124 protein-coding genes, 6 tRNA genes and 1 pseudogene (2 of these 131 running past the window's edge) are annotated in these 115343 nt (G+C 38.9%); 69 read left to right on the top strand and 62 right to left on the bottom strand.

From position 1 onward, the window contains the following. Positions 1-52, bottom strand: partial view of a DNA polymerase sliding clamp gene (locus OXIME_RS05725; protein ID WP_393970890.1) — the start only. It extends 698 nt beyond the left edge of the window; only the first 52 of its 750 coding nucleotides appear in the window; it begins with the start codon at positions 50-52; the stop codon falls past the left edge of the window. 186 nt (positions 53-238) lie between these two features. Here OXIME_RS05725 and OXIME_RS05720 point away from each other — a divergent pair, with 186 nt between their 5' ends. The 6 genes from OXIME_RS05720 (at position 239) to hemA (ending at position 6109) form a co-directional block, all read left to right on the top strand. Then, on the top strand, positions 239-1048 hold the full coding sequence (locus tag OXIME_RS05720; protein WP_393970889.1) for an XdhC family protein: 810 nt from the start codon (positions 239-241) through the stop codon (positions 1046-1048). Positions 1049-1099: 51 nt separating this feature from the next. Further along, positions 1100-1963 carry an FAD binding domain-containing protein gene (locus OXIME_RS05715; protein ID WP_393970888.1) on the top strand — a complete coding sequence of 288 codons (864 nt, stop codon included), beginning with the start codon at positions 1100-1102 and terminating at the stop codon, positions 1961-1963. 10 nt (positions 1964-1973) lie between these two features. After that, entirely contained in the window at positions 1974-2489 is a 516-nt protein-coding gene (locus tag OXIME_RS05710) for a (2Fe-2S)-binding protein (RefSeq protein ID WP_393970887.1), read from the top strand. Between the two features lie 9 nt (positions 2490-2498). Continuing rightward, positions 2499-4496: a xanthine dehydrogenase family protein molybdopterin-binding subunit gene (locus OXIME_RS05705; protein ID WP_393970886.1), complete on the top strand. Its 1998-nt coding sequence runs from the start codon at positions 2499-2501 to the stop codon at positions 4494-4496. A gap of 88 nt (positions 4497-4584) precedes the next feature. Continuing rightward, positions 4585-4812, top strand: coding sequence for a hypothetical protein (locus OXIME_RS05700; protein WP_393970885.1), 228 nt, complete (start codon positions 4585-4587; stop codon positions 4810-4812). A 76-nt stretch (positions 4813-4888) separates the two neighbouring features. After that, positions 4889-6109 carry a glutamyl-tRNA reductase gene (hemA, locus tag OXIME_RS05695; protein ID WP_393970884.1) on the top strand — a complete coding sequence of 407 codons (1221 nt, stop codon included), beginning with the start codon at positions 4889-4891 and terminating at the stop codon, positions 6107-6109. On the opposite strand, the gene hemL is transcribed toward hemA, so the two are convergent. Both hemL and OXIME_RS05685 read right to left on the bottom strand, forming a co-directional pair. Then, positions 6110-7378: a glutamate-1-semialdehyde 2,1-aminomutase gene (gene hemL / locus OXIME_RS05690; protein ID WP_393970883.1), complete on the bottom strand. Its 1269-nt coding sequence runs from the start codon at positions 7376-7378 to the stop codon at positions 6110-6112. It abuts the gene before it with no gap. A 33-nt stretch (positions 7379-7411) separates the two neighbouring features. Continuing rightward, positions 7412-8179: a metallophosphoesterase gene (locus tag OXIME_RS05685; RefSeq protein ID WP_393970882.1), complete on the bottom strand. Its 768-nt coding sequence runs from the start codon at positions 8177-8179 to the stop codon at positions 7412-7414. Between the two features lie 64 nt (positions 8180-8243). Between OXIME_RS05685 and OXIME_RS05680 the strand changes: the two genes are divergently transcribed. From OXIME_RS05680 to OXIME_RS05660, 5 genes are all read left to right on the top strand, one after another. Further along, positions 8244-9059: an aldose 1-epimerase gene (locus OXIME_RS05680; RefSeq protein ID WP_393970881.1), complete on the top strand. Its 816-nt coding sequence runs from the start codon at positions 8244-8246 to the stop codon at positions 9057-9059. Between the two features lie 29 nt (positions 9060-9088). After that, positions 9089-10219: an amidohydrolase family protein gene (locus OXIME_RS05675; protein ID WP_393970880.1), complete on the top strand. Its 1131-nt coding sequence runs from the start codon at positions 9089-9091 to the stop codon at positions 10217-10219. Positions 10220-10232: 13 nt separating this feature from the next. Then, positions 10233-11045: a hypothetical protein gene (locus OXIME_RS05670; protein WP_393970879.1), complete on the top strand. Its 813-nt coding sequence runs from the start codon at positions 10233-10235 to the stop codon at positions 11043-11045. A gap of 39 nt (positions 11046-11084) precedes the next feature. Next, positions 11085-11612, top strand: coding sequence for a hypothetical protein (locus tag OXIME_RS05665; protein ID WP_393970878.1), 528 nt, complete (start codon positions 11085-11087; stop codon positions 11610-11612). Between the two features lie 211 nt (positions 11613-11823). Further along, a complete protein-coding gene (locus OXIME_RS05660; protein ID WP_393970877.1) occupies positions 11824-12315 on the top strand; it encodes an archaellin/type IV pilin N-terminal domain-containing protein in 492 nt (163 codons plus the stop codon). An 86-nt stretch (positions 12316-12401) separates the two neighbouring features. Here the strand turns inward: OXIME_RS05660 and OXIME_RS05655 are convergent, their stop codons facing one another. Next, on the bottom strand, positions 12402-14483 hold the full coding sequence (locus tag OXIME_RS05655; RefSeq protein WP_393970876.1) for a thioredoxin domain-containing protein: 2082 nt from the start codon (positions 14481-14483) through the stop codon (positions 12402-12404). Between the two features lie 239 nt (positions 14484-14722). On the opposite strand from OXIME_RS05655, the gene OXIME_RS05650 reads away from it, so the two are divergent. The 5 genes from OXIME_RS05650 to OXIME_RS05630 all read left to right on the top strand — a co-directional run bounded on the left by OXIME_RS05650 (position 14723) and on the right by OXIME_RS05630 (position 18767). Beyond that, positions 14723-14941: a hypothetical protein gene (locus OXIME_RS05650; protein WP_393970875.1), complete on the top strand. Its 219-nt coding sequence runs from the start codon at positions 14723-14725 to the stop codon at positions 14939-14941. 9 nt (positions 14942-14950) lie between these two features. Further along, positions 14951-15520: a 2,3-diphosphoglycerate-dependent phosphoglycerate mutase gene (locus OXIME_RS05645; protein ID WP_393970874.1), complete on the top strand. Its 570-nt coding sequence runs from the start codon at positions 14951-14953 to the stop codon at positions 15518-15520. Between the two features lie 103 nt (positions 15521-15623). Next, positions 15624-17000, top strand: coding sequence for a cysteine--tRNA ligase (gene cysS, locus OXIME_RS05640; RefSeq protein WP_393970873.1), 1377 nt, complete (start codon positions 15624-15626; stop codon positions 16998-17000). Then, the gene (locus OXIME_RS05635; RefSeq protein WP_393970872.1) at positions 16966-17541 is read left to right on the top strand and encodes a cysteine hydrolase family protein; all 576 of its coding nucleotides are present in this window, start codon (positions 16966-16968) and stop codon (positions 17539-17541) included. The genes cysS and OXIME_RS05635 overlap by 35 nt, the downstream gene beginning before the upstream one ends. Continuing rightward, a complete protein-coding gene (locus tag OXIME_RS05630) occupies positions 17529-18767 on the top strand; it encodes a nicotinate phosphoribosyltransferase (RefSeq protein ID WP_393970871.1) in 1239 nt (412 codons plus the stop codon). Before OXIME_RS05635 ends, OXIME_RS05630 begins: the two co-directional genes overlap by 13 nt. An 88-nt stretch (positions 18768-18855) precedes the next feature. On the opposite strand, the gene OXIME_RS05625 is transcribed toward OXIME_RS05630, so the two are convergent. Next, complete coding sequence (locus OXIME_RS05625; RefSeq protein ID WP_393970870.1) at positions 18856-20349, bottom strand: transposase; 1494 nt, start codon at positions 20347-20349, stop codon at positions 18856-18858. Positions 20350-20602: 253 nt separating this feature from the next. Here OXIME_RS05625 and OXIME_RS05620 point away from each other — a divergent pair, with 253 nt between their 5' ends. The 3 genes from OXIME_RS05620 to OXIME_RS05610 are packed head-to-tail and all read left to right on the top strand — an operon-like array spanning position 20603 to position 22812. Then, positions 20603-21376: a glycosyltransferase family A protein gene (locus OXIME_RS05620; protein WP_393970869.1), complete on the top strand. Its 774-nt coding sequence runs from the start codon at positions 20603-20605 to the stop codon at positions 21374-21376. Between the two features lie 30 nt (positions 21377-21406). After that, the gene (locus OXIME_RS05615; RefSeq protein ID WP_393970868.1) at positions 21407-21631 is read left to right on the top strand and encodes a hypothetical protein; all 225 of its coding nucleotides are present in this window, start codon (positions 21407-21409) and stop codon (positions 21629-21631) included. Then, complete coding sequence (locus OXIME_RS05610) at positions 21628-22812, top strand: class I SAM-dependent methyltransferase (RefSeq protein WP_393970867.1); 1185 nt, start codon at positions 21628-21630, stop codon at positions 22810-22812. Before OXIME_RS05615 ends, OXIME_RS05610 begins: the two co-directional genes overlap by 4 nt. Here OXIME_RS05610 and OXIME_RS05605 read toward each other — a convergent pair. The 3 genes from OXIME_RS05605 to OXIME_RS05595 form a co-directional block, all read right to left on the bottom strand. After that, positions 22784-23695 carry a glycosyltransferase gene (locus tag OXIME_RS05605; protein ID WP_393970866.1) on the bottom strand — a complete coding sequence of 304 codons (912 nt, stop codon included), beginning with the start codon at positions 23693-23695 and terminating at the stop codon, positions 22784-22786. The two genes, OXIME_RS05610 and OXIME_RS05605, sit on opposite strands and share 29 nt — an antisense overlap. Further along, a complete protein-coding gene (locus OXIME_RS05600; RefSeq protein WP_393970865.1) occupies positions 23688-24326 on the bottom strand; it encodes a hypothetical protein in 639 nt (212 codons plus the stop codon). Before OXIME_RS05600 ends, OXIME_RS05605 begins: the two co-directional genes overlap by 8 nt. A 167-nt stretch (positions 24327-24493) precedes the next feature. Next, entirely contained in the window at positions 24494-24940 is a 447-nt protein-coding gene (locus OXIME_RS05595; protein ID WP_393970864.1) for a hypothetical protein, read from the bottom strand. Positions 24941-25474: 534 nt separating this feature from the next. On the opposite strand from OXIME_RS05595, the gene OXIME_RS05590 reads away from it, so the two are divergent. The 4 genes from OXIME_RS05590 (at position 25475) to OXIME_RS05575 (ending at position 28344) form a co-directional block, all read left to right on the top strand. Next, on the top strand, positions 25475-26143 hold the full coding sequence (locus OXIME_RS05590) for a GntR family transcriptional regulator (protein ID WP_393970863.1): 669 nt from the start codon (positions 25475-25477) through the stop codon (positions 26141-26143). Positions 26144-26192: 49 nt separating this feature from the next. Further along, positions 26193-26585 carry a hypothetical protein gene (locus OXIME_RS05585; RefSeq protein WP_393970862.1) on the top strand — a complete coding sequence of 131 codons (393 nt, stop codon included), beginning with the start codon at positions 26193-26195 and terminating at the stop codon, positions 26583-26585. 86 nt (positions 26586-26671) lie between these two features. After that, on the top strand, positions 26672-27235 hold the full coding sequence (locus OXIME_RS05580) for a hypothetical protein (RefSeq protein WP_393970861.1): 564 nt from the start codon (positions 26672-26674) through the stop codon (positions 27233-27235). A 179-nt stretch (positions 27236-27414) separates the two neighbouring features. After that, entirely contained in the window at positions 27415-28344 is a 930-nt protein-coding gene (locus OXIME_RS05575; RefSeq protein ID WP_393970860.1) for an acetamidase/formamidase family protein, read from the top strand. Positions 28345-28347: 3 nt separating this feature from the next. Here OXIME_RS05575 and OXIME_RS05570 read toward each other — a convergent pair whose 3' ends face one another. Further along, positions 28348-29505 carry an MFS transporter gene (locus OXIME_RS05570; protein WP_393970859.1) on the bottom strand — a complete coding sequence of 386 codons (1158 nt, stop codon included), beginning with the start codon at positions 29503-29505 and terminating at the stop codon, positions 28348-28350. Positions 29506-29696: 191 nt separating this feature from the next. On the opposite strand from OXIME_RS05570, the gene OXIME_RS05565 reads away from it, so the two are divergent. From OXIME_RS05565 to OXIME_RS05555, 3 genes are read left to right on the top strand one after another with little or no spacing between them, the layout of a single operon-like run. Next, entirely contained in the window at positions 29697-30302 is a 606-nt protein-coding gene (locus OXIME_RS05565; RefSeq protein WP_393970858.1) for a hypothetical protein, read from the top strand. A 13-nt stretch (positions 30303-30315) separates the two neighbouring features. After that, the gene (locus tag OXIME_RS05560; protein WP_393970857.1) at positions 30316-31401 is read left to right on the top strand and encodes a replication protein A; all 1086 of its coding nucleotides are present in this window, start codon (positions 30316-30318) and stop codon (positions 31399-31401) included. Further along, positions 31401-32216, top strand: coding sequence for a hypothetical protein (locus OXIME_RS05555; protein WP_393972256.1), 816 nt, complete (start codon positions 31401-31403; stop codon positions 32214-32216). The genes OXIME_RS05560 and OXIME_RS05555 overlap by 1 nt, the downstream gene beginning before the upstream one ends. 139 nt (positions 32217-32355) lie before the next feature. On the opposite strand, the gene OXIME_RS05550 is transcribed toward OXIME_RS05555, so the two are convergent. From OXIME_RS05550 to OXIME_RS05495, 12 genes and pseudogenes are all read right to left on the bottom strand, one after another. Further along, a complete protein-coding gene (locus OXIME_RS05550) occupies positions 32356-32709 on the bottom strand; it encodes an SHOCT domain-containing protein (RefSeq protein ID WP_393970856.1) in 354 nt (117 codons plus the stop codon). Between the two features lie 63 nt (positions 32710-32772). Then, on the bottom strand, positions 32773-33036 hold the full coding sequence (locus OXIME_RS05545; protein WP_393970855.1) for a helix-turn-helix transcriptional regulator: 264 nt from the start codon (positions 33034-33036) through the stop codon (positions 32773-32775). 197 nt (positions 33037-33233) lie between these two features. Next, a complete protein-coding gene (locus OXIME_RS05540) occupies positions 33234-34343 on the bottom strand; it encodes an IS5 family transposase (RefSeq protein WP_393970854.1) in 1110 nt (369 codons plus the stop codon). Between the two features lie 87 nt (positions 34344-34430). Then, complete coding sequence (locus OXIME_RS05535; protein WP_393970853.1) at positions 34431-34610, bottom strand: hypothetical protein; 180 nt, start codon at positions 34608-34610, stop codon at positions 34431-34433. A 299-nt stretch (positions 34611-34909) separates the two neighbouring features. After that, a complete protein-coding gene (locus OXIME_RS05530; RefSeq protein ID WP_393970852.1) occupies positions 34910-35431 on the bottom strand; it encodes a hypothetical protein in 522 nt (173 codons plus the stop codon). Positions 35432-35662: 231 nt separating this feature from the next. After that, complete coding sequence (locus OXIME_RS05525) at positions 35663-35971, bottom strand: hypothetical protein (protein ID WP_393970851.1); 309 nt, start codon at positions 35969-35971, stop codon at positions 35663-35665. Continuing rightward, positions 35901-36179, bottom strand: a complete 279-nt coding sequence (locus OXIME_RS05520; RefSeq protein ID WP_393970850.1) for a hypothetical protein — start codon at positions 36177-36179, stop codon at positions 35901-35903. The genes OXIME_RS05525 and OXIME_RS05520 overlap by 71 nt, the downstream gene beginning before the upstream one ends. Position 36180: 1 nt before the next feature. Further along, positions 36181-36525 carry a hypothetical protein gene (locus OXIME_RS05515; RefSeq protein WP_393970849.1) on the bottom strand — a complete coding sequence of 115 codons (345 nt, stop codon included), beginning with the start codon at positions 36523-36525 and terminating at the stop codon, positions 36181-36183. Further along, positions 36515-37762 (bottom strand): RNA-guided endonuclease InsQ/TnpB family protein, encoded by a 1248-nt coding sequence (locus tag OXIME_RS05510; RefSeq protein WP_393970848.1) that lies wholly within the window; start codon positions 37760-37762, stop codon positions 36515-36517. Before OXIME_RS05510 ends, OXIME_RS05515 begins: the two co-directional genes overlap by 11 nt. Then, a pseudogene (locus OXIME_RS05505) lies at positions 37749-38339 on the bottom strand (IS607 family transposase). Before OXIME_RS05505 ends, OXIME_RS05510 begins: the two are co-directional and overlap by 14 nt. Positions 38340-38357: 18 nt before the next feature. Next, complete coding sequence (locus OXIME_RS05500) at positions 38358-38555, bottom strand: hypothetical protein (RefSeq protein WP_393970847.1); 198 nt, start codon at positions 38553-38555, stop codon at positions 38358-38360. Positions 38556-39534: 979 nt separating this feature from the next. Continuing rightward, on the bottom strand, positions 39535-40329 hold the full coding sequence (locus OXIME_RS05495; protein WP_393970846.1) for a hypothetical protein: 795 nt from the start codon (positions 40327-40329) through the stop codon (positions 39535-39537). 80 nt (positions 40330-40409) lie between these two features. Here OXIME_RS05495 and menC point away from each other — a divergent pair, with 80 nt between their 5' ends. Then, entirely contained in the window at positions 40410-41513 is a 1104-nt protein-coding gene (menC, locus tag OXIME_RS05490) for an o-succinylbenzoate synthase (RefSeq protein ID WP_393970845.1), read from the top strand. A 24-nt stretch (positions 41514-41537) separates the two neighbouring features. Here menC and gcvPB read toward each other — a convergent pair whose 3' ends face one another. Together gcvPB and gcvPA are read right to left on the bottom strand one after the other, a co-directional pair. After that, entirely contained in the window at positions 41538-42971 is a 1434-nt protein-coding gene (gcvPB, locus tag OXIME_RS05485) for an aminomethyl-transferring glycine dehydrogenase subunit GcvPB (RefSeq protein WP_393970844.1), read from the bottom strand. Continuing rightward, positions 42972-44303, bottom strand: a complete 1332-nt coding sequence (gene gcvPA, locus OXIME_RS05480) for an aminomethyl-transferring glycine dehydrogenase subunit GcvPA (RefSeq protein ID WP_393970843.1) — start codon at positions 44301-44303, stop codon at positions 42972-42974. A gap of 138 nt (positions 44304-44441) precedes the next feature. Here gcvPA and OXIME_RS05475 point away from each other — a divergent pair, with 138 nt between their 5' ends. From OXIME_RS05475 to OXIME_RS05465, 3 genes are all read left to right on the top strand, one after another. Beyond that, positions 44442-45428, top strand: coding sequence for a diphosphomevalonate decarboxylase (locus OXIME_RS05475; RefSeq protein ID WP_393970842.1), 987 nt, complete (start codon positions 44442-44444; stop codon positions 45426-45428). A 164-nt stretch (positions 45429-45592) separates the two neighbouring features. Beyond that, complete coding sequence (locus OXIME_RS05470; RefSeq protein ID WP_393970841.1) at positions 45593-45757, top strand: preprotein translocase subunit Sec61beta; 165 nt, start codon at positions 45593-45595, stop codon at positions 45755-45757. Between the two features lie 183 nt (positions 45758-45940). Further along, a tRNA-Glu gene (locus OXIME_RS05465) sits at positions 45941-46015 on the top strand. Positions 46016-46377: 362 nt separating this feature from the next. On the opposite strand, the gene OXIME_RS05460 is transcribed toward OXIME_RS05465, so the two are convergent. Together OXIME_RS05460 and OXIME_RS05455 are read right to left on the bottom strand one after the other, a co-directional pair. Beyond that, positions 46378-47094, bottom strand: a complete 717-nt coding sequence (locus OXIME_RS05460) for an NAD-binding protein (protein WP_393970840.1) — start codon at positions 47092-47094, stop codon at positions 46378-46380. Between the two features lie 138 nt (positions 47095-47232). Next, a complete protein-coding gene (locus tag OXIME_RS05455) occupies positions 47233-47508 on the bottom strand; it encodes a hypothetical protein (RefSeq protein ID WP_393970839.1) in 276 nt (91 codons plus the stop codon). Positions 47509-48457: 949 nt separating this feature from the next. Between OXIME_RS05455 and OXIME_RS05450 the strand changes: the two genes are divergently transcribed. The 3 genes from OXIME_RS05450 to OXIME_RS05440 all read left to right on the top strand — a co-directional run bounded on the left by OXIME_RS05450 (position 48458) and on the right by OXIME_RS05440 (position 50902). Beyond that, on the top strand, positions 48458-48796 hold the full coding sequence (locus OXIME_RS05450) for a hypothetical protein (protein WP_393970838.1): 339 nt from the start codon (positions 48458-48460) through the stop codon (positions 48794-48796). Between the two features lie 436 nt (positions 48797-49232). Beyond that, positions 49233-49847: a DUF981 family protein gene (locus OXIME_RS05445; protein ID WP_393970837.1), complete on the top strand. Its 615-nt coding sequence runs from the start codon at positions 49233-49235 to the stop codon at positions 49845-49847. Between the two features lie 107 nt (positions 49848-49954). Beyond that, positions 49955-50902: a hypothetical protein gene (locus OXIME_RS05440; RefSeq protein ID WP_393970836.1), complete on the top strand. Its 948-nt coding sequence runs from the start codon at positions 49955-49957 to the stop codon at positions 50900-50902. A gap of 182 nt (positions 50903-51084) precedes the next feature. Here OXIME_RS05440 and OXIME_RS05435 read toward each other — a convergent pair whose 3' ends face one another. Further along, entirely contained in the window at positions 51085-52221 is a 1137-nt protein-coding gene (locus OXIME_RS05435; protein WP_393970835.1) for a pyridoxal-phosphate-dependent aminotransferase family protein, read from the bottom strand. Positions 52222-52529: 308 nt separating this feature from the next. Between OXIME_RS05435 and OXIME_RS05430 the strand changes: the two genes are divergently transcribed. Next, positions 52530-53015 (top strand): hypothetical protein, encoded by a 486-nt coding sequence (locus tag OXIME_RS05430; protein ID WP_393970834.1) that lies wholly within the window; start codon positions 52530-52532, stop codon positions 53013-53015. A gap of 224 nt (positions 53016-53239) precedes the next feature. On the opposite strand, the gene OXIME_RS05425 is transcribed toward OXIME_RS05430, so the two are convergent. Genes OXIME_RS05425 through OXIME_RS05410 form a run of 4 tightly spaced genes read right to left on the bottom strand, consistent with a single transcriptional unit; the run spans position 53240 to position 58221 of the window. After that, positions 53240-54016 carry a HesA/MoeB/ThiF family protein gene (locus OXIME_RS05425; RefSeq protein ID WP_393970833.1) on the bottom strand — a complete coding sequence of 259 codons (777 nt, stop codon included), beginning with the start codon at positions 54014-54016 and terminating at the stop codon, positions 53240-53242. A 51-nt stretch (positions 54017-54067) separates the two neighbouring features. After that, on the bottom strand, positions 54068-55942 hold the full coding sequence (locus tag OXIME_RS05420; RefSeq protein WP_393972255.1) for a molybdopterin-binding protein: 1875 nt from the start codon (positions 55940-55942) through the stop codon (positions 54068-54070). A gap of 1 nt (position 55943) precedes the next feature. Then, complete coding sequence (locus OXIME_RS05415; RefSeq protein ID WP_393970832.1) at positions 55944-57773, bottom strand: NTP transferase domain-containing protein; 1830 nt, start codon at positions 57771-57773, stop codon at positions 55944-55946. 10 nt (positions 57774-57783) lie between these two features. Next, on the bottom strand, positions 57784-58221 hold the full coding sequence (locus OXIME_RS05410) for a carbon monoxide dehydrogenase subunit G (protein ID WP_393970831.1): 438 nt from the start codon (positions 58219-58221) through the stop codon (positions 57784-57786). Positions 58222-58447: 226 nt separating this feature from the next. Here OXIME_RS05410 and OXIME_RS05405 point away from each other — a divergent pair, with 226 nt between their 5' ends. From OXIME_RS05405 to OXIME_RS05390, 4 genes are all read left to right on the top strand, one after another. Beyond that, complete coding sequence (locus OXIME_RS05405) at positions 58448-59698, top strand: Glu/Leu/Phe/Val dehydrogenase (protein ID WP_393970830.1); 1251 nt, start codon at positions 58448-58450, stop codon at positions 59696-59698. Between the two features lie 78 nt (positions 59699-59776). Further along, a tRNA-Gly gene (locus tag OXIME_RS05400) sits at positions 59777-59848 on the top strand. 642 nt (positions 59849-60490) lie between these two features. After that, positions 60491-60691, top strand: coding sequence for a hypothetical protein (locus tag OXIME_RS05395; RefSeq protein WP_393970829.1), 201 nt, complete (start codon positions 60491-60493; stop codon positions 60689-60691). Further along, positions 60679-60864 (top strand): hypothetical protein, encoded by a 186-nt coding sequence (locus OXIME_RS05390; protein WP_393970828.1) that lies wholly within the window; start codon positions 60679-60681, stop codon positions 60862-60864. The genes OXIME_RS05395 and OXIME_RS05390 overlap by 13 nt, the downstream gene beginning before the upstream one ends. A 536-nt stretch (positions 60865-61400) precedes the next feature. Here the strand turns inward: OXIME_RS05390 and msrA are convergent. The 3 genes from msrA to OXIME_RS05375 all read right to left on the bottom strand — a co-directional run bounded on the left by msrA (position 61401) and on the right by OXIME_RS05375 (position 62891). Further along, positions 61401-61949, bottom strand: a complete 549-nt coding sequence (gene msrA, locus OXIME_RS05385; RefSeq protein ID WP_393970827.1) for a peptide-methionine (S)-S-oxide reductase MsrA — start codon at positions 61947-61949, stop codon at positions 61401-61403. Next, positions 61942-62316 carry a methionine-R-sulfoxide reductase gene (locus OXIME_RS05380; RefSeq protein ID WP_393970826.1) on the bottom strand — a complete coding sequence of 125 codons (375 nt, stop codon included), beginning with the start codon at positions 62314-62316 and terminating at the stop codon, positions 61942-61944. The genes msrA and OXIME_RS05380 overlap by 8 nt, the downstream gene beginning before the upstream one ends. Positions 62317-62630: 314 nt before the next feature. Beyond that, positions 62631-62891 (bottom strand): hypothetical protein, encoded by a 261-nt coding sequence (locus tag OXIME_RS05375; protein ID WP_393970825.1) that lies wholly within the window; start codon positions 62889-62891, stop codon positions 62631-62633. Between the two features lie 65 nt (positions 62892-62956). On the opposite strand from OXIME_RS05375, the gene OXIME_RS05370 reads away from it, so the two are divergent. Next, positions 62957-63658: a helix-turn-helix domain-containing protein gene (locus OXIME_RS05370; RefSeq protein WP_393970824.1), complete on the top strand. Its 702-nt coding sequence runs from the start codon at positions 62957-62959 to the stop codon at positions 63656-63658. 25 nt (positions 63659-63683) lie between these two features. Here the strand turns inward: OXIME_RS05370 and OXIME_RS05365 are convergent, their stop codons facing one another. Continuing rightward, complete coding sequence (locus OXIME_RS05365; protein WP_393970823.1) at positions 63684-64202, bottom strand: DUF4382 domain-containing protein; 519 nt, start codon at positions 64200-64202, stop codon at positions 63684-63686. A gap of 115 nt (positions 64203-64317) precedes the next feature. On the opposite strand from OXIME_RS05365, the gene OXIME_RS05360 reads away from it, so the two are divergent. Next, on the top strand, positions 64318-65499 hold the full coding sequence (locus OXIME_RS05360) for a DNA methyltransferase (protein WP_393970822.1): 1182 nt from the start codon (positions 64318-64320) through the stop codon (positions 65497-65499). Positions 65500-65613: 114 nt separating this feature from the next. On the opposite strand, the gene OXIME_RS05355 is transcribed toward OXIME_RS05360, so the two are convergent. Then, positions 65614-65685: transfer RNA gene (locus tag OXIME_RS05355), tRNA-Thr, on the bottom strand. Between the two features lie 129 nt (positions 65686-65814). Here OXIME_RS05355 and OXIME_RS05350 point away from each other — a divergent pair. The 5 genes from OXIME_RS05350 to OXIME_RS05330 all read left to right on the top strand — a co-directional run bounded on the left by OXIME_RS05350 (position 65815) and on the right by OXIME_RS05330 (position 69610). Then, positions 65815-65887: transfer RNA gene (locus tag OXIME_RS05350), tRNA-Asp, on the top strand. A 1177-nt stretch (positions 65888-67064) separates the two neighbouring features. After that, entirely contained in the window at positions 67065-67562 is a 498-nt protein-coding gene (locus tag OXIME_RS05345; RefSeq protein ID WP_393970821.1) for a GNAT family N-acetyltransferase, read from the top strand. Positions 67563-67799: 237 nt separating this feature from the next. Next, positions 67800-68252, top strand: a complete 453-nt coding sequence (locus OXIME_RS05340; RefSeq protein WP_393970820.1) for a hypothetical protein — start codon at positions 67800-67802, stop codon at positions 68250-68252. A gap of 15 nt (positions 68253-68267) precedes the next feature. Next, positions 68268-69362 carry a M24 family metallopeptidase gene (locus tag OXIME_RS05335; RefSeq protein ID WP_393970819.1) on the top strand — a complete coding sequence of 365 codons (1095 nt, stop codon included), beginning with the start codon at positions 68268-68270 and terminating at the stop codon, positions 69360-69362. Between the two features lie 32 nt (positions 69363-69394). Next, positions 69395-69610: a DUF167 domain-containing protein gene (locus OXIME_RS05330; RefSeq protein WP_393970818.1), complete on the top strand. Its 216-nt coding sequence runs from the start codon at positions 69395-69397 to the stop codon at positions 69608-69610. A gap of 534 nt (positions 69611-70144) precedes the next feature. Here the strand turns inward: OXIME_RS05330 and OXIME_RS05325 are convergent. Beyond that, positions 70145-71329 (bottom strand): MFS transporter, encoded by a 1185-nt coding sequence (locus tag OXIME_RS05325; protein WP_393970817.1) that lies wholly within the window; start codon positions 71327-71329, stop codon positions 70145-70147. A gap of 89 nt (positions 71330-71418) precedes the next feature. On the opposite strand from OXIME_RS05325, the gene OXIME_RS05320 reads away from it, so the two are divergent. Then, on the top strand, positions 71419-72192 hold the full coding sequence (locus tag OXIME_RS05320; RefSeq protein ID WP_393970816.1) for a hypothetical protein: 774 nt from the start codon (positions 71419-71421) through the stop codon (positions 72190-72192). Between the two features lie 59 nt (positions 72193-72251). On the opposite strand, the gene OXIME_RS05315 is transcribed toward OXIME_RS05320, so the two are convergent. Then, a complete protein-coding gene (locus tag OXIME_RS05315) occupies positions 72252-73397 on the bottom strand; it encodes a pyridoxal phosphate-dependent aminotransferase (RefSeq protein ID WP_393970815.1) in 1146 nt (381 codons plus the stop codon). A gap of 95 nt (positions 73398-73492) precedes the next feature. On the opposite strand from OXIME_RS05315, the gene OXIME_RS05310 reads away from it, so the two are divergent. From OXIME_RS05310 to OXIME_RS05290, 5 genes are all read left to right on the top strand, one after another. After that, a complete protein-coding gene (locus OXIME_RS05310; protein WP_393970814.1) occupies positions 73493-74551 on the top strand; it encodes an archaeosine biosynthesis radical SAM protein RaSEA in 1059 nt (352 codons plus the stop codon). A gap of 37 nt (positions 74552-74588) precedes the next feature. Beyond that, positions 74589-75572 (top strand): thiamine-phosphate kinase, encoded by a 984-nt coding sequence (gene thiL / locus OXIME_RS05305; protein WP_393970813.1) that lies wholly within the window; start codon positions 74589-74591, stop codon positions 75570-75572. A 92-nt stretch (positions 75573-75664) separates the two neighbouring features. Then, positions 75665-75874 carry a hypothetical protein gene (locus tag OXIME_RS05300; RefSeq protein ID WP_393970812.1) on the top strand — a complete coding sequence of 70 codons (210 nt, stop codon included), beginning with the start codon at positions 75665-75667 and terminating at the stop codon, positions 75872-75874. A gap of 116 nt (positions 75875-75990) precedes the next feature. Next, positions 75991-79074, top strand: a complete 3084-nt coding sequence (gene ileS / locus OXIME_RS05295) for an isoleucine--tRNA ligase (RefSeq protein ID WP_393970811.1) — start codon at positions 75991-75993, stop codon at positions 79072-79074. 16 nt (positions 79075-79090) lie between these two features. Continuing rightward, complete coding sequence (locus OXIME_RS05290; RefSeq protein WP_393970810.1) at positions 79091-79609, top strand: nicotinamide-nucleotide adenylyltransferase; 519 nt, start codon at positions 79091-79093, stop codon at positions 79607-79609. A gap of 1 nt (position 79610) precedes the next feature. Here the strand turns inward: OXIME_RS05290 and OXIME_RS05285 are convergent, their stop codons facing one another. Then, the gene (locus OXIME_RS05285; RefSeq protein ID WP_393970809.1) at positions 79611-80813 is read right to left on the bottom strand and encodes a M20 family metallo-hydrolase; all 1203 of its coding nucleotides are present in this window, start codon (positions 80811-80813) and stop codon (positions 79611-79613) included. 120 nt (positions 80814-80933) lie between these two features. Here OXIME_RS05285 and OXIME_RS05280 point away from each other — a divergent pair, with 120 nt between their 5' ends. From OXIME_RS05280 to OXIME_RS05270, 3 genes are all read left to right on the top strand, one after another. Beyond that, positions 80934-81095 (top strand): hypothetical protein, encoded by a 162-nt coding sequence (locus OXIME_RS05280; protein ID WP_393970808.1) that lies wholly within the window; start codon positions 80934-80936, stop codon positions 81093-81095. Continuing rightward, positions 81096-81176 (top strand) — tRNA-Ser (locus OXIME_RS05275). Between the two features lie 484 nt (positions 81177-81660). Continuing rightward, positions 81661-82470, top strand: a complete 810-nt coding sequence (locus OXIME_RS05270; protein ID WP_393970807.1) for a DUF72 domain-containing protein — start codon at positions 81661-81663, stop codon at positions 82468-82470. A gap of 48 nt (positions 82471-82518) precedes the next feature. Here OXIME_RS05270 and OXIME_RS05265 read toward each other — a convergent pair whose 3' ends face one another. The 6 genes from OXIME_RS05265 to OXIME_RS05240 all read right to left on the bottom strand — a co-directional run bounded on the left by OXIME_RS05265 (position 82519) and on the right by OXIME_RS05240 (position 87588). Then, a complete protein-coding gene (locus tag OXIME_RS05265; protein ID WP_393970806.1) occupies positions 82519-82998 on the bottom strand; it encodes a hypothetical protein in 480 nt (159 codons plus the stop codon). 148 nt (positions 82999-83146) lie between these two features. Then, positions 83147-83755 (bottom strand): hypothetical protein, encoded by a 609-nt coding sequence (locus OXIME_RS05260; RefSeq protein ID WP_393970805.1) that lies wholly within the window; start codon positions 83753-83755, stop codon positions 83147-83149. Between the two features lie 217 nt (positions 83756-83972). Next, on the bottom strand, positions 83973-84683 hold the full coding sequence (locus tag OXIME_RS05255) for a hypothetical protein (RefSeq protein ID WP_393970804.1): 711 nt from the start codon (positions 84681-84683) through the stop codon (positions 83973-83975). 47 nt (positions 84684-84730) lie between these two features. Next, positions 84731-85534: a S26 family signal peptidase gene (locus OXIME_RS05250; protein WP_393970803.1), complete on the bottom strand. Its 804-nt coding sequence runs from the start codon at positions 85532-85534 to the stop codon at positions 84731-84733. A 274-nt stretch (positions 85535-85808) separates the two neighbouring features. After that, positions 85809-86510, bottom strand: coding sequence for a winged helix-turn-helix domain-containing protein (locus tag OXIME_RS05245; RefSeq protein WP_393972254.1), 702 nt, complete (start codon positions 86508-86510; stop codon positions 85809-85811). A 993-nt stretch (positions 86511-87503) separates the two neighbouring features. Further along, positions 87504-87588: transfer RNA gene (locus OXIME_RS05240), tRNA-Leu, on the bottom strand. Between the two features lie 267 nt (positions 87589-87855). Between OXIME_RS05240 and OXIME_RS05235 the strand changes: the two genes are divergently transcribed. The 3 genes from OXIME_RS05235 to OXIME_RS05225 all read left to right on the top strand — a co-directional run bounded on the left by OXIME_RS05235 (position 87856) and on the right by OXIME_RS05225 (position 91970). Then, on the top strand, positions 87856-88017 hold the full coding sequence (locus OXIME_RS05235) for a hypothetical protein (protein ID WP_393970802.1): 162 nt from the start codon (positions 87856-87858) through the stop codon (positions 88015-88017). Between the two features lie 551 nt (positions 88018-88568). Continuing rightward, positions 88569-91616: an MMPL family transporter gene (locus OXIME_RS05230; protein ID WP_393970801.1), complete on the top strand. Its 3048-nt coding sequence runs from the start codon at positions 88569-88571 to the stop codon at positions 91614-91616. Positions 91617-91742: 126 nt separating this feature from the next. Continuing rightward, positions 91743-91970: a hypothetical protein gene (locus OXIME_RS05225; protein WP_393970800.1), complete on the top strand. Its 228-nt coding sequence runs from the start codon at positions 91743-91745 to the stop codon at positions 91968-91970. 179 nt (positions 91971-92149) lie between these two features. Here OXIME_RS05225 and OXIME_RS05220 read toward each other — a convergent pair whose 3' ends face one another. Next, on the bottom strand, positions 92150-92419 hold the full coding sequence (locus OXIME_RS05220; RefSeq protein WP_393970799.1) for a ribonuclease P protein component 4: 270 nt from the start codon (positions 92417-92419) through the stop codon (positions 92150-92152). 37 nt (positions 92420-92456) lie between these two features. On the opposite strand from OXIME_RS05220, the gene OXIME_RS05215 reads away from it, so the two are divergent. Next, positions 92457-93128, top strand: coding sequence for a phosphoglycolate phosphatase (locus OXIME_RS05215; RefSeq protein ID WP_393970798.1), 672 nt, complete (start codon positions 92457-92459; stop codon positions 93126-93128). On the opposite strand, the gene OXIME_RS05210 is transcribed toward OXIME_RS05215, so the two are convergent. Both OXIME_RS05210 and OXIME_RS05205 read right to left on the bottom strand, forming a co-directional pair. Beyond that, complete coding sequence (locus tag OXIME_RS05210; RefSeq protein WP_393970797.1) at positions 93117-94373, bottom strand: dihydroorotase; 1257 nt, start codon at positions 94371-94373, stop codon at positions 93117-93119. The two genes, OXIME_RS05215 and OXIME_RS05210, sit on opposite strands and share 12 nt — an antisense overlap. Next, positions 94374-95003 (bottom strand): 7-carboxy-7-deazaguanine synthase QueE, encoded by a 630-nt coding sequence (locus tag OXIME_RS05205; protein ID WP_393970796.1) that lies wholly within the window; start codon positions 95001-95003, stop codon positions 94374-94376. It abuts the gene before it with no gap. A 190-nt stretch (positions 95004-95193) separates the two neighbouring features. On the opposite strand from OXIME_RS05205, the gene OXIME_RS05200 reads away from it, so the two are divergent. Together OXIME_RS05200 and OXIME_RS05195 are read left to right on the top strand one after the other, a co-directional pair. Next, on the top strand, positions 95194-96273 hold the full coding sequence (locus tag OXIME_RS05200; RefSeq protein ID WP_393970795.1) for a M24 family metallopeptidase: 1080 nt from the start codon (positions 95194-95196) through the stop codon (positions 96271-96273). Then, complete coding sequence (locus tag OXIME_RS05195; protein WP_393970794.1) at positions 96273-97301, top strand: hypothetical protein; 1029 nt, start codon at positions 96273-96275, stop codon at positions 97299-97301. The genes OXIME_RS05200 and OXIME_RS05195 overlap by 1 nt, the downstream gene beginning before the upstream one ends. Here the strand turns inward: OXIME_RS05195 and OXIME_RS05190 are convergent. The 4 genes from OXIME_RS05190 to OXIME_RS05175 all read right to left on the bottom strand — a co-directional run bounded on the left by OXIME_RS05190 (position 97261) and on the right by OXIME_RS05175 (position 98547). After that, the gene (locus OXIME_RS05190) at positions 97261-97518 is read right to left on the bottom strand and encodes a signal recognition particle subunit SRP19/SEC65 family protein (RefSeq protein WP_393970793.1); all 258 of its coding nucleotides are present in this window, start codon (positions 97516-97518) and stop codon (positions 97261-97263) included. The two genes, OXIME_RS05195 and OXIME_RS05190, sit on opposite strands and share 41 nt — an antisense overlap. Beyond that, complete coding sequence (locus OXIME_RS05185; protein ID WP_393970792.1) at positions 97515-97892, bottom strand: 30S ribosomal protein S8e; 378 nt, start codon at positions 97890-97892, stop codon at positions 97515-97517. The genes OXIME_RS05190 and OXIME_RS05185 overlap by 4 nt, the downstream gene beginning before the upstream one ends. Positions 97893-97989: 97 nt before the next feature. Further along, positions 97990-98325, bottom strand: a complete 336-nt coding sequence (locus tag OXIME_RS05180) for an NfeD family protein (protein WP_393970791.1) — start codon at positions 98323-98325, stop codon at positions 97990-97992. A 57-nt stretch (positions 98326-98382) separates the two neighbouring features. After that, positions 98383-98547 (bottom strand): hypothetical protein, encoded by a 165-nt coding sequence (locus OXIME_RS05175; RefSeq protein ID WP_393970790.1) that lies wholly within the window; start codon positions 98545-98547, stop codon positions 98383-98385. A 319-nt stretch (positions 98548-98866) separates the two neighbouring features. Between OXIME_RS05175 and OXIME_RS05170 the strand changes: the two genes are divergently transcribed. After that, positions 98867-100129 carry an MFS transporter gene (locus OXIME_RS05170; RefSeq protein WP_393970789.1) on the top strand — a complete coding sequence of 421 codons (1263 nt, stop codon included), beginning with the start codon at positions 98867-98869 and terminating at the stop codon, positions 100127-100129. A 20-nt stretch (positions 100130-100149) separates the two neighbouring features. Here the strand turns inward: OXIME_RS05170 and OXIME_RS05165 are convergent, their stop codons facing one another. Beyond that, a complete protein-coding gene (locus OXIME_RS05165; protein WP_393970788.1) occupies positions 100150-100680 on the bottom strand; it encodes a 50S ribosomal protein L16 in 531 nt (176 codons plus the stop codon). Between the two features lie 219 nt (positions 100681-100899). On the opposite strand from OXIME_RS05165, the gene OXIME_RS05160 reads away from it, so the two are divergent. After that, complete coding sequence (locus tag OXIME_RS05160; protein WP_393970787.1) at positions 100900-101061, top strand: AbrB/MazE/SpoVT family DNA-binding domain-containing protein; 162 nt, start codon at positions 100900-100902, stop codon at positions 101059-101061. Positions 101062-101125: 64 nt separating this feature from the next. Then, positions 101126-102220, top strand: a complete 1095-nt coding sequence (locus OXIME_RS05155; protein WP_393970786.1) for a hypothetical protein — start codon at positions 101126-101128, stop codon at positions 102218-102220. Here OXIME_RS05155 and OXIME_RS05150 read toward each other — a convergent pair. Together OXIME_RS05150 and OXIME_RS05145 are read right to left on the bottom strand one after the other, a co-directional pair. Then, positions 102212-103300, bottom strand: coding sequence for a hypothetical protein (locus OXIME_RS05150; RefSeq protein ID WP_393970785.1), 1089 nt, complete (start codon positions 103298-103300; stop codon positions 102212-102214). The two genes, OXIME_RS05155 and OXIME_RS05150, sit on opposite strands and share 9 nt — an antisense overlap. Before the next feature lie 27 nt (positions 103301-103327). Further along, positions 103328-104044, bottom strand: coding sequence for an alanyl-tRNA editing protein (locus OXIME_RS05145; protein WP_393970784.1), 717 nt, complete (start codon positions 104042-104044; stop codon positions 103328-103330). A gap of 160 nt (positions 104045-104204) precedes the next feature. Here OXIME_RS05145 and OXIME_RS05140 point away from each other — a divergent pair, with 160 nt between their 5' ends. Both OXIME_RS05140 and OXIME_RS05135 read left to right on the top strand, forming a co-directional pair. Beyond that, a complete protein-coding gene (locus tag OXIME_RS05140) occupies positions 104205-105488 on the top strand; it encodes a bifunctional folylpolyglutamate synthase/dihydrofolate synthase (protein WP_393970783.1) in 1284 nt (427 codons plus the stop codon). Between the two features lie 86 nt (positions 105489-105574). Then, the gene (locus OXIME_RS05135) at positions 105575-106879 is read left to right on the top strand and encodes an ORC1-type DNA replication protein (protein ID WP_393970782.1); all 1305 of its coding nucleotides are present in this window, start codon (positions 105575-105577) and stop codon (positions 106877-106879) included. A gap of 28 nt (positions 106880-106907) precedes the next feature. Here the strand turns inward: OXIME_RS05135 and OXIME_RS05130 are convergent, their stop codons facing one another. Continuing rightward, on the bottom strand, positions 106908-107531 hold the full coding sequence (locus OXIME_RS05130) for a class I SAM-dependent methyltransferase (RefSeq protein WP_393970781.1): 624 nt from the start codon (positions 107529-107531) through the stop codon (positions 106908-106910). 57 nt (positions 107532-107588) lie between these two features. On the opposite strand from OXIME_RS05130, the gene OXIME_RS05125 reads away from it, so the two are divergent. Next, positions 107589-108182 carry a LysE family translocator gene (locus OXIME_RS05125; protein WP_393970780.1) on the top strand — a complete coding sequence of 198 codons (594 nt, stop codon included), beginning with the start codon at positions 107589-107591 and terminating at the stop codon, positions 108180-108182. A 13-nt stretch (positions 108183-108195) separates the two neighbouring features. Here the strand turns inward: OXIME_RS05125 and OXIME_RS05120 are convergent, their stop codons facing one another. Together OXIME_RS05120 and OXIME_RS05115 are read right to left on the bottom strand one after the other, a co-directional pair. Further along, positions 108196-109122 (bottom strand): 2-oxoacid:ferredoxin oxidoreductase subunit beta, encoded by a 927-nt coding sequence (locus tag OXIME_RS05120; protein ID WP_393970779.1) that lies wholly within the window; start codon positions 109120-109122, stop codon positions 108196-108198. Then, positions 109112-111025, bottom strand: a complete 1914-nt coding sequence (locus OXIME_RS05115; RefSeq protein ID WP_393970778.1) for a 2-oxoacid:ferredoxin oxidoreductase subunit alpha — start codon at positions 111023-111025, stop codon at positions 109112-109114. The genes OXIME_RS05120 and OXIME_RS05115 overlap by 11 nt, the downstream gene beginning before the upstream one ends. Before the next feature lie 171 nt (positions 111026-111196). Here OXIME_RS05115 and OXIME_RS05110 point away from each other — a divergent pair, with 171 nt between their 5' ends. After that, positions 111197-111487: a hypothetical protein gene (locus OXIME_RS05110; protein ID WP_393970777.1), complete on the top strand. Its 291-nt coding sequence runs from the start codon at positions 111197-111199 to the stop codon at positions 111485-111487. Positions 111488-111543: 56 nt separating this feature from the next. Then, the gene (locus OXIME_RS05105; protein ID WP_393970776.1) at positions 111544-112080 is read left to right on the top strand and encodes an AAA family ATPase; all 537 of its coding nucleotides are present in this window, start codon (positions 111544-111546) and stop codon (positions 112078-112080) included. 48 nt (positions 112081-112128) lie between these two features. Here OXIME_RS05105 and OXIME_RS05100 read toward each other — a convergent pair whose 3' ends face one another. Both OXIME_RS05100 and trxA read right to left on the bottom strand, forming a co-directional pair. After that, entirely contained in the window at positions 112129-113121 is a 993-nt protein-coding gene (locus tag OXIME_RS05100; RefSeq protein WP_393970775.1) for an NAD(P)/FAD-dependent oxidoreductase, read from the bottom strand. An 8-nt stretch (positions 113122-113129) separates the two neighbouring features. Further along, positions 113130-113540, bottom strand: a complete 411-nt coding sequence (gene trxA / locus OXIME_RS05095) for a thioredoxin (RefSeq protein WP_393970774.1) — start codon at positions 113538-113540, stop codon at positions 113130-113132. A 173-nt stretch (positions 113541-113713) separates the two neighbouring features. On the opposite strand from trxA, the gene OXIME_RS05090 reads away from it, so the two are divergent. After that, entirely contained in the window at positions 113714-114079 is a 366-nt protein-coding gene (locus OXIME_RS05090; protein ID WP_393970773.1) for a helix-turn-helix domain-containing protein, read from the top strand. A 6-nt stretch (positions 114080-114085) separates the two neighbouring features. Here OXIME_RS05090 and purQ read toward each other — a convergent pair whose 3' ends face one another. The 3 genes from purQ to OXIME_RS05075 form a co-directional block, all read right to left on the bottom strand. Then, positions 114086-114871, bottom strand: coding sequence for a phosphoribosylformylglycinamidine synthase subunit PurQ (gene purQ, locus OXIME_RS05085; RefSeq protein WP_393970772.1), 786 nt, complete (start codon positions 114869-114871; stop codon positions 114086-114088). Positions 114872-114882: 11 nt separating this feature from the next. Beyond that, a complete protein-coding gene (locus tag OXIME_RS05080; protein WP_393972253.1) occupies positions 114883-115035 on the bottom strand; it encodes a 50S ribosomal protein L40e in 153 nt (50 codons plus the stop codon). A 96-nt stretch (positions 115036-115131) separates the two neighbouring features. Continuing rightward, positions 115132-115343: the end of a site-2 protease family protein gene (locus OXIME_RS05075; RefSeq protein ID WP_393970771.1), read on the bottom strand. The gene runs 1342 nt beyond the window's last position; the window shows 212 of its 1554 coding nt (coding positions 1343-1554); its start codon lies off the right edge, out of view — the gene reads right to left on this strand; its stop codon occupies positions 115132-115134.

Genomic DNA, 115343 nt, shown 5'->3' with positions numbered 1-115343 from the left:
GAAGATCCGTAATCTCTTTCAAATTTTTTACTGATATAGTTAACCTTACCATTTGATCAACCCTTTAAATTAATTTTTTAGGTTATTGGTTAATCCCTTTGCCCATAATTAAAACTTTTCTAACTCTCAGATTGAGTTCATAAATTTGATCTTTTTCTCTTTCGTTGGTATTCTGTTAAACATAATCGATTGACAAATAAAATAATAAAGCATAAATAATGAACTGGCATTTTCAGACATGTATGACGAAGGATTTCCTGAAACAATTATGAAGTTAAAAGAGGATGGAAAACAGTTCACCATAGCCACTGTCATAAAAACAGAGGGGTCATCCGTTGCAAAACCCGGTTTTAAGGCTCTCGTACAGGGTGATCACATAATCCACGGAAATCTAGGGGGTTCATGTCCTGAGTCTGTTATTGTAGAAGAATCGGAAAAGGTTCTTAAAACTGGCAAACCAAAGATTTTCAAGGTTCATATGGAGAAGACAACAGATTCTCTCACCGCTCTGATAAAAAACAGAAGTGATGATGATATCTATGTAGAGACTTTCTGTGGGGGTTCCATAGAGGTCTATCTTGAACCATATTTTCCAACTGAAAGGCTTGTGATCATAGGGCAGGGAGGCAGAGATGAAGTGGAAAACCAGCTACTGAAATTCGGCAAACTGGTGGGATTTAAAACTCTGGTAGTTGATCCTCTGCCAAACCTCGACCAGGACCCGGATGAACTTATTTCAGATCTGGGTTTCAAACTGGACAACCTTGAAATCCTGCCAACCGACTTCGTTGTAATCCTGACAAAGGGAGATACTGATATACCGGCTCTTGAAGCCGTTTCAAAACATAAGCCTTCTTACGTTGGAATTATGGCTAGCAGGAAGCGTTTCAAGAATGATGTTGAGATACTGAAGGGAAAAGGTATATCTGAATCTTTTCTGAAGTCAGTTCACTCTCCAATAGGCATGGATATTGGGGCGGTAACCCCTTCTGAAATTGCATTAAGCATAATCTCGGAGATCATAAAAGAAAAGAGGAAAACCCTTTAAAATTTTACATTTTCAGGAATTTTTAAATACAATTTATAACTAATTGGTTTCATGAGACCCACTGAATTCGATTATTTTGCACCGGGCACTCTGGATGAAGCTATCGGCCTTCTGAAGAAGTACAACGGTGAAGCAAAGGTGCTGGCGGGGGGGCAGAGTTTACTTCCCCTTCTTAAATCAAGAGTAACTTCCATACCATATCTTGTGGATATAGCAAACATAGAATCACTTACGTATATCACAAGGAACGACAAAGCCCTTCTTGTTGGTTCTACCACAAAGGTGAGCGCTCTTGAAAATTACAATAATTTTGGAAAGAATTTCGAAATTATCAAGGAGGCGACAGCAAGCATCGCAGATCCTCTTATAAGAAATATGGGCACAGTGGGTGGAAACATTGCACACGGTGATCCAGGAAACGACCTTCCGGCTGTGTTAATGGCCCTGGACGGTTCTGTAACCGTCACAGGACCTGGGGGACAGAGACATATAAGTGCCAGGGAACTGTATCTGGATTCTTACACAACTTCAATCAAAGACAATGAGATTATAACAGAAGTCCAGTTTCCTTTCTGGGGAACACATAGTTCAGGAACATATATAAAATTCAAGAAACCTGCCGGTGACTTTTCAATCGCAGCTATTGCAATTCAGTTAAAGGTGAATAAAGACGGAATATGTGAGAGATTTGGTGCAGCCCTTGCTTCCGTTGGTCCAACCTCAATCTTCCTTAGGAAAGCTTCAGAGGTAATGGTTGGATCAAAGATAACTCCAACGGCAATGAAAAAGGCTGCAGAAACAGCAGTGAAAGAAATCAATCCAGTTGCAGACCGGAATGGCACAGTTGATCAGAAGAGAGAACTGGTCAGAAGAATGTTCATAGAGGGAACAAGGAAAAGTTTAAGAAAACTTTGAGGTGAATTATATGGCAAAAAAGGATGTTAAAATAACAATAAATGGCAAGGAATACAGTTCTAAGGTGGAACCAAGAATGCTCCTGGTGCATTTCATAAGGGATGTAGCAGGGCTTACAGGAACACATGTGGGGTGTGACACTTCAAACTGTGGTGCATGCACGGTGGTGCTTGACGGAAAGGCAGTAAAGTCATGTACTGTTCTGGCTGTGCAGGCTGATAACAGGCGCATAACAACAGTAGAAGGTCTGGCCAGGAACGGCAAACTGCACCCTGTACAGGAGGCTTTTGTCGATAAACACGGGCTGCAGTGCGGCTACTGTACTTCTGGTATGCTGATGACCAGCTTCTGGCTACTGCAGAAAAACCGCAATCCCACTGAAAAAGAGATCAGAGAAGCTCTGTCAGGAAACCTCTGCAGGTGCACAGGCTATGAAAATATAGTAAAAGCGGTGAAAGAGGCTGCAAGGGCCATAAGTGCAGAACAGAATAAGGATCTTGTCAAAGAAGAACCCATAGAGGCTTAAGTGGTATATATGAAGAGTGAAGAAAAGTTCGTTAGAGGGATGGGGCAGTTCATTGACGATATAAAATTTCCAGATATGCTATACATGTCAGTGGTTAGAAGCGACTATGCAAGGGCACGCCTTCTAAGCGTCAAAGGTGGTATCAATGCCAAAACATTCAACCGTCCTCTGGCGGCAGTGGGCGAAGGTGCAATGTCAGGGTTTGAAAGAGCCCAGCATATGGTTTTTGCATCAGATTTTGTAAATTATCTTGGGGAACCAATTGCTGCCGTGTACTCTGATGATCCCTACAAATCTGAGGATCTGATAAGTTCCGTTGAGGTTGATTATGATCCCCTCAAACCCGTCATTGACCCGGAGAAAGCACTGACCTCAGAACCCATACACAGCGGATTCAAGAACAATATAATTTCAGAAAAATGGGTGGGAAAGGATTTCAAGAACGATTCGCCCATTGTTCTTGAGGATTCATTCAGGAACAACCGAATCGTGACAAATCCCATAGAACCCAGAGGCTTGATTGCGAATTATGATGGAAAAAGGCTCACAATCTGGATAGGCACGCAGTCTGTGTTCAGCATAAAGGAAGGAATATGTGCAGCCATGGATATTTCGCCGGAAAATGTACATATTATTCAGGCCGACACAGGAGGCGCATTCGGTTCAAAAGGCGGTCTCTACCCGGAATACGTAATGGCATCTTATATTGCAATGAAAGAGAAGCGCCCTGTCAAATGGATAGAGACCAGGCGTGAACATTTGATGGCCAGCCATCCCGGAAGAGGGGCTATAGCGAAAATGAAACTGTTTGCAGACAGAACCGGTAGAGTGACCGGGCTGAGGGGTGAAATACTTGTTGATTCGGGAGCATACGCAGGAGGAACAGGTGAATTCTCCTCCAGGTTCATAGCTTATCAGATAACTGGGCAGTACCACATAGAAAACGCATATTTCAGATCGCTTTCCGTGTTTACAAATAAAGTCCCCCAGGGTCCGTACCGCGGTGCGGGGAGACCAGAGGCTGCATTTTTTACTGAAAGGATGATGGATATGCTGGCAGACGAACTGAAAATGGACCCATTTGAACTGAGGCTTATTAACGCAACAGAACGCCCATTTGTGTCACCTACAGGTTTGAAAATAGGTGCTTCTAAGCCATTCATGATAAAAGCAAGGAAAGAATTAGGATACGTTCCATTTGAAGCCACAAAGGATACAGGAGTTGCAATGTTTGTCCTTGTGCCGGCTTCACAGCCAGGCGAAAGTGCAAGAATAAGATCGGAAAGCGGGAAAATTAAGGTGTGGCTGGGTGGAAACGTACATGGCCAGGGACATGAGGCCTTTGTCAAGAAGATCATAAACGAGGAACTTGGTGTTAAGGAGGACCTGGTCGATCTTGAACTCGGTGATACTGACGCAATGGAAACAGGTGTCGGATCATGGGGAAGCAGATCAGCTATGATGGGTGGTTCTGCAGTAACAGTGGCAGCAAGAAAAATCAGAGACCAGGTAACACGGAAATTCGGATCTTACTCAGTATTGAATTTACTGTCGGGTGAATTTGATGTATATGAATTCTTTAGCTACAAAGATTCATACAACAGTTTTGGATCAAACCTTGCTAGGGTATCCTTGGACTCATATGGAAGAATCAAGGTCTTGGAAGACAGATCCTACTACGATGTAGGAAGAATCCTGAACAGGCCAATGGTCAGGGGCCAGATAGTTGGCGGAAATTTGCAGGGCATAGGTCAGTCCCTAAGTGAAAATATAGAATTCGATGATGAGGGTCAGCTTATGACCAGCTCAATCTCGGAGGCAGGTCTACTTACATCAGAAATCACAACAAAATACACTGTGAAATTCGATGAAACGCCTTCAGATCTCCCAAGTGGCGCCAAAGGGCTAGGCGAGGCACCCACCATCGGAACCCCAGCAGCAATTGCAAGGGCAGTTGAAGTATATGCCAAAAAAAGAATAAGGGAGACTCCAATTAAACTGATCTGAATCATGGATTCTGTATATTGAAAATGGGCTTTCTTATCTATATTTTTTTGTCAAGTTTATTTATATATGAAAAAGCAATCTTTCAATAATGCCAATAATAAGTGATGCTGCTGTAAACAAAATAATACGGCTTGTCATAGGGCTAGCTTTCCTTGTGGTGGGCGTTGAGCTCTTTTCAACTGGTTCTTTAGGCCTAGGGGTAAGAGGGGATTTTTTAGTTTCTATTGTCCTTTTTATAGTTGGGGCACTCTTCCTGTATGTTGCCGCGAGAATTCTCATCAAGATGGCACGGGATCTTGGTGGGGATTTCTGGTGATAATGATTTACCCAAATAAAAGCAAAACGGAATATATGAGATTAACATCATGAAATGTTATGAAAGAGTGGCTTAAATGGCACAATTTACCGTAGTCTCATGGAACTATAGGGATACCCCCGGTGTTCTTGACAGTAATATATCATTGGGATACAGTTACTGGGAGGAGGCCCTTAAATCAAGAGGAATTAAAAAATACGTAATTCTCGTGACCTGCAACAGGCTGGAGCTTTACTTCTACTGGAATCTAACAGATACTTCCGGATTCCAAAATTCAGTAATAAAGAGAGATGAAGATGCTGTCAGGCATCTTTTCAGGGTGGCAAGCGGACTGGAGTCAATGTCAGTAGGTGAAAATGACATTCTCAGGCAGATCAAGGAATCATACGAAACAGCACTTGAAAGAGGTCATGTGAACAAACCACTATCTGCTATATTCAGAAAGTCTCTGAGCATAGGCAAGCGGGTAAGAGAGAGGACTTCTATCTCAAAGGGTAAAACATCAATACCCTCCATTGCCATTGAAAAACTCAAATCAAAATTTGGAATCGAGGGGAAAAAAGTACTTATAATAGGAACAGGCAGGATGGCTATTTCCCTTGGAAAATATATAGGCAAAGAGAATCCCGCTTCAATTACAGTATGCGGAAGAAATCCAGAAAAGACAATGGAAGCTGCCACTATACTCAATTGTAAGTTTGCATCTTTGCGGAATATGAAGGAAGAGATAAAGGAAAATGATATTATACTCACCGCCACAACCTCATCGGAAATACTGATAAAAAGGGAAGATATGATATGGGCGGGTAGGGATAAATTCTTTGTCGATATCTCAAAACCTGACAATATTGAAAATTTGACAGAAAGCATTGAGGGAATTCATGTCATGAACATTGGGAGTCTTGAAAACGTAATGGAAATGAACAGATCAATGAAGAAAAAAGAAATTCTGGCTGCAGGAAACATGGTGGAGGAGGAGATTGAAAAAACCATGAAAAAATTTAAAGAGATTGAGTACGACGATCTAATAGCTCATATGTATCGTTATTCCCGCCTCAAACAGAAAGAGGAGGTGGAAGAGTTCAAGAGAGAGATAAGCAAGGGCACTGATATTGATTCTGCAATTTACGCTATGGCAAATTCGCTCTCCAAGAAGGTTCTATCCCCGTATACTGCGGCGTTCAGGAAGATGATCGAAACATCTGATCCCAAAGAACTGAACAGGTTTCTCAGCGAATTGAAAACGGCAATTCACGGAGAAGAGTTCGGGGAGATTGATGATATTATGAATACATGATCAGGCTTTACCTGTTTCTTTCAGGGTCTCAGATATTTTGAGAGCTGAAGTCTCAAGTTCCTCCTTACTGTGTGCGAAGCTTATAAAATTTGTTTCAAACTGGCCTGGTGCCAGATAGACCCCCCTTTCCAGCAACTTATGAAACATCCTCATAAACTTCCCGGAATCAGCCTTAATAACCTCCTCATAACTTACAGGATGATCAATGCCAAGGAATATCTGGAACATGGATCCAAATCTGCTCACGGCAAATTTTTCCTTCTCAGGCATATTTTCCGCAAGGGTGTTTTCAAAGAAAGAAGATTTTGCTTCAAGGCTGGAATAATCCATTTTCCTAAGCTGATTCAGAGCTGCAATTCCAGCGGCCATTGTAACATAATTGCCAGAGAATGTGCCTGATTCATAAACCGGCCCAACAGGTGAGATTTTATCCATTATGTCATCTCTCCCACCAAAAAGGCCAATTGGAAACCCTCCCCCTATTATCTTGCCCATGGTGGTCAGATCAGGCTTTACTCCAGCTATATCCTGAAAACATCTGAATCCAAATCTGAATCCAGTTATAACTTCATCAAATATAAGAAGGGAATCATTTCTGCTGGTTATATCTCTTAAAAAGCCAAGAAAGTCTTTTTCAGGTTTTATAACTCCTGCATTTCCCATGATGGGTTCAGTGATCACCGCTGCGATATCCTTTCCATACTTTTTGAAAATTTCCTCGATGCTTTGCGGATTATTGTACTGTCCCACAACCACAGTTCTGGATACTTCTTCTGGTATTCCTCTGGATGATGGTACACCGAAAGTCAGTGTGCCGCTACCCGACTTTATGAGGGCATAGTCATGTGATCCATGAAACCCCCCTTCCATTTTGAGTATAATGTTCCTGCCTGTGAATCCTCTGGCCAGTCTCAATGCGTGCATTGTTGCTTCAGTCCCGCTGTTTGTGAACCTCATCTTTTCCACAGATGGCACTGCTGTTTGGATAATATTCCCCAGTTTGATCTCATTTTCCGTAGGGGCACCCAGGGACGTTGCGTTTTCAACAGCAGATCTGACTGCCTTTATGACTTCACTGTGGCTGTGTCCAAGTATAAGGGGTCCGAAAGCAAGGCAAAAGTCAGTATATGACTTATCATCCACATCATATATTCTGGATCCTTCTCCCTTTTTCATGAATACCGGATAAGGATCATAATATCTTACAGGAGAATTGACTCCTCCAGGAAAGAGTCTGGAAGATTGGCTGAAAAGTTCTTTTGAATTCATGGCCCCCTATCCCTTCTGGATATTGAATTATTTTCATTTCAATCCCTTCTTCTGGTCAGTCCTGATATCTCCTATGTAGCCAAAATCAACAAGTCCAAATTCATCAGTAATGCCATAAACTCTGTACCTGTCAGGATCCGTATTCCTCAGGGCAGGTGTAAAGTGTTCGTCACTCAACAGTGACTGTGCAACATCAGTTCCAGAGGAAAAGAAACTCATTGCAGGGGTTATTATCACTCCGGATTCGTTGTTGTAGACGAATGCAGGGATTTTGAATACACCACCTATCTGGTCACGGAGTACAAGAGAAGGATGTTCATGTCCAAGAATTGTGATCTTTTTCAAACTTCTGTCCCTGTCACCATGGTAGATGTAATATCTGTCTGTTTCAATAACCTCTGGAAGATCTAAGTTTCTTTTGTTCAGTATTGTCATGAGAAAATTATCATGGTTCCCCCTCACAAATCTGAGTTTCAGGTGGTGGGAATACCTGTCTATAAAATGTATTATATCAGTCCATTCCTGTGATAGATTCCGGGAGAATTCCTGCTTGAAATCTCCATTGATGATTAGAGTCTCAGGTTCGTATCTTTCAACAATTCTGTCTATGAGTCCCTCAACATGGCTCAGCTGGAATCTGGGGAGAAAAAGGCCGTGAAGATTCATCTCCTCTTCAAAACCCAGATGCAGATCCGATACCACCACTGCTGAGATATCTCTCAGGTAGACGCAGTAAAGGTCTGAAATGAACACATCTTTTGAAATCTGTATATCCTGCAACCTGTTTTGAATGCTCTTCATGAAATTAAGGCTTTCCAGATTTTCACCATAAAAATAAAATAGAGTATGTTCATCGTTTGATCTAATGGAGATAAAATTCAGGGATTCACTGGCGGAGATCCATCAGTTGGGGGCCTATGTAAGTAAGCTCTTTATAGATGGAATTGAAATTCTGAAGGAATCAAATGACGGTAAAGATACTCATGGCGGATCTGCTGTCCTGATTCCATATGCAAACAGGGTAAGAGATCATGTATATAGATTTGAAGGCAGGGAGTACCAGCTTCCGGCCAACAGCGGAAACCACAGTATCCACGGTCTTGTCAGGCATGTTAAATGGGATATACTGAAAATGAAAGAGGACTCTGTTGAACTTGGTTATGCCCTATCTGATCCTGGCTATCCTTCAAGGGTCCATAACATTGTAAAATACAGTATTAACAACGATTCTTTTACAACAAGGTTTGAGATAGAGAATATAGGGGAGAGAGACTCACCAGTCATGATAGGGGCACATCCTTACTTTCTGACACATGGTGAATGGGATATAACTGCAGATAAACCTGTTAAAAGACTTGAGTATGTTGACGGATATTTTCCAACCGGACAGATGTCAGATTTCAGCATGCACCAGGTGACTTCAAAATCAGGAACAGTATTTGACAACTGTTTTCTTGGAGGAGGGGAACTTAATCTGCACAATGGCATGAACAATATACTGATTGAAAGGGAAAACATGCCATATTTCCAGGTTTACAACGGGGAATACGCAGAGGGAAAATCCGTTGCCATAGAGCCAATGACGGGTGCACCCAACTCATTCAATAATGGAATCGGGTTGATAACAATGGAACCAGGAGGGAAATTCTTCTGTTCATACACAATAAGTCTTATAGAATAAGTTTTAAGGCTTATTGGCAATTAACATGAATGAAATATGTAAAAGCCACCACCCTTTACGACGGTAAGACAGTCAGAAGAAACTGCTATGTCTCTTTTAGAAGGAATATACTTGAAGTAACAGATGAGAAACCGCGTGATGGCGAAATGGTGGGAGAGGGGGTTGTAACTCCAGGTTTTATTGATGGTCACAGCCATATAGGCATGGTAAGATCTGGAGAACCGTCATCAGAGGATGAGTCAAATGAGCATATGGAAAACCTTTATCCTCTGGTGAGGGCTGTAGACAGCGTTTACATGGACGATTCCGCATTTGCTGAATCAGTGGAGAGTGGAGTACTTTACTCAACGATTCTTCCCGGGAGTGGCAACACCATTGGTGGGAGGGCATGCCTCCTGAGAAATTTCAAGGGCAATATACAGGATGCATTTGTCAAGGATATAGGAATAAAAATGGCTCTGGGGTACAATCCAAGAAGCACAACAGAGTGGAAGGGCACCAGACCAACCACGAGAATGGGGGCAATGGCACTCCTCAGGGAAACACTGTACAGAGCACAGAAAACTTCAAACCTGATAAAAAAGGGAAAGAAGGACCTGGACGAAGTTGATCCCCTTACTGATATATTCATGGATATCCTCTCAGGGAAATATAAACTGATGGTTCACACCCACAAGGAGGATGACGCAAACCTGCTCATAGGGCTGAAGAACGAGTTCGGGTTGAAGGTTGTCCTTAATCATGGCGTGGATATACATTCAACAGAGGCGTTCAGAAGGATTGCACAGAACGACATACCAATTGTTTACGGTCCCATGGACAGCCATCCATACAAGGTTGAGCTAAAGCATGAATCCTGGAGAAATGCTGAATACCTGCTGGAATCAGGTGCAAAATTCTGCATGATGTCCGACCATCCCGTTATTCTCCAGAGAACAATATTTTACACACTCAGGCATCTTTTGAGGTTCGGGCTTTCAAAGGAGCAGGCAATATCAAAGATCACCAGCGAAACTGCTTCAATACTTGGCCTTGAAGATCTTGGATTAGTTGAAAAAGGGAAACTTGCATCGCTGACTGTATGGAATGGAGATCCATTTTCACTGGAATCATTTCCCACAAAGGTATTTGGCGAGGGCGAAGAGGTATATTCAGAATAAATCAGTCAATCACATGGAAATATCTGAAAAATTGAGGGAGATCCAAAAAGACCGGCTTAATGGGTCGGTCACAATAGCCTACAGCATACTGGGCGCATTTATGGAAGGCGGCACTTCTAAAGAAGATGCAGGCAGTATAATCACTGAACTGGAACACGCAAGGACAACATTCTCAGGAATGGGTCTTGTGAGGAACGTGTGCTCCATCCTTCAGACATCGTTAAGAAAAAATCAGGATACTGCTGAAATGTCTCACAACCTCTTTTCAGAAATAGAAACATCATCAAACAAAGCAGTTGAGAACAGCGACCCTCTTTTTCAGGAAAAAGTATCATTTGTCACAATCAGCAACAGCTCAATGATAAAGGAGATAATGGATAGAAATTCAAAAAATATCAGGATGGTGTCCCTGCTCGAGAGCAGGCCCAATCTTGAAGCAATAGAACTGGCCAAATATCTCAAAAGTGCAGGAATACCATGTACAATTTATGTTGACGCATCTACATTTTATGCATCACAGGAAACCGACTTCTGCCTTGTAAGTTCAGATTCAATTCTTGGAGACTACAGCCTTATACACAAAATCGGAACATTTCCCCTTGCAATGTCAATGAATCATTTCGGCAAGAAATTCTATTCCCTAGGTTTTGATCTGAAGTTTGAGAGGGCATACACCATGTACACATATCCAAAATTTATGGAACACAGTTCACTTGAGATAACAAACCTGGGATTTCAGGCCAGGAACATCTATTTCGATATAACACCTGCAAGATACATATGGGCATATATCACGGAAAATGGATTCATAGGGCAAAAGAAATGAAAATGATAACTTAAATATAGAATTAGTTATCTCAATACATTGATTGGCATATTCAGCTTCCCTTTTGAAAACTATATTCCCGCAAAATACCAGTTCTATTTCCTGGCATCACTTACAGTGTTTCTCCTTCTTCTGAGACTTTCCAGGCTATTCCTGGGAAGGAAATATTCAATTGGTAAAGTTCTTCTGGTACCTGTCATATATGCCCTTCTATCAGTCTATACTTATATCCAAGTGTCTACATTGCAGAAAGAACTCATAATTGTGTTTGGAGTGCTGGGGCTGATCGCCGGTATAGCTTATGGGAAAAAGGATCGCTTCTATGTGAAAAATAACGTCCTGAAATACAGGAGTTCACTACCATTCACACTGATCTGGACTCTGTCATTCCTGGGAGAGATTTACATATACCTATACAATCCCAGGCTTCCAATAAGTGTGGGGTTTGCCCTTAACATTATCATTGCTGGATCGGCCGGACTCATCCTGGGAGAAGCCATTCGTATAATGAATTCTTATCGTATCTATATCAAAAAACTCTCAAAAAGGGGAAGCGAAAGAAATTGACGTGTCCACAGTGAAAAGTTTTATTAATCAAAGTTTGGAATTTTTCGCATACATATCTTTATACAGACGTTGGCTTATCATTTGTAATACCAAGTTTTGATAAAAGATGAAATTCGTGGAGATCACAAAATTAGGGGATTCTACAAACAAAAATTTTAGTACATCAGAAAGGTATGCATATATCCCCTAATAAAATTAAATGTGATGTGTTATGAAGAGAGTATTTCAGGAAAAAGATAAGGCAGTATCGCCCATAATTGCTACTATACTGTTGGTGGCCATAACAGTGGTGCTCGCAGCCACCCTTTACACAATTGTGGGTGGATACACGACTCTGATCGGAGCTTCAACTCCCACAGCATCAATTCAGGTTCAGAATGCCTCAGCCACAAATGATGCATACTATCTAATATATGTGCAACAGTTTGGCGGAAATATATCACTGAATGATGTTCAGATGGAGATCACACTGAGCAACAATACTATAATCCCTCCAATTACTCTTTCTGTGAAGGATCTGAATATTGAGAAAAATATAAGCTATGATCTTTTTATGAAAGTGAGTGGAGAGAGTTATTTTGGAGCCACAACAGGCATCGTCCTTAATTCCACGCAAAATACTGGTCCGCAACCTTTCATATCGCAGATCAGGTTCATAGACACCAACACCAATGGACTCATTGCATCAAAGACTGTAACCTGATGAAGGAATTCAGATCAGGTTACACATCATTTTTTTAATACCAGTAATGCCTGGTTGAAGTTTCCAACAATCTAATTCAAATTCAATCAGTCTTTTAAGGCTTCACCCATCTTAACAGGATCAGTAAATGGAGGAAGGCACATTTTTTCAGTGCATACATATGCTGTGGTCTCATTATTCACCGGTTTCATCGATGATAGGTTTTCAAAAACCTCTGAAACAATTTTATCTCCGGGGGTTTTGAGTATTACCACTGCCTGCGGCAGATAACATCCCATCACTGTATCTATCATTCTAATAGTCTTTTCGTCCTCTCTATTTCCAATAACTACAATGCTGTACGCTTTGTTCATGAGTATGTCAGCTGCTATAAGGCTGAAGGAGTAGTTAGTTGGACTGTTTTCAATCTCTTTCCCAAAAGCATTAATCGTCCTGTACGCCAAATCTTCGTATGCAGGTTCCGATTTCAAAAGGTAAAATTTAACGAGATTCATCATCTCAATGGAATTGCCTGAAGGAATTGCCCCGTCATGTGCCTGCTTTGTCCTTATGACAAGATCCTTTCTGTCTGAGGCTGACATGTAAAAACCACCATTTTCCTCATCACTGAACTTTCTTAAGAGTGAATCCTGAAGTTCAAGCGCCCTCTTAGCGTATTCAGAGTCAAAGGTGCTTTCATAAAGTTCCAAAAGCCCATAGATCATAAAGGAATAGTCATCCAGAAATCCATCGATTGCCACATTTCCCTCCCTGTACCTGTGGTAAAGAGTTCCGTTCTCGCTTAACATGTTGTGAAGAATGAATTGTGCGGATTTTTTTGCGGCTTCTACCATCTCTTTGTTTTTTAATGTTCTCCCCGCATAGGAAAGAGCCGCAATCATAAGACCGTTCATATCTGCCAGTACCTTATCGTCCAGATGTGGCCTTATTCTTCTTCCCCTGAAGGCAAGTAATTTCCTTCTGGAATCTTCCAGTATTTCCTCAAGATCTTTCTCCCTAATGTTTCGATCCTTGGCAAATTGTTTCATGTCATAGTTGACTGTCAGGAGGTTTCTACCTGTTCTTCGCCCTGTTGATTCCTCTATGAAATTTCCTGTTTCTATCACGTTATAATAATCACTGAAAATCTCATATGAGTCCTGGCCAAGAACTGATCTTATCTCTGCTGCAGTCCAGGTATAAAATTTTCCCTCCATTCCTTCGCTGTCTGCATCCAGTGCCGAGTAGAATCCACCCTCTGGATCTGTAAGTTCCCTCCTTACAAAGTCAAAAATTTCCCAAGCGACCTTTCTGTAAAAATCCTTGCGGGTTGCCTGATATGCCTCAACATATGCTATCATGAGAAGTGCCTGGTCATAGATCATCTTTTCAAAATGAGGCACAACCCAGGCAGCGTCGGTGGAGTAGCGGTGAAACCCAAAACCGATCTGGTCAAAGATGCCACCATTTCTCATCTTTTTAAGCGTCTTTGTTACCATCTGAAGCGATCTCTCTTCTCCTGTTCTCCTGTAATATCTGGTCAGATAGATGAGATTGTGTGGGGTGGGAAATTTCGGGGAGGTCCCGAAGCCGCCGTTAGCATCATCAAACGAATCAAGGAATCCCTGGAATGCATTCTGGAATACATCATTTCCAATCTGACCAGATCTGTGCGTTCTGGCATTTCTCTCAAGATTCACCATTATCTCATTGGCTCTTTTTTCCACACCTTCACGATCATTTAACCAGAGTTCTTTCAGGTTGCTGCAAAGTTCCAGTATTCCCATCATACCCCTTCTGCTCTCCTTTGGCATGTATGTAAGGGCAAATACCGGCCTCCTGTCAGGGGTTAATATTACGTTGAGAGGCCATCCCCCTCCGCCAACAGTCATCTGGCATACTGTCATGTATATATTGTCAATATCTGGTCTTTCTTCCCTGTCAACCTTTATTGAAATAAAAGTTTCATTCATTGCATCAGCAACTTCCTTGTCTGTAAAACTTTCTCTTTCCATAACATGGCACCAGTGGCATGTTGAATACCCTATACTGAGGAAAATGAGTTTGTTCTCTTTTGATGCAGCTTCAAACGCTTCTTCTCCCCATGGATACCAGTTTACAGGGTTGTGTGCATGCTGGAGAAGATACGGGCTCTTTTCATTAATGAGTTTATTAGAATACATTTCCATCTTCACCAATGTAACAGGCATTATATAATTTCTGCCATTGTCATCAGAAGGATATAGTCACATGGTTTCGTTGGGAAGGGGATTCAGGATTGGATTTGTTAATTCCTATACTATATGAATATTTCATGTTATCAACTGTTGCAATAACCATCAATCTCCCATTAATTCCATGGAATCTGGAAATCAGATCTTCTGAACTTGGAATAGTGAATGTTCATGCTGATGTTTTCTGAAACCATATGGGTCTGAAATACAAAACGATAAGGTCTCCTACAACGGGTAAATATGCCGTTAAAAAGACAGGTTTGACAATATTATTGGAATATCACACAGGGGCAAAATTCCTTATAACAATTCTTATTCAGGCTGCAATTCCCTTTCAGTATGCGGTTTTCCCTTCCGTCAAAGAAGTAAAAATGCTTTTAAAAACAATCAAAAAATATATTTCATATGCATGATGTATCATAATGAAACTGGCTATACTCATCAGACATGGAGAGAGCGAAGCAAACGTAAAAAACTTAATATCTGAAGACACTGAAAAATTTCCACTGACTCTTAAGGGAAGAGACCAGGTGAAATTTACTGCTGACCAGATAAGGGCATTAAAGTTTGATGGAATAATCTCCAGCCCTGTTCTCAGGGCAAGACAGACTGCAGAAATTATAAGTGAGCATATTGGAATCCCATACGTTATAGATTCAAGGATCAGGGAATCCGGACTTGGGGATTATAATAACAGAGATATTTCAGATGTAGGAAATATGACAAGGTCTGAGATGGGAATGGAAAGCTGGGACTCTCACATTAGAAGATTCATGGAGGCTTTCAACTCCTACGAAGGCAATTACACAATGATCAGCCACGCACTTCCAATAAGGGCTGCAATCTCTGGTTTTCTGAATTTCAATGAGGAGGAAAGTTTTGGCATAAACATAAGGAACGCATCAATGTCAGTGATAGATGTGGAAAAAAGGAAAGTCCTTTCAATAGGTTCGTTTCTCGTAACTCCAAAGATTCAAATGGCATTTCGATGATGAACCTCATGTCTTTTATAACATGGGTTACGAATCATGGTTATGGAATATTTTTACTGAGTGATGAAACAGTTTATGAATCAATGGATAATATGCCTACTGAATGATGTTCAAAAACAGTTTGTCCGGTGAAGTCGAGAGCTTCCACCCTATCAGGGGCAAAAGGGTAAATATGTACGTCTGCGGGCCCACAGTTCAGGAAAGTTTTCACATAGGCCACGCAAGGACATATATAATTTTTGACAGCATTGCAAAATATATGAGACTTTCAGGGTACTCTGTTTTTTACCTCCAGAATATTACTGACATAGATGATAAAATCATCAAAAAAGCCCAGGATCTTTGTGTGGATTATCAGGACGTGGCTCTGAAATACACATCAGAATATTTTGATATTATGCATGAACTGGGTGTGGACAGTGTAAATTTTTACGCCAGGGCAACTGAATACATCCCTGAAATCATCAGCCAGATATCCCGCCTCATGGAGAAAGGGCATGCATATATTGGCGGTGACGGTGTCTATTTCAGGGTGGGATCATTTCCAGACTATGGTAGGCTCTCCAGGCAAAAGTCTGAAGATCTTCTCCAGGGAAATCGCATATCGGAAAACTACGATAAAGACGATGAGAAGGACTTCGCGCTTTGGAAAATGCAGAAACCCGGAGAACCTGCTTGGGAATCACCGTGGGGAATGGGAAGGCCAGGCTGGCATATTGAAGATACTGCTATCACCGAGACCTATTTTGGTCAGGAGTATGATATTCATGGTGGTGGCTCAGACCTAATTTTTCCTCATCATGAGGCGGAAATAGCACAGATGAGATCCATTTCCGGCAAGGAAACTCTGGCAAAATACTGGATACACACGGGAATGGTTACCCTGAACGGATTGAAAATGTCAAAGTCACTGGGAAATTTCATAACAATATCTGAAACCCTTAAAAAGCACAACGGAAGAGAGATCAGGTTTGCACTGATCAACGCAAACTACAGAAGCACCATAGATTTCTCGGAAAAGGTTATGGAGGAGGCTGAGAAAAATGTGCGCTACCTCAACATAATAAAGAGAAGGTTGGATCTTCACGGTGATGTCTATGGAAATCTTGACATTGATGCAGCGACATACAAAGAGAGAGTAAAGAATGCCATGGATAATGACTTCGATTTCAGGTCTGCAATTAGGATAATAATGGATCTTGCAGCTACTGCTTATAGGGAGTTCTCCAATTTGTCTTTTGATTCCGTCCGCAGCATACTGTCAGTATTCAAATGGGCAGATACTTTTCTTGGCATTTTTGAATATGATAGAAATCCTGAGGCGCTGAAGAAATCTGTTAATCTTCTTCTGGATTTAAGGAAAAAACTCAGGGAAGATAAGAATTACTCGCTTTCCGATTTTATAAGAGTCAGCCTGGTTGAAATGGGCGTGGAGGTGCAGGATAATGGAAAAGATGTGGAATGGTGGATCAGGGATTAAATCAGCTTGGATAGTGGTAGATCTTGTAAACGATTTTGTGTCTGGAAAATTTGGTTCACAGAGATCAGTTCAGGTAGCTGAAAGAACAGGGGAGGTGATAGGTAAGCTGGAAGGATCAGTGGATATTGTATTCACAATGGATACACACATCAGAAACGATCCGGAATTCAGGGTATGGGGAGAGCATTGCCTTCAGGGGACTGAGTCTTCGGAACTTCATAAATCCGTAAGCAAATACGGTGGACAGCGTATAAGGAAGAGACACTTTGATTCATTCTATGAGTCTGATCTGGATGGATATCTTCGGGCTAAAGGCGTAAGAAACCTTTTCATAAGTGGAATTAGCAGTGACATATGTGTTCTGCACACTGCAGCGGGAGCTTATTTCCGGTACTACGGAATTAATATAATATCCGACCTGTGCGCTTCAATAGATGAATCCAGTCATGATACAGCATTGGAATTCATGAGAAAATATTATGGTGCCAGAATTATTAAGGCAGAAGAATTCGAGAAGGAGATAGCAAAATGGCAGGTGTAAAAGTGAACATTGCGGTACCGGAAAAAAATGGGATCTCTGAAAATACATACAGATTCAACACTGCAACAGATAAGCAGATAAAGGAGGGCCTGGCTTCGGATGTGTATTTCACCAGGACTCTTAATGAGGTAAAAAAATCAGATTCTGACAAAACGGTGGCTGCTGAGATAACTGTTTCAGGGCCGTTGGGCGGATGGTTTGCATTCTGCGGGCTTGATGAGGTCATAGATCTGCTAAAGGGATTGGACGTGGATCTTTACTCTATTCCAGAAGGTTCTATGATCCCGCCAAAGGATGATAGAGGAATTCCAGTGCCTGTAATGAGGATGGAGGGAAAATATTCAGAGTTTGGAAAATTCGAAACGTCTTTGCTAGGGTTCATCTGCCAGGCCACCGGCATATGCACTTATTCCACCAGGATAAAAGCCATTCTTGGTGAAACACCATTCTTCTCTTTTGGCATAAGAAGGATGCATCCCGCCATCTCTCCAATGATAGATCGTGCAGCTTACATAGGAGGGGCAGCCGGGGTCTCTGGAATCCTTGGCGCACAACTGATCGGGCAGGACCCTGTGGGTACAATGCCCCATGCCCTCTCGCTTCTGGTTGGGGATGACTCTGCCTGGAAACTTTCAGCATCTGACACCATGGAGGGGCAGAAGAAAGTACTTCTGATAGACACATTCATGGATGAAAAATTTGCGGCAATAAAGGCGGCAGAAAGCATAAATGGCTTGGGTTACATAAGACTTGACACACCATCATCCAGAAGGGGAAATTTTGCATCCATAGTCAGGGAGGTGAGGTGGGAGCTGAATCTAAGGGGGTTCAAAGCCGTAAAGATAATGGTTTCCGGTGGTCTGAATGTGGATAATATAAGTGAATTGAAAGAGGCTGGAGCAGAGGCTTTTGGAATAGGTACATCAATATCATCAGCAAAACCGTATGATTTTGCAATGGATATAGTGGAAATAGGAGGAAAGCCGCTTACAAAAAGGGGAAAATACTCCGGAAAAAAAGACCTATACAGATGTGAAAAATGTGGGTCTGTGCGTGTAGAACCGGAATCCCAACATGAATATCAATGCAGCTGTGGAAGCACTGTTCCAAATTTGATCAGGCCCATATTGAAACATGGAACTCTTGTGCATAAAAGAGAAAATGTGCAGGAGATAAGGAACAGATGCATGAAGGATCTAGCAGGTGTTGCAAGCCTTAAACAATAATTGTCATCGTGACTTTACATCATTCTTAATTATCAGCAATGCAAACTCAATAAAATATAAAATTTCTGTTAACCTGACTGTGGGTACATTAATCTCTTACTATGGATTCAAGTTTCATAACTTTATTTATGGTCTCAGACACCTGAGACTTACATTCTATTTTTTCTACAACTCTCTTTCCTCTTGCTGCATAGTTCAGTTTTATATCCTTTAGGTATTCAGTAGTCCTTATGGGTGATACATCCTTTTGAAATTCCCTTACCTCGTTGTATATCAGTGCAAGAAAGAGATATGCAATATGTGAAAAGAACATGTGCACACTTATCTTTTGAGTAGTCCAGTGATACAATGGAAATGCAATATCCATTGTATTGATTGTTCTGAAACAGTGTTCAACTCTGTTTCTTTTCCTGTACAGATCAATGATCTCTTCCCCTTTCATATCTGAAATATTGGTGAATATGGCATTCTTACCAAACATGTTGAATCTCTCATCCATCCTTTCACTGTTGATCGCCATGGATGGTAACTCTATGGTTTCATTGAGTTTCTCCTGTTCAAGATACAATCTTGCCTTTTCCATTGCATCAGAATCTCCAGTTTCAATGATTCTTTTTGCCTTTACATATACTTTTTTGAATCTCTTCATGAATGTTATCACTCTTTTCTTTTCCAAAACAGAACTGTGATAAACAATGATTCTGTGATCTTTACCATATACATTCTTGCTTGTTTCAATGAATGAATCTTTTTCAATATTCAATTTAATGAGATCTTTATGATCTGATTGGATCAATGCACCTATGTATTTCCTGTCATGAAGAAGTTCTATGTTACTTTTTGAGTTGTATCCCCTGTCAAATATCACTGTTGAATTATCAGGTATGTTCTTTATGATTGATTCAAAGGTCTTTGAATCATGTACATTTCCCGGATATGCTTCACCATACAGTGGAATGTAATCATAATTTGCTGCAATGTAATATGAAATCTGATTCAGATCATATCTCTGTTTCTTGTTATGACCTTTCTTAGCCATGTCATTCTCATCCATGAATGTATACATATTGGATGCATCCACAAAGATTCTGGAGAAATCATAACCGAGAGATATGAGTTTGTCCCTTATCTGATTCATTATATTTCTCATATCGGTATCTGTGAATCCATCCATCATATTCCAGAAATCCTGTGATCCTCTCTTTGGATATATGGTGGAAGCATAATCTGAAGACATCCACCTTTCTATTCCACTCTTTGATTTAGGATCTGAAAGTCTATTCATGATGAATAGCAGAACATAATCACCAGGTGACATACCTGTGTCATGGTGATTCAGTACACTATTCACAATATTCCTAAGACTAATTTTTCTATCCATTATGATTACAGCAGCTGTTACACCAAAGTTGTAACTTTTAAGTACAATATCCTTGAGATCACCTTCAACAATCTTTGCAAGATTCTCAACACTCCCTATACTGATCTCTTTCACAATAGTAGGAACACCATTTATACGTTTCTTCCACCTCATGACAAGATATCTATTCTTGCCGGAATGCTTCCAAACGAGATATGCCATTAGAAGTATAGTGTACCCACATACATAAATATTTCTATTAAAATAATCCTATAAACAATTTGATTACAAGGAAAAATAAACACATACATATTAACAAAAGAATGTACCCACACAATTATACCCGTGGGAAGTAGTAAAATTCAAGTTTTTAGAGAATGCTATATATTAAAAGATGTAAAGTCACGGTCATAAATAAAAAATCAAAGAATCTTAATATAATAACTCTTATTAGGTAATATTTGAATATTAGTTAATGCAAAACATCTTACCTGGTGAAAGCAAAAAGGTCGATGTTATAATAAGGACCTTCAACTCTGCAAATACTCTTGATAAATGCATAAGATCAGTAAAGAAATATATCCCATATGAGAAGATAATTGTTGTCGATCACTGCAGCACCGATTTAACCAAGGATATATCACTGTCACACAAAGTGGATTACTACACAGAGGAAATTGGACTGGGGTTTGCTACAAAACTTGGGATTTCTAAATCTACAACAGAATTTCTGCTTTTTGTTGACGGCGATGTGGAGATAGTATCTGGAACATTTTACAGTGAGGGGTTGAAATATATTCAATCTAAAGGAGTGGGTGCGGTGGTTGGATGCTCAGTAGGATATATTTTTGCCTATGGCCTTCCCCTGGGTTTAACTATCTTTAAAAGAGAATTTGCTTCAGAGGTAAAGATGCCTGATAAAATACAGGGGAGAGAAACTTACTATTTCCAGGAATCCCTGAAAAAAAATTCTTTAAAGGTCAGATATGTAAAAGATGCTATGATTCACAGATCGGAATACAGACAAATGCCAAACTGGCCTGAATGGCAGGGTGCACAGATAAGGCTCACTCCTGGGAACCATTACAGGCAGATACTCTGGGCTCTTGCAATTACATTTATGATGCATTTCAACAGCAGGAAACCTAAAAATATTGCATATTCCCCTATTTTTTATTTCAAAATACTGGTTGGGTTCATGAACCCGGAAAAATGGGGTAAGATAGACAGGAGAAAGGTGAGTCTGTGAAATATTCTGAAACAGGGAGGATGAAGGCATTTGAAGATCTATTCTGAACGCTTTTTTATTAAGTACCTTTTTTCAAATCGTGGAATATGCCTGGGGGTGGATCTCAAGGACAGGTCTTATCTCTTCCTCATATGCACCAGAGGAATAATATTGAGGAAAAGGAATAGAGGAGACAGGGTTGTTGAGGATCTGGATTACGAAATTGACCGGATTTATAACACAATCGCCGGAAAGGAAGAGGGCATGAAGAAATGATCCAGGATTTGGGCTCAGATGAAATGGCAAAACTTGAAAGATCAAAGTATGCTGATTTAATATCCGGAACAACACGAGTCAGGCTGTCTTTTGTAATGAATGGTGAAAGAATATTTCTGATTTCATCCGGAAATAACCCAAGATGGCCGGCCCAAATACTCAGGAATGGTTATGTTTCACTGAATGTAGAAGGCATAATGATAAGGGGGAAAACAAAGCTAATTTCAGGGAGTGATGTAAAATCGGGAGTTATGTCTCTTTTTGCAGATAAGTACGGTGAAGATTATGTTAAAAATTATTATTCGCTAGCTTCTCGCATCATTAGCATAGATATGGGCAGTACCATGATAGAATCCCATATGCAAGAAGAATATTACAGGTGGCTTGAAGAGGAGTTTGACAGCGTGTCTGAAAACTATGATGATCATATTCTTGGAAATCAGGTAAACAGAATCTTGAGAGAAAGATCGCTGGATCTTTTTACCGAGTACTTTCCCAGCAAGGGAAACATACTCGAGATCGGCTGTGGATCTGGGACGGAGACCATAGAGATACTGAAACGTGGTTACAGTGTAACTGCTGTGGACATATCACAGAATATGCTGGATATTGTAAAGGAAAAGGCAAGAACTCTGGGTCTGATGGGCGCTCTAAGGACATATAGGTTCAGGGCCTCAGAAATTGGTAAAATAATCAGGGAAACCGGCGAAGGTTCATTCAATGTCTGCTATTCCACTTACGGTGCACTGAACTGTGAACCACTCATCAGAGAAATGTCCCAGCCACTCCACCAACTTATTTCCAGAGACGGATACTTCATAGCTGGGGTATATAACAGATTTTGCGCCTCGGAATTCTTGATGCATTCTCTCTTTCTTAAACCATCCCGATGTCTATGGCGTATGCGGCAATTCATCCCCGAAGGTCACTCCCGCTTCTGCATTGATGTTTACTCTTATTCATTCAGGCAGTTCTACCATTTATTCAGCAAAAATTTCCTTATGGTAGAGGTAAGAGGTGTTCCGGTTATAATCCCACCTTCAAATTTTAACAAGCCCATAAAATTACTTGGCAACAGAATGGCAGTTCTGGATTCAATTGATAGATTCATAGGAAAGAGATGGCCGTTCAAATATCTCGGAGATCACTTTCTCATGGTCTTGAGAAAAAGGATGAATTAAGGTCAGGACTGTTCCCAGGATCATGTGAGGTGCTGACCATCCTCCATAAAAGGTGGTTTCTAGATCTTTTCAGATCAAAATACGCATATACAATGGACGTTAATTCCAAAGCGAACGCCGGTAAGATATAGCGAATATCCTCTGGGTATCTCAGGAAGTGTTTTTTCATGATTCTGAATGACTTTCTTATGTTACGAATAAAGTTCAGGCTCAAAGAGGCACTTTTTTCAAAGTATTTCTTCATCTCCAGATGTCCATAGTTTATCCGAACCCTCTGGATCAAAAGTTCCCTGAAAGTTTCCGGAACCCAGTTTCTGACAACAAGATCTCTGCGGTAAACCACCCTCATTCCGTTTGAATGGGCGTTAAGGCATATATATTCATCATCGTTTATGACATTAGGGATGATAACAAGACATTTTGATGGTAAGGCCTGAAATTCACCACCGGATTTCGGGTAGCCCCAGTCATCAGAATCCAGGCAGGTGTCCCTAAGATTCCACATAAATGAAGCAATCCTTCCTGCTCTACTCCCTGTCTCAAATGGAACAACTCTTGGGATTATTATTTCATCATCTTTCATTGACTCTTCCATGATGTTAATTTCGTGGGGGTCAAAACGTACATCTCCAGATATAAGAAAAACAATGTCTGAACTGGCAAGTTTCATGGCGTTGTTGTATGCGGCACTCTTTCCCAGTCTCTCTCTGTTGAATACCAGTTCCACACTTTTCCCCTGAATAAGGTTTTCAACTCGGGACAGGTCCATATCTCCTTCTGTGCATATGATCATGCTTTCCAATCCCATTTTCTCAAAATTTTTTATATAATATTCCACATCACTCTGGGAATCATATGAAAACACAATGGCAGAACTAGGCACGGCTATCACCAGGTTCCTGATGCAATTCCCTCAGTTTCTGGTATTTAATACTGTCCAGGTAGAAGCTGTGAAAACCCAGCACTGTCTTGAAGCATTTCTCTCTTTTATTTTCACTCTCATATCTGTGATTGTGGATAAGACCCTTTAATTCAAGATATACTGCTGAGAAAAAGTAGAGTGCGCAATTCTGAAGGTTGAATCTTGCATGTTCCAAAACTGGAATTTCATAAGCTTTGAATTCATCTGGAAAAAAGTTCTTGATTAGTTTACTCCCCCTCATCAATTTGTTATAATAGGAATCTCCGAAGAGAGGTATAACATGAAGCGAATCCATTGCAACGATAAAATCACGGCTTTCATCAAACATCTTTTTTGCTGAAACGGAATCTAGGCAAAGTGAAAGGCAGATGGGGTAAAGACCGTGTATCCTCCTGATAATCATGGCTCTTATGATGGTGATCCAGAGTTTCCAGCTTTTTGTTATAATAAAAATATCAACATCGTCATCAGGTTCAGGATCATAAGAAACCGATCCTGATATTCCAAGGAAAAGTAAATCTCTTGTTCCCAAAAGTTTAAAGAATTCCCTGGCAACGCAAATCTTCGAATCCTTAATGTCTCCCTGTGACATTATTCATCACTTTCCACCCATTATCACCACCTGATAATATTTGTGCAATATAAACAACAAATTCATAATATTAAGTATTTCTTTTTTGTTAATAGTTAATTGCAGATTAGACCACGTTTTGAATCTAAATGTTGCATTTTTCTGAATTTTATTTGGGCAATGGTGGGTCAACTGGGACCTTTCAGGATGATCACTCCTGTTATAGCAGTGATTATATAGAATATGAAAAGAATGTCGTACAGTCCGGGAATGTATGACAAGGCTCCCGGGTAATGGGAAAATCCGAACAGGTAAGTTGCAAACTGCGAAACAGAAGATAGCCCAACCATTTTATAAGTAGCAAGATCTGCAATGAGGAATACGGCCAGCAAAGCCGATCCGACTGTCCCAGCTTTTAGGTATACTTTAGTAGGTTTTGCAATAATGATCCCTGCACCCATAATGTCAATTATTCCTGTCACAAGCATACCATACCAGTGAATAAAATAGGGTTTCACAATTCCAAAATCAGTCTGGAGATTTTTGTCAGTTAACAGGATTACTATTGTTATTATAAAATCAACAATCAGCAGAAATCCAATGGTTCCCTCTTTTGAAAATGAGGCTTCAGCCATATTTAACCAAATAATATAACGTATTTATCATATATAAACATACCCAAGTAAGTAACATTGTATAATCATATAACAAAAATGATCATTAATCCGGTTGCAGAAGTCATCCATCTTAACATCATAGGTGCAGGGTCCAAGTCATCACAACATCTGGAAAGTGTTGAAGGAAGGGGAATTTGTTTCGCTATAATTTGATCAGTGATTATTTGATCAGACCTACCGCTATGCCAAATAGATAGATAATTACAGCAATTCCTGTACACTATCTCTAAATTTTAAAAATAATCAAACTAAATGCATATTATCTCTCATTAATAAGATTAATGAAAAATAGAATTATCTCAAGACATTTTACAAAAAATAGTCGCTTAATAATTGTGTATATTTGTTTGAGATTGTGCACAAAGAGTTGGAAAATAATGATTTCCTGTCAATTGGATAGGTAAAAAAATACTAAAAAATTATTTATATAATCATGTTTTTTAATAATGTAAAAGTTAAAATTTAAGTACTTATATACAATAAATTAAGGTCATGGGACAAAGAGTCAGTCTTTCTTCAAGTGCGTATGAGTATATTTATGGAAACATAGCACAGGGGAAATTTAAAGTAGGGCAATCCATCAGCGAGGAAGCGATAGCAAAACAGATCAATATTAGCAGGACTCCAATACGGGAGAGTCTTATTGCACTTAACAAAGAAGGGTTACTGGAAAAGGCAGGGAGATCTTATAGGGTGGTTATTACTTCTCCCTATGATCTACTGGATCTTTATGAAGCTAGGAAGATTATTGAGACAGAAAATGCCAAGCTCTGTGCCATAAGGATCAGCAGTGATCAGATATCCGATTTTACAAAATTCATGGTTAAAGCAACTGAAATTTACAGGCAGAGCTCTGTACTTTTCCTCATGAAAATCGATCTGGATGACCAGTTCCACGATTTTATTGACAGAAACAGCGGAAACAAATATATGGAAAAATATGGTCAGGAGATCAGAAAAAAATTGAGAATAGTAAGAATCACGTCATTCCCCTTTCAGGATAATTTAGACAAAGATGTAAGAGAACATGAGCATGAATCAGTCTTTCAGGCCATAATAAACAGGGATCCTTTAAAAGCTTATGAGGAGATGACAAAGCATGAAGACCATTTGATAAACTACGTCAAAAACCAGGTATTGCCCAAACTCTTTAAATTATGATCTTATAAAAATAGGCAAGAGTTAAATCCCATTATCATATCTAAAAAAGTTGAAAAACAACAGTTTCCTCTCATTTCTCCTCTTTGCGGATGCAGTTATACTTGTTCTTGGGGGGTACATACTTAGAATCAACAATTTAGTTCCATTTTTCCTTACAGTTGCTACCTATGCTTCGGTGGTTTTCATACTTGCTGTTGCTTATTCAGTATTGGCAGGAAATAAAAGGGCACAGTTTTTAGGGTTTATACTGGGATTTGTCGCAGTTGCAATATCCACAAATCCTGAACACATTTCTGCTCTCATGGAGTTTGGCAGCACAGTTCCACTAAGTGAGGCCGATATAACAATGATACTGGGTTTCTATGTCCTGCCCATTATCTATATAGTGAAATATGCAACCACTTTTTTTACCGCAAGAAAAGCGCAAACCACTTCTCATTAAAAATAAGTGCAAATTATTCAGAAGAGAAGAACAATAAGAAGTTTTAAGAACTCTTCTTGATCATATTCTGCTATTGGGTAAGTTCTGTGTTCAGGCTATTGGAAACTGCTGAAAATATATATAACAGGGTTTATGCAGAGATTCTATCGTATAAACTGGCATCATTCCTTGCAATAGTTGTTATATTTCTCTCAAGGAAAATAGTAAGATCCCTGCATGGAGGGAGATTTACAAGAAGAAGTCTAATTGTTGGACCCTTGCTATACATAGCTTTCACAGTAATAGCAGATTATGGAATTGGTTTTCTTAACACAGTTTTTGCAATTCTGGCATTTCTCTTTGGAATGTATATTTCTATTCACACCGGTAAAGGGGTTACATTCTATACGAAGAACGATCTCCCATATTACAAAAGGCCACTTTGGGTCATTGGTGTGTGGTCTGTGGCTTTCATTGGAAGGATGATCATAATTTTCTTCTTCCCGGGGTATACTGATTCTTTCTTTTCGGTTCTGCTGGGTTTCGCAACTGGGCTGATCATAGGAGAAGCTTTGCAGATAGTCTGGCAGAACAGAATTGCAGCGTCAAAAAAAACTGACGTAAAGGACAGCAACTCTCTTTTCCTAAGTCTAATAAAGAAAACAAAGTGAGAAATTCATGTCCAATGAACGCAACATAGACAGAATAACTGATGCTGAATAAGATAAATTCTTCAAACAGTCATTTAATTAAAATTGAACTTATATGCTAAAACATCAAAATTAAGGTCTAAAGATTTCAGAAATTTTCCAACAGGAATATCTAAATGCAGGATCACTTATCCACATTTATGAGAGTTCTTGATGGACGCGACGAAAAAAACCTACATTTTAAATGGTCTCCAGAAGTGAAATCAGTAATAAGGATTGAACCGGGTGAAATTTTGGAAGTCTTAGTACCAGATTCATCCACAATGCAGATAAAAAAAGAGTCTAAACTTGCTGATCTTGGGAGAATAGATAACAGCAAATTTGATGCGGCTGTAGGCGCCATTGAAATTTTAGGTGCAAAAAAGGGAGACACACTCGAAGTGACAATAGTTGATATAATACCAGACGCCTGGGGGTGGACCGCAATAATGAAAGATTTCGGCCTTCTCAAAAACAGGTTTCAAGAATCACTTGTAATATGGAATATCTCTGGCAGTATTGCCAGTTCCTCATCAGATTTCCTGAAAGGTGTCAGGATACCTGTAAGGCCATTTCTCGGCGTCATAGGAACAGCTCCTGAAAAAGGGACTTATGGTATGATACCACCCCAAAGGTTCGGAGGTAACATGGATAACAAGATGAACGGTGTTGGATCCAGAATAATGCTTCCGGTAAATATTGATGGAGGAATGCTTTCAATATCTGATCCTCACGCATCGCAGGGAGACGGCGAAATATGCGGAACTGCAATAGAGACATCTGCCAGGGTTAGGCTGATGGTGAAAATTATCAGGAAAAAACATGAATTGGACCCAATTGTTTATTCAAAAAGTGGCGAATCCGAAAGTATGATGTGCGCCATGGGAATAGATTCTGATCTGCACAGTGCTGCAGTGAAAGCTGCAGAAAACATGATACATCACCTTTCACTTGCCGGGTATAAGCCTGAAGAAGCTTACATTCTGTGCAGTGTGGCTGGAGACCTCAGAATATCTGAAATTGTGGACGAACCGAATTTTGTGGTAAGCATGTGCCTTCCAACAATTTTTTTGAGACAGAATCTGCACTGAAATCTAAGCAACTGAGATTTCAAGCCCCTTTCTGACACCTGACCTGAGAAATGCAATCAGGGTAACTATGGAGAGAAGCCCAAGGAATGTCCATGAGTAAAGATAGCCATATGACTGTATAAATCCGAAAATGTATGGAACAGTTGATCCTATACCTATCTGTATTGAATTAATGAGTCCAAGACTCAGTGCTGTGTATGTTTTATCGGTCTCTATCCTGGCTACAACAGCATATTCAAGTGATATTACTAAAGTGGCAAACATCCCTTCAAAGGCAATGATAACCCACAATCCATAATATCCAGTAAAAGGAATTATGATTACTGCGACTCCTATCAGTATACTGGCAATGATTGATATTCTGATAACGTTGAATTTTCTTACCATTCCTGATATTACTCCTCCAACAATTCCAAACATTAGGATCATTCCACCCATGATTCCCGCTATGTAATCCTGGATTCCTGTGCTCTGGGCATATGTGGAAAAAAATTCAGGAAATGTGTAATTCAGAGCCCACAGTCCAACAAATCCTATTGCCACAACCCAGATTTTCCTGTTGAGTATTCTCTCTTTCAGCGCTGAGACCTGGATCTTTGTATATCTTCTGGAAGCTGGCAAAACAATAAATGTAAAGATTGTAACAATAAGCATGGCAATGCCGGAAATGAGGAAGTCCAATCTCCAGCCATATATTTCCACAATGGGGGTAAAGAGTATAACGCCAGCACCTGCTCCAATGTTGTAGGATGCGTTGTAAATACCTATCATTGCAGTCAGTTTTGCAGAGTACATTTCACCAAGTATTCCGATGGCCGTTGAAAAATATAGCGCAGCCCCCACTCCAACAGCAAATCTAAGAATGACCAAAATGATAAAGCTTGGAGAATATGCACATCCAATCACGGCAAATGACATGATGAAAATACCGGTCATGGCAGTATTCTTGGCGCCCATCCTGGATGAGATCACACCGGCGGGCAGCTGAAATATTCCGGCCCCAATGAGAAATGATGAAAGAAGAAGGCCGGTTTCACCAAGGTTGACTCCAAATGTCCTCCCTATGGGGATAAGGGCAGGTGATATGTTGAACCAGTTTAAGGAATAGAATACCCTTGAAAGCATGATAGAAAATCCTGAAATAGCTCTGGAAACTCCCAACTAAACTGTACCTCTCGGGTAAATGTTATTTTAGTATTTACAGTGAATGGAGAGGATCTAAACATTTTGATTCTGTTTTATTTTATGCAGTCTCATGATTTTCTTTTGCCTGAATATTCTTATTGATCTTATTATTCGATCTGGGAATAAAAAAATAATATATTGGCTTAATGTATAGTGATTCAGTATTTATGGCAGACAAAAATGAGATAAAATCTTGGCTTGAAAAGGGAACCGATGATTCTAAAAGTCTTGTGGGTATGAAGTGGAAGATCGAAGAGGGGGATAATTACATGGTCCTCATGAATGAAAAAGTACCTTTCGTGATATACATGGCATATTTCGACAATTATCTTGAGATATTCATGAAGACAGGTATAGAAACGGCCGTTATGGAAAATCAACCAAGACTTGCTGTTTACAGATCACTCCTTATTTTGAATAGACAGGTAGATCTGGTGAAGTTCATGATAGATGGGATGAACGAAGAGATAGTTCTGAGAGCGGATTTTGAAATCTCAAGTTTTACAAGGGAGGAGTTGGAGGACGCTCTGAATATCCTTCTATCATCTATGTATGTTTTAGTAAGGACGCTCAAACTGGAAGATCAGTTTAATCGGATCATATCTGAAAGGATGTTTATGATGGTACAGGAAATGCTGGACCAGGGGAAAAGTGCTGAAGACGTAAAAAATTACCTCGTAACAAAGGTTGGATTGAGCAATGAGGATGCAGAGCAGGTAGTAAACAAATTGACCGCAAAGAAAGGTGGGGTAAGTACAGGCATGTATGCATAATGGAGAATAGGGCATGGCAAATATAAAGATCGGGGATATTACAAAGGATTCGAAGGACATTTCCATTAAAGGAAAAATTCTTTCTGTTGACAAGAAGGATATCAAGAACGAAAGGGGAGAATCCGTATACTATTATGGGCTGATTGGGGATGATACAGGAACTATACCATTCACGGCATGGGCTTTCCCCAGCACCATACGATCTGGTGATGTTGTAGAAATTAAATTCTGCAGCGCCAGGGAATATAATGGGAAAATCAGGCTAAACATAGATTCCAAAACTGAGGTCATTCTGAAGACGGACGACACCATAGAGGTGAAAAGGAGTTACAAGGGCTATAAAATACGGAATCTTAACCTGAACGATCCCTTTGTATCAATTGAGGGGAGAATCGGAGAGGTGAAAGAAAGGAAATACAACAAGGATGGGGAGGAAAAGCTTCTCTATAGCACAACTTTCGAGGATGATACCGGCCAGGTCCAGATGACTTCATTTGGGCAGAAACTGCAGGAAGGCAAGGTTGTTAAGATCGAGGGTGCAAGAGTATCCGAGTATAATTCAAGACTCAGGGTTTCTATAGGCGACAGAACCAAGATTGAGGAATCAAATAATGTCATTGGAGAGAAAAAAATATCTAATATAGAAGATATCAACTCACCGGTTGGGGGGATAAGGATAGCCGCGTTTGCTGTAAGCTTCGGCGAGAAAAGCGGAATCCTGACCAGGTGCTCAGAATGCAGGAAAAGAATTGACGATCTGCGATGCCCTGATCACCCAACTGCTCCACAGATGCTTGATATATTCTCCTATTTCACACTGGACGACGGGACCTCATTTGTGCAGGCAACAGCAGGAAAAGAGGCGCTTTTACCCCTTCTTGGAATGAAGGAGGATGAACTATCAATCAATAATGTTAAGCTTAACAAGAAAGAGATTTATCATAATCTTGAGACAGCAATACAGGGCCATGCATTCCTTTTAACCGGTGATTTCCGTAACGGCCAGAATGGTCTCAGTTTCCGCATAAGAATCATGGAACCCATAAATAATGCAATAATATCTGAAATTAACAGGCAGATGGAGGCTGAGTTCGCTTGATGTACAAAAGAGAACCATCAAAGTGGATATTTTCAAGAGAGTTGAAAGACTGCAGAATTATTGAGGATCTGGAACCGGAAGAGAAAGGCAAGCCCTATGTCGTAACGCCACTTGGAACCAGAGTAAAAAGGGTAATTCTGACTGGAACTGTCATCCAGAAATTTCCAGATGAGAACCTGACCAAGATCACTGTATCAGATCCTGTGGGTTCATTCTATGTAAGTGTGTTCCAGAGTGAATTCAGGCAGGAGCAGAAAGCTGAGATAGATTCGCTTGAGGTAAATGATACCGTCTTTATAATGGGGAGAATAAATCCTTTCAAAACTACGGAAGGGGCAATGTATTTCAACATTAATCCAGAATTTACCAGAAAAGTTTCTCAGGAAGCCCTTGACTTCTGGAATATTAAGGCGAAATATATTGCAAGAAGAAAACTGTACGCAATCAGGGAAGCTATGAAAAATCCTGAAAGTGATGAAAGGAGTCTTACTCAGTTAGGATACACGAAAGAGGAGGCGCAATGTGCAATAAGGTCCAGGGAGAAATATCATGATTATGATTTCCAGAATTTCGAGGAACTCATTCTTTCATCGTCTTCCAAAAGGCCGGAAAGTCATGAGATAGAGTTTAGGCAAGCAGTTCTTGACTATATAAAGAACAATGATACGGATGGTAAGGGATGCAGATATGAAGATCTTGTGATCGCTTCCTCCAACCTTGGCATAGATCAGAGTAAAGTAGACGAACTGCTGAATACCCTTGGTTCAGAGGGTGACATATATGAAGTTTCATTGAAGAGGTACAAGGCAATCTGAGTTTTCTGTGATTCAGGTGAAACATCAGCTCAATAATATTTAATCCTCTTCAAATTTTTTATGGATTTAATGCATATACAAGGTGTTCTCCATGTGCAGGAATTTTATAAAAAATAGGTAACAGAAACATATTGAATAATTATTTTATATGTTCTATCATGCTTTTGTATTCGTCAAGGCTTATTTCTCCTCTAGCATACCTTTCTTTCAGAATCTCTTCTGCTTTTGTTGAATTGTGATCTAAAGTTTCAGTCCTTCTGAATACTACTATTATAAAATACAGAAACAGGAAAACAACCAGTATTGAGACGGCCGCCATAATGGGCATGACTATGTAGGCTGCATAGATCGGAAAACCGCCCATCACAAAATCTGTTCCATGAGGGTACATTCCATTTCTTCCAAAGACTGCAAAGGAGATTGTGCCTATTGCAGCAAAAACCACTATCAATCCTACGATGATCCACACTATCTTTTCTGCTGTTGATTTCATCAAATATAAAATAGCGAAAGAGCTAATAATAATTCATTGAAATGCATTTCAGTGAAATTGATTTCATCTCTTTACCATTAATATTTCGTTTGTCATTCCAAGTCTTTTCCTCACGATAAAACCCTTATTTTCAAGAGAAAGCAGAGTTCTTGATATGGTTGGTCCAGTCATTCCGGTTTTTGAGATCAGTGAATTCTGAAGAATTCTACCGTTTGCCCTTTGCAGTACATCCATTATTTCCAGTTCTCTTTCATTGAGTAAAGCTTCAGCAGGGGATTTCTCTAATTTGATAGCTTTGTTTTCAAATATGATATCTGCAGTGGCCATATTTGATGAAAAAGTACTATATGCCCGAACAAGTCCTGATGCTGAAAAATATAGTATTGAGGATTTCTATTAACTTTCTGATTCAATTATTCTGACAGGATTCTTCGATAAAAACTGAAAGTTATAAGGATTTGATCCTATTTCTTTTGATTTTATTTCTACTTTTTCTTTGTTTTTTGTTCTTTTTTTAGGTATTTTCAGGCAACTTCCATAGCTGCCGCTGTCATTTGTGATCTGAGCCTGTATATGTTGTAACCCATACAGGCAAACATGAACTTTACCCTCACCCGCCTGACCATTGTTACCAGAACATGGGAGAAGTGGAACGCCCTTCTTATAACAGCATATGGATGTTCCACCATTGATCTTTTACGGGATATACGCTTATTGCGCCTGACCTGATCTATCGAAAGCTTTGATCCTCTGACAGCACGATCCATGGTACCGTCACGACCATTGCAGGGTGAGCCGAAGTATCCCTTGTCACGGAAGTTTGTCTTTCCCGGAACTGACAGATTGACAGATGCATCGTGCACCGATGCAGTAGTGACGATGTAGTTGTCAATATATACATCCTCATCAACGCCTGTATGCCCCTTGTAGCCGAAGAATCCCTTCGATCCCTTCTTTGTGTGTGTGCCATCCTTGGATCTCCTTGTCTCTGAATACCTGCGTTCCTCCCTCATGATCCTTTTCTTCTCTGCTGCCATGATCTTTGCATGTCTTTTCTCTTCCCTGGTCATCTTCTTCTCTTTCTGTTCTTTGCCTGTATTCTTCGTATCTGCAGGAGGATGTGGATCCAGGGAAACAGGAGGTTTCTTCTTTCCATGTTTTCCTGGATCTGCTGTTATGATCATTGAATCCTGTGCTTCGATTCTCACTTTGATATCGTTTAATGAACCGTTGTTGATGATAATTCTCTTCTCTCTCAACTGTCGATTCAGTTCATTCCATATAGCACGATCCTTTCCAGTCTTTGATAATCTCTCCCTGAAGATCCAGATAGTTCTTGCATCCGGCAGTCTATCAGGATAATCCAGGAAGTTCATGAAAGATATTCGATCCCGGATCATGGTTTCTGCCTGTTCATCCACCATGTTGTATGCACTCTGCAGATAGAGTACCTTGACCATTGTGATGATGGGAATGTTAGATGCACCTCCTCTTTCTGTATCGTTATGATACATCCCCTTCAATATCTTAGAGAAGACAGACCAGTCGATCGCGTTCTTTACAAAAACAAGAGGATCGTTTATCTTCATGATTGTGTATTTTTCCTTAATGGCAACATCGAGTAAGCTACTCATACATTTACATGGCTATCCCATGAATAAATGTTTCTATCAGAGCCAGTAAACAACGCTATAAATTAACGATCATGTGCAAATGAGTTATTAGAAATCCTCTATTGTTAGACTTGAAATTACAACAACAGCATATGAAATTTCCCCCACTAAGGGGAGTCTATACCCTATTATCTCCATAATGACTACTACAGAAGTTGCAGTTGTCAGAGAAACCATCGAGTATATTGCAGAGATTGCTGACACAACAACGTTTCCATGACGATCCATATACTATCCTTTAATTCAGACCTATGTTCAGAGGGTATTAAGATATTTTTGATGTTATACGATGGCATAAAAATTTAGTTCATTTTTTTTAGACCCCATCCAATCATGGGGGATATATATAAAAACTTCTTATTTTGTGATTTTGTCATTTTTATACATCAACGTATAAAAACATACATTAAAGAAACCTTATTATCCTTCCATTACCCATCCATAAACATTATTTTTTATCTTATGTAAATCACATTATCATTTGTGACAAGGACTGGCAAGATAATAGACAGCAAACAGAGGACAATTCAGGTGGAATTTGTTTTGTTTAGTTCTTTATATATTTTTAATAATTTATTATAAACCTTTGAATGTCTTTCCCTATTTTTATTATTTTGAATTTGTTTTTTAATATTGTATAAGGTTTGTTGAGATATCCCATGTTCTTTAACATCTCGTGGTCTCAAGGATAATATCCATTCCATAAATTTTTCACTATTCTCATATTCCGTATACAAATCATTATCAATTCCGAATATTTCTGTTTCATCTAAATTATTAGATTCTTTACCAATGTATCTTATTTTGTTGAGATAAATATGTTTCCTTTGTGCTATTCCTTCAATATAATCGAATTTGTTATCATTATGTTTCACATATTGAATTAATACACTATCAAGAGATTTCCAATATGCTATTGTAGGTAATTCAAGCTCCTTTGATGACATATCAGACTTATGATCTATAAATTCATTATATTGAATACCATAAATATCCTTTGAGTAAGGTAAACATGGAATGACTTCGTTGATCTTGTTACCTATAAGCATGAAGTTATATGGTTTAATTTGTTTGTTTAAAGGTTTATTCTCATTCGTTTTTTTAAACCTATTGAGAATAGAAGGTTTTGATATAGTTATCTTAGATACTGCAATTTTATTAGAGAAATTATCATAGTTGCCTGTGAGAATGGATTTCCATACCTCTTTACTGTCAATATCTTTTAAATGACCTAAACCATGATTGAATATTATATTAATATTTTAAAATTCAATATAATATCAAAGTTCTCTTATTGATTTTTCAAACTTTTTAACATAATCCTTCAATTTTCCGCTTTCAAGAATATTTGTATCAAAAGAATGGAATAAATTTGAATATTTATCTAAACAGAAGGCAGCAAGAACAATTTTATCGCCTTGTTGTATTATATTATCAATTTTATCAATTTCAGCATAACTTTGTTTTAACTTTTCATTATCAATATCATCAAGCTTTACAATGGTGATAAAACCATGCTTAATCCAATTTTGAACCTGAATTATATTTTTTTTGAAGAGAATTATCAGAAAAATCCAATGATTTTCCATCTCTTATATTTAATAACCTTGTAAAAGCTTCACCAAGCGTATAGGTGAATATCCGAATATGATAATAGCCAGGATTAGAAGGATTAAGTAATTTTTTAACTTTATTATGTTGATCCTTACCTTTAGCTGTTTCAGGCATTATATATTCCAAAAGTATGTTTGCATCTATAAATTTGTCAGAATTTTGAGTTGACATGTATATGCTCAATCTAAATTATATTGTTTTTTGATAAATCTTCTAAAACATCATTTACGTAATCACTTCTTTTCTTTTTTTCTTCTAATCTATTGCTTTTTAAATCTGATACCATTTCTACAAGTTTATTATTATTGATGTTTTTATTTTTAGATTTAACAGAATCTAATGTCGCAGCTATTTCTAAATATAAAGCATTTTTATCTTTCAGGAATATAAGAATCTTTTTAACATTTTCATCTAAATCGGAAACCATATCTTTAGTTTCAGGTATATCATAATAGTCTCTTGTAAGTTCAGAAGAGTATGGACCATAAAGATACAGGTTATGATTTCTGTTAACATTGTTAACATCCACCTTTGGAAGTTATGATCTGACTGATCCTTAAACTTCTTGGGTGTAACCCAACACCCTCTATCCCGTCCTCAAATGATTCTGGGAATGCTTTTCTCATGATATTGTATGATCCATTTACATCTGCATTAATTATTGTTCCATTTGCCGATTTGAATAATCCCCTGAGTATTCTCTTCCCCTTATAGATGTCATGATGTTCTATTGTCTCTTGATCTAAAAATGATGTTTTAGAAGTGTGTGATTCATCTATTACAACAACATTTATTCCCTTCTCTTCTGCTTTGTATATGATCTGTTGTATAAGTGTATTGAATGGTATCTGTACAAACTTCTGGTTGTTTATCTTCCCTATATTTGTTTTTTGTTTCCACCCTTCATTATGACCTATGACAATTGTGTTTATATGGTTGTTTTCTGCGTAGTTAATGATAAATTTACTGATCTTATGCATAACATCTTTAATTTTTCTGTTTCTCCTCATGAACAATCTCTTTTCTCTCTTTGTCATGTATTTATTTCCTAACTGCCTATCACTTATAGATTTTAGTTTGGAATACTCTTTATTGAAATACTGATTAATGGAACTCACAGCACCGCCCTTAATAGCAATTGGTTTATTACCAATACTATCTACAATAGTTACAATGTTCCTTACACCAATATCTATACCTATGATTCCTTTATTTTGTTCCTTTTGTCCCCTTACATTCTCTATCTCCTTCCAATATACTATTTCTATTTTGTATCCTATACCTTGAGGAACTATTCTTACCTCTCTTAAATTTACATCATTTAATCTCGTTTTCACCTCCAGATTCATTATCTTTGGGAATTTTAATATTCCATTCTTTATCTTACATTGCTGGTTTGTGAATATTAGAATGAACTCCCCATCTTTGCCTCTGTATTTTGGTGGTTTTGGTTTTCCAGCAAACTTTTCAAAATGTTTTCCATATTCTCTTTTTGCTTTGAAAAAAGAGATCCAAGCTGAAAAGTCTTTCTTTATTGTCCATTGTGCTGTCTGTGCTGGTAGTTTTCTATAATTATTATTATCGCTTTCATTTTCATTCTGAAACAATTTTACTAAATGGTTGTAATCTAAAAGCTTCTCTTTATTGAAAAATTGTTGTCTAAGCACATAATTTGCTTGATTGTATAGATTATTTGAATAATGACACATCTTTGATATTATATCATTGGATTTGATGTATATCTCTTCCGTTCTAATGATCTTCATAACCAACCTCAATAGAGTGATTCTCTCTTTTTGAATAGATCTTCATTGAATAACAGGGAAGCATAGAAACTATTTCTTCAAAAATCTCTTCCGAATCGAGTTCTGCATTGCCAACTTCTGAAAAAACTATTATTTCTGTTCCGAATTTATTGAAGAGATGCTTGAAAAGTTCAAAACCAACCCTGGATAATCTATCTTTATATGTTACTATGACCTTCTCAACTTTATAATTGATAATTTCATCTAACATATCAAAAAACCCTTTTCTTTTTTCGAAGGAGATTCCAGACGCAATATCAGAGTATATTGCATTGATAGTATAACCATTCATGAAACACCACTGTTTCAACTGATTAATCTGATTATCTAGATGGTGTTTTTGTTTTATTGTTGATACCCTTGCATAAAGAACTGTTTTTCTTTTTATATCACTATTAAGAAGTTTGTAAACATCCTCATGGTTATAATCATATTAACGGTTGGGCATTACAGTAAATCTTATCTTTCAAGTTGTTGCATATACATGTAATGTTTTTCTAGAAATACGCAAGAGGTTTAAAACTTCATTAGCCTTCATTGATAATATCATGATATATCACAAGTATAAATAGTTATTTGAATAATTGATTATATCAAAGTCATAAGATAGAGGTAAACCATATTTTTCCCCAAAATACACGAATTTTTGAGCTTTAATGCGGTTTTCTATTCTTTTTTTAAGCATATTTTTATCAATTCCCATATATTTCAAAAATTTAGCTAGATAAAGAATATCTTTTTCATTTTTATCCATTTTATCGCTAAAAGCATTAACCCAATTATCTTTTTGTTTTTTTATTTTACATATCTTAAATCTTAAGTTTTTGATTTTAAAAAAGTGTCGAATAATCATTGAATTTGTATATAATTTGGAAACAAATTTACATATTATTATTTTATAATATATATTGTTTATGAAAATCATTAGAACAGAAGAAATACACATTAATTACAATGAATATATATCATATTTATGTCATATATAAAAGAATTTATTTAATCAATCAAATTTTGATATGAGAAATGTATTTTTTATACAATTAAAAAATAATTCTAAAAATTAATACCCTTCATATAATAATTTAGTAAGGAAATTCCAAATACCTGATGAAAACGATGAACATAATGATTAACAAAAATTGCCTGCACAAGCTGCAAAATGGACTATAAAAACAGTAATAAATGAATGGATTTCATATCATAAAGCAATAAAAGAATATAATAAACATCTAGAGAAGTTTTTAGGAATACCTAAAATACCTAAATATAAAAATAAAGATGGAGAATTTATGTTGATTTTTACTAATCAGTAATGTCATATAGAAGACAATATTTTATATTTTCCTAAAATTATAGATATAGAAGTTAAAACAAGATTAAATGATAATACAGATTTAAGGGAAGTAAGAATAATACAGAGTATTGGCTATAAAATAGAAATAGTATATAAAAGGATATATAGGGTTTATTATTATTTAAAAATAGAATTTTAGGAATTGATTTAGGAATAAGAAACATTATATCTATTGAGATAAAGTTGTATTAAAATCAATTGTTATTAAAAGCGGTGCTTTATTATCAATGAATTAATATTTTAATAAAACAATACGCATATTTAAAATCCACACAATATAGAAATAATAATAAAAAATTAACTATAAGAGAAAAAAAGTCCTGGATGCCATTTTAGGAATCATTTGAATATATGCAAAAAATATTTAATGGAAAATTATCTAATAAAATAAGTTTTCCTTCATATTATCTTGTATATTTGTTAACTTTCTCATAATGTAATGTGGTTTTGGAGATCTACTGTAACCCGTGATCCAATATCCTTGTTTAAAAACGTTTTCCAGCAAACTGCAGCTTTTCTCCCTTACATAAACTGCAAATTTCAGATCATGGAGTCTCATGGCTACAAAATCTTCTGGAATGTACATTCCCAATGGCTGTCCATTAAGTTCTTTAGTCGGGTCAAAGTTAAAATCCATTTCTGGTGTATTCATAAACAAAATTTCTTTCGGTGGGTCTTCAATTCTGAAATTGACCCAAAGTTCGGCAACTAGCCTGTCAGTTCGTATACCCCGGTTAAGTTTGTCATCCATCTCACCATAAAAATTCCTGAGATATGTCCTGGAAAATGCACCCAGCTTTCGGATGTTGAAATTGGCATTCAATGACATCAGGGGATCAAACGTCCATGCAACGAGATCGTAACCATTCTCCTTTGCCCACTTTACCTGCGCTAGTTTTAGTTCATACCCTATCCCTGAATATTTTTTCTCTTTTATAATGCCGGTCATATGGGAGTACAGGTATGTTTTGCCTTTCCTGTAGCCTGGAAAAGAGAAACTCATCCCTACCATTTCTTCATTGTTATAGGCCCCCAGAACCAGACCACCATGAAATCTCATGGCTGTCACCATGTCCTTCACAAGGCTTTCCATATTTTCAAATCCCCAGGCCGAACTGATTATAGGAAGAATATTCCTTATCTCATCAGGATCACTGACTTTTTTTATATCCATACAGGGATTAATGCCAGACGCTTATCTTAATTCTTCTCACTTCAGGTGAAATTATTATACAGAATTGTCCATGTCAGTGCATGGAAGGAAAGCTATCATATCAGCTTGTTAAAATGCCCCTTGTAACACCATTCGAAACAAGCTTTGGAAGGCAGCTTGATCGGTGTGCTCTTATTTTTAAGCTTGAAGCAGATGGTATAACCGCATATTCAGAGAGTGTTACAGACACAGATCCATTTTACAGTTATGAGAATAATTCTACTGCACTGGAGATCATTGACAGGTATCTTGTTCCTCATTTGATGAAACTCCCTGTTCCCGGGGAATTCATGGAACAGGTGGCCTATGTGAAGGGACATAACATGGCAAAAGCAGCTCTGGAAATGCTTCTCTGGGACTATCATGCAAGGATAAAAGGCATGCCACTTGACAGATACCTTGGCAAGTCAAAAGGAAAGGCTGAAGTGGGTATCTCTCTGGGAATGGAACCCATTGAAACTACCATAAGCAGAATCTCCAATGCTCTTGACACGGGCTACCAAAGGATAAAAGTGAAGATCAAGAAGGGAAAAGAGCTGGGCATACTAGGGGCCATAAGAGACAGGTTTCCGGATATCAACCTTACTGCAGACGCCAACTGTGACTATTCAATAAAGGATATTGACCTGTTGAAAAAGATTGACAGATTCAATCTTCAGTACCTGGAGCAGCCACTGGGACATGATGATCTCATTTATCACGCAAAGCTTGCAAAATCAATGTCAACACCCATATGCCTTGATGAATCAATAACTGATTTGGAGAAGGCACAGAAGGCATTTGAAATTGGATCTGGAGAGATTATAAACATAAAACCCGGTCGCGTTGGAGGGCTCACCAATTCGCTTTCGATTTCAGAGGTTGTAAGGGAAAATGGGGGACACTGCTGGGTCGGAGGAATGCTTGAAACTGGGATTGGAAGGGCTTTTAACGTGGCAATGGCATCACAAGTTAACGTTGACTATGCTGGGGATACATCACCAAATTCAAAATATTTCAAAAAGGATGTGGTTCTGAATCCCTTCACCATGAAAGACGGATATATAGAGGCCAACAGTGGTGTGGGGATAGGGGTGGAAGTTGACACCAATGCCCTGTCCGGATATAAAACGGCTGAAGGTGTGATAAAAGTATGGAAAATGTAAAATATTCAGCATCTTACTGAGGAATCAGTCCCACTTCAATTTAAGGTCCCTGGCTGCTTTAACCTCATCGATGCGTCTTGAACTGAGATTCAAGGGTCTCTTCTTCAACTGTTCAACATCCTCTTTCAGTGCCTCCTCCATTATCTGGGCATACCTGTCAAGATCGTCCTTACTCACACTTTCTGTGGGTTCTATCATCATATCTTCATGCACAATTAGAGGGAAATAAACTGTGGGCGCATGCACCCCCTGATCTATTATGTATTTTCCTATGTCCAGTGCTCTCTTTCCTGTTTTTTCGGTAGAGAGGACAAGCTCATGTTTCTTCAATGGGCTAAATGGAATGGTGAAGCTTGCAGAAAGCCTGTGAGAAAGATAGTTGGCATTCAAGACTGCCTTCTGAGTATTACTCAGAAGTCCATCTGATCCATGGAACCTTATGTATGCCCATGCCCTGAGAAGCATGTTGAAGGCGCCATAGTATGATGCCACCTTTCCAATGGTCTTGGGAGCAGAATAGTCAAGGTAGTACTTTCCGTTGTTCATGGAAACAACAGGGACAGGAAGGTAATCCCTAAGGAAAGCTTTCACCGCAACTGGACCTGATCCGGGGCCGCCGCCTCCATGCGGAGTTGCAAATGTTTTATGAAGATTGAAATGGACAATGTCAAATCCCATTATTCCCGGAGATGTTATTCCAACGATGGCGTTGAAGTTGGCACCATCATAGTATAGAAGGGCACCTGCTTTGTGAACCATTTCTGATATCTTCACTATGTTCCTGTCAAAAATACCAAGAGTGTTAGGGTTTGTTATCATAAAGGCTGCAGTGCGGTCTGAAAGAGCGGACTCAAGAGCCTGAAGATCAACCATTCCGTTGCTGTCTGATGGAATCTCCACAACATCAAAACCAGCCATGGCTGCAGATGCAGGATTTGTTCCATGCGCTGAATCTGGTATTATGACCTCAGTTCTCTTGCCAAGTTCTCCAATATCCTCAAGGTATTTTCTGACTATTAGTATTCCAGTAAATTCTCCTTGGGCACCGGCCAGAGGCTGAAGTGTTATGGCGTCCATGTCAGAAATTTCCTTAAGGTATTCCTGCAGTTCATACATAATCCTGAATGATCCCTGTATGGAATCCTCTGCCTGCAGTGGATGGGTTTCCCTGAAACCATCAATCTGTGATATGCTGTCAGCAAACTTTGGATTGAATTTCATTGTACACGATCCAAGAGGATATGTACCTATGTCAACGCTGAAATTCATCTGGGAAAGTCTGGTAAAATGCCTTACAACATCGAATTCAGCCACGTCTGGAAGATCAAGATCATGCCTCAAAAGGGATGGTGGGATAAGGTCCTCTACCCTTTCTTCAACAGCCGGAACCTTATAGTCAGTTCCGGATCGTATATTTTTTATCAGTGGTTCATCATAGGTTGCTTGATGGTATGCCACTTAAATCCCCTCCAGTGCAGATTTCAGTGCCGCAAAGTCTTGGGCATTATGTTTTTCAGTAACAGAAAAGAAGGAAGTATTTCCATACCTACCAGAAAGATCTGGAAGAAGGTCTTCAAGTGGAATGGCCCCCTGTATATTCCTTTCAAGGAGTCCTTTTCTCAGTTTCTCGTTACTCATCCTAGACTGGACAGGGATATCTGAAAAATGCCGTCCAGTGAACAGATGAGGGTTGTACCCATCCACTGATCTAATGGTTTCAATAAGTTTTTTCATATTTGAGGCGGTTTTCAAAGCCGTGTTTTTCATACCACTCTTCCCAAGAATTGACAGATAAGCTGAGGCGGCAACTGCCATAAGTGCCTGGTTTGAGCAGATATTGCTCATTGCCTTCTCCCTTCTTATATGCTGTTCTCTGGTCTGCAACGTCATTACATAAGCCTTTTTACCGCCAGCATCAACGCTTTCCCCTATTATTCTTCCAGGAGATTTTCTCACATGTTCTTTCTTGAAAGACATAATTCCCAGCAGTGGGCCTCCAAGATTTTTATGTATTCCCAGCGACTGCCCTTCTGCAACCGCTATATCTGAATCATATTCTCCTGGAGGCTTTATAATACCAAGTGAAACAGGGTCAACATAGCTTATGATCATTGCATTTCCAACTGTTTCTCTTACTTTTGTAATGTTCTCATCAAGAATTCCAAACCCATTGGGATTCTCAACAATTACTGAAGATACTCTTTCGTTTGTTTTTTTCGAGAGGTCTTCAAGATCCATGAAGCCAGAATCTTTTTCATATCCGTATTTTATAAGTTTCAGACCCAACCCGCTGATGTAACTTTCAATCACTTTTTTCTTTCCAGAATAAAGGGTTTCCGGCATGAGGACTTCTGTTTTGCCATTTATACGAAATGCCATCCTTACTGCTTCAGCAAGAGCACTGTAACCATCATACATTGAAGCATTGGTTGCGTCCATGCCCATAAGGTCAGATATCAGGCTCTGGTATTCGAATAAAGCCTGGAGCATGCCCTGGGAAATTTCGGGTTGATACGGAGTGTATGATGTGAGAAACTCAGACCTGGAAATCAACGAGTCAACGCTTGCGGGGATTATTCGGTCGTAAATGCCGCATCCAAGAAATTTCCGGTATCCCTCATATCGGTTCATGGCCGCAATATTCTTTGCTTCCTCAATGAGTTCATATTCACTGATTCCTTCCTTAATCTTGAGGCTTTTTTTTCTCATATTGGCCGGGACATCAGAAAACAGATCATCTACAGATTTCATATTCATGGACTTCAGCATGGCAGAACGTTCATCACTCATGATATCACGTTTAGGTTAATCACAGGTTTATTAATCTATGTTTGCAGTAATTAACAATCCATTCCGGCAGAAGTACTGTGCATGCCATTTATGAATATTTCTGAAAACAATTATAACAGGGTTTCCATACCTTCTCACATGTATAAAAAGGAAATGGAAATTTCAAGTTCTACGGCATTTCCCACAATTGGAATTGTCTTACTTGGGGGGATATCCGATCAGAACAGGCGGATTCCAATGCACGATTCAGCCGGCATAGCATATTCAGACGAAAAGCAATCCGTCAGAACAGTCACTTCACTATATATATCAGATATAAGGGAGGGTTATTTTAACGGAAATAAAATAACTCCAAATAACAGCTACAGATCCCCATTCAGAATTATTGAAAAATATGAAAGCCAGATATTTGAAAAACTTGGAATCGTACAAAAAAACAGATTTATCTGTTTCAGATCTGAAAACCATGGAATACTGAGCGGCAGTTCAGATTCCGGGGCGGCAGCTCTTGGAAAATGCATCCATTCCATTTTGGGAAACGATCTAAATCTGGAAGATTTTGAGAATGATCTCAGATCGGTATCTGAGAGCGTTGGAAGATCATTCTATGGGGGGCTGACAGTTACAGAAACTGACAGGAAAATGGCAGTTACAAGGACGGTTGCAGACTGGAATATCTTTAAGGATTTTACCATACTCGGCTGTCCATTCCCGGAACCAAGGAAACCATCAGATACAATTCATGAGAACATAGTAAAAAGCAATTTATACGAAGAAAGAGTAAAAACTGCAAAAGATAGAGTACGAAAACTTGAGAGTTTGATCAAGGATGGAAAACTGGATGAAATTTTTGAGATAGCTCAGGAAGACACTGAGGATTACCATCGGATGATAGAGAGTGTAGGTGTAAAAATCATAAACAGGGATATGAGAAATTTTATTGAAGACATAAAAGCAAGCCAGAAGGAATTCTGGTCTTCATATATTGTTACCGGTGGGACTAATGTGTTTGTTGTATGCCATAACAGAAACCTGGAGAAAGTTATGGATATTGCAGTGGGCAATGCCATGAAGCCCTTAAAGCTGAAAATTTCTCCAGGTGCAAAATCAATGGATAATCCCTGACACTTCTTTCTGTTACTATAGCGAACAATGCTAAAGAAAAACTGAATCCCTTGTGATAGTATATCTGGCAAGGTTAGATGGAATGTTAACTTTCATTTTCAATGGCAATTTAACCAGGAGAATGTACCGATAATGTTAAATTCTAAAGTTCAATAATCATCAACATGGCCGACAAGAAAGATTCCGGTTTCCAGTCAGGAGCAGGACTTATAAGGTATTTCGATGAGGAAGAGATAACTGGTCCTGCTCTTGATCCTAAGCTTATAATTTACATTGGGTTGGCTATGGCGGTAGTCGTGGAACTGGCTAAGATTTTCTGGCCAGTCTGAAGCAAATCGTGAACATAAATAAATTGAGGTTAAATAAGGACTTTTTACATAAGTTCTCTCGATTATTTTTGGATTCTGGAATTTTTGAGTGAATGTTAAATGGGTTTCTGGCATTGATTCTTTCTGATTTTTACCTCTTTCTTAGAGGAAAAAATAAATGTAACAAAGCCATAACGGGTATAAGCTCCGATGGTGTAGCACGGTCAAGCATTAGGGGCTCTCAATCCCTCGACTCGGGTTCAAATCCCGGTCGGAGCATAAATCTAATACGCATTGGATAGCAGTCTCCTGGGGTTCTGAAGCCCAGGGAAGGACTTCAGGAACAATCAAGCAATCAATTAAATTTCTATAAACAAATTTTGGCGTTTCTCATTGAAAGCCCATTCTAATATGCAGAAACTTTTGCTTTGTTCTAAACAGACTTCATTCTTGTTGAGGTTTGCATCACATAGATTTCGAAAATCAAAGAAATTCAAAGGGCAGTAAACTTACTAATTCCTTCAAAATTCAAAAAAAGATGTAAACATTCAATGGGGTCTGTTATCTTATAAGCCACAATTGCGATGAAGGGTCTTTGTTCAAAATATTAATGAATCTCGGAAAATACAGCAAAACACATTTCATTTTTCTATTTCTGTGGAGAGGATCCAATTGCCAACTATGGAGTATATATCCATCACTCTATACTGGAATAATTTGAATTTTTGTAGAAGGTCAGGAGACTTTACCAGTATTGTAATTTTTTTCCTCAAAGTATCCTGGTCACTTAACTGAAAGAATGATGCTGCGATCATTAGATTCTGCCCGTCATCATCAGACGCAACAAGTATGGATTTCGCATCGGAAAAGTTGAATTCCTTAAGGGAGTTTTCATCAGCAGGATTCTCTTCCAGTACCAGGAATCCTTCCTCTTTTACAGGTTCTATAATTTTCTGGTCTCTGGTCATTATTATAACTACACCACCCTTTGCTTTTACATTTTTTAGGTACTCTGAAATATAACTAGAAAAACCACATACGAGTATGTAGTCTTTTAGCCCTCTTAACTGTTGTTTCTTCAGTACCTCCACCAGACCACCAATTCTTCTCTCTAAGATGGGTGAGATCAATATAACCATTGCTCCAAAAAAAGATGCAATGCCAAGTATAGCAAGTGAGATTGTAAAAAGCCTTGCTGCCAGTGTTACTGGAAGTATATCTCCAAATCCCAGTGTGGTTACAGTCTCTCCTGTAAAGTATATTGCCTGGCCTAAATTAAGTATTGGAGGATGAAAACTTTTCCCAAAAAATAAGGTTCCTACAATTCCATAGGAGAGTGTAAATAAAATGGTTATCAATGATGCAGCGGATTCAATATTTATTAACCTTGTTGATGGGAATATGTAAGCATTCTTTACTTGTAGAAGCCTGAAAATTACGTACATGTTAAATAAAATCCCTATCAGTATGGGTATAAAAACAGTTAAACTGTTAAATCAAAGAAGCAGAGTCACAATAATTACGAGTGTTATTGAGGAGGCCCAGGTTCTCTTTTTTCGTTCTTTCAGGATAAAACCATTTCTAATCAATATAAGGCCAGCAATTATTGTAAATATGGTGAAATCCTTTTCATATTCTATAAAGGTACTATTAACAACCTTGAAAATGTAAACAGGACGTGAAAGAATCAGGACAACTCCAAGTACTACAGTCAAAAGGCCGGAAATTGAAACTAAAACTGATGTCCTGTCCTTTCTTCCAGTTCTTTCCATTTTTTTGGGAACCTTATATTTGCTTAAAAATCATTCGGAAAGCTTTTTACCTACCCATCGTGAAGTCCCCTTCTTATAGGTAGGGGATAAAAGAGATTAAAGCATTTATTGGTGTATAGATCATAAAATCTCTATGCCCTATGACCTGGACAAGGGATCTCATTCTTTGTATTCATTATATTACCACTTTATTTAGGTGATAAAATACAGGAAGAGAGTATTCACAAAGGATTCCATTGTGCATTTCCTAAAGATGAAAGCAAAAGAGATCGCAGATAAACATAACAAAAATCTTCAATCTTTGGAAATATATAACATGACCTGAGGCTTTCAGACTGGACATGCCAATGCAATGTGTATTTTATCTCAATGGGCAGGAAATCTCAATGTAGACATCAAAATCCGGAATGTCAAATTAATAAAGATAGGTAGAGACAATTCCGAATATATGTTCGTGGAGATTGGAGATATGCCAAAAAGGGCAACCCCGGTCATAGATAAGGGAAACGAACTGCGTTAGCTGGGGGTGGATGTCACTTGATTAAGAGAGGATTAAGAACGGTATCTTTAGATTTGATATTTCTATTCTATTATTGATGCTTATTCTAAAATGTGATAACATTCCAAGCTATGGGATAAGATTTCCCATTTTAAAGGTTTCTGGCACAATCCCAACTTGCTGGAATCCCATTGCGTCCAAGTGCGCTATGTCCTCCATGTTAAGCATATAGATTTCATGTATTCAGGCATAAATTAAGCAATAGGCAATCCCACCATTTTTGCCTCTATCTGCATGTGAACAAGAAATGAATTTTTATAAGTTTTACAAAGATCTTCCTTTGTCTCATATCTTCTCAAGTAAACTTTTAGATCGCAATATTAATTTTCGGGGCACATTCATTATAAATAAAAATAACAATCTTAATACTATATGAATAAATTAGTCAATATGGAACCATTTTACTTCAGATCATATTACCATTGCGTAAAAGGCGTTGCACACGACAGGAAAGAACTGGAAAGTGAGCTTAAGAGACTTAAGGATCTGGATCCAGGTTGCGTCCAGTATCATCTTGAACAGAAACACATATCTAACTGGCTTAGGTCGATAGGGGAAGTAGATATTGCCCATAGGCTGGAATCTGCTGTTACTGTAGATCAGGCATTAGATATTTTATCTAAACGAAAAAGTGCATCAGGATCTAGAAAGCCAGTCGAAGGAGAAAAAACTCTCACTGATAAACCTAGGAGTACCTCAAGGTCGACAACAAGAAAAACTAGCAAATAGTTCTTTTTTTGACCCTTTGATTTCCCTATCCTATAAAGACATAAAAGGTAAAAAAGTAGGATTTATTGTAAATCGTGCCCAATCTTTATGGAGTTTCCATAAAAATTTTCAGGGCAGGTTATTTACCTGCATAACTGAAATAGACTTGCGGTAACGGAATACGGGATCAAATCCATCAATATCTTTCGAATCTATATGTTTTATTGCATATTCTGGGATGCAGGGAATATAATAAAAACTTTGATTTTAAATAATATGAGATTAACTTATTCCTGATTCCATGAATTATTAATATATTGTCTTACCGATGGAGAAAGATCATCCATTATATTTAAGAATAAAACCGAGAATTGTTAACAACATTATAAAACAGATACCAAATATATAAGCATAAAGATTTTAATAATACACGGAGATAAAATGTCGGTGAAAAAAAATGGCGTTTATCGATGATCTGGCAATGGAGCTATTTACCCTCTCCTTAGTGGGGGTAATTTCCATCTACATGACGGCGAAGGTATACCTGGAATACAGAAAAAAGGGTACGGCAAATCTTGAAGAGTATCTCAAGCCTGGCATATTCCCTCTTGGGATACTGGGTGTTGTTATCCTGATAATGGGATTTTATGGGGAAATGACATGGCCCCTACCCGGGAGTTATAATATCCTGTTCGGTGACCCTTTTATGTTTATTGGTATGATACTCATAATGATGGTGTTGGCCATATGGTTCAAGCAGAAACTTCAATATGTTGGAATCCTCGCATTTTTTGCAGGTATAATAGCGATTTACTATGGTGCTAATGCGTATCTAGATAAGATGACATCAAGTCCAATCGCAATGCTTGGCCTTTACATAGCTTTTGGTCTGACCGGGATATTTACGTTTCCAACAACTCTCATATACGACATGCTTCCGGGCAAGGAAAAAGCCTCAAAAACCTGGACCGCGGTACTGGTTATATTCTGGATTGGACTTATCGTCTCGGCTGTGCTAGCAGCAATAACAGCAATAGAGGCAGTCCCACAGCATTTACTTGTCCCTCCATAATTCTTTTAAAACCTTTAAAACTTAATACATTTTTTTTAAGACTACACAAATCAAATTGTTTTATATTGTTGATATTGATTAAGCCAAGCTAGAACCGGAAATTCGTTATGTCAAAATGTGATCTTTGTGAAAAGGAACTTGGAAAGAACGAGTACTCCCTTGGGGGCAGAAATTATCATTTCAGCTGCGGTTATGAGACAGCGTTTGCACTAAAGGAAGCGGCTGTAAATTATGCCTTCAAGATGAACAGTTTCGTTGCACTTGGCATATCCTTGGTTAACAGAGAATTTCTCCTGAATCTCTTCTCAAACAATTTCAGGGAAAATGAAACAATAAGCGCAACGTTTAATGTTGGGCTCTGGAGGACAAATTCACCGAGTATAATAATAAAGCCGCCTGAATCACCAAAATTTACCAAAATAAGGCCGGTTCAGGGTGGTGTTTCAATTGGAAATGTTAATTTCCCGGTTGCAGGAACAATCGGGGGCGTTGTAATAATCGAAAATGAATTCTGCATACTTTCATCAGGAAGGGCCCTTGCTCCGGAAAATTTTGAATTAAGGGATGAGGTTTCCCAGGACGCTTTCTTCGACGGAGGAAACGAGAAGGATATAATAGGTTTTCTTAGCTCTACAGCACTTCCGGTAAAGGGAAACTCCAATACAATGGACTGTGCTGTGGCAGTTGTTTATGAGGACGTTGGAGTTGCAGGCAGGATAGTGAGAATTGGAAACATAGGTAACACTGCTGAACCATTGCTTGGAATGAAGGTCATGAAAAGGGGGAGGACAACAGATACAACTCAGGGCGTCATAATATGTACAGATGCTACTGTATCAGTTATATACCCTGATGGAGAACGTATCTTCCGGGACCAGTTCATAGTTGCAAGAGAGAAGTCCAACTTTGCACTTCAAGGCGATGAGGGTTCATTCGTACTGAATGAAAATAAGGACGTGGTTGGAATAATACTCGCCTCTTCAAATGATATAACAGTTGTATCGCCAATTGAACCAGTCCTTGAAAGATTTGGTGCAAGACTATTGAGGGTATGATAATGTGTCAGAGGCAAGTTGTGATGGCTTTTTGGACTGATTTTCAGTAAGGATCAGATATGATCGTAAAATTTTATAAAAATGATAATAACTAATTCTGCATTAACGGACTCTATTAAAAACTTCTTTTCAATAAATATATAAAGGGCCAGCCTAAATTAAAAAAAGATGGGGGTTAAATATTACTCAAAAAATGAGTCCATATCTGGCATCGGTGTTTTGGGATCGTGTTCCTTCATGGTATTATAGATGGCGTTGAGTGCTTTGAATATATCCTCTCTGCTCACCCACCCCATATGTCCTATCCTGAAATATTTCCCCTTCAGATCAGGATGGACACCTACCGCAAATTCAACTCCAAATTTAAGGGCATTCTTTACGAAGAGGTCAGCATCCATGTCCTTAAGCAAAACACCTGTTACAGTACTGCTTTCATAACCTTCCTGGGCAACTATTCCGAGGCCCATTGATTTAATACCACGCCTCAGGGATCTGGATAATTTTTTATGTCTCTCAACCCTTTTTTCCATGGTCTCATCTCTAATCCTTGCGAAAGCATTCCTGAGTGAAAAGACAACACCTATTGGAGGTGTGGCAAAATAACCACCATTTCCCTCAATGGATGTCTCCATCACAGGCTTCCAGTTCATAAGGTTAGTAAAGTATCCGGATATATTTTCATCTGAGTAATCTTGAAAAAGTTTCTTCTTAACCACAAGTATTCCGGCACCTGGAGGGGCACCAATAGCTTTCTGCGAGGCGGTAATGTATATGTCAATATCCCATTCAGAAGTTTTTACCAACTCTCCTCCTACGCTTGCAACCCCATCTACCACAATAATGTCGCAGTGTTCCCTAAATATTTTGGCATATTTCTCTATGGGGAATTTGACTCCGGTACTGGTTTCAACATGGGTCGATATGATCATTTTGTAATGTTTCCTGTTCAGAGATCCCATGATGTCTTCATGAGAGACGCAATACCCTGCATGGGATTTTAAAATAGTCAGTTCCACATCATATCTGCTGAATATCCCCTCCCAGCGGTTTCCAAAAACACCATTGCTTATAACCAGGATTTTATCCTTTCTCTGCAGAAATGTGGTTACTGATTCCATGGCAATTGTTCCGCTGCCTGGAATTATGAAGGGCAGGTAGCTGTCATCGCATCCCATTACATAATTGATCCCCTTTAGAGCTTCGCTCATTGCAGACTTGAATTTTTCTGACGCGAAACCCTGATCAGGGCAGACACCGGCCAGCTGTACATCATAATCTCCTATGGATGGACCCACATGCATTAATGTAGTTTTAACCATTATTATATATTTAATTCTACTATTTACGAATATTCAACACTGAATGTTGCTTAATTTATGAAAGCTATGAAGTTTATGCGCCATAATATGGTAAACGGTACAGGAGATATTGTCTCGGGAATTTAGTTTCATGGCTGATCCGAATCTTATGGTCAATTGCTTTAAAGATTCATGGATCAAGATTTTTCAAAATTCAAATTATGCCGGAAATGATAAACAGTCAAATAATTGTTCAGCCTAAAAATTACCTTCAATCGATGGGAATTAACAATAAGAAGTATTTATAGAGGGAATATCATCAGGTTCAAATGGTTCAGGTCAAGCTTAAGGGAAGGATTGAGAGCCTCTATAAGGTAAGGACAGTCTTTGCCTTTGCGTTTATAATTACTTTTCTGACCAGCAACCAGTACATAAAGTTCTACTACTTTCCAGATGTTTCAAAAAGATTTGTCATATTCTTTTCACAGACCTCTCTACTTGGTGTTTATGCCAGTCTTATAGGTCTGCTTTTAGCTGCTTACGCAGTTCTAATAACAATGATCCCCAATTTCTCTTCTGACAGCCTTAAACAACCTATTTTTGGTCAGGTTAACAGGCTTTTTCTTTACACAATTCTAAACGGAATAATATTAATGATAATCGACTTCACAAATGGAATTATACCAGACAACAGTATTCCCCTTTTCCTTGACATTGAAATTTTCTTCTTCATTTCGCTACTTTCCGGACTGATTTTCTGCGTCCTTGCTCTTTCAGATCTATTTGGAATCGTAAGGCGTAAAGGCGAAAGATAGCCTTCACGTTATATTTACCACAGAGATTCAGATCCTCCTCATGGAGAACTATTTTTCCAGTTGAATTCGAATTAAGAGATGCTGTTGAAATCTGGAAATGTGAAATTGAGGGAGTAGAAATCAATTTTTCATACTCCATTTAAAGGGAGAAACAGGGGATAAGAGGATCCAGGTGGTGGAAACTGCCGTTCCAGTGTTTCGGCAAGGACACACAATATGGAATTTTACTGCATAACTCTAGGGTCAAAGCAACTGTACTGATCTGTAAGGTAATTGAACTGTTCCTTTCCGCAAACAGGACAATCAGGGTTCCTGCGAGTTTTGATCTTTTCCAATCTCATGTCCCAGGCATCAAGGAAATGTATATCGCCTGAAACATCTTCGCCTTTAAGTATCCTCAGTCCAAGTACATATGCAAGGGATGCGACGGTGGAGGGAACAGAATTCAGGACTCCTATCTGGGAACATGTCTGCGGAGATCCTTCGGCATTTGGCATGAAGCATGCATAACAGGAGGTCTTTCCTGGAACTATGGCCTTAAATTCACCATATGTCTCAATGGCCGATGAAAATATCCATGGCTTTCCCGTTTTTACGCTTATGTCGTTTATAATCCTCCTGGTAGTAATATTATCAGTTCCATCAAATATGAGATCAAATTCTCCTGCGTGTGATATTGCAAATCTGGAATCGAATACTGTGTCATAAGTTGTAACATTAACATCAGGATTGATTCTATTCAGGTATTCAGAGGTTGCTGAGACTTTTTTTCTGCCTATGTCACCCATGAAATACATCTGTCTCTGAATATTGGAAATGCTCACAGTATCTTGGTCAACAATGGAAAGATCTGAAACTCCCGATTCTGCAAAAAGTCTGGCTGCAGTGCTTCCTGTGCCTCCAAGTCCAACCACCATTACCCTGCTCCTGGATATCCTTTCCAGATCATCATGAGTGAATCGGCTAAGAACGAGATGCCTTGCATGAAACAGATAATCCATGATGGTCAATTCCTATATGTTAAAAGATTTAACTCATTTTTATACAGGTAATCACTCAAGGAAAAGTTCTTCATTAATTTTGTAGTGCCTGTAATTTTCCTTCAGGATTTTCAAACCCTCATTTCCAAATTTCTTAAGAATATTATGAAATTTGTCCAGTGTCTTCTCAGAAGCTGCAATGTAATAGGTCTCATCCAAAACCGGCATAAAATCTAATCTGTATCTTGAGGCAGTGTCACGATTACCCATGCCGGCCTGAATCATTCCATTTCGCACTGCGAGAGCAATCCCTTTGAGATTGGGGTATTCTACCCTTGAAATATCCACCATGGTTTGAGAATTCAGTTTATTTATGCAAGTTTCTATAATATTCTCAGGATATGTTCCGCTTTCCGGGATTCCAAGAACAATTTCACCTATTTCCTCCCCATCATTATGGCGGATATTTTTTCCTTCCCTGAAAACAATTCCCAATTCTGAAGAGAAAATCCTCAATAATTTATATCTCCTTTCATTTTCTTTAGGGTCTTTTGATGCAGATTTCAATCTCATCCCCATTAAATTTGCTGATCCCGCCTCAAGGCACATCAACCCCTCCTCCTGTGAGGTTCTGTATGATGAAAAATATTTCCTGGAAATGCTGAATATTGTATCCATAATAGGATCAATATGGCCTACCAGCACTCCAGCTGATAAATGCGGGCTTTCATTTAAGGATAGGACAGTAACATTTTCTCCCGCTTTAAGATATCTTTCGCTGGAATTTACCCTTAAGATGCCATCACTTTTCAGTATTCTGGATAAGGATCCGGACTCCCCTGTCAACGGGAATGCGTAAAGACGGTCTGAACCGTAGAGTATGGTGGGAATGAAATTGCTGCTTCCTCTCTTTATAGCAGTTCCTATTGCAAGCTGGGCACCTAATTCTTCGTATAATATTGGGAAGTGTGCTATTTCAAGAAGTTTCTTCAGAAATATCTGGGTAAATGAGATGAATGCAGAGACGGGAAAACCAGGGAGTCCAATCATAAAATTTTTTCCGTTTACGGCAAAGAATGTAGGTTTCCCCGGTTTCATATCCACTCCATGGAATATTATCCCTGGAGAATATCTGGAGGCAATTTTACCTATGTAATCCATCTCACCAGCCGATGATCCCCCTGTTGTCACAACAATAAGATTGTCATGAAATGCCTTCTCCAAAACTTTTACTGTTTCATCCTCACTATCTGGAACGATACCATATGAAGTGGTAAGGAAGACATTATATTTTTTCAATATTGCACTGATAAAGGTACTGTTTCCTTCGTATGACTGTCCGGGCTTAAGTTCATCTCCTGGATTTACAAGTTCGTTTCCTGATGATAGAACACCAATCCTGACTCTGCAAAATACACTGACATTTTGAATACCCAGAATAGTTAAAGTTCCCATCTCCTTCTCAGTAATCATTTTAAATTTGTTTAAGACAAGGTCTCCTGTAAGAACATCAGATCCAGCTTTTGCTATATTGCTAAATTTTTTCAGTTTTCCAGGAAAAGTTACAACGTCGCCTGTAACCTTTACGTCCTCAATCCTGTAAACTGCATCGAAACCTTCTGGAATAACTGAACCTGTTGAAATCTGAATGCAAACTCCCTTTTCATACCTGGTGGTTGGACTGATGCCTATATCAATCCTACCCCCAATTTTCAAGCTGTTATTTTCCGAATTCTGTGATGACAAATCAGAAAGCCTGACTGCAAAGCCATCCACCTCCGATCTATCAAATGGTGGATTGTCCATACCAGAGTATACGTCCTCGGAGCTTATTCTTCCATAAGCTTCGGTGATGGGAATAGTCTCGGTATCTTCAATGGGCTTAAGGTACCTGTCAATCCTTTCAAATGCCTCTTTAACACTTATGAGACTTTTGGATGAATACATTTTACCATTCTCCTTTATAGGCTTCAAGAAAGTCTCCTTTTTTATAAATATGCTTACCTTCAGCGATGACGATATACGCATTCCCGGCAAGAAGGGCAGATATTTTTCCGGAGATCTTGCCAGGTAGAGGATTGATCCTGTACCCATTTTCATCCTTTTCCACCATTGCAATATAGATGGTTGTATTCGAAGGATTGGAGGAAATTTGGGCTTCAAGAGTTCCAGGTATTTTATTGTCCTCTCTATATCCTGTCATAATCTCCACAAAAAGATTTATGAAATGAATCAGGGAGATGAGAGCGGCAACCGGAAGACCTGAAATAGAAAATACGGGTATACCATCCATATCATACAGAGTAATGGTTTTTCCTGGCTTTATTCTCACACCATTAAAAACTGGCTTTGAAATTTTATCCAAAGCTTTCCTTACCAGATCATGATCGCTTTTTCCACTCCCTCCTGTAATAACTATAATGTCTGAATCCCTAGAACATTCAACCACTCTATTCTTTATCTCCTCGACATCATCTTTGCATATACCTCTTCCAATTCCTACCATATAATTCTTATTCAGCCAGTTAACGAGAAGGGGTTGTGTGGAATCTGGGATTTTTCCAGAGATTCCGGATCCATAAAGCTCATCTCCAGTTGATATTACAGAAATCCTGATCTTTTTGAAGACATTTACGGTTTTAATCATGCACTCTGATAAGGCGGATATATGGGCTGGGCGTATGATCTCCCCACTTTTCAGGATGAGATTATCTTTTCTGAAATCCTCACCCACCTCAACTATATTTTCCCCTTTCTTGAACATTCTTCCTATCTTTATGATGTTACCATGTCTCTTCGCGTCTTCATATTTTATGACACAATCGGCATGGGCAGGAATTTCTCCACCAGTGAATATTTCAACACATTCATCATGGTTTTCAAGCTTGATTTCAGTCTTTCCGGCAGTTACTCTTCCAACTATCCTCAGAGGTATGGGAAACTTTTCTGTTGAATCAAAAATAACAGAATCAATGGCGTATCCATCCATTGCACTCTTTCTGTAAGAAGGATAATCAATAGGCGATGTAACATTTTCAGCTGAAATCAACCCACTGGATTTCCCCGCGAAAACCCTTACGCTATTAATTTTTTTCCATGGGGTCTCGCTGAAAAGCTTAAGGGCAGATACAAAGGAAACATTATCTATATCTGTATTTGGAATATGTGCTGGACCGCCTTTACCCAAAATATTGTAAAGATTCTTAAGTTTGAAGAGATCATCCGGATAATCCAGGTCTTCCAGCATTCTGCAGTCATCAAGTTCAACGGTTTTCAGATCATTTTTATACTTTTCAAACAGCCCTCTCCCTCCGCTGTCCCCACTAATCTCCATCAGATCCTTATAATACCTGATGGAAAATATAGCAGGATTGCGTATTTCATTGTCGCAGGAAGTTGCAACAATGCCATATTCCGAGGATTCGAACTCATTTATAACATCCTTCAGATGCTTAACTGTTACAAGAGGCTGATCTCCAGGTATCATCATAACACCGTCGCTGTTCTCGAAAGCCGATCTTATTCCTATTTTTACAGATTCTGACATCCCACTCTGTGGATGTGGGTTTTCAAGTATTATAAATTCTCCTGGAATAATGGACTTGATCATTTGGTCGTTTTCTCTTACAACTATATATTTTTTGAAAAAAGGTATAACCGCAACTTTTTCAAACAAAATTTCTATGATTTTTTTGCCGCCTATCTCTTCTAAAAGTTTTGGTCTTCCAAAGCGACTTGATAAACCTGCAGCAAAAATAACCAAAGATATTTTCTTCATCTGGCATTTCCTAAATTGATTCCAGCGCTTTTTTGAACTCTTCAATAATATTCATGGCATATTTTTCTGCCTGGCTTTTTATTATCCTGGATCCAAGTGTTGCAAGAGTCCCCCTGATGTTAAGGGTCAATTTCCATTTCACATCTGTACCCGCATCTTCAGGTGTATGATTCACCTGGATGCTAAAGTCCACAGAACCACCCTTCCCAGAACCAGCTCCAGTTATCTTAATTGAATCCTCTTTAATTTCCTCAAGTGAAATCCTGATGTCGAATTTACCCTTAATAAAGGATACCCCGGCTTTGGCGGTAAATCTTGCATTTGTGCTGTCTACAACTTCCTGAGACTCCTTATCCGGCATTATTGAAAGAATCTTGTTGATATCAGAGAGGAACGCAGCAACCTTTGAGTCACTTTTGTCAACTTTGAAAGTTCCATCCATGTCCATAGGACAAAAATACCTGGTCTGTAAAAAATATTGCTATACAGTCCTCTCCATTGTTATGTCGCCTGTAAATATTTTTCCAGTAGTGGATACTTATACGAAATTAGTAAACAATTTACGTTAATATATAATAACCTATTTCAGCCTATTTCTTAACAATAAGATTAAAAAGATTAAATTAGGTAGACGGTATTACCAAGAGTCTTTGAAAAAGACAAGAGTGATAACAATGGTAGAAGATTTGGATCCGTTTGATATAGCATTGAAACAGCTGAACAAGGCTGCAAAAGTTATAAATCTGGACAAGCAAGCCCTGGAGTTGCTGAGTTCACCAAAGCAGATTCTGCAGGTGAGTATACCGGTTAAGATGGATAATGGAGAAACTAAAGTTTTCACAGGATTCAGGGTGCATTATAATACCGCAAGAGGGCCAGGCAAGGGAGGAATAAGATTCCACCCGGATGAAACATTGTCCACAGTTAAGGCTTTATCTGCATGGATGACATGGAAAACAGCTATAACAAACCTTCCGTTGGGAGGTGCAAAGGGTGGGGTCATATGTGATCCCAAGAAACTAAGCACCGGGGAACTTGAAAGACTGAGTAGAGGATACATAAGGGCCATTGCAGAATTTATCGGACCGGAAATAGATGTTCCCGCACCTGATGTGTATACAACACCACAGATAATGGCCTGGATGATGGATGAGTATGAAACAATTGTAAGGCACTCAGCACCAGGCATCATAACTGGAAAGCCACTTGAAACATGGGGATCACTTGGTAGAGGAGATGCCACTGCAAGAGGAGGATTGTTTGTTCTAAGAGAAGCTGCAAAAATGAGGAACATAGACCTCTCAAAGGCAACCATCGCAATACAGGGTTTTGGGAATGCCGGTCAGTTTGCACACAAACTAGTTAAGGAACTTTTCGGGTCAAAGGTAGTTGCAATATCAGACACAAAAACTGGAATATATTCAGAATCAGGAATCGATTTTGAAAAGCTCCTTGAACACAAGAAGAAAACGGGTTCTGTTAAAGACTTCCCTGGAACAAAGAACATTAGCAATCAGGAACTTCTTGAACTTAAGGTTGACGTACTGATACCTGCTGCAATTGAGAATCAGCTCACAACTGCAAATGCAGATAAGGTCAAAGCCAAGGTGATTCTGGAGCTTGCAAATGGGCCAACAACACCAGATGCAGATGAGATATTCTACAAGAAAAATGTTCTTTTGCTTCCAGACTTCCTTTCAAACGCCGGAGGTGTAACAGTGTCTTACTTTGAATGGGTTCAGAACCAGACAGGAGATTACTGGACAGAGAAGGAAGTTTACGAAAAGCTGGACAAGAAGATGACTCAGGCCACGCATGACGTACTGGATGCCTCAGAGAAGTACAAAGTTGATCCAAGAACTGCTGCATACATAGTATCAATTAAAAGAGTGGCAGATGCAATGAAACTCAGGGGAATGTACTAATACCCCTTAATTTTATTTTCTCTAAAAAAACTAAAGGTCAGAAATTATTATTATGGAATAATATATCCTCCACATAAGGCGGGTATAGTGTAGTGGTTATCACAGGGGCTTCCCAAGCCCTTAACTCGGGTTCAAATCCCGGTACCCGCATTTTTGTATAAGATTCGTAATTTTTTGGATTAAACTTTTTTCAAATGCACATATGCAGGGATAATGTGTATAGATGATATTTCAGGTAATTGCCATCAAAAAGATTTGAAAAATTTTTTTAAGCAAAAGAATCTTCTTTAAGCTATTTTAGGGAAAAAATAGGGCATACAGATTATGTTGCAACTTTTAGTACCTTGATCATTATTATTACCTGAGATAAGATAGCAGGCGAAATTTTAATGATGGGTGAAGATGATCATTTTCTTGAGGTAGGGGATGGATTCCATGTAATCGATTTAGATTTTACATATTCTAATATAAACAGGATGCATAAAAGCTACAAATCCAGGAATCACCTTAATTAGGTTGGGAAAGTGCCAGTTGAAAAAAGTAAGGGTTCAAGAGGTTTTTCATTGAATTAATCTCCTCATGTGAAAAAGACATTAGATGCGGAAACTGAAATTAATCAGATTGGAAATCATAACAGTGCAATGATCCCTGCAGATTGAAGGCTATATCACTTTTACAAAGACAGGAAAACAAAAGTATTGCCAGGTGGAAAGGGCATTACCCCAATCAAAAGGTCTGACTTCTTTTAAGAAATGTTTACAGAATGCCATCACATATACACTAAGGAAGTCTGTGAAAAAACATGGGAATGCCAGTAATTCAATACTTTCCGTGGCAGAATACTTAAAAAAAGTTATAAACATAACTGTATTAAGATCTGCAAAGTTTAGGCTGGCCATGAAATGGAGGGGATTTATGCCCATGGGCATCACTCCCTATCATGTGCCAGATCTTGAAGAGAAAAGGATAAAGCGGATGAGGTGGTTGAAATAGGTAGCTTCCTGCCAAACAGAGAGAAAAACCAAGCCCTCTTTCCAGAAGAGGGGTGGATAAGGGCAATTCCATTTTTGATTCTGGCATTTACAATGGCCATGCTTTTATTGGGAATCCCAATCTCTAATTCATCTTCTCTTTACCAGCACATATACATTTACACCTATGGGTAAGGTGAGATATTCCTTATAATTTTATTCTTACTTTTATTCAGGAAATCCAGGGTACAGGTTATCAGTATGAATAAAATTGGTACGGCGAACAAACCAAAGTAATTGCAGAAATTCATGTTCATACCAGGAAGGATTAATCAAAGTACTTTCAGGTGGCATCCTTCATTATTTTAATAAGGGCTTTCTGCTGTTTCTTGAATTGCTGGAAGGATATCGACATGCTTGAATGCATTTAGATCAGAAGATAATCTGTCCTTTATACTTGGCTATTTGAGATCACAGATGCATAAAGTTACCTGTCATCCTGACTTTTTCCATTCTGTCTCACGGTTTTCATAATATTTCAGCTTTTGCAAATAGATTTCCCCTCACTTTTGTTAAACCCAATTTTTTAGAAAAGTGCAAACATTGAATTCTATTATTTCAACTAATCTTTTTAAATGGTTGATTCCATATCTATTTACCAAAAAACAGTACCATTATACTGTAGAGATATGAAAAAAGCCCCAATTTTAGATTTTATGTTTAAGAAATTCTCAATTCCTTAACATCATTTTCAGATCTTCATTCTTCTTCAACTTGGCAAGCTTGGGACTAATTACATAGTGGCAATAGGGGGCATCAGAGTTTCTTTTGTAATAATTGTTGTGATATTCTTCTGATGGGTAGAAATCACGAAATTCCTCAATCTGTGTAACAATTGGTTTTTTAAAAATTCTTTTTTCTGTCAACTCTTTTATTGCCATCTCTGCAATTGCTTTCTGTTCTTGATTAACATAGAATATGGCAGATCTGTATTGAGTACCAACATCATTTCCCTGTCTGTTAAGAGTGGTGGGATCGTGAGTGGAGAAGAAAACATCTAGAATCTCCTTGAACGATATGACTGATGGATCATACCTTATTCTAACAGTTTCAGCATGTCCAGTTTTTCCAGTACAAACTTCCTCGTAAGACGGGTTAGGAGTCTTTCCTCCAGAATATCCTGACTGTATTTCAATTACACCCTTAATCTGCTGAAATACTGCTTCTGTGCACCAGAAACATCCGCTTGCCAGATAGGCAGTCTCAGTATGATCACTCAATTTTATCCCCCTCTGGAACGAATAACATGGAAATTGAGTTAACGCAGTGCCTTACATTCTTCTGAGTTAATCTTTCTCCAAAAAATACATGTCCCAAATGTGCTCCGCATCTGCTGCACTGAATTTCAGTTCTCATGCCGTCTCTGTCAGGCAATCTTTTCACCGACCCCTCAATCTCCTGATCAAAGCTTGGCCAGCCGCATCCTGCATCAAATTTAGAATCTGATCTGTAAAGCGGTAACCCGCAACGCCTGCAAACGTATGTGCCCTTTTCAAAGAAATTGTCATATTCACCTGTAAATGGTCTCTCTGTGCCTTTTCCAACTATGATTTTTTCTTCCCTTGGTGTGAGAGTTCTATATTCCATAACAATAAGATGCAAATTGATTATTTAAATTTGAATTAAGAAAATTTTTATGATATGCAAAGTGTCCGGGAATTAATAAAACTCCTGATCCTGGGATGGAGATACAGGTACATTTCCAAATTACGCCATCCCTTAAGACTGACATGCCCGCATAAATATGATGTATAAATCCAATAGATTCCCAATCTATCACAATGATGATGAGAAAGCATTCATTGAGAAACATATTGGATCCTGAAGGTTTGTATGGAACATCTAAAACAATAAAAAACGAAAAATGAAAAATATAAAATATAGATTACTAAAAAATAACATTAAAATAATTTCTGTGCTTCAAAGACTTCATGCTTTGTTGGAGGATTTACCTTCTTAAGCAGGTCCTTCATGTCGTTTGCGCTGGGGACTTCCCAGTTGCATACTGCACGGTTTTCCTCGCCTATTACGTTTATTGATTTCAGAGTAAACCCTTCCGGAAGCTTGCTGTTTTTTGCCATATCTACTATGCTTCCCACTACTTTGAAAGCCTCATCTTTATTATGTTCTCTCCATCTGTGTTCAACAATTACGTTTACCATGTTTTATCACCAATTACATATCAAATGGCAAGATATATATTTATAACCGGTCTGGATGGGTTATAATGTATGAGGTTGAATTCTTATTAAAAAACTCTTATCCCTTCTGCGCGGTATCTGAAAAATTTCCAGATGTAACGTTTTACCGCTGGTGCAATTCCAGCATTGATTACCTGGAATTTTACGGACAGAACTCCGATATAGAAAAAATTTTAAACCTTATTCCAGAGATTGAGAACATACTCCACACAACTGCGATTTACAAGTTAAGGAACGGCCCTCAGCTTACAGTTATGCTTGCCTGCAGGTGCAGCATAGAAAACTCCACCATCAGGATGGCGGAATCAAGCAATTGCCTATGGCAGGCCCCAGTGGAATATAAAAAAGGGAGGGAATACCTACATGTGATATCCATCAGGGACGAGTACTTAAGTTCCTTATACGAGAATCTTGTTAAAATAGGAGATGCTGAAATCTTAAAGAAAAGTACGTTTTCCCCCAATTCTTTGAGAGATACATACACAATATCCATATCCTCGCTTTTTGAGAATATGACGGCCAAACAGATAACATATTTCACTGACGCTCTATATTCTGGTTACTATTCAATTCCAAAAAGAGTCACAATTCAGGAGCTTGCAGGAAGATACCACCTCTCAGAATCAACAATGGAGGAACACCTCAACAAGGCCAAAACAAAGATACTTCATTCACTAAAGCCGTATATCTCTCTTTTCAGGAAGCAACAGGAGACAAATAATAAATGATGTAAACAGTTTTCCTAATAGTGGATCACAGGTTCAAAACCTGAATATCTGGATTAAAGGTGTCTGATGTCATATTAAAATTTCCATCAAGGAGAAATTCCAGGTTAAAATATGTGGTTGTCCTGGCTGGTATGTCGAAATTTCCTGCAACTTCAGCATATTTTCTATTAAGATTTATATGCACAGGAGTTTCATTCACTACTGCTGTTGCCGAAGTTATGTTTAATCTTATCATCGTATAGTCCCCTTCAATAAGGGAAATGTTTCCAAAGGAATATTTATGTGGCGTTATGTAATCCAAAAGATCAATATGTACAGATCCTGTGGAATAGTTTGTCCATAAAGAGTAGTTTGAACTTCTCAGATCAATTGCTGTTATTGTTATATTAAGAGACTTTGCACTGTAATTAGAGCTTGTATTAGAGCTGTTTATTGAAACGTCAACTTGGCCATTGCTGTTTTCTATCTCATAGTAGCTGTATGCAACAAACCCTACTATGACAAGAACCACTGCCAGAAAAGCAGCTATCTGAACTATCTTCACTATTTAGAGGAATTCAAACCACTCCTAAAACCTTTTGCAGATTCCAAGTTATATGAAAAATTATAATGTTACACAGGATGTCCTGCGGGATCATTAGAAGGGGAGCGTAAAATAGGTGGGAAATAAACAGGGGGATTTTTCGACCAAAAGCATGAATCAAAGCAAGAAGAAGAACATATCTATTGTTAAAGGATCAATAAAAGACACTGACAAAAATGTTATGGACAGGAATTATCTAATAAATGCTTTGAACGAAATGCTTTCTGCAAACCATCTTAATAGTATTGTTGAAAAATCCAACCTGTTGATTGGGGATCTTGATGGATTAACCGAGGAAAATCTCATCCTGACAGGAGGATCAGAAGAACCCATGGTTATGAGTAAGGAATCTCTGGTTTCTCAGTTAATGCAGATCAGGGATTCCATCACTATTGAAAGATCAAAATATTATATAAAGAGACTTAAAAGGGGAATAACGGAGGTTCGATGGGGAAAGATTAACGACCTTAACCTGAACAAGTGGAAAGAATATGATGACATTCTTACCGACAGCTTGTGGATCTTTGACCGGAGAGACAAATCTGGCAACCACAATGCCGGTTACTGGGGCAATTTCATTCCACAGATACCAAATCAGTTTATCAGGAGATACACAAAGAAGAATGAGTGGGTTCTTGATCCATTTCTTGGAAGCGGGACCACTCTCATGGAGTGTATGAGGCTTGAAAGGAATGGAGTAGGCATCGAACTTTCTGCTAAAGTAGCTGATATAGCCAGGGCAAATATAGAAAAGGATGGATCAGAAAATGGATCCAGTAGGGAAATACTGGTTGGCGACAGCGGAAATCCTGATATTTTATTGGAACTAAAGAGAAGAGGTATTGGTTCAGTACAGTTGATAATCATGCACCCTCCCTACTGGGATATTATAAAATTCAGTGAGGACAGCAATGATCTCTCTGGGGCAAAATCTGTGGAAAATTTTCTTCATATGTTTGGAAACATAGTAGAAAATACCTATAAAATACTGGACAAAGGACGATATCTTGTTCTGGTGATGGGAGACAAATATGCAAAGGGAGAATGGATACCCCTTGGATTCTATGCAATGAATGAAGTTATGAAAAGAGGGTACAGCCTTAAATCAATAGTTGTTAAAAATTTCAATGCCACTAAAGGAAAGAGAGTACAGGAAGATCTCTGGAGGTACAGGGCATTAGTTGGAGGCTTCTATGTATTTAAGCATGAATATATATTTCTTTTCAGGAAGAATAGAACTGCTGGAAGAAGAAATTAGAAATGTTGAAAGAAAGGTTCTTATGATCCAATAAATCTCTTTCATAAACAGATCATCCTCGCATTCTTAATCTTTGCTTCCTTTGCACATTAGGAGTTTTGAATATTCTGAAAGAGCCACTGGAGGGAATTGAACCCCCGACCTGCTGATTACGAATCAGCCGCTATGCCCCTAAGCCACAGTGGCATTAACCTACCATAACACTCAGTCATAAAAAATACTTGTTGAATCCCTGAGGGAATAAAAAGGTAAGAATATGAATATTCTGAAAATGTCTGATAAATTTAAATAAACCAACACAATTCGCTATAAAATGCCTCGGTAGTGTAGTGGCCTATCATACGGGCCTGTCGAGCCCGTGACTCGGGTTCAAATCCCGGCCGAGGCGTTTCATACTTAATGTGGTTAGCTGATCTGAAACCCCAAAAATGTTATCTCTTTTTTGCGGGCACTGGAAATTGCTTTTTTGTCAAATCTCTTTATGCACATCTTTGTTGTGTCAAATTTCTCATGCCTCATCATTAATCTTATGTCTTCTAATCAAGGACATTTTCATTAAGAAACATTGCATAAAAGGAACTGGCATTAAGGGCAGAGAATATTATTTCATTTGCGGCAGAAATCTGGTAGACCTTATGCCAGAGGTCTTCATAGGGGCATGGAAGAACCAAATGAGGTTGTGAACACTAGATTTGTAAGCCTTGACTTTTTGACCTTGAAGTAAGTTTGAAAATGCAACAATTATTGTAACGTATTGTAACGATAACATGTGATTTTATCTTACCGAAAAATATAATTTCTATATCGAAGGCTGAGAGATGAATCGTTATAAGATTTATCGATAAATCATGCCCTCCAAGAAAGTACAGTATCATTAAACGTGAAAAGAGAATAAAAAATGAAAAGATGAAGCAAATTGATGGGATCTGGCTATGGAAAAAGAGGAGTTCTTCCTTCAGAAAATAAAAATATCATGGTGATGGATCAATGAATATTATTAGTAAAATATTGGCATTCAGAGAGATCACAAGGGATCTGTTCCATCAAATAATTTTGGGCCTTAATAAAAATAAGTGAGGACAACCATGCTGGAGATTTCCAAGTGGTGAAAAACATGGGCAGAAAAATGATAAAATTTAAATTTGAGAAAGCCAAGAAAAACAGATAAAGGTTTCAGGAGAAAGCTTCCGAAAATCCTTTCATCGTAATATTGTATGTTCAGAAATCTGTGTTCGGATCTATGGAGCCTAAAAAAGTGAAAAAATGAAGGTTACGTCGGAGAGGGGATACATAAAATAGGTTTATGATAATTTACTGACATATTTTCGGATCTAGATATAATTATTTCCATTATTACGTTTCTATTTATTTTTCCACCCTTTTGACATTATCAAAAAATAGTTGATAAGTGTAAGAATTTAAAAATGAAGTTATATGTGAAGCTGACAACAAACCATAAAGGGGAACATTGGAAATAAATAATAAGAAACTGCCCCTGGAAACAAATCAGCAGATATCAACTAAAAGTTGGCATTGTCTAAAATAGAAAAAATCAATATTGGTTCATGCCAGTTATCAAATTCACAGAGTCACGAAACATAAGCCTTCCCAAGGGTTTCAGGCAGATAAGGAAAGACGATGTGAATAAACCATTCTCAAGCCATGATGTAAAAATGAGAGGCTATAACCCGGGCTACTTCTATCAGTGGAGTCTGGAATCTGACACGCTGGTATTGGTGAAAGAAGGTTCTTTTGGCTACCTTGATGGAATAATCCTTCTGAGGTTTATTCCTGGCAAATCACAACCTGATAAAATGATGATAGAAATGCTTTCAAGAAATTTTCAGTCTGGAAAAGCGAGTTCAGGTGTTGGAAATGAATTACTTAGGATCGCTGAAAATAATATTGCCAGTTCTCTTGGTGTTAAGGAGATAATAATAGATGCAGTTTCATCTCTTGTGGATTATTACACCAGTATGGGGTATGTGAAAACCGGAAAAGAGGAATATGACCAGTACTGGGGGAATATTGTTTATATGCACAAGTATATCAACAACCATTGAATCTGTTAGCACCTTTTTGCGCAATTCAATCGAGCCTGTAACTCAAAACGAATAAATAGAACTTAATAATGATTATTCAAGGTGAAGTGTATTACAATAAATTTTCTTTCAAAAAATGGGGATTTTGAAAAGGGTGGCAGAGTACTAAATCCTATTGTGTCAAGCTCTAAAAATTCAGATTTCCCAGATCAATTTAATAATCAAATCAATTCAGCTGAAGATTCTCTGGACAGTGTCATGGATTACGACAGAATTTTTTCTGTGGTGAAGAGATCTGTCAAGGCAGTTTTGGGAAAAGAGCGTTCAGGTCTTGGACTGGCACTTTCAAATCTCCCTGTAACTCTTGGGGCATTCTGGCAGGTGGGTGGCAATTACATAGTGATGAATGAGGTGCTTGTTAAGGCAATGTCAATGTTGACTACAAGTACCAGGGAATTCAACTCATTTGTCTACACAATTCTCACTCATGAGTATCTCCATTCAGTAGGCTACATAGACGAGTTCCAGGCAAGGCAGATGACTGCATTTGTTGCGAAGCATACCTTTGCTGGTAACCACCCCGCAGTGATAATGAGCACAGGCGATATCTGGAAACAGTATCCGGATCTGCTCTCACTGCAGGGTGGGGATGGATCAGTACTTAAAATAATAAGTAGATTTGATACAGAGAGTACATCTTACATAGCATGAGAAAAAATGGTTTCAATGTATTTTAAAGAATCCGTTTATAGATCAAGAGTAGATAGGGTAATGAGGTCCATGGAACAGGGGGGAGTTGATTTCATGCTAATTCCCCCAGGTCCAAACTTTTTTTACCTCACCGGATTGGAGACAGAATCCATGGAAAGAATTGCCCTTCTCATATTGGAAAAGGATTCTGTGAAAGTAATATGTCCGGAATTGATGAAAGAACAGATTCTTGAGGAAACCTGGGTAAGGGATATAATTTCCTGGGGCGATGATACAGACCCTTATATGTTGGCAGGCCAAATGCTTAAAAACAGCAAAAATACTGCAATTGAGGGAAATCTTCCATATTTTCATTACAAAGCAATGAGAAAATACATCAATGGCCTTGAATCAGACGCAGATCAAATAATGAACAGTTTAAGAATAGAAAAGGATGAGGGTGAACTTGCTGCAATAAGGGAGGCGGTAAGAAGATCTGAGAGATCACTTCAGAATTCTATTGGAGAGATTAATGAGGGAATCACTGAGAAGAAATTCTCCACAATACTGGAAGAGGAGATGCAGGAAAATGGACTTGATTCTCCCGCTTTTTCCTCCATAGTAAGTTTTGGAAAAAACGCTGCATTACCCCACCACAGTCCAGATGGGACAAAACTGGTAAAGGGAGATTCAGTTGTCATAGACTTCGGAGGCAGATACATGGGGTATGCCTCAGATACAACAAGAACATTTTTCTTTGGGAATCCAGGAGAAGAAATGATGAATATTTACGAAGCTGTCAAGCAAGCAAATCAGAAAGTAGAAAAGAAAATTGACCCACAGACCACCTATTCATCCATGGATGCAATGGCCAGATCAGTAATAGATACTGCTGGGTATGGAGATCGCTTTATACACAGACTGGGGCACGGACTGGGTATTTCTGTTCATGAGGAACCATATCTTGTGCCAAAGAACACCCACATGGTCATGAAAAACTCGGTGTTTACAGTAGAACCAGGCATATATATTCCTGGCAAAGGTGGAGTGAGGATAGAGGACACAAACTATTTCGATGGTTCCACCTGCGTTTCCTTCAACAAACTGAAGAAAGACCTCTTCATTATCTAATTGGAAGCGTAATTTTTTATGGAGTTATATAAATGAAATCCATAAATGTAAAAGTTTCTCATGGAAAAGGTGGAATTAGCGAAGAAGAGGGATTTATAAGAGTACATACCATGGAGCCCAGGGAGAATAACAGGGCGAACATTGATGTCAAGAGACAGATTTCAAAATATTATCAGGTTCCCTTTACATGCATAAGGATAATATCCGGTCAGAGATCAAAAAACAAAATAGTTGAAATCGATTTATAAAGATATACTGAAAGAAATGCCTGGAATAAAAATTTGCACAAATATACAGATTTCTGAATTTAATCTGTTATTTACCACTATATTTTTATCCCCTTTGATATTGTAATTTATCAATCAGGTTGATCTGTCACTGAAGGCGGGAAATTTAACTATGTGCCTTTAGTTCACAGACTACATTGTCCAAGAAGCTTTCTTAACACATGTGCCGTAAACTTATGGTCAATGTTTCTACCGAAGGTTCATTTTTCGTCTTCCTTATTGCTAATAATGGTTGAAATAATGTATAAAACCTCCCATCTTAGACTATATCCATATTGTCAGGCATTATTCCTACACACTATTTTATAATATAAGATATAAGATATATAAGATATAAGAAAGAAACTGGCATGGAAATCTTTCTGAGAAACGCAGCGTAATGGAGTATACAGCATTTGCCATTCAGGCAGATCAACCACCATACATTTTCCTGAATAACGGTGATCTGCACATAATAAATATGGTGGAAAGTGACTGTAAGGGGAAATAAGTTAATTAAGGTGTGAAAATTCTGTCATCTTTGCCAATCTGTCTCGTGGCAGAATAAAGCAGTCCTATGGAAATAAGCACCAGCAGGGCAAGCAAGAGAGAAGTTCTGAACGTTGTTGCTGGTGTCAGGGTAAGGGAAAGAAGCGTTCCACCAACGGCACCTCCCAAAAATTCACCAATGTATTGAAGTGTGCTGTATATTCCAATATTTGATCCATAACTTCCGGAAGGGGAGAGCTTTGTAACCAGCGTAATGAAAACGATCTCAAATAATGCATAACCTGCAAAGAAAAGTGTCAGGCCAATATAGAACAGTAATCTAATTCCCGTAGTAACCGGCAAATAAAAAAGGAGGAATACAGAAGAAAGGAAGAGAACCAGTGTTATAAAGGAAGCCATAACTGACTTCCCTCTGTCACCCAACCTTGATAAGGATAAACCTATGATTCCACCTACAAGCAGCGTAGGTAACAACACCGTATAGTAGCGGGAGATTCCAATTGTATTCGATATGTATAGCGGGAGGAAAAAGAATACCACCATTACCAGAAAAGAGGCAGTGAATCCTATCCCACCCATTAAGAGAGTGGACACTGTGGCCTTCTGGCGGGATTTTATTTCATAAGGTTTTTTCTCCTCCTTTACCTTTATAAGTGGAACAAGTGACGCAACACCAAGGATTGCTGAAAGAAGAAAAATGAAAGAGCTGCCGAATATCTGGCTTATAACTGGCCCTATGAGGATACCGAAAACTGAGGCAATGCCTATAGGTATGCCTATGACTGCCATTGCAAGATTCCTTTTCTGTACAGGAACAGATTCCTGGACAAAGGCAAAGCCAGTGGAGCTTATGGCTCCTGATCCAGAAATGAACCTGCCTGCAATGAGCCCTATTATGTTTGAAGGGGACCAGCAGAGGAGATTTCCAACAATAAAGGGAATAGTACCGATTGCAATGATCTTTTTCCTTCCAAACCTGTCGGAAAGGTTTCCAAAAAGTGTCTGGAATAGTGCCATGGCAATTCCGTAGGCGCCAAGTGCTGCACCTATCAAGAGGGGAGATGAAGAAAACTTTTCCCCGTAGAGTGTAAATGTGGGAAGTATGAGAAAAATACCGAGAATCCTCAGGAATTCAATGAAACCAATGGATCCAAGAAGAAGTCTCTGTTTTGAATCAAAACTTTTCATCATATATGTACAGCCACGAATTACTTGTGAATATAGATTATTAGCGCAGGATTGATCCTAAAGGCATATATCCATGTTGAAAATCAGATAAAATGGTTCTTAACAGAGTATATATGACGCCTCATGGTGATGAGATTATTGACCTGCCCAATCAGGAAAGCAGGGTTTTGAGTGAAAAACTGAGGGATCTTGCGGAAAATGACACTTCAGACGTTCTGGTTGTACTTTCACCACACGGAGTAAACCTGTCAAAAAACATAGCTGTTGTGAATACGGAAAATTTCCAGGCAAATACTCCGTTAAAAGACAAATATCTGTATTTCAATGCTAAAAATGAAAGAGTGCTAACGGAAAACCTCATAAAATCTGCGCCTGACATAACAGAGGAACTCAAATTCGTGACATATTCTGGAGATCTCTCCACATTCCCATTGGATTTTGGGTCCAGCATACCTCTATACTTCTTTCGCCAGAGAAACATTGTCCTCGTAGGGCAGTCTAGAATCGGAGACCGGGATAAACTGGTGAATTTCGGGAGGACCCTGTGCAGAGTTGCCGGTGAGTATGAAAAGAAAGTGAGCATTATTATCAGTGCAGACCAGGCTCACACACATTCGGAAAAAGGTCCGTACGGGTACTCTCCCAATGCAGAGAAATATGAGGAGGTTGTGAAACACTGCTTTCAAACAGGATCATTTGATGATCTTTACAGAATAGATCAGATGATTGTGGATACGGGAAAACCGGACAGCTTCTGGAATCTGATGGTTATGCATGGAATCCTGCAGGAATCAGGAAAAAAGATGCATTTGGACTACGCTTATGTGGAGGTTTATTTCGGAATGATGCTGGCCCACTCTCTATGACATCCATCCATACATTTCGAAAAGGTTTCTAGATAAATTATCTAAATAGTTTTTGCATGTCATTTCTGTTTTCTGAAATAACTGTTGATCCTTTCCACTCCTTCCCTAATAGTCTCATCAGAGGTGGCAAATGATATCCTAAGATGTTTCTCACCCTGTTCTCCGAAAGCTGATCCAGGGGTTACAACAACACCTTCCTCATCCAGAAGATGGGAAGAGACTGTTTCAGAATCCTTTCCTTCATACCCAGGAAAAATGTAGAAGGCACCTTCAGGTTTTCTCACTTCAAGCTGACCACCTTCTGTAATAAGTTTATAAATAAGATCCCTTCTTTCCCTGAATTTCTCTCTCATTACCGCAGGGCTCTTTTCATCCACGAGTGCCTCAAGAGCAGCATACTGGGAAATTGATGCGGCACAGGTAATGGTCTGCTGCTGGATCTTGTTTGAAGCCTGGATAATATCGGCAGGACCGGTCATATAGCCAATTCTCCATCCCGTCATGGCGTGGCTTTTGGAGAAACCGCTAACTGTTATTGTGTGATCTTTCATATCGGGAATAGATGCAGGAGAAAAGGGCCTTCCCTCAAATATTATATCTTCATATATCTCATCTGAAACCAGGTAAAGATTGTTCTCAAGTACAAAGTCAGAAAGTTCCCTAATCATCTTCTCTGTGTAAACTTTTCCTGTTGGATTGGTAGGATTGCTGAATACAATTGCCCTGGTTCTTGGATTCACAACCTTCCCCATTGCGTCAAAATCAAAATCATAATTTTCATCTGTACCTATAGGTATGACCTTTCCACCGGCAAGCCTTACAATATCTGGATAAGAAACATAATAGGGCTCCGGGAGAATAACCTCATCACCGAATTCCAGGATTGACATCAGTGCAAGGTTTATGGAGAATTTGGTTGGTGTTACCAGTATGTTCTTTGGATCCGCTTGGATTCCATTGAACTTTTTGAACTTTGCTGAAATAGCCTCCCTCAATTCCGGGATCCCCATTGAGGATGTATAGTGTGTTTTCCCCTTCTTTGCCCACTGAAATCCGGCGTCGATGATGTTTTCAGGAGTTGTAAAATCCGGCTCACCGATCCCAAAATTGTAAATTTTTTTTCCGTTCCTTGCCATTTCAGCAGCTTTGTTGCTGGAGGCCACTGTTTTCGATTCTGATATTGCACTGAGTCTTGAAGATACCATGATTATGGATTAATAAAGGTATTAATAAAACTTGACAGCAAATCTCAGACAGATCCAATCATGTTTAAAAACATGGCAAAGATATTGGATGGATAATGATCAACAGAGAATACGCAAAACAGATCAAGAAGTTGATGCCAAACAGAGAATCAGCCAGTGATCCCAACAGTCCAGTGTCAATGTGGAAGGAGATGGATCGGTTGAGAGGATATCCTGAGCCCACCAGTGTTGTCATTTTCAGGACAAAAGGCTGTTCATGGTACAATTTCTCATCATGTTCCATGTGTGGCTATTTTAACGATGTATCAAGCAGCATAAAGGAGGAAGACCTGTACAAACAGGTTGATTACGCATTCAGGTCGCTGGGAGAAACCAGGATACTGAAAGTATTTACTTCCGGAAGTTTTCTTGACCCGCTTGAAGTACCCATTGGGGTCAGGGATTACTTCATGGAAAAAGCAGAGGCTAACCTTGACAAGCTGCTTGTGGAATCAAGGACGGAATATATCAATGCCAGGAATCTTTCTGGCATCAAGAATTATGGCGTTGATATCAGAATAGCAATTGGGCTGGAGAGTTCCAACGACACAATCGTTCGGGAATCCATAAACAAAGGTTCCACATTTGCTAAATTTGTTGAATCTGCCAGAGTATTGAAAGATCTTGGGCTTGAACTCAGGACATATCTGCTTCTCAAGCCTCCTTTTGTATCGGAGAAAGCATCTGTAGAGGACATGATTAGATCAATAAAGGATGTTTCAAACTTAACAGATGATGTGTCTATTAATCCAATGAATATACAGAAAAACACAATGGTTGAGAAGTTGTGGAAAAAAGGCCTATACCGTCCCCCCAGACTCTGGAGCATTGCTAGAATACTTCTGGAGAGCAGGAATATGGGCACGCAGGTGATTTCCTACCCCACAGGTGGAAACAAGATCAGAGGGGCACATAACCAGGAGGATTCCATTGAACTTCTCAACCTCATATTCAGTGCTTCACTTACGCAGGATTTCAGTGATCTGGAAACATTTTACAACAATTCAGACAAGAGTTCATATTTTAACGACCTCTGTCTAGAGGACAGCATGGTTTTTCAGCAGGATCTAGACAGGATGGTTGACAGGCTTGGTGCAGCCTCCATGACGGTTTAGGTTGCGTCCCTGGTCATTTGTATTGGAAGGTTATTGCATGGGATTGAAATTAAAGGATCTTGGAGAAAGGAAAATAATAGACAGGATATTCTTGTCATCGGGGATAAAGCAGGAGAAGGATGACTGCGCGGTTATAAAATTAAAAGGTCAGAATATACTGATATCTACGGATAGTGTCTCGCTCCCCACACATTTCTTTCCTGAAGTTACCCCTGAAACCATGGGGTCATTCCTGGCTGCAATAAACCTGAGCGATATTGCTGCTATGGCTGGAGAACCAGATTCTTTCCTCCTTTCCCTGCAGGTTCCGGACGATTACCAGTATTCATTTCTGGAGGAATTTGTTTCCGGGCTTACCAGAATTTTAAGGTCATACAAAACAAGGCTTGACGGAGGGGATACAAAGGAAGGGACTTATTTTGAGGCTACAGGCTTTGTAATGGGATACCAGAAACCAAAGAGAACCCTCTATCGTTCAAGGATAAGGAAAAACCAGGTACTCTGCACCACAAACAAAATGGGAAAGGCAGCTTCAGGATACATTTTCTACAGATCTTCATACAGAAAAGAACTGGCGCTGAAACTTATGTATGACATCAGGCCAAGAATAAAGGAGGCATCTCTCATAGCCGAATATGGGGGGAAGTTCATGATGGACCTTTCCGATGGCCTTTACTCATCCATAGGCCAGATGAAAAAAGACTACGGCATAGGATTGAGGATAGTGGAGGACGAACTTCCACCCGACTCCCATGTAAAAAAAGCTGCAGACCTTTCCGGCGCCACTCCTGCAGATGTCATGTGCAGATTCGGGGGTGACTATGAGCTTCTTTTCACAATTGACAACTCTGATTACCGCGATTTCAAAGATGCGATGGAATCAAACAAAGTCCAGGTATCATATATAGGGGACACATGGGAAGGTGAAAACATGATGTTTGACGGTGATAAATGGCATATAATAGATGATCCGGGATATGAGCATTTTTCTCCAAAACCAAAACTTGGGAGGATAGAATAAGTTGTTTTTAGCAGGTTTAAGCTCATTTTCTCATTTTATTCTTTATGGAAAAAATACTTGCCCTGTGAATTTTTATTAGGTTCAGGGTTGAAATGGAATTTACATCTAAAAAGGAAAACCTGCTTGAAACTATAGAAAAGCTGCACAGAGAAAGAATTGGAATTATGGAGATCAGGAAAAACAGTCCAGAACTCTATGATTATTACCAGGAATGGCTGACAAAGATGGAAAGGAAATTCATGATTAAGTACATGAGAAAGTATGGTAAACGGCACTCAATAAGGAAACTTTTGCATTCCTAATCCTTGGTTTCAGAAATTTTTTAAAATTAACCTGGCTCGATTCCATTATTATTCATATGTTTTCTGATAAACAATATATATAAACTGTACCTTAGGGAAAATTAAAGTATGGTACCATGACTGAAAACATTTACGGACCGGTGGATCCAAACAGATCATATTTTGCAATAACAGAGGAAGTACTGAAATTATGGAAATCCGAGGGTCTCATTGACCTCGCTTTGAACTCTTCAAAAGGGGGGAGTAATTTCATTTTTCTCGAGGGGCCTCCAACAGCAAATGGGCGCCCTCATGCTGGACACGCAATGACCAGGACTGTAAAAGATACAGTGATAAGATACAAATTCATGAAGGGTTTTTCAATACAGAGGCGTAATGCAGGTTGGGACTGCCACGGACTTCCTGTTGAGCTTGAAGCGGAGAAACATTTCGGCTTCAAGACAAAGAAGGAGATAGAAGAATTTGGAATTGAAAAGTTCAACGACTACTGCAGGGAGAGCATTTTTAGATACATCGAAGAATGGACTCAGGTGGATGATCTCCTTGGTTTCTGGATCAATCACAGTAATGCCTATGTCACCATGAGGAACGATTACATTGAGAGCGAATGGTGGGCAATGAAGTCCATGTTCCAAAAAGGGTTACTTGTAAAGGACTACAAGATAGTCCCATACTGCCCCAGATGTGAGACATCACTGAGCTCACATGAGGTCTCACAGGGGTACGAAGAGGTAAGGGACCCATCAGTATATGTTAAGTTCAAAGAATTCGGGACAACCAACCGTTACTTCCTTGCATGGACTACAACCCCATGGACTCTGCCTGCAAACGAGTTCCTTGCTGTCAATCCGGATTTTGAATATTCACTTGTAGAATTCCAGGGAGACCAGTATTATATAGCAAGCAAACTGGCTGAAAAGGTATTGGGAAAGGATATCAGAGTGATCAGCACCTTTAAAGGGTCAGAACTCAATGGACGCAAGTATCACCAGCTTATGGATTTTCTGGAAAAACCTGAAGGTACAATGATGGTGGTCACCGGAAGTCATGTCACACTGGATGATGGGACTGGAATAGTCCATACATCCCCTGCCTTCGGTGCCGATGACTTTGAAATAGGGAAAAAATTTGGTGTAAGTATTCTCAATCCTGTAAATCTCCAGGGAAGGTTTGCATCTCCAGGCATGCCATGGGATGGCATGTTCGTGAAAGACGCAGATGTGGAGATAATGAAATACCTTAAGGGCAAAGGGCTTCTTCTTAAAAACGAAAAAATTCTGCATACCTACCCATTCTGCTACAGATGCGGGTCTCCCCTCCTATATTATCCACTGGATACCTGGTTCATAAGAGTTTCAACAATTCGCCAACTGCTCATGGAAAACAACCAGAAGATAAACTGGATTCCTCCTTTTCTGAAGGACGGAAGGTTTGGCAACTTTCTTGCTGAGGCCAAAGATTGGGCTTTGAGCCGAAACCGCTACTGGGGCACTCCACTCCCAATCTGGGTATGCGAAAATGGGCACAAATACGCCGTTGGAAGCAGGGAAGAAATAGTCAAAATGGGGGGAAAAGTACCTGAGGATCTGCACAGACCATTCATAGATGATGTTGTGATAAAATGCAACATTTGCGGTTTAGGCATGAAGAGGGAACCCTATGTAATTGATACATGGTTTGATTCCGGCAGTTCACCCTACGCAGCCGAGCACTACCCATTTAACCATGAATTTGATCCGGATGCTTCAGTTCCAGTGGATTTTATAACAGAAGCAATAGATCAGACAAGGGGGTGGTTTTACACCATGCATGTAATATCATCCCTTCTATTTGGCAAAAATGCATACCGAAATGCATTCACAATAGACTTCATACTTGATGAACAGGGGCGGAAAATGAGCAAGAGTAAGGGGAATTCAGTATTTGCTCTTGATCTTATAAGGGAATTCGGGGCAGATCCGGCAAGGCTGTTCTTTTTCCAGGGGGCTCCATGGAAACCAAAGATGCTTGACAAAAAATTCATAAGAGATACTTCAAGAAAAATTCTGGGAACAATTTCAAATATATATTCTTTCTTCGCTTCAAACGCAAACTTGGACGGATACAGATATACTGGCTTAATTGAATCCAGAAATATGCTTGACAGATGGCTTCTGTCAAAGGTGAATTCTACAATCCAGTCTGTAGTGAAAAACATGGAAAGCTTCGATATTCATCTGGCACTAAGAGACATAGAAGATCTTATCGACAGGTTTTCAAACCTTTACCTTAGGATCTCAAGGAAGAGATTCTGGTCTGATGATTTCAACCAGGAAAAAAAGGCTGCATATTCCACACTGGTATTTTCTATGGATATGATTCTGAAGATGCTTGCTCCCATCGCTCCATTCTATTCGGATTATATGTACAGAAAGATTTTTAATAATGGAGAGAGCATACATCTCCAGTGTTATCCAGAGTCAAACGATTCGTTTATAGATCTGGAACTTGAGAAGTCTCTTGAAAACGCATATATATCACTGGAACTGGTTAGAAGATCCAGGCAGGATAGCAACATAAAGAACAGGCAGCCATTGAAAGAGATTCTCATAAGGTCTACGCAGGAAATGGACAGAGAAGTGCTGGAGATACTTAAGCCGGAGATGAATGCTAGAGAGGTGAAATTCATAAGCGAGAAGGAGAGGCCTATGGATATGAAACTGGAACTGGTTCTTCAGAAGGCTGCACCAATACTCAGGGGAAAGACAAACAGCGTGAAGAATGTGGTTGAGAACGGGGAAAAATTCGTGGAGGAGTTTCTCAGAGATGGATGGGTTAAGGTTGATGGAGAAGTTTTAAGCGGTGATTTGCTGAAAATAAAAGAAATCCCAAAAAATGGCTATGCGTATGCAAAGGATGACAGGTCTGGCACAGAGGTGTTCATAAATCTAAATCTGGATGAAAAGCTTGAAGCAGAAGGATTTGCAAGGGAAATCATAAGAAGGATACAGGTTATGAGGAAAGAGGCAGATCTATCATATGATGCAAGAATTGAAACAGTCATATCCCCCGGCGAACGGCAGGATCTCAGTCTGAAGTACTACAGGGAAATGATCAGCAGCGAGACCCTTTCCTCAAAAATTACAACAGGCAGCATTGAATTCGGAAAGGAATGGGACATAGACGGTGAAAGGGTAAGGATATCAATAAGGAGAGTCTGAAGGGTTGGAATCAGCTATGGCAAGAGCATTTGTTGTTGGGAGATTTCAGCCATTTCATAATGGTCATCTGGAAGTGATCAGATCCATCCTGAAAGAGAATTCATCCGTTATAATAGGAATAGGGAGTGCTCAGTACTCTCACACTCTTAAGGATCCATTCACTGCAGGAGAAAGGCACCTTATGATCACCACAACACTTGAGAAGGAGGGCCTCTATGATTATTATCTGGTCCCAATTGAGGATGTCAATTCCAATCCCCTATGGGTGGCTCACGTTGAATCGCTGACGCCTAGATTTAACCGAGTTTATACCAACAATTCACTTGTCAGGAGACTTTTTTTGGAAAAAGGATACGAGGTCACTTCAATGGGACTTATAAACAGGGAATCCTGGTCAGGTACCAGGATCAGGGAAAAGATGATAAATGGCCAAGACTGGAAAAAAGATGTGCCTAAAAGTGTTGCAGAAATAATAAATGAGATCGACGGAGTAAATAGAATCCGGGATCTTGCAAAAACTGATGAAGACGCATGATCTAAGGGGAATAGATCATTTCTTCAATGACCTTCTGATCTACCAGTATATGATCAATGATGCAATATTCATCGGGCTGGTGAGCAACATTCTCCATGGTTGTGCTCCATACGGCTGCATCCATGCCTCTCCTTCTAAAGAAGGCGGCACATGTCCCCCCTCCTATTCCTACGACTCTAGGATCTTTTCCCTTGACCTTTCTTATGGCCTCCTTAAGTTCCATGACAACCGTTGAATTTTCGTCTGTTGGATTCGGGGCCTGTTCTTTCTGGAACAGTTCGTATGAAACCTTAGCCTTGCTTGTTTTGTTGAAATTATCTATGAGGGCTTCTATGTCTTTTATAACCTGATCCAGATGGTATTTTGGCAAAATCCTGCAGTCCACATACTGAACCTCTACACCTGGAATTGTGTTCACATTGTCAACATTCTTTTCATGTTTTGTAGGTTCAAAGGTGGAATAAGGTGGATTGAAGATATCAGATGTGTCAGTATATTTAGAATGAAGCATCTCATCCAGCTGAAGTATGAATTTCATGGTCTCTCTGTTTGCATTTATTGCCTCAGCAGGCATACTGGCATGATACTGTTTCCCCATTGTCCTGAATTTAATCCAGAGAATACTTTTCTCAGCTATTTCTATTTCGAGGCCATCTTCTGTTCCGGCATCCGGGACAATGAAAAGGTCATCTCTCTTAAATATGTCCTTTTCAAGAAGGAAGCTTATTCCGTATTTACTTCCAACCTCCTCATCTGCCACGAAAGCCAGTCCAAGATTGTACTTCAGTTTCTCTTTTTTTAGGTTTTTCAAGATCAAAAGAGAAAGGAAAACTGCCTGGCCATCATCCGAAGACCCCCTTCCATATATTCTGTTGCCTTCAACTGTGGCCTCAAAAGGTTTATATTTCCAGAGACTCAAATCACCTTCCGGAACTGTGTCTATATGGGATATTAACCATAGTGTTTTTTTACAGTTTCCTACCTTGAGAATTACACTTGGCCTCACTATGTTGTGTTTGTCAGTTGTCTCATATTTTTTATAATCTGAATAGCCAAGTTCATCAAGAATCCTGCATATTTCCTCCGCTCTCCTCGATTCTCCATCTCCTCCGGATTCAGGAGATATGGATTTTATGGGGATTAATCTCCTGGCAACTTCTATCACAAAATCGTTGTCCACGCTTTTCTCTTCCGTATTGATCATGGTGAATAATGTTGCCATAAAAGAATAATTTATCGATTTGCTGTTACCGAATAACAGGCAACTGGTAATGAAAATTTTATGAAAATATAATATACCGGCAGCAATTTACGGTTTGATATTATGGGAGACAAACTGGCAGAGGTAGAAATCTCTAAGGACGGAGAAATGTATTACGCTAAGATTTTTTTGCCTACAGGAGAAGTTATGACTCTGGAGAATGAGGATTTTGAAGAAGTTCTGGAACAGGTCGCTAACGATCTCCAGGATAGATTCAGTTCTTAGGCGGGGATGGCCCAGCGGTACGGCGGCAGCCTGCTAAGCTGTTTCTCTATGAGAGCGAGGGTTCGAATCCCTCTCCCCGCGCTATATCTAGATGAGTTCAAGCATGTATTCAAAATGTGTTCACTTTTTTCCCATCATGAATAGAGATCTCCAAAGATGAATTAAACTTCCTTTGCCGCTTCTTCATTCCATGTATCAGGCCAATTTCATGCCCACCATCTTCCCACTTTCTATTTAATTTTCATTCATATTAGACCTAAAGATAGGCTGCTAGATACCCATGCTGTTTAGCCACCTCTTATCTGTGCACTCATCATATTCCATAACCTTTAACTTTACAAGTGGAAGATTGGAATGTATACACCTTACTTCTCGTTTTTACTTTTATAGAAGAACTTTTTGAAATACCCCGTATTTGATCAATAACTCTTTAGCAAATCTGATCCAGAATGATTTCGAGGAGTTGAATTTTAAAATTATTGCCAAGGATTATCTATTGCTTAAATATGCAGAAGAGAACAGTATCATAGAGATCTCTCTTCCATAGTTTTGTCGGAAGTGCATCATGAAAATCAGAACGGGTTGTTCCGGTTGGAGTTATTCGTCATGGGTTGGACCTTTCTATCCAAAGGGTTCCTCTTCAAATGATTTCTTAAAGCTATATTCCAGAGTATTTCATGCAGTCGAGATAGATTCTACTTTCTACAGAGTTCCTGAGAAAGTTACGGTTATCAAATGGAGGGATTCTACCCCTGATAATTTCCTGTTTTCACCAAAATTTCCCGGGGAGATAACTCACAAAAATGGTCTTAACGTGGATCATAATAAAATTGCAGATTTTCTTTACCCCATAGAATTTCTTGGTAATAAGCTCGGGCCGGTTTTGGTTCAGTTGCCTGCTGCAGCCACATATAGCAAGAACTTCTGTGCACTCAGGAATTTTATAAAGATGCTTCCTGAAAGCATCAGATTTGCAATTGAGTTCAGGGACAATTCCTGGTTCAGGGAGGATGTTTTCATGGAGTTAGAGAAAAATAGGATTGCCATGGTATGGTCTGATATTCCAATGGCAAAAGTGCCCACCATAATAACATCAGACTTTATTTATCTCAGGCTAGTAGGAGATAGATCAATTGATAGCCATGACTTTGGAAAACTTAGAATAGATCGGTACGAAAGCATATTAAAATGGGCTGAAGAACTAAAAAGTAAAGAGAATGAAATTGAAAATTCCTTTATTTTCGCCAATAACCACTATCAGGGTTTCAGTCCTGCAACAGTGAATATTTTCAGGAAAGCCATGGGTATGGAAGAGGTGGAGTGGGCAACACTGCTTAAAACATCATTGCCCGATAACCAGAAGAGACTTTTCTAAAATTGACAGAATTATTAAAAACTAAAATAAAGAGGAATGATCCTTAACTCAGTTTCCATTTATCTTCAGTGCACGATAAACAAGGGCCAGCCTGAGAAATGAAAATCCCTGAAACCTGTCCACTGTGAACCCCTCTGAAAATGAAGGAATTTTTGACATCCTGACAAACCAGAACATCATCTCCCTTACTATCAGGGAAGATCTGATTAATTGGGGTACAACCCTATCTTTTGATTCCATAAGTAATTTCAGTGTGTCCCCTTCATCTTCAGGTCCCATGCACAGATCTATGAGGAACTGGTGGGTTGGAGGTTCCGTTTTGTATACTATAGAATGGGAGAGTTCTTTAAGATAATTCAGCATTTTCTCGTAATTTTCCTTGAATTCAGGATCGGAAAATCTCAATTCAGCAAGCCTTGTAGATAGTTCCTGGTTTTTGATGAAGTACATTTCAACATCGGAATCATACTGTTCCACTGTGTTGGATATCATGCATTCAAAAGTAGGGAATTTCAAATCTTTTTCCATGTATCTCCAATTCAAAAAGGTATAAATAAGTTGACTCAGCCACGTCTCTATAATAAATCCAAATTTTCTCTAAGGAACATGAAATTAGGTTAGATTCTATGATCTCAGATTTATTGTAATATTTCAGCGATATATGAAGACCGAGGCATTACAGTTTCATCCATTCTTCATTTTCCTTTGAAATTATTTTCTCTATCCTGTTTGTGTATTTCATTATGTCCAGAATGATCATAACAAGAATCATGGAAAATATAACAGTTCCACCAAGTATTATCAGGGCAAAATCCTTGCCGTAATTATCTGCAGAATTAATTGATATGAACACAACAAGCAGGTACATGAGAAACGAGATTGAAAGTCCATAGACAATTACAATTCGCGTGAGCAGTTGAAACGATTGCTTTATCCGTGAATAGTTCAGATCGGGTTCAAAGGAATCCTTCATCTTACGATAAAGCTGATTTACATCCCTCATTGCATTGAGTGAAGTTGTTGTTAATGTTGAAACATTGTCAATCTTTCGATTTGCCATGTTTTCGCTGAGTATCTGTGCTGTGTCGCTGGCATTACTGTTGGAAAAAAATCTAAGTAGCTCTTTAGTGAAAGAAATTCTAAGTATTTCACCCAGTTTGTCTACTTTGTATTTCATATTGTCAAAGTAGCTGTTAAGTCCCATTTTAATTACAAAATAAACTATAACTGATACAAATAAGACGACTGTGGGAATCAGATATAACGCTATAATTAATCGAATCATAAGGACATGAAGTTGTAATTAATACGTATTAAATAAGATTTTGAATGATTGTTCTATATCTAATTATCACCGCCTGAATATGCGGCAAATGACACTTTATATTTTTGAAAAGTCCATGTTAAAATTATCGGTTTAAGGTACCATAAAATACGACTAAAAACGCTCATGCCAGTTATTCCAATTCTTCCACTGTAAATGAGGCCTCCATTTTAAAGAATTAACTTTTAAACTTTATAAAAAGGTCCGAAAAAAGAAGCGCTGCGAACAAACCATATGTGCAAATGGATCCGTAAAGGAATATTGAAAGCTTTTTTTCAAGGCTTTTCACGTTAAGCAAACCGTAGATAAGAAAAACCATTCCAAGAGCGTAAAAGTAAATAACAACAATTTTAATCAATAGAGAAAGCGATGAAAACCATCTGAAAGAAGGAAAATATGTTACAACGAAAAAGACTATTATAGAAACTGCTTCTCCTATAATAATTCTTTTCATATCTTTTTTCATATAAATACTGTAAAGAGAGACAAAGGTTATGGCAAAGAGAACAGCTAACAAAACAATTATAATAGAATCAAAAAAATTGGATCTCGCCGGGACGAATATCTTTACAAGCGATAGTGGCGTAAACGCAAGGAAAAGCCCCGTCCATAATGCCATTGACGCCGCTAGAATTCCCATAAAGAGTGCGGTTTCTTCTTTTTCAAGGAGTTTAGGGTGAAAAGGGGTAGTCTGTACAAAGCGATGACCATGCTGTTCAGATTCCACTATAAGATCTTTTTCATCAACCGGCGGAGGTGGAGTTTTTGAAAGTATAAAATCCGGCTTAGGCAGTTTCTTTTTGTCCATCTCATAAATGAAATACCCAGCAACTACCGTGGCTATTATCATCTGCGGAATGAACTGAAAAATGGCTTTAAAATCAAACATAAAGATACACAATATTACTCCTAATTTTATATATTAATATTTTCAAATCACTTATTTTTTCTGCCGGATTTCCATTTTTTGGTTTTCCTGTAAACTTTTCCATATGGAAAGAGGGCCAATGCCACTATAACAACAATTGAAGCAAACAGATATTCATACGCATGGTTTGGGACTTCATTGGAGTAGGGCCAGTTCCCATAAAGCTCCATTATATTTAGTTTTATGAGTCCAAACCATGGAATCTGCCCCTGTGCAACTCCAACAATCTCTGAGGGGGTGACCGGGTGAATGCCCAGAAAATATTGATCCGCAGCCTGGTACGCATTCAAAGTTTGATTGTAGACTCCGCGGAATGCAAGGTTGAAGTCCCCTACTGTGATAAAGCCACTTTCATTATGAAACCCACTGATCATAACAAGAAGATTTCTATGCGAGAATCCAACGTCTCTGATCAGGACATATGACTGATTAACAGTAATCCAGCTCTGGTTTGTATATCCCTTTACAATTGGATGTGAACCATTCCAGGTGAGATAAAAAATAGCACGATGAATAATGATCTTTCCCGGACCATGGTAAAGAATCACATTTCCAAATTCACCATAAGTGGAATATCCTGTCTCCCTCCCTACTACATAAGTAACAATATCCTTTACCGGATCTGGGGTTCTCTTAACGAGAACAACATCCCCTGCATTTATAGTTCCCCACGTCCAGTTGGCTGAATGCTCCATGCTTTCAGAAGCAACAACATAAACTGGAGGTACCTCCTGCGTATATGCAAGAATGCCACCTATAAGGATTATAATTATGAGGAGTATTATGATATCTATTTTTGTTCTTACTTTCATCCATTCTCACCAGAAAAATACATACCTTAATTACAACTGCATAAAAAAAATTGGATAAAAATATTCGCATTATTCTATTTCATATATATTTTAAATCTATATTTAACATTCATATCAATTTAAATATGTGATTCCCTTAAACAGAGAAGCATTTTTAATTTTCGTATTTACTTCCATAGGCCAATAGGCAGGTCTATAATATATAATTTAAATTCAAATGCGTTTATCTCATGCTTTTTTTTCGAGTTTAATCACAAACTAATTTCCGAAATGATTAATCCGTATTCAGATACTTATAGATGCGATTCAATTCTTCAAGGGTTTTTAAACCCTGTCTGGTAATTTTATAGCGTTTCTGCTTAAATTCGTTCTCAAATATATCAATGAGGTTATTGGTTTTCATTTCTCCTATAAAAGAAAGGGCGGCTTTGTAGTTTAGATTGCATCTGTAAAGGATCTTTGTTATGCCTGCACCTTCTTCCTGACTTGTAAGTGACAATATATCAATTAATATTTTGCTCTTGTCTCTCCTATGATGCTTGGAATTGTCTCTTCTTTTCGACTTAATGTTATCATAGGCAGATTTTATATTAACGTCTTCAAGTATTATCATCTCTTGGCCGTCATATATTATTGATTTAATTTTATCTATAAGAAGGAGGTCAGCAAGGTTCTTTTCCTTCTTTGTAAATTCTTTTTTCGAAAGCACATAGCACTTGTGTGCACCCACATTCTTTGACTGGATAGAAAGAAGCGAAATTTCTTCTAATCTATCTTTGTCCCCTGTTTTAAGCTGCATAATAACATAGAACCTATGGGAATACTTATCCCGAATAACATAATCAAAGAAATTTATTCCTCCATCCTTATCTTCCAAAACTGCCCCAATTTCAAGATTCCAAAATGAGGAACTAATGTATAAGCAAGAATTTGAGATCTTAAGTTCACGATCTTTTTTGTCATCATCTAAGTCCACGTCAATCAACCCAAGTCACCACACACATCCGGAAAATATCAAACGCTTTCCCGTCACATATTTTCATATTTATAGATATAAGATTATTCCAATAATTATATTATCATCTTTTGTAGTGCAATTTGCATAAATAATTGTCAGCCATTTGTGTGAAAAATAAAGGAAATAGTTAATTATAGTAGGTTTTAGATATTTCCTAATAGTCTTAAGATATTCCCTTGTTCCGTTTTCTCTTGCCGCCTTATTTAATATAAAATGGATTGATGGGTTAAATTGCTATTGTGAGAATTTTAGAGATCACAGAATTCCTGATATCAACTTTAACAATCAAAAAATTTAAGTCTAACAATGATCCAGCTTACCCACAGTCAACAATTTATTTTGGGGCAGTACAGTCAATTCACCATTTCTTTTGTGGTCGAATGCGAGCTTTAGTGGATTCTTATTTAATATAATAAAAAAGGTGCTTTTTTATGATACCAAAAACAAAGTCGATGCTGATCTGTAATTGCCTTAGCATTTGCTCACCATATTGGTTATCCCTGGTTTATTATCCTAAACTTGGTAGAAAGTATGTTGTGTATTATATCTCCTCTAGCCCTCTTCCTGACATGGAAACAGCCCTCCATCTTTATTTGAGGTTTCATCATCCTCCTATTTTTACTTTATCCAATTTGTTCTAATTCCAAATCGTACCAGATTAACGACTTCACAATTTCAACTAGCAAAGGTTCTGCTTTCTTTTTATTGTTTCTGAAAAGGGTCTCCTCGAAACTAAATATCCTGTAAGTTTTTTTCTAAATCATTGATTATCTGGAAAAAGATAAGAAATCTTCAAATTAGACCCAGTTATTCTGTCTTTGTTCAGAATTCAGAAAAATTTTTTGGATTTTTCTTGCCCTACAAGATAGTAAAATCGGTTGAATTTTCCTTCTTGGATCTCTAGGACAATCCCCCATTAATTTTCCAAAAAATATTTTTTCAAACATTGGATGCGAAGGGCCGGATTTGAACCGGCGGACCCCTGCGGGAATGGACCCTGAATCCATCGCCTTTAACCTAGCTCGACAACCTTCGCAATGATATCCTACATTATTGTGAGGTATATTAAAAGTATCCAAAATTAAAGGTCCAAGGTCACATATGGTTATGACAGGAAACTAAGGTGGATTTAGAATAATAACTGCCCTTTAGGTTAATTCATTTTGAATATTGTATTTTATATATAGTAACATGCAAATGCTTTGTTGTATTCATCATTTAACAACTAAAAACGCTGCTTTCAAAACAGATGAAAAAGTTGTCATTGAGGAATGGAAGAGAAAGCATGGTTATGAGATGATTGATGCCTGTGACATTTGCAATAGGGAATGATTCCGAACATGTGAAGAAGTGGATTGAAAGCCAATATCCCCAATACGTGAAAAAAGAAAAAGATCATAATGCAACAATACTCTTCCAGTATGAATCCGGCATGCAATCCTCTTTAGACAGAGGGATGGCATGATCTCCTCGTAAGAGAGGAGAGGCTATTGATGTGAGGGAAAAGAGGGAGAAGATATGAATATCCTTACTTCATGATTGTGAATGTCATGAATTATGATTGCATCATAAAGTACCTTGGCCAGATCCTCTCTAAAATACATGGATACCTATTAGATGCCCATGCATATTCATGGGCAACATGATCCAAAGGATCAATAAGGTCAAACAATTCTTCAGAATTCATAATTATGGAATGGTAACAAGAGGTATTACATCATACTCCCCAGAATTTGATCATAATGATAATCATGATTATAATCACGATGAATAAGCATGAAATGCCCTGAAGTATCAGGAACTTTTAAATTTCTGCCATATGATCTATGAGGATCTCTAAGACAGAGCAGAGGAGACATTACTGAAGATGAAAAATAATCTGGAAAGGATAAAGAAAATAATAAGAAGAAAAAACTTCCAATGCCTTAAGAGGTGAGAATTCATTAAGGCAAAAAAGAATAAGCGATAAATAATTGATAAAGTTATAATAAATCTCTTACATTACTGCCCCGTAAAATGTTTGAGCATTCATTCGGGAAAATAGCAGAATTTTCGTCTAGAAACAGCGGAAAAGTCATAATTGCGTGGATAGTTATATTTCTTCTTATGGCCCCTGCCGCAACTCTACTTTTTAAAGAAACTTCTTACAATATAGGTTCAAGTATTGTTCCGCCAACATCCATGGCACAGGTTGCTTCCAATTACCTTTCATCAGAGTTCGGATCATCAAATACGGGCTCTTCAGTTGGAAACAATTCATCGTCTGTTTTAGTAACAAATAATACAAACATAAACAGCCAGTCGGTTACATCAAGCTTGATCCCGATGATTAAGGCTGAAAACTCATATTTAAAAAATATAACCGGGTATTCAAATATTACTTCGGTGTTTTCCGTTGAAAAGGGCATACTTCTATCAGTTTCTTCAGGAATGAAAAAGGAACTCAATTCCACATATTCTTTAATAGAAACTATAAACAATAATGCAAAAACAATAAACACTTCATTAAACGAGACTGTTTTTCTTGAATACGGGATTCCTGACTATTACCTTCATTTGCTGAAAAGTTATAATAACTCATTAATGGCTTACAATAATACAGTAACACAGATAAAAATTCAGCATTTACCGCCATTCGAGTTAAATTATTTTAACAATGTAACTTATTTTTTCAACAAAACAAATAACATGACAAATTCCATCCATGAAACCCTTTATAACTCTTCATTTCCTCAATTTATGTTAACAAATAACACTACTAAGATGATTCTTGGCTTCATGTTTTCAATAAACGGTAATCTCACAATTTCCAACTTTAATAAGACTTCATCATACGATCCATATGCCTACAGATTCGTTACATCCTCTATAAATTCCATCCTTTCAGAGAATACAAGCCTGGTAAAATTTGTAACTACTGATCTGAACATATCCATGGGTGAACTTGTTGGGGATTCATTTAACCTTAGTAATACCCTTTCACTTAATCCAGTTTTATCACTGTCTGTTGATTTTGTTTACAATGGGTTCCAGAAGACCCTCTACTTGAACCCAGAAATACAATTGAATCCAAGCAAGAGCATCGTCAAATGCTATATTTCAACCTTGAATGGAACCAGCAGCATCAATAAAACAGTGGATTCAGAGATGACACATAATGGCTTTGACCAATATCCTGTCATTCCTACCTCCCCTATTTATCATCAATTCGTTGGCTATAATAATGCAACATTGGTGATAATGATCACGTCAGGCCAGAATCTTAACCCGTCACAGACAAACCAAATGGAGGAAATTGCCAGAAATTATACATCCAAGATCCCTCAGGCAAATGTTTACGTAGCTGGAACATCAACTGTAGATAGCCAGTTAGCTTCAGAATCTCTCAACGGAATGATCAAGGCACTTATCCTTGGGATTATACTTTCCGTCATGATAGTGGGTATTTTCTTAAGATCAATTTACGCAGCTTTCCTTCCTCTTGCAATGTTCGGAATTTCTGTGGTTGTTGCCTTGGGAATAAACGGTCTCCTTTATAAGTATGTGATACATGGCACTGTTTCTTTCATTACACCTACGTTGCTTTTGGTCCTTCTCCTTGGACTGGTTAGTGATTACGTTGTTTACATAATGTCCAGATTCAGGAGGGAGCTTAGAAAGGGCAATCCTAAAGCCGTCGAGGATTCTGGGCAGTGGGCAGGAAATGCCGTGTTCACATCCGGCCTTACCGTTGCTCTATCATATGTGGTTCTCTATATCTCTCATGTACCAATTTTCAGCGATTCGGGTATAACAAATGCCATAGGTGTTGTGGTGGCAATTCTCGTTGCCAATACATTACTTATTGCAATTCTAAAGAGAGCAGGTCCAAAGGTGTTTTACCCTTCAAAAATAAACCATAATGCAAAAATCCCGCTTGAAAACACCATGGATAGAGTGGCAGGTTTTGTCATAAAGAACAAAGGGAAACTTGTTGTAGTTTTAGTCTTGGCTGCACTTTTCGGTTCATATGTATATTTCATAACGCCAACCAACATGGATGTGTTTAATTTAGTTCCCTCTAGCAGCGGGATTCAGGCAATAGAAGTAGTAAATGATAGTTTCCATGGCGATTTCTTCGACAGGGGCTATGTTATTGTGAAATTCCAGTCTCCACTTTTAAACAGTTCAGGTTATAACTCAACAGAAATCAAAGAAGTAACAGATTTGGAAAATCAGATTCGGAATACGAGCGGTATCTCAGAAGTGTTTGGCCCAACTATGCCCTTTGGTTATTATATTCCTTTCAATTTGACAGGTATACCGAATTCCCAGAAATCCATCTATTTGTCCAAAATTGATTCATTTATAGGTAAGAATTCATCGTTTGCGGTTATAGACTTCCAGCTTTCAAATCTGGCATGGACGAAAGCCTCATCTGATTCGGTTAAAACAATGATTCAGTCCCTATCCACCAAAGATTCTGCACAATATTCAGTTTATGTGGGTGGTGAGACAGAGTCCCTCAACAATGCTTATTCCTTTACCGCAAGTGCATTCACAAAGATGGTCCCAATTCTGATAATAGCCATATTCGTGGTCTTACTAATACAGTTAAGCTCTGCACTAACACCATTGAGGCTTATCTTCATGGTTATAGCATCTGTGGTGGTTGCGCTCTCAATTTCATACGGTCTTATCTATTACATGGAAAAACTTCCCATCCTTATATTCCTTCCAATGTTTGTTTTCATAACTTTGCTTGCTGTTGGTCTGGATTATGATATATTCATGGTCTCCAGAGTAAGGGAGGAAGTTATGAAGGGGATCAGTGACCAGGAAGCAATAAAAACAAGCATAACTGAAAACGGAGGAGTAATAATGGCTCTAGGTACAATCCTTTTTGCGACATTTGGCTCACTGTATTTCAGCGGTCTGGGAATCATTCAGGAAATAGGCATAGGTCTTGCCTTTGGAGTGCTTGTTGACACATTCATCAGCTGGCCTTTCTTCGTGCCATCTATAATGCTTATCTTAAAGAAGCTCAACTGGTGGCCTTCAAAGATCGGGGAAAGAAAAAAATAAGCATCTATTATATTATTTACAATATCATATTTTTAATGTCATAAGAATTACAAAAGGCACTACCTTCTTCTTATAAACTTTACAGGAAAAAAATATATAGGATTCTCCAATGTCAGGAAGAAACCAATGAAGACTTATTTGAAAGTTGCATTTTCCAGTGAAGGTGCCAAGCCAAGCGAAGTGATAAATAGGCTGCGGTCACTGGGATTTAAACCCGTAATCGGTGAACAGGATATGATATATGAGTGGGGAGACAATGCAACAACCGAAGATTCAATCTGGTTCGCTGACAAGATACAGGCTACACTGGAAGGTTTCAAGGTTACTTTCCAGATAGAGACACTCAACGATTAGAACTTCCATGTTTCTGGTCCCAGTATTTACTTATTGCTTGTGGCTATGATCAAAATTGGATCATTTCATATTCTATTTTAATAGACCAAATTCATGTGCCGAGATCTTAAGGCATTGAAAATGAGAAAGTTTCTATGTTTCTCAGCCCCAGATTTTTCTTTATGAGGTTAAACCAAATTTCAATAGGGCAACCGTCGGATATTTCCGCAATTTCCACATGTAACAGATACAATCCCCCCTCTCAATCTTATACGGCAGTTTCCATAAAGTGTTTTGCAGTTTTTGCAATATGATCTCTTTATCTCTTTGGGAAGTGTTATGTCCAGCCTAGAGGCTATATTTTCCATAACTCTCAGGCAGTTCGTTGATAACTCACTGTCAGACCTGAATTTGCCAGCTTTTCTGTTAAGTTGCATTATGCGATCCCATGCAATTGTTTTCTGGGACATAAAAGAAGAGTTATTAGAACTATAAATATCCAGAAGTATGGTAAAGCTGGCAATACTTGATGTAGATGGAACAATAACCGACAGTTCCAGAAGGATACAGGAATCTGCAATAACGGCCATAAGGAAGGCTCAGGATAACGGTAAAATAATCAGTCTTGTCAGCGGAAATGTTGTGCCGGTTATGTATGCACTGCAGGTATACATAGGAATCAAGAATGAGGTATTCGCAGAAAACGGGGGAGTTATGTATTTCAAAAATAAAATTGAAAAATTCTTTCATAAGCGTAAAACAGATGAATTTCTCACCCATATATCAAAAATAAGCAGTGCCAGAGGAATATTCACAAATGTTTGGCGGTACAGTTCCATGGCTTTTGAAATGGATTCTGAAGATGTTGAAAAGGTGAGGGCAGAGTCTATAAAATGGAATCTTGACATAACCGACAGCAGTTTTTCATGGCATGTCCTCAACAAAGGTCAGAATAAAGGCTACGCATTGAAAAAATTGATAGAACTGCACAATGTTGAGAAAGAAGATGTACTGGTTGTAGGGGACTCCAAAAACGATCTTCCCATGTTTGTGGAGGATGTAAACAGATCAACTGTTAAAAATGGAGACCCGGGTCTAAAAGAACTATCAGACTATATCTCGCCCAGGGGTTTGGACGAGGCTATTCCGGATATTTTCAGAAAGTTTTCACTTATCTAAATCAATGAGATATTTTCCTGTCCTGCCGTAAATGATCTCGCCATTCTCAACTATTATGTTTCCTCTCATCATAACGTTCTCAGGAAATACAACATCCATCCTATTGAAGGGTGTTTCCCAATTCTTCGAATGCAGTTTTGACTGGTTAAGTCTGTGGATTGATGAAAACTTGACATTAAAGAAGTCTGCATATGATCCTTCCCTGATTTCACCTTTGTTTATATTGAAAAGTTTTGCAGGATTCAAAATGGCAGTCCTGTAGAAAAGATCAGGTGAGAGTAACTTCTTGGACACCAGGGCAAGAAGTATGGGGATTCTTGTCTCAACACCTATTATCCCAGATTTTGCATATTCAAGATCCTCTTTTTCCTCAGGAGTATGCGGGGCATGGTCAGAAGATACAATGGAGTATTTTCCAGACAGGTATGCCTCAAGGTTTGACCTCTGTACAGCTGGTTCTCTTAATGGTGGGTTTACCTTCCCATAACTCCCCAGATCCATCTCATCGTTAAGGATCATATGATGAGGTGTGATTTCAGCATAGGTCCCTTCTCCAGCTACGAACTTCAGATTGGAACTATCGCTCACATGCGCTGCAATCTTTCTTTCAATGTTTAATTTTGACATGGCGTTAAGAGCAATTGCTTCACATTGAGACGGTCTGGACATATTGTGATCCTTCAAAGTAAACGTTTCTCTGCGGGAAATGTCCAGGCAGTGCTGGTCCTCTGCATGAAATACAACGGGTTTGTGCAATCTGGAAATGCTGCTAATAGCTTTCTCTTCAAGTTTTTCCATCCCAGTTGTGTTTGTACTCCCGCCCATATATATTTTCAGAGCAACTGAATCCGGATGGATGATTTCCGCATTGGTTCCGGTGAACATGGAGTACAAACCGAAATCCACGAATGATCGCCCCCTTATTGATTCAAGTTTCCTTTCATATGACTGGTAGTTGTCTATGGGTATGATATTGTTGGGCATGTCCAGAACAGTGGTTGTACCTCCATATGCAGCAGCCATGGAACCTGAGGAAAAATCCTCTTTCTGAGTCTCCCCAGGATCTCTAAAGTGGACATGGGTATCAGTTCCTGCTGGAAATATGGCTCCTTCCAATTCCAGTTTTCGACCCTTAATAAATTTCCTGATTCCCTGGATCCTTCCCTCTGATATTGCCAAATTAAGATCCTGGTAACTCCCCTTATAATAGAATTTTCCCGACAAAGTCAAATCTTCATTTTCCATCTAAACACCCCTTCTATCTCCCCATATGATCTTGTGCAGCTGGGGGAGTACTCTCACATCTAAATGGTCCTGAAGCACCTGTTCCGTAATCCACTTTATATCAGTTCCCCACGCTGGCTGAAAGACAACTCTGATGGGGCGATCTAGATCATTAAGGAATTCCTTTGAAAAATCATAATCCTCCTGGTTTGAGATTACAAATTTAATATAGTCATGGTTGCGCAAAATATCAAGATTGTGCCTGTAAAGGCTTCTGTTCTCACCCGATGAAGGAGTCTTTATGTCCATATCTATCATGGTGTTATTGGAAAAGAGACATTTCTCTATGGAGAGTGATCCCCCAGTCTCTATGAGAACCATTTTTTTTGCCTCTATGGATCTCTTGAGGAAATCCGGGGTTTGTCTCTGCAGAAGTGGTTCTCCGCCGGTCAAACATATCCATTTTTCACTGGATTTTGAAACTATCTCAATAATATCATCAATGCAGGTCTCCTGCCCACCCTGGAAAGTGTAGGTGGAATCGCACCATCTGCATCTGAGGTTGCATCCGTTTGTTCGAACAAAAAGCATGGGCTCACCTATAAGATACCCTTCCCCCTGTATACTGTGGAAAATTTCCGTAATTTTCAATAGTTACTGTATTTTAAATGGACTTTAACCCTTTTGATTCTCCAACAGATACGACTGTGACCATGGTTAAATTGATCGCCCTCTTGCTCCCATGGTGAAGACGATAAATTCATGTTAATTACCGATTTATAGGTTAGAGTTTCCAGTATGAATTTGAAAAGGTTATATTTTACAAAATCCTATACAACTCATGGACTACAAACAGATATTTGACTACGCAAGAGAATTGGATACAATACTGATCCTGAATGGGGGAGAGGGGCAAATAGATAAAACATTCTTTTATCTCACGCAGGCCGAATCCGGTATCTTTGAAGGTTCGGCACTCATAGTATCACAGGATGGCATGAAAATCATAACTTCCGAACTGGAGGAGGAGTCTGCAAGGTCCACCGGCCTTGAGGTAATTGTGGCAAAAGGGAGGGAGGATTTCAACAGGATCATCAGAAAATCTCTTGAAAATGTCAATTCTGTAGGTATCAACTATTCAGCCATATCTTTGGGAATGTATAAAGACCTTCTCAAGGTAATTCCAGACAAGGAATTTATAGATGTTTCAAATTCCATAATCGAATCAAGAAAAATGAAAAATGACAACGAGCTTGCCAAATTAAGACAGGCTGCTAAGATCGGGAGCGAGATCTACGAGGAAGTAATACAGTCTCTTAAAGAGGGAATGACTGAATATGAACTGGCTTCCAAAATTGTCTATGAAATGATGAATGCGGGGGCTTCCGGCCCATCCTTCAGTACAATTGTTGGATTTGGTCCAAGTTCTGCAATACCTCACTACTCACCATCTGATCGCAAGCTTAAGAAAGGGGATTTTGTTTTGACGGATTACGGGGCACTTTACAAGGGATACTGCTCAGATATAACCCGAACAGCAGTCTTTGGAAGGGCTGACAGCAAGCAGAAGGAAATGTATAACATTGTAAAAGAGGCGCAGACTGAGAGCATGAAGATTATCAGAGAAGATGTAAATGGAAAGGATGTTGACCAGGTTGCCAGAAATATTATAGACAGCACACAGTATAAGGGGAAGTTCATCCACAGTCTAGGGCATGGCCTCGGTCTGGACGTTCACGATCATCCGGCTCTGGCAAGAAATTATGACTTTACACTTAAGGATAGGATGGTTGTGACTGTTGAACCTGGAATATATGTGACAAAGTATGGTGGTGTTAGGATTGAGGATGATGTAGTGGTGGGGAAAAACGGCTTTGAGAAGATAACATCCGGTCCATCTGAACTCCTGGAAATAAGCTGATGATACCACTCTACAATTTTAAATCTGAAGCTATAAGGGATATGGCAGAGATCGAGAGAACTTTTAACTCACATGATCCCGCTATGGCTGATGCAAGGAAAAGGGGGCAGGAGATAATATATTACCTCATAGATTCGGAAAAGACAGAAATCCCCCCTGCCGTGGATTGCATTTCTTATTATTATTCTCTATGGGTTCTTAAAGGGGTGAATGAGAATCCTCTCCTTACCCGTGCAGTAAATTATCATCGTGACATCCTGGAAAAGACCATTATGGATGAGAAGCTGGATGGTGAAGATATAGAGACCTATGCAAACTCCATGGGGCTTTCGGCATCATTCGACCCATTAAAAGCGGTTTTCTACCTACCCATGAATCAGTTTGTATCGTGCAATAGCAAACTCAGTGGATCCAGATACCGACTTTCCTACCAGTTGTTCAAAGATGGTAAAGTTATACTCAGTAGGGAAGTCCTCGCAAAGATTATCAGGGAATTCTTTGTTATAAGTTCAATAAGAGAAGTGCATGAAATAAAGGATGAAGAGGTATCAAAGATTCTTCAGGATATAAATTATATAGATTCATTGAAAGAACTTTACAAGGTGGTAGGTTCCAGAGGTATACTTGATCTGGGTTCAGTTGATTTTAAAATGTTTCCCCCCTGCATAAATGAATATATATCTCAGATGAGGGACGGCGTGAATCTTCCACATATGGCAAGGTTCACAATGGTAAGTTTCCTGAACAAGGTGGGAATGCCAAGGGACGACATCATCTCCCTATTCAAAACTGCCCCCGATTTCAATGAACGAATGACCACATATCAGGTGGATCATGTGACAGGAAACATTTCAGGTAAGGAGTATTCACCCCCCAAATGCGCTGTTCTGCAATCCAACCATCTTTGTTACAAGGAAAATGACAGACTCTGCAACCAGGAATGGCTGAAACACCCTCTTCAATACTATTCCCTCAAAAAAAGATCGGCTATGATCCAAGCCGGCGCTCAAACATCTTCAAAAAAGTAGTTTTCTTTATCTCCGCTTCCACAGTATACATTTTGCATGCTTCCCAAGGAACCCTGGGATAGCGACATTCCCTAGCCTCAAAATCAACATTGATGGAACGCATAAAATCCAAAAGTTTCTGCTCATTGAAATTATGTGCAGCCTTTTTATTTATTTTTCTTCCATATCTTCTGGAATTCTTTTCGTTAAAATACTGGGTATAGATGGTAAATCTCATAGCAGAACGGCGTTAATTACTCCATCCTGTCCCGGTCTGGAGGTTACTCGAGCAGCGCCTGCCTCTGTCATTATGATGGTTCCCTTGTTCATAATATTTCTCTGCACATAGTGGGGATTTGAAGGATTTTCCTTAACTGTTATAATTTTCATCTTCTTTGTTACTTTTTCTTTTGGATTAAAAACATTGGCATTGTCTCCCTTCATCAGAGCTATCTTTACATTCCCGCCCATAGTGCGGACTTTTCTGGCTGACTGTGGACCTATTCTGGTCAGTGTGGGCTCACGCCCAAGTTCATATCTCCTCTTGCTTCTTGAACTTCTTAGCTTTCCACCTGTAAATTTTTTCCTTGCCTGTCCTTGAAATATTGCCATTTTTTCACCGTAACTTGTTGAACTCTCAGGATAATGGGAAATGAAATATTAACCCTTTCGGCACAGATCATGGATGCTGATCAAATTTAAATGCAGATCAGGCAAATCTGCCTCTTGGGATTTTTGCCTTAGGAAGAGGTTCTCTACTTACTCTGAGTCTGTTGCCATCAAGACCACTTATATACACTTTCTGTCCAACGGTAAGTGGATCCCCATCGGGAGGAATTATGGCCCAGACCTGTGAATCAATGGTAACTTCAGCATAACCCTCTTTCACCTTTGTAACAAGGGCCTCTTTTCCAACAAGGCTCTCTATGCCAGTAACAGGATTATTCCTAAAGGGGTGCCGCATGTACAATCTGGTCCCCCACCCTCCAATAAATATCCCAATAATTAAAGATATTATGGCAATAAGTACCTCCGTGATATTCATCAACTATCATTTCAATATAAGGATTTATTTAATTAAATTTACTATATATGGACACTGTCAGGATTTAGTTGACAACCTTATTATTCTCTTCTGGGCATATGTCCCTAGCGACACAATAGATGATCTCATTACGGTTGTAAAATAAACAGAGGCGACGTGATGGAGTATCTCTAGAATCCTGAAGTAAAGAAGATCAACATCATGAAGAGCGGCACTTTTCAACACAGAAAGCCTTTGATCACAGGTCTAAAACAAAAGGGATGGTCAGCTGAGAACATTCTATTGGCATCTTAAATAAACATTAACCAGCCCCTGACATAGTTTATTTTTGATTCCTGTATTAACGCAATCCTATTACTGACAAGTTTCACTTATCCGATTGAAATTTTCCTGGGAAAGTTCCAGATCCGTATATAGGAAATTATTCATAAACACTGGCCAATCCTTACTGACTCTTAAATGTAATATTCTTTCTCACATAACTGAATAATTAACATAATGAATGAAAATAAATATATACTATTATAACAATTTAAGTTACTTGACAGAACTGGAATCTTCCCAAATAAACAGGATAAACCCGTTTGTTTCATCTCTTTCTGTTGTGAACTTCTTTTTCTCCTTTTCAATGAACCTTTTTAATTATACAATATTCTATCTCTTATATCAGTTAAAGATACCAATTATATATGGGGGTATTGGCACAACCATAGGCCAGATCGCTATCCTCATAATAACACTTCCACAGGGGAGATTTATCGACAAGGGGTTCTCATATTTCCTTATGATGGTTGGCGGCATAATATATTCAACTGCCTTGATTCTTATATTTTTCGACAGCCTGATTCGTGCAATCATTTTTTTCTACATAATGGCAGTCCTGGTAGCTGTAATACTTATTTCACAGAATACATTCAAGTCAGCATTATCGTCATTTGTCGGAAAATCAATAAAATCCTCAGTAATTGGATCACACTATTCCCGCATTATTGTGATGGAGACAGCAGGTGGAACAGTTGCGCTTTTCACAATTGCATTTATACTTGACAGTATAGGAATATCTCATCTTTATCTCATATCAGGAGCGGTTCTGGTTGCAGCAGTAGTTTCATCATTTACATTTCTTTTCAGAAGGGAAAGGGAGAATCTGGTTACAGAGGAATCTCTGGTGAAAAGACCGACTTTTATTGGTAGCATTAGGGCTTTGAAAAACAGGAAAAAATTCATAGTTCCAGTAATCTCGACAAAGGTATTCATGTCGGTGGGCATTTATGCTTTTTCCTATTACTATATAATACTGGGGTTAAAACTTGGCATAAGCAGCTTTCTCAGCCTTATCTTTCTCGCACTTTCCTATACGGTTGGCATAATCTGGGGATATATTTCAGGGAAATTCATAGACAGACATAAGGGGTGGGGAAAACTTTACGTGATACTCATGGCCCTGTTCGATCTTGTAATGTATGCCTTGATGTTTTACGCCCTTTATGCCAGGATTCCAGATCTCTATCTAGGGTCAGCATTGATAGGAAGTATAGGACCATTTGTTGTACCCGGGGCTCTTTCATACGAATTGAAGGTAGTTGGAAAGGAGAACAGGGGAATGTACGGGTCCATCCAGAGGATAACTGTTGCCATAGCTTTTATATTAATAGGTGTCCCCCTTGCCTACCTGGTATCTTTCAATTATATATACATGTGGTCTGTGGTGGTCGCTGCTGCAATTATAAGCTTTATCTCTGCCATTCTGATACCATCAAAAACGGTTACAGATGAAATTATGAAATCATCCTCTGGGATTTAAAAATTGTATTTCGTAAAAAATTAAAGACCGATCCTGCCAGCCAGCTCCTTTCCTTTGGTTATTACTATCTTGCATGGTGTGGGAAGTTTTATTGATGCTTTCTTAAGGGCTTCTCTCACCATAAGCGCTCCATCCCGGTTTGCCCTTGCAACCATGATAATATCTTTTGAATGAACTCGTGCAGCTGTTCCAACTGGCTTTCCAAAAGCACCTCTCATTCCGCTTGAGATCCTATCTGCTCCAGCGCCTGTTGCCATTTTGTGTTCCCTTATGACCTGATGGGGGTATGGTCTGATCTGCAAATAGTACCCATCGGTTCCCAGTGCCTCCATAAGCTTCCTGTTTATGGAAATCCTGGCCGCTTCAAGTGCAGTATGCCTGATCTGGCATGACTCTTCCGCAACAAGCATAAGCTCGATGTCAAAGTCCTTTTTCTGATTTCCCTGCACAAAGGTTGTGATTTTAGGATAGGGAACTCCTCCCATGAACTCTCTTCTAGTGTATGCGGGACCTGAAATTTTAGTGTACATTCTGGCTGGTTTCGTTACCATTGATATCTTAAGTGTAATTCTTACCCGTATAAAAATTGAGCGATTGTTTTTGATTCAGCTTCCATAACACTCCATGGAATAACACTGCTTTAAGTTCAGAATTGAAAGATTTAAGGATTTATGAATTTACAACAACTCAGATACGAAAATAATGTCGCTTGGGGATATATATCTATTTATAATATGTAAAAATTATATGCTTAATTGTCATACAGGTATATGGACAAAAAACCCATTATTGATGTAACACATATATCCTCCAGGGGTTCATCCTTTAGAATAACCCTACCAAAGAAAATTGTCAAGAGACTGGACCTTAAAGAGGATGATATAATAGCATTTTTTGATGATGATGGCGTAAAAATCGACAAGATAAAGTAAACGAAATTAGGATTTTGTAATTTACTTTTTTTTATAAATAATATAGAATATTTAGAGTGAAAGGATGAAACCAACTCCTGTAATCAATAATTCTCACAAGCTTCTAGTATCCAGTGCAATGTTTGCTTCCGGCTGGTTTGGCCTCAGTTTCAGCTTCCCGCTTCTTGCAACATCCCTTCATTATGGCTATTCATTCACTGGGTTTCTGGGGTTCATGGGTTCGTTTCCTTTTCCAGTCATAGCATTCATATACCTGAAGTCCAACAGGGCAATGCTTCGTTACGGAAGAATAATACCATATTTTATCCTGGCATTTCTTTCTGCTCTTTTTGTAATTTATTCGAAAAGCGAGTTCATAGAAATCATTATCCTTGCTGATATAGCACAGGGATTCTGGTGGATTTCAATGGAGATAGCCCTAAATCTCATAACGGGCAGTAACAATGCGGAAAAATATTCTATTGGATGGGGAATTCCAAATGCAGTAATTCCCATTGCTTCGGGTTTTATTATACAGTTCCTTGGGTTTGATGCACTTTTTATAGTAGCAACTGCATTCTTTCTGCTTGGACTTCTGTTCATACCATCGGTCCAAATGGAAAAAACACCTGAAAAGTTTAACAAGGTGAAGATGCGTTTCGTGATCCCGCTGCTGTTTGCAGGAGTAACCGCCGGATTTCTCTATTATGTTTTTGTTCCCGTTCTAAGAAACGAAAACATGTCTTATGGTATAATAGGGGCTTTAGTGAGTGTTTATTCCATTTCTTCTGCTGCAGGTTACATAATCCTGAATTTCTTGAGGAATCTCAGAATCCGAAGCTATTCCATTCTGAGTTCAGTGTTTCTTCTCTCTGCTTTTTTCATAATTTACACCAGAAATATATTTTTCCTTGCACTTATACTGATTATGGTAGGTATAGGCGCCTCAATAAGCATGTCTAAAATACTGTCCTACATATCAAGTACCTCTTCACCAAGGCTTGGTGTCTTCTACTATGAAACATTCTTTGGAATTGGGTTCACATTGGGATCGTTTATCCTTGGCACCATTTATGAGTATGCAGGTCCGGAGTACGTTTCAATACTCTTTCTCTTTCCATTAGCCTATATGGTGTATGAATCTGCAGGGTATTTTCAAGGAAGAAGAGTATCAGCGTGAATACGGTCCTTTCATTACAACATGCACATTGAAATCACCAATTGCATTTCTTTCCACCATATGATGGCAATTGGTGCACTCAAGATCGCCATCCTCCTTAACATGAAATGTAACATTTCCACAGGAAGGGCATGCGCTTCTTATCCACAGCATATCAGCTGCTATTCTGTTTTTCAATGCATATTCCCTTGCACGATCCTCCTTTGTCTGGTCAGGATCTGTGTTCTGGACTAGTTTTGGAGCAGGAATGAGTTCAGATATGGACATCACTCCTATAAATGCAGTAACAAGGAGGAAAACTGTAAACACGTCAGATAAGATTGGCATTGAGGTGAAAAGTTCAGAGAAAATGGATATGAAGGATATGGTAAAATTCACCATAAATGCCCTGAAAAATCCAGATTTGAGGTAAATTATATTTAATATCAAAAAAGTAAGAAGGGCCGAAACAAATTCGTAAACACTTCCGGAAAAAATTATGGAGGGTATAATAGTTGCCGCAATTACCACAGCTACTTTGGTTCCGTAGCTTCCAATCTTCATATTAATAAAGTTTGTCCTGGAAAAGCTTTTCCTTGCCATTAGAATTATAACAATCATTGCGCTTATTGGAATCAATTGGAAGAATATACTCTGGAAGATCACCGATCCACCCATTACGAACCACTGATAGTAAAGAGGTTTTTTCAGGAAAAGATCCGAGGCAGCCGATCCAGGAAGGTCCACAGAAAATAGAGAAATTATAAGCTGGGCAAGAATAGCTATAGAAAAAAGCCTGAAAAATACAATGTTTCCGGATCTTCCAAACGAAGGGTATTTTCCTGATACAGGCGAAAACATGCTACCTGTTGAAATTATGATGAAAATAAAAAAAATCGCAATTATTGATATTGTAATGGCAGGTTCTTTTACAATGTTTCCAAAGGCATATTTAGAGGTTGATATGGATAGTACCTGATGGTAATGGGAAGCGACGTCCGGTAAAATATATAAAAGAGTTATAATGGCAATAACAACATAGATGACGCCGAAATAATAGGAAATATAGCCTATTAATTCATTGAAATCATGCTTTGCCATATTTTCTTTACCCCATGTTAGATCAAACTATGAAAGGAATACGTTCAGGCGTTTGCTAATTTTTCCCTTCACCATAGTGGTCTTGAACTCAATCTTTCCAATTTCGCCTGTCTTGTGGACATCTGTTCCGAATTCTTCCTGATCTGGCAGCCCTTCAATTTTCATAATTCTAATTGTATCAAAATCTGGCACCCTTCCTTTGCAGATTTTCATGAGTTCCTTATCTTGAGTAAATTTAGTTCTGGGCAAATCATAGAAAGTGACATCCAGGTTCTTCTGGACAAAGTAGTTGGCCTCCTCCTGAAGTTCCTTCACCATAGCTTCAGTAAGGTCTTCATTCATTTCAATGTCAACCCAGGCCTGATCATCATATGTCTGGTTTATTCTGGTGGTAGCACCATATTTCTGGTAGACAATGCCAGTAATGATCTTAAGGGCGGTTCTGAATTTCATATGAGCATATCTCACGTCCCAGTCGATAATCTGGTGAACCTCCTTTCCCTTAGTTCCGTCTGGAAAAGTGTCGTGGGACATCAGGTGTACATCTGTCCCGTCATTCCATGTATCAACGATTAGATATTCCTTTCCGTCTATTATGACCTTTCCACGGTCATTGGGCTGTCCATAACCTGTAGGGTAAAAAATCGACTTGTCGACTACAAGGTCTGTAAATTCAAAGAATTTTGCTGTTCCTTTCCCCTCTTTCTGGTATGAATCTTTAAGGTATAGAAGATCTGTTTGCATATCTACGCAATTGCTTTGATATTTAATTAAGTTGTGTGAGATTGCCTTAATGTAAAATAAGAAACTGTGAATTCATGGTGTTAAAAAGAAGAACCTATCCATCTCCATTTCAATTAAAATACAAAACGTGATTATATCTATAGCATTTCCATTATGAGTCGTGGACGCCAACCATGAGGAGTTTCTTTACAATCTCAAAAGAGAGGGAATAAAGCTTGATCTGTCAGTAACCCAAGAGTTTGCTAACCTTCTTGGAAACCCGCAGAACAGTTTTCAGAGCATACATGTTGCAGGCACCAATGGCAAAGGGTCAATTTCAGCCTACATATACAATATTCTAAGGCAGAAATACAGGACCGGTCTCTACACCTCACCTCACCTGATAAACTTCAATGAACGGATAGTTGCAGGAAAAGATACTATCCCGGACAGCTACATTGAAAAGTTTCTTGATGCCCAGAGAGGAAAGATAGATGAACTTTCAAAGAACAATCGAAACCCGACGTTTTTCGAAGTAACAACTCTGATGGCATTTAATTATTTCAAAGAGACAGGCTGTAAGTATGCTTCGGTGGAGGTTGGACTTGGGGGGAGGCTCGACTCAACAAATATTATAAAGCCGCTTATCAGCGTCATTGCCCAGATAGGGTTTGAGCATGCGGACAAACTTGGCGGCTCCCTAACAGCAATTGCATATGAAAAAGGTGGCATAATAAAGAATGGAATTCCTGTTGTGCTTAGTGATAATAAACTTGAGGTGGTAAAGACCATTACAAGCATCTCACAGAGAAGGAATTCCCGGTTATTCACTGTTGATAAAGATTCAAGAACAATGGATCTGGAGATGTCCATTGATGGAAACATTTTCACGCTGGTGACATCCAATGATACATATAAAATTAAATCACCTATGATAGGAGAGTTTCAAGTCAGGAATATAGCTACAGCCATACTGGCTGTTGAGAATTCCGGCATTAAGATTGGAAAACGGGACATAGAAAAGGGTATATTGGAAACAAGATGGCCTGCGAGGATGGAAATAATCAGGAAAGACCCAATGGTTATGGTTGATTCTGCACACAACCCTCCTGCTGCCACTGCAATAACTTCAACACTGAGAAAGATAACAGAAAAAAAGCCCTTACTTCTCGTAGGGATGCTTTCAGACAAGGATCCGTTCTCATTTTTGAGCGAATTGAGAAAGATTTCGGAGAATATTGTGTTTACTACGCCGGACGAGCCTCTGAGATCAATAGATCCGGACAGGCTTCTCAGGTTATACGGAAACATGTTTGTGAATAGCAGGTCAATAAAGGACCCCTATCAGGCATACGATTACTGCCTTGGAAAAGGTGAATTTATTCTGGTTACAGGTTCAATGTACCTAGCAGGGCTTATAAAGAAAATAGAAAAGTCAGCGGTAATTCCATATGCACAAGATTAACTTTTTGATCATGAATTTGATCCTGCATACGGTTCAAAAAATATTTAGTACTCAATAGACCTATTCTTATTTCACTGGTATCTTACATGAATCCATTTGAAAAATATTCCGCGGAAATGACCAATAATATGCTTGATCTAACAGTTCTTGAGGGTTCATACCTACCTGAAATTTTTCCTCACAGAGAACGTGAAATAGATTTAATGGCAAAGACACTGAGCAGTGTTTTCCACAACAGCAGGCCATCAAATCTTCTCATATATGGGAAAACTGGAACCGGAAAGACCTCAACCACAACTTACGTTACGAAAATGCTAAAAGAGAAAGATCCGGAAGGAATTGAGATCTTCCATGTAAACTGCCAGGTATATGATTCTCCATATTCCATCCTTGTGGAAATTTCCAACGCTCTTACCCAAATAGATGAGGATAAAATTCCCGGTCTTGGATGGCCAATGGACAGGATATATTCGGAACTGCTGAAGCGCATGAACAGGTCAAGGAGATTTATGGTTGTGGTTCTGGATGAGATAGACAAGATCATCAAGAAGAATGGCCCTGATGCCCTTTACGTCATACTGAAACTAAGTGATGATTCCACAGTGACAAGAACATCCTTCATAGGTATAACCAACGATACGGGTTTTCTCGAATCTCTGGATGCAAGGGTACGAAGCAGGCTGAACCAGGAAAGCATAATGTTCCCACCTTACAATGCATCTGAACTGAGAGATATTCTCACATTAAGAATCAGCAATATCGCCATGTCCAAGCCAATAGACGATTCTGCCCTGAATCTATGTGCTGCTATAGGTGCGCAGGAGCATGGTGATGCTAGGAAAGCGCTTGAGCTTATGCGCATAGCGATCGAAGTCTCAATAAGGGATGGAACCAAAAAGGTTACAGATAAAGAGGTTTACAGGGCAAGGGACAAATTTGAGATGGATGTCATGAGGGAGGCGATTGCCACTTTGCCCCCTCAATCCAAGATGGTGCTTCTCAGTGCAGTTGTTACACAGGAAATGGATAGTTCCATGATGTTCACGGGGGAGATCTTCGAGAATTATAAGAGCATATGCCGTGAACTTGGATTTGCCCAGCTTTCCTCCCGTAGAGTAAGTGATATTCTCACCGAACTTGAAGACTTCGGACTGCTCACAACAAGCAAAAAGAGCCAGGGGAGATACGGTAGAACAAGATTTATCAGGGTAGCGGGCAACTACTTTGATGTTAAGCGTTACCTTGTTGAAGATAAGGACCTGGAGAAGTTCAGGGGGACATTTCTGGGTAAACAGGCAAGGATTGACACAACAGGCCCCTCAGATTCACTTCCTTATGAAAAAATTGATGAAAAAATTAGAGACATCTGGGATGCCACAACTCTGGAGTAATTTTCCAGGAATATAATGGCGCCAATTATCATTCCCTGAAAATCAGGCACATATCATCGATTGGATGAATCAGCCTCAGTCCGTTGGAGGATGCAAAATCCTCGGGTGCCTTAGTCCAATTGTAGTTATCCACCACTATAATGAAGCGTTCTTTCATGTGTTTCATGGCTGCGTTGAGTTCAAATGTCACATGATCGTAAGTATGTTCAGAGTCATGCATAAAGATGTCAAATGGTCCGTACTTCTCCAGACCCGGTTCTAGAGTCTCCCTGCTGTTACCAAGTGTCAGAGTCCATCTCCCTCTTAGATTGACAGGTACAACAAATCCCACAGGCTTCTCATCGGAATTTCCATATTTCCTGCCAAGGTCAAAACTGTAAAGTCTTCCATCAAATGGTTCCATTGCCTCGAGGAAGGCAGTTGATGTGGTTCCAGGACCAACTCCAGTCTCTGCAATCTTTTCAGCTTTCATAGCAGCTGCAATGGCAAAGATAAGCCTGAATTCAGGTTGCGAAACCTGCCAGTAATCATTGCCTCTGGTAGCGGTTTCGGCATAGTGGAAAATATCTCCTGCTGAATCTATCAGTTCTCTAAATCTTTTCTCGGTAACGCCCAGATAATCCGTTAGGGTATTGAGGCTTTCATATTCCATAATCCCAATACTGTAAAATTCCTAATAAACATATTTGAGATGAGGTGGCAAACCTTTATGATCACAGGAGTAGCAATAGTTCTAGGAATATCTCTTGGAATATCACTGGCAGCCCCACCCGGCCCAATTACGGCAATGATTGTTGACAGATCCATGACATCTGTCATGAAAGGCTTCATGATTGGAATGGGAGCAATGTCTGCTGACTTTACACTTATGATAATAACACTTGGATTCCGGTCTTTAGTGGACCTAGCTTCCTATGACAGCTACATATTTCTTATGGGAGGAATCTTTTTCATATTCCTATCCGTGGGTGTTTTTAGATCCAGATACTCTGATGGCATCAAATCACCACGAAAAAATATGAATTATTTCTCAGGACTATTGCTAGGACTCGTAAATCCAATGCAGATAGCATGGTGGTTAACCGCAGGATTGAGCGTATTCCAGAGATTTGGAACAGAACCTTTCTATTTTCTTTTCATAGGGATAGTCTTATGGGTTGCATTTCTGACCTTGGCAATAAATAGGTCTGTTGTAAAATATGGGAAAAAAATGGCCGAGGCAATTAAAATTTTCAGTTTTATAATTCTTGCCTCGTTCGGTGTTGTCTTCATATATTACGGAATCAATCTTTTCCTGAAATGAAAAGTTGTAAAGATCATTTAATGATCTTATCGGCAAAGGTTTTCATAGGATCAACCACGCTATACCCATCACTGGTTGAGACCACCTGAGCTGCTGGAGGGTTTTCAAGATATGATGGAACTATATGGTTTATTCTTTTTGTAAAGGGTTCAAGAGTCTGGTTATCGAAGAATACTCCAGTGGGTATTCTGTCACCCCATTCCAGTGCCCTGTTATATGCCTCATGGTATTTTTGAGAAAGATCGCTCTTGTTTCCCTGGTTAATAACCGGGTCCCATGACTTGTCATCCTCTAGTTTGTAAACCCTCTGTTTGTACCATTCCATGCTATTAATGTTATTGTAGGTTGGGCAGGGCTGGAGGACATCTATGACAGACGATCCCTCATGCATTATGGCCCTTTTTATAAGTTCCTTAAGCTGTTTCATGTCGAAGGAAAATCCCCTCGCCACGAAACTGTACCCTGATGTGAGTGCCAATGCAATTGGATTTACTTTGCCAAACATATTCTCTCTGCTCAGGCCTTTTGTCTTTTCTCCCAGTTCCATTGTTGGTGCAGCCTGTCCTTTCGTAAGTCCATATACTGCATTATCAAACAGTATTATTGCAAGTCCACTGTTTCTTCTGCCTTCTGCAACGAAGTGTCCTGCCCCTATACTCAGCAGATCTCCGTCTCCTCCAGTCAATATAACTTTTAGATTCGGGTTGGAGAGTTTCACTCCGGTTGCATATGGTATGGATCGACCATGGAGAGTATGAACTCCTGCAATGTTCAGGTAGTGGGGCGTTTTACCGGAACACCCGATACCCGATACTGCCACCACGTCATGTGGCCCCAGATTCAATTCGGTCAATGCCTGTGTTATTGATGTGAGTATACCAAAATCTCCGCATCCAGGGCACCAGTCTATCGCCAGATCTGTTTTGAAATTATGCGCCATCTACAAGCACCTCATTAACGATTTTCTTTCCGGAAGAAGCCTCTTCCAGTATTTTCTTTGTTGCTTTCAATATCTCATCCTCTGTTATGTGTCTGCCATTATATTTTAGAATTGTTCTGCTAATGCTCAGGCCTGTATTCTGCTTTAATACTTTAGTCGCCTGCGCTGTCATATTACTTTCAACATCAATGACCATCTTTGCTTTTCCCAGGACCTTCTCAACAAATTCCGATGGGAAAGGCTCGAACATCTTTATGTAAAGGAGGTTTGCTGAAATATCCTCTTTCTTAAGATCTTCGATTACATCAAGAATTGGTCCTTTCTGGCTTCCCCAGGTCACGAATGTTACTTCTGCGTCTGGATCTCCCAAGAGCTGGACCCGGTCTTCCATTGGTATCTCTGCAACCGCTGTTTCCAGTTTCCTGAATCTTTTCCTCATCATCTTGTCTCTCACTTCTGAATCCTCAGTAACATGTCCAAGTTCGTCATGTTCGTCGCCTGTCATCCAGAATATGTTCTTTCCAAAGTAGCCCATTTCTGAAATACCGTTCTCGGTATTCAGGTTGTACCTCTTGAAATCCTCCTGTTTCATAGTCTGGACGCTTAGTATAACTTTTACCTTCTTATTGTCAATTTCAGGTATCAGATCCGTTGTGTTTGCCAAGTTCTTATCTATAAGATGTATTACTGGAAGTTGGTATCTGTGTGCATAATTCAGTGATCTCATGGCGTCGTATATGCATTCCTCAACATCCCCTGAAGATATTACAATCCTTGGGAACTCACCATGTCCGGTGTTCAGTGCAAACATAAGATCGGACTGTCCATTTCTTGTAGGAAGTCCAGTACTCGGTCCACCTCTCTGGTAAAATGTAACAACTATGGGAAGTTCATCCATACCAGCAAAGCCTATAGCTTCAGCCATAAGGGAAAATCCAGGTCCACTTGTGGCGGTTGCTGTTCTGGCGCCTGTCAGTGCTGCCCCTTCTGCCATTGTGATGGCGGAAAGCTCATCCTCGCACTGTACCACAACAACTCCAGACTCCTTGAGTTTTTTCTCCTCTGAGGCAATCCATTTTAGCGACTCATGTTCCTCCAATATGGAACTTTCATCGCTGGCAGGTGTAATTGGGTAGTAGGTCTGGAATCTAAGTCCCCCCATGAGTTTTCCTATTGCTGCACCATCATTTCCAGTAAGAAGCATCCTTTCCTTTGTGTCGATTACTTCAAGGTCTTGTCCTCTCATAGAATTATTTTGTGCGTACTGGTATGCAGCACCAACCACCGCAATGTTTTCTTTGATCGCCTTTTCTTTGTTGGAGAAAACTGCTCTTATACCCTCTTCTGCAAACTTCTGGTCAAGTCCTGCAATTGAAAGTGTTATTACGGCACCAAGAGTATTGAAATACCTTGTTGCAGGGCCATCTTTAACAACAGAGGTCACAATGCTTTCAAATGGAATTTTTATGGGCTTGGCTCCTCTCTTTTCCATATAAGCAAGCACTCCCTTCACATTGTTTGGAAGTTTTTCAGAATTCAGTTTTTCCTTTATTCTTCTTGAGGTGTCTCTCATTATCATCCTGGCCTGAGAAAGCTCAGAATTTTCAAAACTTGCATCGTATATTATCCTGGAACCTTTTGAGACATCATCAAGATGTTCGAAAAGTGTGTCCGCATCAAGTGCAACAAGAATATCAACCGGATATTTCAGTGATCTTGGTCTCTCTTTCTTAATTCTAAGATGTGTATAGCTGTGTCTCCCCTTAATGTTGGAGTGATACTCCCTTACACCAAAAACATTGTACCCGGAAGCTGCAAATGAGCGACTTATCATATTGGAAGATGTATCGATACCGCCTCCCTGCGGTCCTCCTATTATGAGGTTAAGGTCAATTTCTGACATCTTCCCCATATCGTTACGTAATTCAAATATTTTTTTAATTGAGACGTTAAATTTTAAATTTCCTCTTTCAATTTCACAAAAAGAATAAAGCTTTTATGAACTTTTAATGCAGTTGGTCTTGCCTCTTTATTTATGTCAACATGCTTATATTTGTTGTGGACTTAACCAGCTATGTTCAAAATTTACAAATTTAATTCAGAACAGAGGAAAATGATTGAAAAACTTTTATCTGACGACATTGTTGGGAGGCAGACCATAATACAGAAAGATGGGTCAGCTTTCAACAATTCAGGTTCAACAATAATTGTTATAGAAGGACCTGATTACATATTCGGAAAGGTCTCTGAGATACTGGGTCCCGACATTAAATCCATCCCAGAAAAGGAGGCAATTGAAATTTACAGTAAAATAAAGGAAGAAGAGGGTAACGCAGAAGGCGGGATGGGTTTCCTTTTTGGATAGTCAGATGAAAATTTTGAAAACTGGAAAAATATAAGATTAGTACGGTGGTAAATTAAATGCTTATTGTTACAGGAATGCCTGGGTCTGGAAAGGACGAATTCATTAAAGTTGCCAGATCTATGGGATATATGGATGTTCACATGGGAGATACCGTGAGGAAATATTCTCGGGAACACAATATTGGCCAGAAAGATTACGACATCGGAAAATTCGCAGGTTCTGAAAGGCAGGTACATGGGATGGACATATGGGCAAAGCGAACTTCTGAGAACGTTACCAACCCAGATAAAACAATAGTCGACGGCTTGAGAAATGTTGAAGAGCTGGAGTACTTCCGTAAAAGGTTCGCCAATGTAAGGGTGATTGCAATATATGCCAACCATGATGATCGCCTTGCAAGAATTTTAAAACGGGACAGGGAAGACGATGTGAAAAGCCCAACAGAACTTAATAGCAGGGATGAAAGAGAACTCTCGTGGGGAATAGGCAGAGTGATCTCTCTTGCAGATTACATGATCGTGAACGATGGGACACTTGAAGAGTTCAAAGTAAAAGCCAGGCAATTTATTAAAAAACTTGAAAAAGGAGAATAAAATTAAGCATAAATTATAGGAAAAATATTGAAAATATAAATTTTAATATCAATTTCTTGAAAGTTTGAAATCTGACTTTTCTTCCTTCTGTATAGGAACAGTTTTCCAGTCTGTCTTTGATGTTGGTCTCCCCTTTTTTCTCTGAATATAGTTGTATGCTGACAATGCGGCTATAGCCCCCTGTCCAGCTGAAATAACCACCTGCTTGTAGGGGGTGTCGGTAACATCTCCGCAGGCGAAGATCCCCTCTTGGGTGGTTTCACAGAACTTATTCACCACAACTTCCCCTATCTTGTTAAGTTCAACCAGATCCTTTACAAGTTCTGTCTTGGCAATATACCCCATTTCAATAAAGACTGCATCGATTTCAAGGTTGTTTTTTCCCTCTTTGGTTTGTAGTTCCAGGCCGGTTACTGAGTTTTCTCCAAGAATTCTGTCAACTTTACTTCCGTTTCTAAACTCTACGTTCTTCATGTTTTTCAGGGAATTGAGAGTTTCTTCATCCCCTCTGGTTTTTTCTGTCGATTGTATAATGTAAAGATTTGAAACAAGTGATGAAAGATAGCTTGCCGCCTCTATGGCATTATCACCATTGCCAACTACTGCTACTTTTTTAGATTTGAAAAGAGGGCCGTCACATACTGCACAGTAAGATACACCCTTTCCTCTGAGTTCGTTTTCTCCTGATACACCAAGATCACGGGGAGTTTTTCCGAATGCAAGTATCAGGACTTCAGCAGTATTTTCCTGTGAATACGATTTTACCCTGAATCCCTCTTCACTCTTTGATACGCTCTGCACTTCATCATAGAGGAATTCAGTGCCATACATCATAGTCTGTTCCTGAAACTTGGTCAGCAGTTCAAAACCTCCTATATTCCCAAATCCTGGGTAATTCTGTATAGAATCTGTCAATAGTGCTTGGCCACCAATGTCTTTGGTAATAACAAGTGTCCTGAGATTCTGCCTTGAAGTATAGAGGGCAGCAGAAAGTCCTGCTGAAGCTCCCCCTATAATTATAACGTCATATTTTGTAGCCATCTGTTTCACTAATTAAGATTCTTCTTTATCTTTGTCTCTATCATGGGTTTTGGAAGCGCACCAATGACTGTGTCCACCGGTTTTCCATCCTTGAAGAACATTATAGTAGGTATGCTTCTTATCATAAACCTGGCTGATACCTGTGGATTAAGATCCACATTCAATTTTCCAAGGACCAATTTACCGGCATACTCCTTTGCCAGCTCGTCAAGAACAGGTGATACAAACCTGCAGGGTGCGCACCACTCTGCCCAGAAATCTACCACTGTCAGACCGGGCTTGTTCACAATCTGGTCAAAATTCGAATCATTCAATTCAACTGATTTTCCTTCCATATTTTTCACTTTCTCCGGTTTCTTTGCATTCAGAATGCTGTTGTATATATTTTTTCTTATATTCTCCAGTTCCGCATCTGCCATTTTTTCCCACCACACGCAAACTGTAAACCATTGGGAATACATCTACCACAAGGGTAAGTCTGCTAAAGGACTGAATGCAATTCCCATTTGCTGTTGATTGTAAGCAAGGTTATAAATTTGACGATATTTCAAATTCCACGAAATATCTATATACTTCAGCTTTATTTCCAGTGGTGCTGTCTTTAACCCAATCCAAAAGAAAGAAAATCGTATGCAATGATCTTCTGTCCTGTCTGTACGGTTTGAACGAAATCGATTTTAAGATATTCAATATATTGAGCGATAAGGAGGCCAAGTCACTGGATCAGATTGCTTTGGAAGTTAAGAGAAACCGCACAACCGTATATAAAAATCTGCAGAGACTTACTTCTCTGGGATTGGCGAAAAAGGAAATGAAATGTATCGAGAAAGGTGGGCAGTATCTTGTCTTCAGATCTCTCGAACTGCCAGAGTTAAGAAGAGTACTTGAAATAAAGGTGAAAGAGACAAAAGATAAGCTGGACGCATTGCTCTCAAAATTCAATGAATATTGTTGTTAAAGGTTTCTAGAAAGCTTTCTTTAAGATATAATTATACAAAGAGTCGAAGAAATTTTTGCCCAAGACATCTTTATTTATTCCGCTAGGTAGTTTCCCAAAAAAGTTGTAGATGCGCTCGGGATGTGGCATCAGACCAATCACGTTGCCATGAAAGTTGCTCAGTCCAGCTATTGACCCTTCAGATCCATTTGGATTCCATGGATATAAAGCATCAGTTCCATCAGGATTTGAGTATCTGAATATAATCTGGCCGCTTTCATCAAGTTTCTCAAGAAAGTTTTGATCCCTCGCCGTAACAATTCTACCTTCGGCGTGAGCCACTGGAACCATGTAGGGAAGGTCATGTTTAATTTCTTTCAACATAGGGGTTTTTCCCGTCATTTTCACATAGGACATCCTGCATTCAAATCTGTTTGAACTGTTAGGTGCCAGGCCAACTTTCCTCTCCATCTTGCCATCCAGATCCGGAATGAAACCAAGTTCAGCAAGTATCTGGAAACCATTGCAGACCCCGATAATCGGTTTACCTTCATCCACAAATCTTTCCAGGTCCTTTCTGGAATATTCTGAAAGCCTTGCAGAGAAAATAGATCCAGCCCTTATGTAATCTCCAGCAGAAAATCCCCCCGGAAGGAAAATCGTGGAAAAATGTTCAAGAGACTCTCTTTTATTCTTGAGTTCGTTTATATGAATATAAGTCGGTTTGAATCCAGAATCCTGAAAAGCATGGTAAGCCTCCTCTTCACAATTTGTCCCTTCCATTCTTAAAATTGCAACTTCAGGTTCTTGCATAGAGGATTCTCTTACTGTCCGCCTCTCCTTTCCTTTGCTTTCATCCTCAGTCCAGTATAACCACATTTTCTGCATTTTTCTGCTCTGGGGGAGTTTCTAGCATTACATTTCATACATATCTTTTTGTTTAGTCTTCTTTCAACTGCTTCAGGGAATGCCATTATTTATCATCCTTTTGATCTATGTTGGATAATTTTGAATCAATATTAAAGGTATTGCATTGGAATATTGGGAAATATGATCTTTAACTTAAGGCTTTTTCAGATATGTTCCAATGCAACGATTTCCCATAGTATAAGGAAAAACACAATGAAGTTCATTATCAAAGATATATTGGCAATGGTCTTATCGTCCCCTAATTTCTTAAAAATTCTCCTGCGGGATGAAATCTTAAGCGTATCTTTGAAGAATTGCCCCCCGTCCAGAATGAAAAATGGCAGTGCGTTTGTTATACCCAGAAGGAAATCCATCC

The organism is Oxyplasma meridianum, assembly GCF_038024865.1.
Taxonomy (GTDB): domain Archaea; phylum Thermoplasmatota; class Thermoplasmata; order Thermoplasmatales; family Thermoplasmataceae; genus Oxyplasma; species Oxyplasma meridianum.
The sequence above is the reverse complement of the archived record's forward strand: the minus strand, read 5'-3'. Positions and strand labels throughout refer to the sequence as shown.

Coding starts and splice junctions, on each gene's coding strand:
- thiL (WP_393970813.1), top strand. CDS start 74,589: ATGGGATTGAAATTAAAGGATCTTGGAGAAAGGAAAATAATAGACAGG.
- OXIME_RS05215 (WP_393970798.1), top strand. CDS start 92,457: ATGGTAAAGCTGGCAATACTTGATGTAGATGGAACAATAACCGACAGT.
- OXIME_RS05660 (WP_393970877.1), top strand. CDS start 11,824: ATGAAGAGAGTATTTCAGGAAAAAGATAAGGCAGTATCGCCCATAATT.
- OXIME_RS05610 (WP_393970867.1), top strand. CDS start 21,628: ATGATCCAGGATTTGGGCTCAGATGAAATGGCAAAACTTGAAAGATCA.
- OXIME_RS05410 (WP_393970831.1), bottom strand. CDS start 58,221: ATGGACATGGATGGAACTTTCAAAGTTGACAAAAGTGACTCAAAGGTT.
- OXIME_RS05100 (WP_393970775.1), bottom strand. CDS start 113,121: ATGGCTACAAAATATGACGTTATAATTATAGGGGGAGCTTCAGCAGGA.
- OXIME_RS05315 (WP_393970815.1), bottom strand. CDS start 73,397: ATGGTATCTTCAAGACTCAGTGCAATATCAGAATCGAAAACAGTGGCC.
- OXIME_RS05155 (WP_393970786.1), top strand. CDS start 101,126: ATGAAACCAACTCCTGTAATCAATAATTCTCACAAGCTTCTAGTATCC.
- OXIME_RS05330 (WP_393970818.1), top strand. CDS start 69,395: ATGAAATCCATAAATGTAAAAGTTTCTCATGGAAAAGGTGGAATTAGC.
- OXIME_RS05420 (WP_393972255.1), bottom strand. CDS start 55,942: ATGTATTCATCCAAAAGTCTCATAAGTGTTAAAGAGGCATTTGAAAGG.
- OXIME_RS05335 (WP_393970819.1), top strand. CDS start 68,268: ATGTATTTTAAAGAATCCGTTTATAGATCAAGAGTAGATAGGGTAATG.
- OXIME_RS05145 (WP_393970784.1), bottom strand. CDS start 104,044: ATGCAAACAGATCTTCTATACCTTAAAGATTCATACCAGAAAGAGGGG.
- OXIME_RS05675 (WP_393970880.1), top strand. CDS start 9,089: ATGAAATATGTAAAAGCCACCACCCTTTACGACGGTAAGACAGTCAGA.
- OXIME_RS05595 (WP_393970864.1), bottom strand. CDS start 24,940: ATGGCTGAAGCCTCATTTTCAAAAGAGGGAACCATTGGATTTCTGCTG.
- OXIME_RS05125 (WP_393970780.1), top strand. CDS start 107,589: ATGATCACAGGAGTAGCAATAGTTCTAGGAATATCTCTTGGAATATCA.
- OXIME_RS05710 (WP_393970887.1), top strand. CDS start 1,974: ATGGCAAAAAAGGATGTTAAAATAACAATAAATGGCAAGGAATACAGT.
- OXIME_RS05620 (WP_393970869.1), top strand. CDS start 20,603: ATGCAAAACATCTTACCTGGTGAAAGCAAAAAGGTCGATGTTATAATA.
- OXIME_RS05380 (WP_393970826.1), bottom strand. CDS start 62,316: ATGGAATATAGAACTCTCACACCAAGGGAAGAAAAAATCATAGTTGGA.
- OXIME_RS05310 (WP_393970814.1), top strand. CDS start 73,493: ATGATCAACAGAGAATACGCAAAACAGATCAAGAAGTTGATGCCAAAC.
- OXIME_RS05185 (WP_393970792.1), bottom strand. CDS start 97,892: ATGGCAATATTTCAAGGACAGGCAAGGAAAAAATTTACAGGTGGAAAG.
- OXIME_RS05635 (WP_393970872.1), top strand. CDS start 16,966: ATGGAAAAGATGTGGAATGGTGGATCAGGGATTAAATCAGCTTGGATA.
- OXIME_RS05705 (WP_393970886.1), top strand. CDS start 2,499: ATGAAGAGTGAAGAAAAGTTCGTTAGAGGGATGGGGCAGTTCATTGAC.
- OXIME_RS05180 (WP_393970791.1), bottom strand. CDS start 98,325: ATGAATATCACGGAGGTACTTATTGCCATAATATCTTTAATTATTGGG.
- OXIME_RS05625 (WP_393970870.1), bottom strand. CDS start 20,349: ATGGCATATCTCGTTTGGAAGCATTCCGGCAAGAATAGATATCTTGTC.
- OXIME_RS05545 (WP_393970855.1), bottom strand. CDS start 33,036: ATGGCCACTGCAGATATCATATTTGAAAACAAAGCTATCAAATTAGAG.
- OXIME_RS05195 (WP_393970794.1), top strand. CDS start 96,273: ATGATACCACTCTACAATTTTAAATCTGAAGCTATAAGGGATATGGCA.
- OXIME_RS05530 (WP_393970852.1), bottom strand. CDS start 35,431: ATGCTTATAGGTAACAAGATCAACGAAGTCATTCCATGTTTACCTTAC.
- OXIME_RS05630 (WP_393970871.1), top strand. CDS start 17,529: ATGGCAGGTGTAAAAGTGAACATTGCGGTACCGGAAAAAAATGGGATC.
- OXIME_RS05405 (WP_393970830.1), top strand. CDS start 58,448: ATGGTAGAAGATTTGGATCCGTTTGATATAGCATTGAAACAGCTGAAC.
- OXIME_RS05525 (WP_393970851.1), bottom strand. CDS start 35,971: ATGGAAAATCATTGGATTTTTCTGATAATTCTCTTCAAAAAAAATATA.
- OXIME_RS05370 (WP_393970824.1), top strand. CDS start 62,957: ATGTATGAGGTTGAATTCTTATTAAAAAACTCTTATCCCTTCTGCGCG.
- OXIME_RS05440 (WP_393970836.1), top strand. CDS start 49,955: ATGTCAAAATGTGATCTTTGTGAAAAGGAACTTGGAAAGAACGAGTAC.
- OXIME_RS05645 (WP_393970874.1), top strand. CDS start 14,951: ATGAAACTGGCTATACTCATCAGACATGGAGAGAGCGAAGCAAACGTA.
- OXIME_RS05200 (WP_393970795.1), top strand. CDS start 95,194: ATGGACTACAAACAGATATTTGACTACGCAAGAGAATTGGATACAATA.
- OXIME_RS05550 (WP_393970856.1), bottom strand. CDS start 32,709: ATGAAATCAACAGCAGAAAAGATAGTGTGGATCATCGTAGGATTGATA.
- OXIME_RS05110 (WP_393970777.1), top strand. CDS start 111,197: ATGTTCAAAATTTACAAATTTAATTCAGAACAGAGGAAAATGATTGAA.
- OXIME_RS05685 (WP_393970882.1), bottom strand. CDS start 8,179: ATGAAGAGCATTCAAAACAGGTTGCAGGATATACAGATTTCAAAAGAT.
- OXIME_RS05470 (WP_393970841.1), top strand. CDS start 45,593: ATGGCCGACAAGAAAGATTCCGGTTTCCAGTCAGGAGCAGGACTTATA.
- OXIME_RS05270 (WP_393970807.1), top strand. CDS start 81,661: ATGAAAATCAGAACGGGTTGTTCCGGTTGGAGTTATTCGTCATGGGTT.
- OXIME_RS05720 (WP_393970889.1), top strand. CDS start 239: ATGTATGACGAAGGATTTCCTGAAACAATTATGAAGTTAAAAGAGGAT.
- OXIME_RS05165 (WP_393970788.1), bottom strand. CDS start 100,680: ATGGTAACGAAACCAGCCAGAATGTACACTAAAATTTCAGGTCCCGCA.
- OXIME_RS05235 (WP_393970802.1), top strand. CDS start 87,856: ATGCCTGTGACATTTGCAATAGGGAATGATTCCGAACATGTGAAGAAG.
- OXIME_RS05565 (WP_393970858.1), top strand. CDS start 29,697: ATGGCAGACAAAAATGAGATAAAATCTTGGCTTGAAAAGGGAACCGAT.
- OXIME_RS05375 (WP_393970825.1), bottom strand. CDS start 62,891: ATGGTAAACGTAATTGTTGAACACAGATGGAGAGAACATAATAAAGAT.
- OXIME_RS05120 (WP_393970779.1), bottom strand. CDS start 109,122: ATGGCGCATAATTTCAAAACAGATCTGGCGATAGACTGGTGCCCTGGA.
- OXIME_RS05680 (WP_393970881.1), top strand. CDS start 8,244: ATGGAGATAAAATTCAGGGATTCACTGGCGGAGATCCATCAGTTGGGG.
- OXIME_RS05230 (WP_393970801.1), top strand. CDS start 88,569: ATGTTTGAGCATTCATTCGGGAAAATAGCAGAATTTTCGTCTAGAAAC.
- OXIME_RS05475 (WP_393970842.1), top strand. CDS start 44,442: ATGTATAAAAAGGAAATGGAAATTTCAAGTTCTACGGCATTTCCCACA.
- OXIME_RS05290 (WP_393970810.1), top strand. CDS start 79,091: ATGGCAAGAGCATTTGTTGTTGGGAGATTTCAGCCATTTCATAATGGT.
- ileS (WP_393970811.1), top strand. CDS start 75,991: ATGACTGAAAACATTTACGGACCGGTGGATCCAAACAGATCATATTTT.
- OXIME_RS05220 (WP_393970799.1), bottom strand. CDS start 92,419: ATGTCCCAGAAAACAATTGCATGGGATCGCATAATGCAACTTAACAGA.
- OXIME_RS05225 (WP_393970800.1), top strand. CDS start 91,743: ATGAAGACTTATTTGAAAGTTGCATTTTCCAGTGAAGGTGCCAAGCCA.
- OXIME_RS05555 (WP_393972256.1), top strand. CDS start 31,401: ATGTACAAAAGAGAACCATCAAAGTGGATATTTTCAAGAGAGTTGAAA.
- OXIME_RS05130 (WP_393970781.1), bottom strand. CDS start 107,531: ATGGAATATGAAAGCCTCAATACCCTAACGGATTATCTGGGCGTTACC.
- OXIME_RS05560 (WP_393970857.1), top strand. CDS start 30,316: ATGGCAAATATAAAGATCGGGGATATTACAAAGGATTCGAAGGACATT.
- OXIME_RS05105 (WP_393970776.1), top strand. CDS start 111,544: ATGCTTATTGTTACAGGAATGCCTGGGTCTGGAAAGGACGAATTCATT.
- OXIME_RS05655 (WP_393970876.1), bottom strand. CDS start 14,483: ATGGAAATGTATTCTAATAAACTCATTAATGAAAAGAGCCCGTATCTT.
- OXIME_RS05510 (WP_393970848.1), bottom strand. CDS start 37,762: ATGAAGATCATTAGAACGGAAGAGATATACATCAAATCCAATGATATA.
- OXIME_RS05210 (WP_393970797.1), bottom strand. CDS start 94,373: ATGGAAAATGAAGATTTGACTTTGTCGGGAAAATTCTATTATAAGGGG.
- hemA (WP_393970884.1), top strand. CDS start 4,889: ATGGCACAATTTACCGTAGTCTCATGGAACTATAGGGATACCCCCGGT.
- OXIME_RS05280 (WP_393970808.1), top strand. CDS start 80,934: ATGGGAGACAAACTGGCAGAGGTAGAAATCTCTAAGGACGGAGAAATG.
- OXIME_RS05160 (WP_393970787.1), top strand. CDS start 100,900: ATGGACAAAAAACCCATTATTGATGTAACACATATATCCTCCAGGGGT.
- OXIME_RS05325 (WP_393970817.1), bottom strand. CDS start 71,329: ATGATGAAAAGTTTTGATTCAAAACAGAGACTTCTTCTTGGATCCATT.
- OXIME_RS05535 (WP_393970853.1), bottom strand. CDS start 34,610: ATGGATCGTCATGGAAACGTTGTTGTGTCAGCAATCTCTGCAATATAC.
- OXIME_RS05415 (WP_393970832.1), bottom strand. CDS start 57,773: ATGAAGAAAATATCTTTGGTTATTTTTGCTGCAGGTTTATCAAGTCGC.
- OXIME_RS05600 (WP_393970865.1), bottom strand. CDS start 24,326: ATGTCACAGGGAGACATTAAGGATTCGAAGATTTGCGTTGCCAGGGAA.
- OXIME_RS05255 (WP_393970804.1), bottom strand. CDS start 84,683: ATGTTTGATTTTAAAGCCATTTTTCAGTTCATTCCGCAGATGATAATA.
- hemL (WP_393970883.1), bottom strand. CDS start 7,378: ATGAATTCAAAAGAACTTTTCAGCCAATCTTCCAGACTCTTTCCTGGA.
- OXIME_RS05445 (WP_393970837.1), top strand. CDS start 49,233: ATGGCGTTTATCGATGATCTGGCAATGGAGCTATTTACCCTCTCCTTA.
- OXIME_RS05715 (WP_393970888.1), top strand. CDS start 1,100: ATGAGACCCACTGAATTCGATTATTTTGCACCGGGCACTCTGGATGAA.
- OXIME_RS05115 (WP_393970778.1), bottom strand. CDS start 111,025: ATGTCAGAAATTGACCTTAACCTCATAATAGGAGGACCGCAGGGAGGC.
- gcvPA (WP_393970843.1), bottom strand. CDS start 44,303: ATGAGTGATGAACGTTCTGCCATGCTGAAGTCCATGAATATGAAATCT.
- OXIME_RS05135 (WP_393970782.1), top strand. CDS start 105,575: ATGAATCCATTTGAAAAATATTCCGCGGAAATGACCAATAATATGCTT.
- OXIME_RS05450 (WP_393970838.1), top strand. CDS start 48,458: ATGGAACCATTTTACTTCAGATCATATTACCATTGCGTAAAAGGCGTT.
- OXIME_RS05285 (WP_393970809.1), bottom strand. CDS start 80,813: ATGATCAATACGGAAGAGAAAAGCGTGGACAACGATTTTGTGATAGAA.
- OXIME_RS05495 (WP_393970846.1), bottom strand. CDS start 40,329: ATGGATATAAAAAAAGTCAGTGATCCTGATGAGATAAGGAATATTCTT.
- OXIME_RS05265 (WP_393970806.1), bottom strand. CDS start 82,998: ATGGAAAAAGATTTGAAATTCCCTACTTTTGAATGCATGATATCCAAC.
- OXIME_RS05500 (WP_393970847.1), bottom strand. CDS start 38,555: ATGGATAAAAATGAAAAAGATATTCTTTATCTAGCTAAATTTTTGAAA.
- OXIME_RS05250 (WP_393970803.1), bottom strand. CDS start 85,534: ATGAAAGTAAGAACAAAAATAGATATCATAATACTCCTCATAATTATA.
- menC (WP_393970845.1), top strand. CDS start 40,410: ATGGAAGGAAAGCTATCATATCAGCTTGTTAAAATGCCCCTTGTAACA.
- OXIME_RS05590 (WP_393970863.1), top strand. CDS start 25,475: ATGGGACAAAGAGTCAGTCTTTCTTCAAGTGCGTATGAGTATATTTAT.
- OXIME_RS05435 (WP_393970835.1), bottom strand. CDS start 52,221: ATGGTTAAAACTACATTAATGCATGTGGGTCCATCCATAGGAGATTAT.
- OXIME_RS05320 (WP_393970816.1), top strand. CDS start 71,419: ATGGTTCTTAACAGAGTATATATGACGCCTCATGGTGATGAGATTATT.
- OXIME_RS05455 (WP_393970839.1), bottom strand. CDS start 47,508: ATGGAAAGAACTGGAAGAAAGGACAGGACATCAGTTTTAGTTTCAATT.
- OXIME_RS05345 (WP_393970821.1), top strand. CDS start 67,065: ATGCCAGTTATCAAATTCACAGAGTCACGAAACATAAGCCTTCCCAAG.
- OXIME_RS05540 (WP_393970854.1), bottom strand. CDS start 34,343: ATGAGTAGCTTACTCGATGTTGCCATTAAGGAAAAATACACAATCATG.
- OXIME_RS05670 (WP_393970879.1), top strand. CDS start 10,233: ATGGAAATATCTGAAAAATTGAGGGAGATCCAAAAAGACCGGCTTAAT.
- OXIME_RS05575 (WP_393970860.1), top strand. CDS start 27,415: ATGAGAGTTCTTGATGGACGCGACGAAAAAAACCTACATTTTAAATGG.
- OXIME_RS05425 (WP_393970833.1), bottom strand. CDS start 54,016: ATGGATTATCTGTTTCATGCAAGGCATCTCGTTCTTAGCCGATTCACT.
- OXIME_RS05260 (WP_393970805.1), bottom strand. CDS start 83,755: ATGATTCGATTAATTATAGCGTTATATCTGATTCCCACAGTCGTCTTA.
- trxA (WP_393970774.1), bottom strand. CDS start 113,540: ATGGCAGATGCGGAACTGGAGAATATAAGAAAAAATATATACAACAGC.
- cysS (WP_393970873.1), top strand. CDS start 15,624: ATGATGTTCAAAAACAGTTTGTCCGGTGAAGTCGAGAGCTTCCACCCT.
- OXIME_RS05300 (WP_393970812.1), top strand. CDS start 75,665: ATGGAATTTACATCTAAAAAGGAAAACCTGCTTGAAACTATAGAAAAG.
- OXIME_RS05700 (WP_393970885.1), top strand. CDS start 4,585: ATGCCAATAATAAGTGATGCTGCTGTAAACAAAATAATACGGCTTGTC.
- OXIME_RS05650 (WP_393970875.1), top strand. CDS start 14,723: ATGGGTCTGAAATACAAAACGATAAGGTCTCCTACAACGGGTAAATAT.
- OXIME_RS05190 (WP_393970793.1), bottom strand. CDS start 97,518: ATGAGATTTACCATCTATACCCAGTATTTTAACGAAAAGAATTCCAGA.
- purQ (WP_393970772.1), bottom strand. CDS start 114,871: ATGCAAGAACCTGAAGTTGCAATTTTAAGAATGGAAGGGACAAATTGT.
- OXIME_RS05430 (WP_393970834.1), top strand. CDS start 52,530: ATGGTTCAGGTCAAGCTTAAGGGAAGGATTGAGAGCCTCTATAAGGTA.
- OXIME_RS05150 (WP_393970785.1), bottom strand. CDS start 103,300: ATGGCAAAGCATGATTTCAATGAATTAATAGGCTATATTTCCTATTAT.
- OXIME_RS05340 (WP_393970820.1), top strand. CDS start 67,800: ATGGATTACGACAGAATTTTTTCTGTGGTGAAGAGATCTGTCAAGGCA.